Annotated in this window: 96 protein-coding genes, 1 tRNA gene and 1 pseudogene (2 of these 98 only partly in view); 53 read left to right on the plus strand and 45 right to left on the minus strand. The window is 67.0% G+C overall.

Annotated elements, in window-relative coordinates; translation table 11 throughout:
- The 7 genes from FBF35_RS02975 to FBF35_RS03005 all read right to left on the minus strand — a co-directional run.
- Positions 1–185, minus strand: partial view of a lipopolysaccharide biosynthesis protein gene (locus FBF35_RS02975; RefSeq protein ID WP_060566550.1) — the 5' end (the start) only. The gene continues 1,165 nt to the left of window position 1, outside the view; 185 of the gene's 1,350 nt are visible here — the first part of the coding sequence; its start codon is at positions 183–185; its stop codon lies beyond the left edge, outside the window.
- Positions 182–1,081, minus strand: coding sequence for a phosphorylcholine transferase LicD (locus tag FBF35_RS02980; protein ID WP_060566551.1), 900 nt, complete (start codon positions 1,079–1,081; stop codon positions 182–184). The genes FBF35_RS02975 and FBF35_RS02980 overlap by 4 nt, the downstream gene beginning before the upstream one ends.
- 31 nt (positions 1,082–1,112) lie before the next feature.
- Positions 1,113–1,970, minus strand: a complete 858-nt coding sequence (locus tag FBF35_RS02985; RefSeq protein WP_060566552.1) for a phosphorylcholine transferase LicD — start codon at positions 1,968–1,970, stop codon at positions 1,113–1,115.
- A 62-nt stretch (positions 1,971–2,032) separates the two neighbouring features.
- Positions 2,033–3,001, minus strand: a complete 969-nt coding sequence (locus tag FBF35_RS02990; RefSeq protein ID WP_060566553.1) for a DMT family transporter — start codon at positions 2,999–3,001, stop codon at positions 2,033–2,035.
- On the minus strand, positions 2,998–4,827 hold the full coding sequence (locus tag FBF35_RS02995) for a phosphotransferase (RefSeq protein WP_060566554.1): 1,830 nt from the start codon (positions 4,825–4,827) through the stop codon (positions 2,998–3,000). Before FBF35_RS02995 ends, FBF35_RS02990 begins: the two co-directional genes overlap by 4 nt.
- A 94-nt stretch (positions 4,828–4,921) precedes the next feature.
- The gene (locus FBF35_RS03000; protein WP_060566555.1) at positions 4,922–6,475 is read right to left on the minus strand and encodes a DUF2142 domain-containing protein; all 1,554 of its coding nucleotides are present in this window, start codon (positions 6,473–6,475) and stop codon (positions 4,922–4,924) included.
- A 28-nt stretch (positions 6,476–6,503) separates the two neighbouring features.
- Positions 6,504–7,667, minus strand: coding sequence for a glycosyltransferase family 4 protein (locus tag FBF35_RS03005; RefSeq protein ID WP_060566556.1), 1,164 nt, complete (start codon positions 7,665–7,667; stop codon positions 6,504–6,506).
- A 99-nt stretch (positions 7,668–7,766) separates the two neighbouring features.
- Between FBF35_RS03005 and FBF35_RS03010 the strand changes: the two genes are divergently transcribed.
- The 9 genes from FBF35_RS03010 (at position 7,767) to FBF35_RS03050 (ending at position 19,310) form a co-directional block, all read left to right on the plus strand.
- Positions 7,767–8,882, plus strand: a complete 1,116-nt coding sequence (locus FBF35_RS03010; protein ID WP_241772553.1) for a glycosyltransferase family 4 protein — start codon at positions 7,767–7,769, stop codon at positions 8,880–8,882.
- Complete coding sequence (locus FBF35_RS03015; RefSeq protein WP_060566558.1) at positions 8,879–9,871, plus strand: glycosyltransferase family 2 protein; 993 nt, start codon at positions 8,879–8,881, stop codon at positions 9,869–9,871. The genes FBF35_RS03010 and FBF35_RS03015 overlap by 4 nt, the downstream gene beginning before the upstream one ends.
- Before the next feature lie 101 nt (positions 9,872–9,972).
- Positions 9,973–10,824: an NAD-dependent epimerase/dehydratase family protein gene (locus FBF35_RS03020; protein WP_060566559.1), complete on the plus strand. Its 852-nt coding sequence runs from the start codon at positions 9,973–9,975 to the stop codon at positions 10,822–10,824.
- A 4-nt stretch (positions 10,825–10,828) separates the two neighbouring features.
- On the plus strand, positions 10,829–12,691 hold the full coding sequence (locus tag FBF35_RS03025) for a rhamnan synthesis F family protein (RefSeq protein ID WP_060566560.1): 1,863 nt from the start codon (positions 10,829–10,831) through the stop codon (positions 12,689–12,691).
- Entirely contained in the window at positions 12,688–13,959 is a 1,272-nt protein-coding gene (locus tag FBF35_RS03030; RefSeq protein WP_060566561.1) for an acyltransferase family protein, read from the plus strand. The genes FBF35_RS03025 and FBF35_RS03030 overlap by 4 nt, the downstream gene beginning before the upstream one ends.
- Positions 13,956–15,260, plus strand: coding sequence for an alginate O-acetyltransferase AlgX-related protein (locus FBF35_RS03035; RefSeq protein WP_060566562.1), 1,305 nt, complete (start codon positions 13,956–13,958; stop codon positions 15,258–15,260). Before FBF35_RS03030 ends, FBF35_RS03035 begins: the two co-directional genes overlap by 4 nt.
- Before the next feature lie 40 nt (positions 15,261–15,300).
- On the plus strand, positions 15,301–16,143 hold the full coding sequence (locus tag FBF35_RS03040; protein ID WP_082632867.1) for an ABC transporter permease: 843 nt from the start codon (positions 15,301–15,303) through the stop codon (positions 16,141–16,143).
- The gene (locus FBF35_RS03045; protein ID WP_060566566.1) at positions 16,143–17,435 is read left to right on the plus strand and encodes an ABC transporter ATP-binding protein; all 1,293 of its coding nucleotides are present in this window, start codon (positions 16,143–16,145) and stop codon (positions 17,433–17,435) included. The genes FBF35_RS03040 and FBF35_RS03045 overlap by 1 nt, the downstream gene beginning before the upstream one ends.
- A gap of 150 nt (positions 17,436–17,585) precedes the next feature.
- Positions 17,586–19,310 carry an NlpC/P60 family protein gene (locus FBF35_RS03050; protein ID WP_060566568.1) on the plus strand — a complete coding sequence of 575 codons (1,725 nt, stop codon included), beginning with the start codon at positions 17,586–17,588 and terminating at the stop codon, positions 19,308–19,310.
- Between the two features lie 69 nt (positions 19,311–19,379).
- Here the strand turns inward: FBF35_RS03050 and FBF35_RS03055 are convergent, their stop codons facing one another.
- The 3 genes from FBF35_RS03055 to FBF35_RS03065 all read right to left on the minus strand — a co-directional run bounded on the left by FBF35_RS03055 (position 19,380) and on the right by FBF35_RS03065 (position 22,651).
- The gene (locus FBF35_RS03055) at positions 19,380–20,423 is read right to left on the minus strand and encodes a glycosyltransferase family 2 protein (RefSeq protein ID WP_082632868.1); all 1,044 of its coding nucleotides are present in this window, start codon (positions 20,421–20,423) and stop codon (positions 19,380–19,382) included.
- Positions 20,420–21,973: a DUF2142 domain-containing protein gene (locus FBF35_RS03060; protein ID WP_060566570.1), complete on the minus strand. Its 1,554-nt coding sequence runs from the start codon at positions 21,971–21,973 to the stop codon at positions 20,420–20,422. Before FBF35_RS03060 ends, FBF35_RS03055 begins: the two co-directional genes overlap by 4 nt.
- An 84-nt stretch (positions 21,974–22,057) precedes the next feature.
- Positions 22,058–22,651 (minus strand): hypothetical protein, encoded by a 594-nt coding sequence (locus FBF35_RS03065; protein WP_060566572.1) that lies wholly within the window; start codon positions 22,649–22,651, stop codon positions 22,058–22,060.
- A 207-nt stretch (positions 22,652–22,858) separates the two neighbouring features.
- On the opposite strand from FBF35_RS03065, the gene rfbB reads away from it, so the two are divergent.
- Both rfbB and FBF35_RS03075 read left to right on the plus strand, forming a co-directional pair.
- Complete coding sequence (gene rfbB, locus FBF35_RS03070; protein ID WP_060566573.1) at positions 22,859–23,866, plus strand: dTDP-glucose 4,6-dehydratase; 1,008 nt, start codon at positions 22,859–22,861, stop codon at positions 23,864–23,866.
- Between the two features lie 4 nt (positions 23,867–23,870).
- Positions 23,871–24,845 carry a glycosyltransferase family 2 protein gene (locus tag FBF35_RS03075; RefSeq protein ID WP_131726637.1) on the plus strand — a complete coding sequence of 325 codons (975 nt, stop codon included), beginning with the start codon at positions 23,871–23,873 and terminating at the stop codon, positions 24,843–24,845.
- Between the two features lie 4 nt (positions 24,846–24,849).
- Here FBF35_RS03075 and FBF35_RS03080 read toward each other — a convergent pair whose 3' ends face one another.
- Positions 24,850–25,461: a hypothetical protein gene (locus FBF35_RS03080; protein ID WP_060567166.1), complete on the minus strand. Its 612-nt coding sequence runs from the start codon at positions 25,459–25,461 to the stop codon at positions 24,850–24,852.
- A 311-nt stretch (positions 25,462–25,772) separates the two neighbouring features.
- On the opposite strand from FBF35_RS03080, the gene FBF35_RS03085 reads away from it, so the two are divergent.
- The 3 genes from FBF35_RS03085 to FBF35_RS03095 are packed head-to-tail and all read left to right on the plus strand — an operon-like array spanning position 25,773 to position 30,771.
- Positions 25,773–26,069 (plus strand): WhiB family transcriptional regulator, encoded by a 297-nt coding sequence (locus FBF35_RS03085; protein ID WP_034467616.1) that lies wholly within the window; start codon positions 25,773–25,775, stop codon positions 26,067–26,069.
- On the plus strand, positions 26,066–29,230 hold the full coding sequence (locus tag FBF35_RS03090) for a glycosyltransferase family 2 protein (protein ID WP_060566575.1): 3,165 nt from the start codon (positions 26,066–26,068) through the stop codon (positions 29,228–29,230). The genes FBF35_RS03085 and FBF35_RS03090 overlap by 4 nt, the downstream gene beginning before the upstream one ends.
- A complete protein-coding gene (locus FBF35_RS03095; RefSeq protein WP_060566578.1) occupies positions 29,227–30,771 on the plus strand; it encodes a DUF5719 family protein in 1,545 nt (514 codons plus the stop codon). Before FBF35_RS03090 ends, FBF35_RS03095 begins: the two co-directional genes overlap by 4 nt.
- An 8-nt stretch (positions 30,772–30,779) precedes the next feature.
- Here FBF35_RS03095 and FBF35_RS03100 read toward each other — a convergent pair whose 3' ends face one another.
- Positions 30,780–31,085, minus strand: a complete 306-nt coding sequence (locus FBF35_RS03100) for a metallopeptidase family protein (RefSeq protein WP_003793306.1) — start codon at positions 31,083–31,085, stop codon at positions 30,780–30,782.
- Positions 31,086–31,271: 186 nt separating this feature from the next.
- Here FBF35_RS03100 and FBF35_RS03105 point away from each other — a divergent pair, with 186 nt between their 5' ends.
- A complete protein-coding gene (locus tag FBF35_RS03105) occupies positions 31,272–31,724 on the plus strand; it encodes a DUF3499 domain-containing protein (protein ID WP_060566579.1) in 453 nt (150 codons plus the stop codon).
- A gap of 6 nt (positions 31,725–31,730) precedes the next feature.
- Here FBF35_RS03105 and FBF35_RS03110 read toward each other — a convergent pair whose 3' ends face one another.
- On the minus strand, positions 31,731–32,561 hold the full coding sequence (locus FBF35_RS03110) for an RDD family protein (RefSeq protein ID WP_060566581.1): 831 nt from the start codon (positions 32,559–32,561) through the stop codon (positions 31,731–31,733).
- Between the two features lie 18 nt (positions 32,562–32,579).
- Here FBF35_RS03110 and FBF35_RS03115 point away from each other — a divergent pair, with 18 nt between their 5' ends.
- The gene (locus FBF35_RS03115) at positions 32,580–33,572 is read left to right on the plus strand and encodes a stage II sporulation protein M (protein WP_060566583.1); all 993 of its coding nucleotides are present in this window, start codon (positions 32,580–32,582) and stop codon (positions 33,570–33,572) included.
- A gap of 40 nt (positions 33,573–33,612) precedes the next feature.
- On the opposite strand, the gene FBF35_RS03120 is transcribed toward FBF35_RS03115, so the two are convergent.
- From FBF35_RS03120 to FBF35_RS03140, 5 genes are read right to left on the minus strand one after another with little or no spacing between them, the layout of a single operon-like run.
- The gene (locus tag FBF35_RS03120; RefSeq protein WP_060566585.1) at positions 33,613–34,944 is read right to left on the minus strand and encodes a DUF58 domain-containing protein; all 1,332 of its coding nucleotides are present in this window, start codon (positions 34,942–34,944) and stop codon (positions 33,613–33,615) included.
- Between the two features lie 7 nt (positions 34,945–34,951).
- On the minus strand, positions 34,952–36,103 hold the full coding sequence (locus FBF35_RS03125; RefSeq protein ID WP_060566587.1) for an AAA family ATPase: 1,152 nt from the start codon (positions 36,101–36,103) through the stop codon (positions 34,952–34,954).
- Positions 36,096–37,247: a DUF4350 domain-containing protein gene (locus tag FBF35_RS03130; protein WP_060566588.1), complete on the minus strand. Its 1,152-nt coding sequence runs from the start codon at positions 37,245–37,247 to the stop codon at positions 36,096–36,098. The genes FBF35_RS03125 and FBF35_RS03130 overlap by 8 nt, the downstream gene beginning before the upstream one ends.
- A complete protein-coding gene (locus FBF35_RS03135; protein WP_060566589.1) occupies positions 37,244–37,876 on the minus strand; it encodes a DUF4129 domain-containing protein in 633 nt (210 codons plus the stop codon). The genes FBF35_RS03130 and FBF35_RS03135 overlap by 4 nt, the downstream gene beginning before the upstream one ends.
- Positions 37,873–39,168 carry a glycerophosphoryl diester phosphodiesterase membrane domain-containing protein gene (locus FBF35_RS03140; RefSeq protein ID WP_060566590.1) on the minus strand — a complete coding sequence of 432 codons (1,296 nt, stop codon included), beginning with the start codon at positions 39,166–39,168 and terminating at the stop codon, positions 37,873–37,875. Before FBF35_RS03140 ends, FBF35_RS03135 begins: the two co-directional genes overlap by 4 nt.
- 142 nt (positions 39,169–39,310) lie before the next feature.
- Here FBF35_RS03140 and mtrA point away from each other — a divergent pair, with 142 nt between their 5' ends.
- The 6 genes from mtrA (at position 39,311) to secA (ending at position 47,837) form a co-directional block, all read left to right on the plus strand.
- Positions 39,311–39,994 carry an MtrAB system response regulator MtrA gene (gene mtrA / locus FBF35_RS03145; RefSeq protein WP_060566591.1) on the plus strand — a complete coding sequence of 228 codons (684 nt, stop codon included), beginning with the start codon at positions 39,311–39,313 and terminating at the stop codon, positions 39,992–39,994.
- Positions 39,975–41,594: an MtrAB system histidine kinase MtrB gene (mtrB, locus tag FBF35_RS03150; protein ID WP_060566592.1), complete on the plus strand. Its 1,620-nt coding sequence runs from the start codon at positions 39,975–39,977 to the stop codon at positions 41,592–41,594. The genes mtrA and mtrB overlap by 20 nt, the downstream gene beginning before the upstream one ends.
- Positions 41,591–43,237, plus strand: coding sequence for an LpqB family beta-propeller domain-containing protein (locus tag FBF35_RS03155; RefSeq protein ID WP_060566594.1), 1,647 nt, complete (start codon positions 41,591–41,593; stop codon positions 43,235–43,237). Before mtrB ends, FBF35_RS03155 begins: the two co-directional genes overlap by 4 nt.
- 188 nt (positions 43,238–43,425) lie before the next feature.
- Complete coding sequence (locus FBF35_RS03160; protein ID WP_241772554.1) at positions 43,426–43,989, plus strand: competence protein ComF; 564 nt, start codon at positions 43,426–43,428, stop codon at positions 43,987–43,989.
- A 174-nt stretch (positions 43,990–44,163) separates the two neighbouring features.
- The gene (gene hpf, locus FBF35_RS03165) at positions 44,164–44,808 is read left to right on the plus strand and encodes a ribosome hibernation-promoting factor, HPF/YfiA family (RefSeq protein ID WP_003793282.1); all 645 of its coding nucleotides are present in this window, start codon (positions 44,164–44,166) and stop codon (positions 44,806–44,808) included.
- A 182-nt stretch (positions 44,809–44,990) separates the two neighbouring features.
- The gene (secA, locus tag FBF35_RS03170) at positions 44,991–47,837 is read left to right on the plus strand and encodes a preprotein translocase subunit SecA (protein ID WP_060566596.1); all 2,847 of its coding nucleotides are present in this window, start codon (positions 44,991–44,993) and stop codon (positions 47,835–47,837) included.
- Between the two features lie 82 nt (positions 47,838–47,919).
- Here the strand turns inward: secA and FBF35_RS10575 are convergent, their stop codons facing one another.
- Together FBF35_RS10575 and FBF35_RS03180 are read right to left on the minus strand one after the other, a co-directional pair.
- Positions 47,920–48,411, minus strand: a complete 492-nt coding sequence (locus tag FBF35_RS10575; RefSeq protein ID WP_241772555.1) for an Rv3235 family protein — start codon at positions 48,409–48,411, stop codon at positions 47,920–47,922.
- Positions 48,408–49,130, minus strand: a complete 723-nt coding sequence (locus FBF35_RS03180) for a LysM peptidoglycan-binding domain-containing protein (RefSeq protein WP_060566597.1) — start codon at positions 49,128–49,130, stop codon at positions 48,408–48,410. The genes FBF35_RS10575 and FBF35_RS03180 overlap by 4 nt, the downstream gene beginning before the upstream one ends.
- Positions 49,131–49,260: 130 nt before the next feature.
- Between FBF35_RS03180 and FBF35_RS03185 the strand changes: the two genes are divergently transcribed.
- Positions 49,261–49,824 carry a hypothetical protein gene (locus FBF35_RS03185; RefSeq protein ID WP_060566598.1) on the plus strand — a complete coding sequence of 188 codons (564 nt, stop codon included), beginning with the start codon at positions 49,261–49,263 and terminating at the stop codon, positions 49,822–49,824.
- Here the strand turns inward: FBF35_RS03185 and FBF35_RS03190 are convergent.
- Entirely contained in the window at positions 49,821–50,033 is a 213-nt protein-coding gene (locus FBF35_RS03190; protein ID WP_003793271.1) for a helix-turn-helix domain-containing protein, read from the minus strand. The genes FBF35_RS03185 and FBF35_RS03190 overlap by 4 nt on opposite strands.
- A gap of 196 nt (positions 50,034–50,229) precedes the next feature.
- Between FBF35_RS03190 and FBF35_RS03195 the strand changes: the two genes are divergently transcribed.
- From FBF35_RS03195 to FBF35_RS03205, 3 genes are read left to right on the plus strand one after another with little or no spacing between them, the layout of a single operon-like run.
- A complete protein-coding gene (locus FBF35_RS03195; RefSeq protein WP_060567170.1) occupies positions 50,230–50,814 on the plus strand; it encodes an SAF domain-containing protein in 585 nt (194 codons plus the stop codon).
- Positions 50,811–51,998, plus strand: coding sequence for a CpaE family protein (locus tag FBF35_RS03200; protein ID WP_060566600.1), 1,188 nt, complete (start codon positions 50,811–50,813; stop codon positions 51,996–51,998). Before FBF35_RS03195 ends, FBF35_RS03200 begins: the two co-directional genes overlap by 4 nt.
- 2 nt (positions 51,999–52,000) lie before the next feature.
- On the plus strand, positions 52,001–52,471 hold the full coding sequence (locus FBF35_RS03205) for a DUF6912 family protein (protein WP_060566602.1): 471 nt from the start codon (positions 52,001–52,003) through the stop codon (positions 52,469–52,471).
- A 3-nt stretch (positions 52,472–52,474) separates the two neighbouring features.
- Here FBF35_RS03205 and FBF35_RS03210 read toward each other — a convergent pair whose 3' ends face one another.
- Both FBF35_RS03210 and FBF35_RS03215 read right to left on the minus strand, forming a co-directional pair.
- A complete protein-coding gene (locus FBF35_RS03210; protein ID WP_060566603.1) occupies positions 52,475–55,549 on the minus strand; it encodes an AAA family ATPase in 3,075 nt (1,024 codons plus the stop codon).
- Positions 55,546–56,751 carry an exonuclease SbcCD subunit D gene (locus tag FBF35_RS03215; RefSeq protein ID WP_060566605.1) on the minus strand — a complete coding sequence of 402 codons (1,206 nt, stop codon included), beginning with the start codon at positions 56,749–56,751 and terminating at the stop codon, positions 55,546–55,548. Before FBF35_RS03215 ends, FBF35_RS03210 begins: the two co-directional genes overlap by 4 nt.
- A 101-nt stretch (positions 56,752–56,852) precedes the next feature.
- Between FBF35_RS03215 and FBF35_RS03220 the strand changes: the two genes are divergently transcribed.
- A complete protein-coding gene (locus FBF35_RS03220; protein WP_060567172.1) occupies positions 56,853–57,581 on the plus strand; it encodes a glutamine amidotransferase-related protein in 729 nt (242 codons plus the stop codon).
- Positions 57,582–57,619: 38 nt separating this feature from the next.
- Here the strand turns inward: FBF35_RS03220 and FBF35_RS03225 are convergent, their stop codons facing one another.
- The 5 genes from FBF35_RS03225 to FBF35_RS03245 form a co-directional block, all read right to left on the minus strand.
- Positions 57,620–58,024: a hypothetical protein gene (locus FBF35_RS03225; RefSeq protein ID WP_060566607.1), complete on the minus strand. Its 405-nt coding sequence runs from the start codon at positions 58,022–58,024 to the stop codon at positions 57,620–57,622.
- Between the two features lie 106 nt (positions 58,025–58,130).
- Entirely contained in the window at positions 58,131–58,583 is a 453-nt protein-coding gene (locus FBF35_RS03230) for a hypothetical protein (RefSeq protein WP_060567174.1), read from the minus strand.
- 100 nt (positions 58,584–58,683) lie between these two features.
- On the minus strand, positions 58,684–59,769 hold the full coding sequence (gene rsgA, locus FBF35_RS03235; RefSeq protein WP_060566610.1) for a ribosome small subunit-dependent GTPase A: 1,086 nt from the start codon (positions 59,767–59,769) through the stop codon (positions 58,684–58,686).
- On the minus strand, positions 59,769–61,121 hold the full coding sequence (aroA, locus tag FBF35_RS03240) for a 3-phosphoshikimate 1-carboxyvinyltransferase (RefSeq protein ID WP_060566611.1): 1,353 nt from the start codon (positions 61,119–61,121) through the stop codon (positions 59,769–59,771). Before aroA ends, rsgA begins: the two co-directional genes overlap by 1 nt.
- Positions 61,118–61,645, minus strand: coding sequence for a DoxX family membrane protein (locus FBF35_RS03245; protein WP_060566613.1), 528 nt, complete (start codon positions 61,643–61,645; stop codon positions 61,118–61,120). Before FBF35_RS03245 ends, aroA begins: the two co-directional genes overlap by 4 nt.
- Positions 61,646–61,843: 198 nt before the next feature.
- Between FBF35_RS03245 and FBF35_RS03250 the strand changes: the two genes are divergently transcribed.
- The 4 genes from FBF35_RS03250 (at position 61,844) to FBF35_RS03265 (ending at position 64,184) form a co-directional block, all read left to right on the plus strand.
- The gene (locus FBF35_RS03250) at positions 61,844–62,476 is read left to right on the plus strand and encodes a sigma-70 family RNA polymerase sigma factor (protein WP_060566619.1); all 633 of its coding nucleotides are present in this window, start codon (positions 61,844–61,846) and stop codon (positions 62,474–62,476) included.
- Positions 62,473–62,772, plus strand: coding sequence for a hypothetical protein (locus FBF35_RS03255; protein ID WP_060566621.1), 300 nt, complete (start codon positions 62,473–62,475; stop codon positions 62,770–62,772). Before FBF35_RS03250 ends, FBF35_RS03255 begins: the two co-directional genes overlap by 4 nt.
- 168 nt (positions 62,773–62,940) lie before the next feature.
- Entirely contained in the window at positions 62,941–63,015 is a 75-nt protein-coding gene (locus FBF35_RS10730; protein WP_106406425.1) for a 50S ribosomal protein bL37, read from the plus strand.
- A gap of 284 nt (positions 63,016–63,299) precedes the next feature.
- Entirely contained in the window at positions 63,300–64,184 is an 885-nt protein-coding gene (locus FBF35_RS03265; RefSeq protein ID WP_060566623.1) for an alpha/beta hydrolase, read from the plus strand.
- A 160-nt stretch (positions 64,185–64,344) separates the two neighbouring features.
- Here FBF35_RS03265 and FBF35_RS03270 read toward each other — a convergent pair whose 3' ends face one another.
- Positions 64,345–65,046, minus strand: a complete 702-nt coding sequence (locus FBF35_RS03270; protein WP_060566625.1) for a hypothetical protein — start codon at positions 65,044–65,046, stop codon at positions 64,345–64,347.
- A 79-nt stretch (positions 65,047–65,125) separates the two neighbouring features.
- Complete coding sequence (locus FBF35_RS03275; RefSeq protein ID WP_060566627.1) at positions 65,126–65,995, minus strand: hypothetical protein; 870 nt, start codon at positions 65,993–65,995, stop codon at positions 65,126–65,128.
- Between the two features lie 169 nt (positions 65,996–66,164).
- Between FBF35_RS03275 and FBF35_RS03280 the strand changes: the two are divergent.
- Positions 66,165–66,356 (plus strand): annotated as a pseudogene (locus FBF35_RS03280) (alpha/beta hydrolase); the annotation flags it as partial.
- A gap of 92 nt (positions 66,357–66,448) precedes the next feature.
- On the opposite strand, the gene FBF35_RS03285 reads toward FBF35_RS03280, so the two are convergent.
- The 5 genes from FBF35_RS03285 to FBF35_RS03310 form a co-directional block, all read right to left on the minus strand.
- The gene (locus FBF35_RS03285) at positions 66,449–67,117 is read right to left on the minus strand and encodes a hypothetical protein (RefSeq protein ID WP_060566632.1); all 669 of its coding nucleotides are present in this window, start codon (positions 67,115–67,117) and stop codon (positions 66,449–66,451) included.
- A 511-nt stretch (positions 67,118–67,628) separates the two neighbouring features.
- Entirely contained in the window at positions 67,629–68,462 is an 834-nt protein-coding gene (locus FBF35_RS03295; protein ID WP_131726638.1) for a hypothetical protein, read from the minus strand.
- 156 nt (positions 68,463–68,618) lie between these two features.
- Complete coding sequence (locus FBF35_RS10610; protein WP_241772556.1) at positions 68,619–69,626, minus strand: hypothetical protein; 1,008 nt, start codon at positions 69,624–69,626, stop codon at positions 68,619–68,621.
- A 9-nt stretch (positions 69,627–69,635) separates the two neighbouring features.
- Positions 69,636–70,238: a GDSL-type esterase/lipase family protein gene (locus FBF35_RS03305; protein WP_060566640.1), complete on the minus strand. Its 603-nt coding sequence runs from the start codon at positions 70,236–70,238 to the stop codon at positions 69,636–69,638.
- Positions 70,239–70,289: 51 nt separating this feature from the next.
- A complete protein-coding gene (locus FBF35_RS03310; protein WP_060566643.1) occupies positions 70,290–74,150 on the minus strand; it encodes a multifunctional oxoglutarate decarboxylase/oxoglutarate dehydrogenase thiamine pyrophosphate-binding subunit/dihydrolipoyllysine-residue succinyltransferase subunit in 3,861 nt (1,286 codons plus the stop codon).
- 320 nt (positions 74,151–74,470) lie between these two features.
- On the opposite strand from FBF35_RS03310, the gene FBF35_RS03315 reads away from it, so the two are divergent.
- The 6 genes from FBF35_RS03315 to FBF35_RS03340 all read left to right on the plus strand — a co-directional run bounded on the left by FBF35_RS03315 (position 74,471) and on the right by FBF35_RS03340 (position 80,495).
- On the plus strand, positions 74,471–75,799 hold the full coding sequence (locus tag FBF35_RS03315) for a hemolysin family protein (RefSeq protein ID WP_060566645.1): 1,329 nt from the start codon (positions 74,471–74,473) through the stop codon (positions 75,797–75,799).
- The gene (locus FBF35_RS03320) at positions 75,796–76,830 is read left to right on the plus strand and encodes a hemolysin family protein (protein ID WP_060566647.1); all 1,035 of its coding nucleotides are present in this window, start codon (positions 75,796–75,798) and stop codon (positions 76,828–76,830) included. The genes FBF35_RS03315 and FBF35_RS03320 overlap by 4 nt, the downstream gene beginning before the upstream one ends.
- Positions 76,831–76,874: 44 nt before the next feature.
- Positions 76,875–77,858 carry a M23 family metallopeptidase gene (locus tag FBF35_RS03325; protein WP_060566649.1) on the plus strand — a complete coding sequence of 328 codons (984 nt, stop codon included), beginning with the start codon at positions 76,875–76,877 and terminating at the stop codon, positions 77,856–77,858.
- On the plus strand, positions 77,855–78,682 hold the full coding sequence (locus FBF35_RS03330; RefSeq protein WP_060566651.1) for a glycerophosphodiester phosphodiesterase: 828 nt from the start codon (positions 77,855–77,857) through the stop codon (positions 78,680–78,682). The genes FBF35_RS03325 and FBF35_RS03330 overlap by 4 nt, the downstream gene beginning before the upstream one ends.
- A 404-nt stretch (positions 78,683–79,086) precedes the next feature.
- Complete coding sequence (locus FBF35_RS03335) at positions 79,087–79,728, plus strand: hypothetical protein (protein WP_131726639.1); 642 nt, start codon at positions 79,087–79,089, stop codon at positions 79,726–79,728.
- Positions 79,725–80,495, plus strand: coding sequence for a hypothetical protein (locus FBF35_RS03340; RefSeq protein WP_060566655.1), 771 nt, complete (start codon positions 79,725–79,727; stop codon positions 80,493–80,495). The genes FBF35_RS03335 and FBF35_RS03340 overlap by 4 nt, the downstream gene beginning before the upstream one ends.
- Positions 80,496–80,588: 93 nt before the next feature.
- Here the strand turns inward: FBF35_RS03340 and FBF35_RS03345 are convergent, their stop codons facing one another.
- Together FBF35_RS03345 and FBF35_RS03350 are read right to left on the minus strand one after the other, a co-directional pair.
- A complete protein-coding gene (locus tag FBF35_RS03345; RefSeq protein WP_060566657.1) occupies positions 80,589–82,007 on the minus strand; it encodes a sodium:proton antiporter in 1,419 nt (472 codons plus the stop codon).
- Positions 82,008–82,175: 168 nt separating this feature from the next.
- Positions 82,176–82,251, minus strand: a tRNA-Arg gene (locus FBF35_RS03350).
- 100 nt (positions 82,252–82,351) lie between these two features.
- On the opposite strand from FBF35_RS03350, the gene FBF35_RS03355 reads away from it, so the two are divergent.
- Positions 82,352–82,807, plus strand: a complete 456-nt coding sequence (locus FBF35_RS03355) for a ribose-5-phosphate isomerase (protein ID WP_003794677.1) — start codon at positions 82,352–82,354, stop codon at positions 82,805–82,807.
- A gap of 347 nt (positions 82,808–83,154) precedes the next feature.
- On the opposite strand, the gene FBF35_RS03360 is transcribed toward FBF35_RS03355, so the two are convergent.
- Positions 83,155–83,565 carry a hypothetical protein gene (locus FBF35_RS03360; protein WP_131726640.1) on the minus strand — a complete coding sequence of 137 codons (411 nt, stop codon included), beginning with the start codon at positions 83,563–83,565 and terminating at the stop codon, positions 83,155–83,157.
- Positions 83,566–83,652: 87 nt separating this feature from the next.
- Entirely contained in the window at positions 83,653–84,912 is a 1,260-nt protein-coding gene (locus tag FBF35_RS03365) for an Nramp family divalent metal transporter (RefSeq protein WP_060566659.1), read from the minus strand.
- A 170-nt stretch (positions 84,913–85,082) separates the two neighbouring features.
- Here FBF35_RS03365 and argS point away from each other — a divergent pair, with 170 nt between their 5' ends.
- The 5 genes from argS (at position 85,083) to FBF35_RS03390 (ending at position 95,558) form a co-directional block, all read left to right on the plus strand.
- Entirely contained in the window at positions 85,083–86,762 is a 1,680-nt protein-coding gene (argS, locus tag FBF35_RS03370) for an arginine--tRNA ligase (RefSeq protein WP_060566661.1), read from the plus strand.
- 4 nt (positions 86,763–86,766) lie between these two features.
- Complete coding sequence (lysA, locus tag FBF35_RS03375) at positions 86,767–88,167, plus strand: diaminopimelate decarboxylase (RefSeq protein WP_060567178.1); 1,401 nt, start codon at positions 86,767–86,769, stop codon at positions 88,165–88,167.
- 367 nt (positions 88,168–88,534) lie between these two features.
- On the plus strand, positions 88,535–90,556 hold the full coding sequence (locus FBF35_RS03380; RefSeq protein WP_060566663.1) for a S8 family peptidase: 2,022 nt from the start codon (positions 88,535–88,537) through the stop codon (positions 90,554–90,556).
- Between the two features lie 238 nt (positions 90,557–90,794).
- On the plus strand, positions 90,795–95,129 hold the full coding sequence (locus FBF35_RS03385) for a S8 family serine peptidase (protein WP_060566666.1): 4,335 nt from the start codon (positions 90,795–90,797) through the stop codon (positions 95,127–95,129).
- Between the two features lie 159 nt (positions 95,130–95,288).
- Positions 95,289–95,558 (plus strand): ribbon-helix-helix domain-containing protein, encoded by a 270-nt coding sequence (locus FBF35_RS03390; RefSeq protein ID WP_003793182.1) that lies wholly within the window; start codon positions 95,289–95,291, stop codon positions 95,556–95,558.
- 358 nt (positions 95,559–95,916) lie between these two features.
- Here FBF35_RS03390 and FBF35_RS03400 read toward each other — a convergent pair whose 3' ends face one another.
- Together FBF35_RS03400 and FBF35_RS03405 are read right to left on the minus strand one after the other, a co-directional pair.
- Positions 95,917–96,954, minus strand: coding sequence for a DUF5692 family protein (locus FBF35_RS03400; RefSeq protein ID WP_060566668.1), 1,038 nt, complete (start codon positions 96,952–96,954; stop codon positions 95,917–95,919).
- On the minus strand, positions 96,954–97,997 hold the full coding sequence (locus FBF35_RS03405; RefSeq protein ID WP_060566670.1) for a hypothetical protein: 1,044 nt from the start codon (positions 97,995–97,997) through the stop codon (positions 96,954–96,956). Before FBF35_RS03405 ends, FBF35_RS03400 begins: the two co-directional genes overlap by 1 nt.
- 167 nt (positions 97,998–98,164) lie before the next feature.
- Between FBF35_RS03405 and FBF35_RS03410 the strand changes: the two genes are divergently transcribed.
- Both FBF35_RS03410 and FBF35_RS03415 read left to right on the plus strand, forming a co-directional pair.
- On the plus strand, positions 98,165–99,439 hold the full coding sequence (locus FBF35_RS03410; protein WP_060566672.1) for a DUF5692 family protein: 1,275 nt from the start codon (positions 98,165–98,167) through the stop codon (positions 99,437–99,439).
- Positions 99,440–99,689: 250 nt separating this feature from the next.
- Positions 99,690–102,125 carry a S8 family serine peptidase gene (locus FBF35_RS03415; protein WP_060567180.1) on the plus strand — a complete coding sequence of 812 codons (2,436 nt, stop codon included), beginning with the start codon at positions 99,690–99,692 and terminating at the stop codon, positions 102,123–102,125.
- Between the two features lie 192 nt (positions 102,126–102,317).
- Here the strand turns inward: FBF35_RS03415 and FBF35_RS03420 are convergent, their stop codons facing one another.
- Positions 102,318–103,715 carry a dihydrolipoyl dehydrogenase family protein gene (locus tag FBF35_RS03420; RefSeq protein ID WP_060566674.1) on the minus strand — a complete coding sequence of 466 codons (1,398 nt, stop codon included), beginning with the start codon at positions 103,713–103,715 and terminating at the stop codon, positions 102,318–102,320.
- Positions 103,716–103,915: 200 nt separating this feature from the next.
- Here FBF35_RS03420 and FBF35_RS03425 point away from each other — a divergent pair, with 200 nt between their 5' ends.
- Entirely contained in the window at positions 103,916–104,170 is a 255-nt protein-coding gene (locus FBF35_RS03425; RefSeq protein WP_034467123.1) for a type II toxin-antitoxin system Phd/YefM family antitoxin, read from the plus strand.
- A 26-nt stretch (positions 104,171–104,196) separates the two neighbouring features.
- On the opposite strand, the gene hrpB is transcribed toward FBF35_RS03425, so the two are convergent.
- Positions 104,197–106,800, minus strand: coding sequence for an ATP-dependent helicase HrpB (gene hrpB, locus FBF35_RS03430; protein WP_060566676.1), 2,604 nt, complete (start codon positions 106,798–106,800; stop codon positions 104,197–104,199).
- A 30-nt stretch (positions 106,801–106,830) separates the two neighbouring features.
- Between hrpB and FBF35_RS10615 the strand changes: the two genes are divergently transcribed.
- Genes FBF35_RS10615 through FBF35_RS03455 form a run of 6 tightly spaced genes read left to right on the plus strand, consistent with a single transcriptional unit; the run spans position 106,831 to position 113,559 of the window.
- Positions 106,831–106,965 (plus strand): hypothetical protein, encoded by a 135-nt coding sequence (locus FBF35_RS10615; RefSeq protein WP_262337859.1) that lies wholly within the window; start codon positions 106,831–106,833, stop codon positions 106,963–106,965.
- Positions 106,966–107,004: 39 nt separating this feature from the next.
- Positions 107,005–108,057 (plus strand): PhoH family protein, encoded by a 1,053-nt coding sequence (locus FBF35_RS03435; protein ID WP_060566678.1) that lies wholly within the window; start codon positions 107,005–107,007, stop codon positions 108,055–108,057.
- Entirely contained in the window at positions 108,054–108,503 is a 450-nt protein-coding gene (ybeY, locus tag FBF35_RS03440) for an rRNA maturation RNase YbeY (RefSeq protein WP_007589511.1), read from the plus strand. Before FBF35_RS03435 ends, ybeY begins: the two co-directional genes overlap by 4 nt.
- Positions 108,500–109,855: a hemolysin family protein gene (locus tag FBF35_RS03445; protein WP_060566680.1), complete on the plus strand. Its 1,356-nt coding sequence runs from the start codon at positions 108,500–108,502 to the stop codon at positions 109,853–109,855. The genes ybeY and FBF35_RS03445 overlap by 4 nt, the downstream gene beginning before the upstream one ends.
- A gap of 1 nt (position 109,856) precedes the next feature.
- Positions 109,857–111,092: a GTPase Era gene (gene era / locus FBF35_RS03450; RefSeq protein ID WP_060566683.1), complete on the plus strand. Its 1,236-nt coding sequence runs from the start codon at positions 109,857–109,859 to the stop codon at positions 111,090–111,092.
- 1 nt (position 111,093) lies between these two features.
- Positions 111,094–113,559 carry an ATP-binding cassette domain-containing protein gene (locus FBF35_RS03455; RefSeq protein WP_060566684.1) on the plus strand — a complete coding sequence of 822 codons (2,466 nt, stop codon included), beginning with the start codon at positions 111,094–111,096 and terminating at the stop codon, positions 113,557–113,559.
- A 97-nt stretch (positions 113,560–113,656) separates the two neighbouring features.
- Here FBF35_RS03455 and FBF35_RS03460 read toward each other — a convergent pair whose 3' ends face one another.
- On the minus strand, positions 113,657–114,328 hold the full coding sequence (locus tag FBF35_RS03460) for a lactate utilization protein C (protein ID WP_060566686.1): 672 nt from the start codon (positions 114,326–114,328) through the stop codon (positions 113,657–113,659).
- A 1-nt stretch (position 114,329) separates the two neighbouring features.
- On the minus strand, positions 114,330–115,343 hold the 3' portion of the coding sequence (locus FBF35_RS03465) for a LutB/LldF family L-lactate oxidation iron-sulfur protein (protein WP_060566689.1). Its footprint extends 609 nt past the window's final position; the window shows 1,014 of its 1,623 coding nt (coding positions 610–1,623); the start codon falls outside the window, past its right edge; it ends in the stop codon at positions 114,330–114,332.

Here is a 115,343-nt window from a genome sequence, read left to right on the forward strand (position 1 = left end):
CCCGAGCGCATGATCGCCACGCCCATGATGACGACGGCGAGGCTCGACATGAGGGAGGCCGCCGTGTTCCACAGGTAGTCGCGCCCGAGTTGGCCGCGCGACTCGAGGGCCTCCTCTGTGGCGTCGACCTGCGCGTCGCCGGAGTCGGGCGGCATGGACGAGGCCGTGGTGTCCTTCTCGCTCACGCGCCGGCCTCCTCGGGGGCCTCGGGCCCCGGATCGTTGGGTCCAAAGACGATGTGGAAGGGCTCGTGGGTGACCCGATCCTGGGGATCTGGAATGCGCATGTAATCCCCGTAGCCGCGCGTGAGCACGACGTCGTAAGCGGCCGGGATGCGCACCGTGATGTCCTCGAAGGGAACGGAGCGGGCCGGGAAGAGCTCGGCCTCGGAGGCGCTCCAGCGGCGAGGATCGCGCGTCGAAAAATCACCGAAGAGGATTGAGTCGTCGGCTGCCTTCTGCGGATTCTCACGACCCTTGAGGGCGGCGCGCAGCCAGCGACGGTACAGCGAGGCCTCGTTGACGCGCAGCGCCCGCATGCCCCAGTGGGCGCAGGCCATCGCCGCGGAGGCCAGCTGGCGCGCGGGCGTGGGCAGACCCGTCGGCGGGTTGGGGATGGAGCGCAGGAACATGAGGCGCGCCCATAGCCAGGTGCCGCGCGACTGGGCGCGGAAGCGGCCGGGGTCGTCCGCGATCTCATCCAGGACGAACAGATCCACGCCGATCGGCATGCGGAACGAGCGGTCCTTCGCGACCTTCGAGACGAACTCCGAGCCCTTCAGGCCCAGGACGCCGAAGCTGATCGGGTAGTCGGGGTGAGTGGCGGGGGAAGCGATGAAGAACTCGTCCCTGAGGAGGGCGGGAGCCTCGGCGATGAAACGTTCGTAATCCGCCCGGGGCATGCACACGTCCCCGTCGTCGTCCCACGGGATGAAACCCTGGTGGCGCACAGCCCCGATCGCAGTGCCGCCGTAGGCGACGTAACGAATATCCAGGAGTGTGCAGACGCGATCGATTTCGGCCAGGCATCGCTTGGTGACGCGCTGAATGGCTGCCAGGGTTGCGGGCTCTGCTGCGCTCATCAGTTCTCCGATCGTTTCAGGGCCGTGGGGCTTACAGGCTGTCGGCGTAGGGGCCGAAGTCGATGACGGCGGCCTCGTGGTTGTAACGCTGCTCCGGGGGAGGCAGCTGCATGTAGTCGCCGTATCCGCGGCGCAGCAGGGCGTCGTATTCGTTCTGGATCATCACCGTGATGTCCTCGAAAGGAACGTCGCGGGTGGGGAAGAACTCCTCCTCGCGCACGATCCAGTTCTGCGGGTCGCGCATCGTGAAGTCGGCGTACACGCCCGTGCCCGTGCCCTCGTATCGGCGAACCGCGCGCTCCCACCGAGCCTGCAGGCTCGCCGGCGTCGCGCGTACCGCCTTCAGGCCGAGGTGCGCGAGGGTCGTCGCCGAGAAAATCAGGGCCTTCTTCCAGGTGGGAGTGTTGATCAGGTGGGGCCGAGGCGTGCCCTGGAGGAACAGCAGGCGACCCCACAGCCACGACTGGCGCGACATCTCCTGGAAGGCCTTCTCGTCGGCCGGAATCTCATCGAGGGGCAGGATGTCCAGGAAGAAGGGCATCCGGTACTTCGAGTCCTTGTCCGCCTCGGGGATCAACAGGGTTCCCGGCATGACCATCTTCGTGAACATGAAGGGGAAATCGTCGCGCGTGCGCGTGTTATCCAGGCGGAAACGCTCATCGAGCAGGGCGGGAGCCTCGGCCAGGAAGCGCTCGTAGTCGGCGCGCGTCATCATCACGTCGATGTCGTCATCCCACGGAATAAAGCCGCCGTGGCGGATCGCGCCGATCGCGGTGCCGCCGTAGATCGCGTAGGACACCCCGATGTGTCGGCACACCCGGTCCAGCTCGGCCAGGATCAGCGTCAGGAGCTTCTGGACCTTACGCAGGTCGGTCTCGGGTGTCGTCATCAGTCCTCCGAATATGACAAAGCGGGTGAGCACACGTGCGCTCACCCGCCATTGTCTCACGGCTACTGGCCGCTGACCTTCTCCGCGCGCCTGGGAAGCAGGTCACCCCACGAGGGGGTGGCCGCCAGGACCGTGCCCACGAGGATCACGACGCAGCACACCACCTGGGTGGCCGTGGGCACCGTGCCCTGCAGGACGAGAGCGAAGATGATCGCCCAGGCCGAGTACGAGATGTTCAGGGCCATGCCGCGCGACGCGCCGATCGCCGACAACGCCTTGTAGTAGAAGAGGTACGAGGCCGTTCCCGCCAGGCCCGCCAGCGCCACGACGCCCGCCGACAGGTGAGCCAGCGAATGCAGTGTGAAGCCGAAGACTCCGGCGATGGGGGCCACGATGAACAGGTACACGACCGCCGAGGTCGTCTCGCGGATCTGGAGGGCCACCTCGTTATCCACGGCCTCGTCGCGCATGCCCCACGTGAGGATCACGGCCTCGGACCCCCAACCGATCACGCAGGCCAGCGCGCCGACCACGCCGAGGATCGCATTGCCGCCCTCGATCGGCTCCGACGTCGCCGACCAACCCGTCGCGACGATGGCCGCGAGGGCGACCAGCAGGGCCGCGATCTGGCGGGGAGCCATGCGCTCCTTCAAGAGGATGAAAGCCAGAAGGGTGCCGAGCGCCGGGTAGAATGTCGAGATGATCGCGGTCAGGCCAGGGCCGATGTTGTCGATAGCGATCAGGTAACCGCTCATGCCGATCGGGCCGCCCAGCAGAGCCGCCGCAATCACCGACTTGCCCGGGCGCGTCCGCAGCGCCGCCCAGGTGTCCTTCAGACGACCACGAACCGCCATGTACGCGAGCAGAATCACGGCGCACGCGACGTCGTGCAGGACCGCGCCGGCGAGCGCCGACTGGCCGAAGTCGGCAAATGGGATCATGGCCAGTGCGATCGCCAGCACGACCGTGTCGAGGCCCCACAGGACGCCCGAGAAGATTCCGTAACGCTTGCCTCCGTGCTGAGTTTTCATGCCAGTTCACCTTCCGTGGAGATCTGAGTGCTCGAGGCGGCCTCGTAGGCTGCGAGCAGGGAATCGAGCGTGCGTGTCGCGTGCGAGTAGTAGATGTAGAGCCATTCGCCGACGTCGTCGCCTTCGGCCTCCTTGACCAGCGCCCACAGGTACCAGCACCAGCCGGCGAACACCTCGTAGGCGAAGAAGTGGCGCGCCTCGCGCTCGGAGGGGGCGTGGCCCAGGTAGTACTCCAGGGCGGCGGCCGCGCGCTCGCGGGTCATCTCCGCCGTGCACACGGTCATCGTGCCGAAGTCGGCGGCCATGTCCGACATGCCCGCGTACTCCCAGTCGATGAGGCTGATCTTTCCGTCCTTGTCCACCAGGAAGTTTGGCGGGAAGAAGTCGTTGTGCGAGGGGACTTTATCGAAGCCATCCGCGTCAGCGAAGGCCTTCAGCCGCAGGACCTTGTCGCGCAGCTCAAAGTATCCGGGCACGTCGATGGGGCCGAAGGCCTTGAGGAGGCCCTCGTAGCGCAAGCCTTCGGTGACAAAGTCGAAGGAGCGGTCCAGGATTCGGCCGGAGGTGTGCAGCGCGCGATCCATCTCCATCGCGGCCTTGAGCTCCTCGTCGCGGGTGACGTCCAGGTTGCGCACGTCGCGCACGAAGCGCGAGATCTTCCAGCCGGCCGCGGGGTCGCCCGTGAGGAAGGTGTCGTCGATGCCGAGCTCGGCGGCCAGGCGTAGGCCGGCGAACTCCGCGCTGCGGTCCACGATCTTCTCCGTGCCGATGCCCGGGTGGCGGTAGACGTATTCGTCGTCGCCCACGGCGAAGTGGCACGACAGGTTCGTGATGCCCTGCTTGAGCGGGTAGAAGTCGCGGATGTCCGACTTCTGGCAGCCCAGGGTGGCCACGATGTGATCGAAGACCTCGGAGTCGACGTTCTCCATGAACAGGGGGTCGAAGCTGCGCAGCTCGTCGACCGAGTCGAACTCGTGGATGACCCCGTCCGGGTAGCGGCGGATCACCATGTCGAAGGACTTGATGTGGTCCAGGTAGATGGACTCCCACAGCTTCGACACCGTCTCGGGCAGGTGGTAGACCTGTTCGAGGATCTCGCGGAACTTCGCGGAAAAGACGCGGTCGAAGTAGACGTGGCCGAGCATGACCCACGCGTCGGCTCCGCCCACGGTTGCGCCCGTGATGCGGTCGCCCGGGCCCGTCTTGATGCACCACTCGTCGGTGGGGCCCTCGACGTAGTTCGCTGAGTAGTAGGCCTTGTAGACGTAGGGCTCGAAGGGGTTGGTCGTGAAGTAGTCGTCCGAAGAGCACACGTAGGTGTTGTCGAGGCGGTCCTTCACGAGCCACAGGGACCCGTTGTTGTTGCGCGTGGAGTACTCGCGGTTGACGATGATGTCGACGCCGTACTTGTCGGCCAGGTAGAAGAAGTATTCCTTCTTGTAGCCCACGACCAGCGTGATGTTCGTGATGCCGGCTTCGTGGAGCTGGCGGATCTGACGCTCGACGAGGATCTCTCCGCGCACCTTGAGCGTGCCCTTGGGGCGCTCGTAGCTGATGGGAGCGAAGCGCGAGGACAGGCCCGCGGCCATGATGACGGCGCCCGTGACGCGGTAGGGCTCGAGGGCCTCGCGGCCCGCGTCGGTGATCGCGCGCTCGTCGATGTAGCCGGCGGCCTCGCACTCGCGGGTGGCGGTGTTGACGCGCCCCAGGCTCATGCCGGTGGCCTCCGACAGGGCCCGCTGCGTGAGGGGAGAGTCGGCCTTGGCCAGTGCGTTCAGGATGTTGAATTGGGGCTCGCTGAGCGTGCCGACGTTGGTCGTGGGCATGCGATCACCTTTCGTTCATGGAAGCCACTTGGGCGCTACATGTTCGAGCGTAGCACTATTGGGCGGATTTGTGAACGGTTTGGGTGTGAAGTGTCTATCGACGAGGCTCGGGCGCCTTTTCGGGCGAGCGTTGCCACAAGAAAACGGCCAGGCCAATTGCAAGCGCGCCAGCGAGAGCGCCAAGGATCCACACGGCCATCGGTCCGATCGGAGCCGTTGGCCACCACCACTCGTTCCCCGCGCTCAGGTTCCGCGTCGACAGGTCGATGGGGTAGCCGTGCTGCGTGCGTCCGAACGCGTAGCGCTCGATGACGAGGTAGAGAGCCCGGGCGTTGGTGAGGGTCCATATCGCCGCCACGAGCCCCGTGCCTACGCGCCCGGCGATGCTCGTGGGGAGGTGGAATGCCTCGCTGCCCACGCGCCGCCCCTCATCGTTCGCGCGTGCGGGGGAGGGGGCCAGGAGCATGAGCAGGAATACCGCGAAGAGCGGCAGCATGTAGCGCGGTTGGTAGGTGAGGACGTTGTTGAAGTGTCCGCGCAGGCCAATCACCACGGGAACACCCGTGATTGCACCGGCCACCGTGATCGCCGACAGAGCCTTGCGCCAGGACAGCGAACGCAGCGACCAACACAGAACCGCGACGACCACGATGGAGGCGCCGTAGGACACGGTGCCCTGGTAGGACACGTCGTTCCACCCCGGTCCCAGCAGGTGCCCGACGAAGCCGCGCAGGTAGTTGGGTAGTGAGGACACGTTGAGCCACGCGATGTGTTTGAGAGAGTATTCCGCCAGTTCGTTACCCGAACCCAGGTGCGAGGCAGCCACGTTCGTGCGAGCCATGACCCAGATGCCCACGACAGAGGCGACGCATGCCAGGGTTGCCTCGGGAATGATGCGCTTGGTCAGCGGCACCGCGAAGGCCAGGGCGACAGTGACGACGAAGAGGAAGAAGGCGCTGTCGCCGCGGGACGTGCATGCCAAGACCGCGCCGGCTAGGGCGCAGGCGATCAGGCCCACCCGGCGTTGCCCCACCGAACGGGTGGCGGCCAGTAGCCCAGCGGCAAACGCAAACGTGCCCGTCATCGCCCACGACGAGGGGTTCATGCCGGCAACGAAATAGAAGCCCATCGGCAGCCACGCGACCGTCACGGCGACGCTGATCGCGCGCTTCAGCCCCGAATCCGCCAGAGCGATGATCGCCCCGATCAGGCCGATCGCCAGCAGCGTGTTCACCGTGCGCAGCGCGAGGACCGCGTGGCTCGTCGAGCGCTGCACGAAGAGGTGGGCGAACTGGTAGTAGCCCCACGGGTAGTTTCCGTCGTCCCAGCGCAGGGTCGGCGCCAGCTCCTCGTCCGAGGCATTGAGGGCGCACAGAGCGGAATTGTCATGGTCGAAGGCGTAGCAGGTGACGTACTCCTTGGCCAGCGACTGCGGCACCATGACGGCCTTCTCGCCGTCCTTGGTGGAAATCTGGCAGCCCGTCTTGTCCACCGGGGGAGGGCACCACATGGAGCCGACGTGGAAGTCCTCGTCCGGGGAGGAGCCGACCGGGGACGCCACGACCCACGCCAGCGACGCCGCAATGACCGCGGCAACGAGGATGAGCACCGCGACGAGCGTGCGGCGCTGCGGGGCGGACGTGGACATGCGGCGGCCTCCTTCGGGCGCGGTCGACTCAGAAATGGGCGGCGGCGCGGAACGCCTCGATGTGGACGGAAGCGGCGCGGGCCCACGTGAACTCGTCGGCGCGCGGAATCGCAGCAGCCCCCAGGGCCTCGCGGCGAGCCGGGTCGTCCAGCAGCTCAGTGAGGGCCGAGGCGATCGAGTCGGGGTCGATGTCGCAGTAGGCAACGGCGTCGCCGCCGACCTCCGGCAGAGAGGTCAGGCGGGTCGTCAGTGTCGCGGCACCGCAGCTCATCGCCTCCAGGACCGGCAGGCCGAAGCCCTCCGCGATCGAGGGATAGGCCAAAATAACGCAGCCTGAGAGGAAACCGGGCAGGTCCTCGAGGGGCAGGTAACCGGGGCGCAGGACCGTCAGGTGCTCAGGCACCGAGGCCAGGGCCGGGTCGATGTCCTCGTCCCACCCCTTGCCGCCGGCCAATACGAGGGCCGGGGGATTCGGGCGATCCGAGACGGCCTTCACCCAGCCACGCACCAGGTTCGGCACGTTCTTGCGGGGCTCCAGCGTGCCCAGGAAGCCGATGTAGTCGCGGCCCTCCAAGCCCAGCGAGGCCTTGACGCGCTCGCGCTCGGCGTCCGAGACCGGGTGGAAGATCGAGCGATCCACGCCGTGGTAGGCGACGTAGAACTGCGAGGGGTCTCCGCCCGCGTACTTGATGGTCTCGTCGCGCGTGGCCAGAGAGGGCACCACGAGGGCGTCCGCGCGGCGAATCGCGCGGCGAATTGCTGCCGTGAAGAAACGCTGCTTGAGGCGCGAATGAGCCTGTGGGTGCGAGAAGAACGTCGCGTCGTGCAGCGTGATAACGACCGGAACGCCCGGGAACTGCGGAGACGTGTAGTGCGGGGAGTGCAGGACGTCGGGACGGACCTTGCGGATCAGCTTGGGCAGGCCCGTCTGCTCCCACGCCATGCGCGCGGGGCGGGACTCGAAGCGCTGCGAAATTGGGATGATGCGGGCCGAAGGCAGGCGCGTCGCGAAGTGCTCGGCGTCGCGCTCCTGGACCGCCATCGTCAGGTCCACGCCCTGCTCGACCAGCTCCGGCACCAGGTCGTCCACGTAGCGGCCGACGCCGCCCAGGTCTGCGGGGATCGCGGTGCCGTCCAGCAGGACGCGGATCGGATGCGAGTGAGAAACGAAGTGGGCCACGATCATCCCCATTGGGTCGGGAGCAACAACTATTCCCCTTATCGTATGCCATTTTGCGCTCGCGGATACTTTTGTTACCGCCCCCGCGCGCCCGTGAACTACCCTGGATGTATGAGCGTCAACGTTGGAATGGTCGTCGAGCAAATGTGGCAGCCGGTGCCCGGAGGATCGGGCCGGTACATCATCGAGGTCGCCGCCCGTCTGGCAGACCAGGGCGTGCGTGCTATCGGTATCGCCGCACGGCGCGGTGCGGGCGAGCCCACACCGAACGAGGTGGGCCTGACCATCCCCGTGCTTAACTCGGCGCTGCCTCGCCGCGCCCTGTACGCGGCGTGGGACCGACTGGGTACCCCCAGCGTGGATCGGATGCTCGGCGTCGGTTCGGGTGGGGGAGCGGATGTCGTGCACGCGACCACCTGGGCGATCCCGCCGACCTCGCGCCCCCTGGCCGTCACCGTCCACGACGTCGCCTTCCTGCGCGACCCCGACCACTTCACGACCCACGGGTCGGCCTACTTCCACCGCGCCCTCGAGATCACGAGGAAGCGTGCAGACGCGATCATCGTGCCCTCGCAGGCCACCGCCGACGACTGTGTCGAAGCGGGCTTGGACGCCTCGCGCATCACCGTCATCCCGCACGGCCTGAGCCACACTCCCGTCACCGATGCGCAGGTGGAGGAGTTCCGCTCCCGCCACGGCCTCGAACGCCCCTACGTCCTGTGGGTCGGCACCCGTGAGCCCCGCAAGAACCTGCCCACCCTGCTCGCGGCCTACGAGCAGCTACAGGGCACCGACCTCGACCTCGTCCTCGTGGGGCCCGCCGGATGGGGAAGCGACCCCACCGACGCGCCGCTTCCCGCCGGGCGCGTTCACGTCCTCGGACGTCTCGACGACACTGACCTGGCCTGCGCGTACGCGGGTGCGCGCGTCTTCACCTTCCCTTCGATCTGGGAGGGCTTCGGCCTGCCCGTCCTCGAGGCCATGGCGCACGGAACGCCCGTCGTGACCAGCGCGGACACGTGCATGGCGGAGATTACGGGCGCCGACGCCGGTCTCCTCGTGCCGGCCACCGACGCCTCGGCCCTGGCCGAAGCCCTTGAGGCAGCTGCCGGCAGCGAGCACGACCGGCTCGCCGCCGCCGGTATCGAGCGCGCCCGCGACTACACGTGGGAGGCCTCCGCCGCCGCTCACGCCGCCATCTACGCGTCCCTGGCAGGTGACCGATGAGGGCGCGCAGCGCGAGGGTCATCCTCGTCAACTGGAAGAACGCGCCGCTCACCCTGCGCGCCGCCCACTCCATCGCCCCGCAGATGGGGGAGGGGGACCACCTCGTCATCGTCGACAATGGATCCGACGACGACTCGCTCATCGTCCTGCGCGAGGGACTCGACGAGCTGCGCGGCGCCGCCGATCCCGCGCGCGTCTCCCTCGTCAACGCCGGGACGAACGACGGCTTCGGCGCCGGCGTCATGGCCGGAGCGGCCGGCCTGAGCGAAGATGCCGTCGTCCTACTCAACAACGACGCGACCGTGCGCGACGGATTCCTCGACGCGCTCCTGGAGCCCCTGAGCGGGACCGTGGGAGCCACGACGGCCCTCATCTTGCTGACCGGCACCTGGCGTCCCTCCGCCCCCTCCGACACGGAGTTCCTCGTCGCCCGCGACGGCAGCCGCTGGACGCGCGTCGCCGACGGAGACAGCGGCGGGCAGGTCCTCATCAACTCCACCGGCAACGAGGTCGATCACGCAGGCAACGGCTACGACCGCTCCTGGCTGGACCCCGCCAACTCCCCGCTGCCCGCCCCCGAGGTCTTCGGCCTGTGCGGCGGCGCCTGCGCGATCGACGCCGACGCGTGGCGAGCTGTCGGGGGAGTGCGCACCGACCTGTTCATGTACTACGAGGACACCGACCTGTCCTACAAGCTGCGTGAGGCCGGGTACGAGGTGCGCTTCGTCGCCGGTGCCGTCGTCGACCATGAGCACGCGGCCTCCTCGGGCACGTCCTCGCCCATGTTCCTGCGGGTCAACGCGCGCAACCGCATCATCGTCGCCGCCCAGCACGCCCCCTGGGGCGTCGTCGCACGTGCCATCGCCCGCTCGATTGCTCGGGCGGTGCGCTCGGGTGGACGGGGACCGGTCGCCCGCGGAGTCCTCCAGGGGCTCCTCGCCCTGCCCCGCGCGCTGCGCCACCGCACCGCGCTGCCTCCCCGACGATAGGGGAGTCGGCCTCGTGGACGAGGCCGGGGCCGATGGGTGCGTCACGGCACACAACGCGGGGCGGAGCTGCGTAGCGCCTACGCCTTGATAGACTGACTGACATGGTGAAGACTGTCCTCGTTACCGGAGCCGGTGGCTACATTGGCCGCCACATTGTTCACGCCCTGCTGGAGCGCGGCCTCGACGTCAGCGTCGTCGACTTCCGCCTCGACGGTGTCGACGAGCGCGCGCGCCGCATCGACACCCAGATTTTCAGCGGAGACGCTGACATCTACGACCAGCTCGGACGCCCGGACGTGGTCCTGCACCTCGCGTGGCGCGACGGCTTTGTGCACAACTCGCCGGCCCACATCGAGGACCTGCCCGCGCACTACCGCTTCATCGAGAACCTCCTCGAGGGCGGCTGCACCCACCTGGCCGTCATGGGTTCCATGCACGAGGTCGGCTACTGGGAGGGCGCCATCGACGAAAACTCCCCGTGCAACCCCGCCTCGCTGTACGGCATCTCCAAGAACGCGCTGCGACAGATCACGTCGCTGCTGACCGCCAAGCACGGCGCGACCATGCAGTGGCTGCGCGGCTACTACATCGTCGGCGACGACGCGCACGGCTCCTCGATCTTCTCCAAGCTCCTGGCCGCCGCCCAGGAAGGCAAGAAGACCTTCCCCTTCACCACGGGCAAGAACCTCTACGACTTCATCTCCATCCAGGGACTGGCCTACCAGATCGCGGCCGCCGTCTCCCAGGACGAGGTCACCGGCATCATCAACATCTGCAGCGGCGAGCCGATGAGCCTCGCCGACCGCGTCGAGGCCTACATCCGCGAGAACAACCTGGACATCGCCCTCGAGTACGGGGCCTTCCCGGATCGTCCCTACGATTCGCCCGGAGTGTGGGGCGACGCCACGAAGATCCGCCAGATCCTGGCCACCGTCGACGGCACGGGGGAGTAAGGCCGTGAAGCGCGCCGGTATTTTCCTGTTCTTTGATCCCCAGGGCCTCGTCGATGACTACATCGTGGAGTGCCTGACCTCGCTGCGCGAGTACCTTGATGAGATCCTCGTCGTTTCCAACTCTCCTCTGGACGACACTGCTCGTGAGCGCCTCCTCAAGGGCGCCACCGAGGTCTTCGAGCGCGAAAACACCGGCTTCGACGTGGGCGGCTACCGCGACGGCATCGCCCGCTTCGGCTGGGACCGCCTCGGCCAGATCGACGAGCTGATCCTCTTCAACTACACCTTCTTCGCACCCGTCAACCCGTGGAAGAACCTCTTCGACCGCGTGGACGCCGCCGGAGCTGTGGACTTCTGGGGCATCACCGAACACGACGAGGTGCGCCCCCACCCCTTCCTGGCAGCCACCCGCATGCCGCGCCACATCCAGTCCCACTGGATCGCCGTGCGCAACCCGCTGCTCAGCTCCCCGGACTTCCGCAAGTACTGGGACGAGATGCCCCCGATCCGCTCCTACAACGACTCGATCCAGTGGCACGAGTCGCGCTTCACGGAGTACTTCGGCAACCTCGGCTACACGCACGTCGTGGCCTACCCGCGCGAGGACTACCCGTCGCGCAACCCCGTCTTCGACAACGCCTCGATGCTGCTCGCGGACGGCTGCCCGATCCTCAAGCGCCGCAACCTCTTCCACGACCCGCTCTACCTGGACCGCCACGCGATCATCGGCGCGGACATGCTGGAGCTGGCGGAAAAGGCCGGCTACGACACCGACCTGATCCTCACGAACCTCGCGCGCACCTCGCGTCCGCGTGACCTCGTGACCAACGCGGGCCTGACGACGGTCATCTCCCCGCGCGCCGACCAGGCCACCCTGGACGCCGCCGCCTCCCTGAAGGTCCTCGCGGTCGCACACATCTTCTACGCCGACATGGCCGACGAGATCCTCGACCGCCTGAGCGTCCTGCCCGACGGCTACCACCTGGTGGCCACGACCTCGAACGAGGAGAACAAGGCCCTTATCGAGGCACGCGCCCAGGAACGGGGCGTGGACGCCGACGTGCGCGTCGTGTCCTCCAACCGCGGCCGCGACATCGGCGCGTTCCTGGTGGATTGTGGCGACGTGCTCACCTCCGGCGAGTACGACATCGTCGTGAAGATCCACTCCAAGAAGTCCGTCCAGGACGACTACAACGCCGCCCAGCTTTTCAAGGAGCACCTCTACGACAACCTGCTGGCTTCCTCCGATCACGTGGCCGGCATCCTCGCCGAGTTCGCCGCCCACCCGGGCCTGGGCATGGCGATCGCACCCATGCCGCACATGGGCTACCCGACGATGGGCCACGCGTGGTTCGCGAACCGCGCCCCCGCCCGCGAGTTCGCCAAGAAGGTCGGCATCACCGTCCCCTTCGACGACCACCAGCCGCTGGCCCCCTACGGCTCCATGTTCATCGCGCGCCCGGAGGCCCTGTCCCTGCTGACCGGCGCGGGCCTCGTCCCCGAGGACTTCCCGGAAGAAGGCGGCTACAAGGACGGCTCCCTGGCGCACGTCATCGAGCGCCTCCTGTCCTACGCGGTCCTGTCGCGCGGCTACTACGTGCGCCCCGTCATGACCCCGAAGTGGGCGGGCGTGTACTACGGCTACCTCGAGTACAAGCTGGCGGCGACCTCGTCGATGATGCCCGCCTTCGCGATCGACCAGGTGCCCTTCCTGAAGGCGCGCATGGGCGCGGTCCCGAACCTGCTGGGCGCCGTCAAGACCAACATCATGGTGCGCACGCCCGGACTGGGGAACGCGCTCAAGCCGGCGTACCGCGCGGCCCGCGGAGTCGCCCACAAGATCCGATCCATGAAGGGTGAGCGATGAGCCTGGCCTCCACGATCCGGGCTGCGGCCCCTCACACGCCCCAGTCCGTCGCGCAGGCATTCAACTCCAGGTCCAACTCGATCGGGTTTTTGCGCTGGCTGATGGCCTTCATGGTCATCTTCTCGCATGCCGGACCGATCGCCGGATTCTACGGCGGCGAGGACCTGGGCGTGCAGATCTCCAAGGAGCAGTCCATCGGTGGCGTCGCCGTCGCAGGATTCTTCTTTTTCTCGGGCTTCCTGATCACGCGCTCGCGCATGGGACGCGCGACGATCTGGCGCTACATGTGGCGCCGCGTCCTGCGAATTTTCCCGGCCTTCTGGGCGGCCCTGCTCTTCACGGTCGGCATCCTCGCGCCGATCGCGTACTGGCACACGTTCCACAACATCTCCGGATACCTGCACCCGGCCACCGAGTCCCCACTCACGTACTTTGTGAACAACATGTGGCTGAACCTGGGCCAGCGCAATATCGCCGGCATGGGCGAGAACCTGCCGTACTACATCTTGCACGGCGCCCGTGACTGGAACGGCTCGGCCTGGACACTCATCTACGAGTTCAAGGCCTACATCCTGGTGGCGATCCTCGGCCTGTTCGGAGCGCTCGCGAACCGCAAGGTCGGCGGCGCCTTCGCCCTCGTGCTGATCGCCCTCAACGCTCTGCAGTGGATGGGCGCGGGTCAGGTCTCCAACGTCAACTACCTGCTGCGCGACCCCTACATGCTGATGTTCATGGGCCCCTTCGCCTTCGGCATGCTGTTCACGCTCTACGGCGACAAGATCCCCATGGACTCGCGCCTGGCGTGGGGCGGCCTCATCTTCGGAGTGCTCTCCTACGCGTCGGGCGGCTGGAACATCGTCGGCCAGTACGGTTTCCTGTACTTCCTCATGTACCTGGCGATTCGCCTGCCCCTGCAGAACTGGGAGAAGCACGGCGACCTGTCCTACGGCATCTACATCTACGCATGGCCGATCATGGCGTTCGCCGCCTACTTCCACCTGCAGGATCGTGGCTGGATCGCCTACCACCTGACGGTTGTCGTGACCGTGCACATCCTGGCCTACCTGTCGTGGCACCTCATCGAGAAGCCTGCGATGAGCCTGAAGAACTATCTGCCGCGCTGGATGGATAAGCTCATTGAGCACTTCCGTCCCACGTACGAGGCCGTGGCCCGCCGCATCGTCACGCCGGCCCTGTCCTCGACCAGGATTGCGACGGTCATGGAGGCCGAAGAGGCGGCCGCACGCAGCGAGGAGGAGACCAAGTGAGCGAGAAGAAGGCCGCCGGCCAGTTCAAGGAATCCGAGTCCGGTCTGCGCGACGTCTCCTTTGACGAGGGGGTTCCCGCCGGCTCATGGAAGCGCCGCCTCCACTACGTGCCCCTCGCCGTTCTCCTTGCGGGCGCGTGTGCGGCCACCGGCGTGGGCACCTGGTACAAGGTCACCCACCCCGCTCCTCAGCCAGCTGCGGCACCCGCTGCCCAGGCCTCGTCCTTCGCGCGCACCACGCCCCAGTCCCTGCCCGAGGTCTGCGCCCCCACCCCGCGCGCCGACGTGGGCCCGTGGACGCCCGGCGTGGCCGGCACCGCGGGCTACCTGCCCACGGACGCCGCCCAGGCCTCGTTCGAGCAGTCCATGACCGGCGTGACCACGTATGTTCAGGGCCGCGACGGCTACCTGTTCCTCTCCGACGTCTTCAACGCGAACTTCTCCCAGGCGCTGGGCCGCGTGCGCCCCACCCCCGAGCAGGTGAGCGCGTGGGACCGCTACATGAGCGGCATCGAGACCGCCGCGAGCGAGCAGGGCGCGACCGCGCTGTTTGTGCCCGCCCCGGCCACGTGGGACGTCTACTCCGACAAGCTGCCCCAGTGGGCCGACCCGCTGATGGGCACGACCTCCCTGGATCTCATGCGCTCGGCGCTGCCCGCCCACGCGTGGGTGGACGTGCGCGAGGGCCTGCGCGAGGCCCGCGAGGGGAGCGAGGCACCGCTGTACTCGGCGGTCAACCCCCACTGGTCGCCCTACGCCGCGCACGTCGCGTGGAACCAGACGCTGTCCTGCCTGGCCGCGGTCAACCCGCAGCTTGAGGGCCTGCCCTCCCTGACGCCGTCCGGCGTGAGCGGCGTGGACGCCCCCAACGAGTACGAGGCCCTGGGAGCCCCCGCCCAGGCGGGGCCGTGGGCGGTCCCCACATACGAGCAGGACCCGGGCAGCGTTCACCTCCTGCAGCTGGAGAGCCGCGACGATCTGGCCGACACCGCCGCGCGCCTGGCCGAGGTGACGGGCGCCCCCGAGGTGTCCCTGGCCAGCCCCGTCGACTTCCAGAACAAGCCGGCGCTCACCTACAACCCGAACGGACGCGGCACCGCGCTCATCGTGCGTGACTCCCAGGGCAACAACCTGGGACCCGACGTGGCCGCGACCTTCGAGTACACGATCCAGGTCGGCCACGCCCTCGACTCCGAGCAGCCGACGGACGTCGCCGCCCTCATCGAGGCCTACAAGCCCAGCGTCGTGATCGTGGAGTTCACGCAGCGCTACCTCGCGCTCACGCCGGCCGCAGGCAAGTAGAATAGATTTCCTGACCACGACAGAAGCGATGGGAGTAGCCGTGTCTGAGACGAAACGGGTCATTGACCTGACGATGCGCATGGCGCAGCGCTCGATCTCCTCGGAGTTCAAGGGCACCGCGCTCGGCCGCCTGTGGTCCTTCATCAACCCGATCGCCACGATCGCCGTGTACGCGCTGATCTTCGGCGTCGTCTTCCGAGGCGAGGCCGACAAGGGCGTGAACTCGGGTCTGTCCTCCTTCGCGCTGTGGATCGGCGTAGGCGTCATCGCCTGGAACTTCATGTCGAGCGGTATCCAGCGCGGCATGGACTCCCTCGTGGGTAACTCCGGCCTGCTCACCAAGGTCTACTTCCCGCGTCAGGTCCTCATCTACTCCTCGGTGCTGGCCCTGGCCTACGACTTCGCCTTCGAGCTGGGCGTCATCATCCTCATCATGTGCATCGCCGGCGGCCCCGGCGTGCTGCTCATGATCCCCGCGGTCATCGTGATCACGCTGCTCGCGATGCTCTTCGTGATCGGCATGGGCCTCATCTTGTCGGTTGCCTCGGTCTACTTCCGCGACATCTCGCACCTGTGGCAGATCTTCAACCAGATCTGGATGTACGCCTCCGGCGTCGTCTTCTCCCTGTCGATGCTCAACAAGGTCCAGACCGACCTGGCGGCCAAGGGCTGGACCTGGGGAGGCGAGCCGCTTCCAATCGTCACGATCTTCCGTCTCAACCCCGCCGAGCTCTTCCTTGAGGCCTACCGCTCGACGCTGTACGGCTTCGCGATGCCGTCCTGGCAGGTGTGGCTCGGCTGCGCCGCCTGGGCATTCGGCATCTTCGGCCTCGGCTCGCTGATCTTCCGCCGCTTCTCGGCACGAATCGTGGAGGAACTCTGATGACGAACGCGATTTCGGTGGAGGGCGTCTCCAAGCGCTTCCGCATCTACAAGAACCGCAACCAGTCCCTTAAGGGCGCGTTCCTGCAGCGGTCGCGCGCGCAGTTCGAGGAGTTCTGGGCTCTCGACGACGTCTCCTTTGAGATCCCGCAGGGCAAGACCTTTGGCCTGCTCGGACACAACGGTTCGGGCAAGTCGACGCTGCTCAAGTGCATCGCGAAGATCCTCACCCCGGACAGAGGAACGATCTCCTCGACGGGACGCATGGCCGCCATGCTCGAGGTCGGCTCCGGCTTCCACCCCGAGCTGTCGGGCCGCGAGAACATCTACCTCAACGGCGCGATCCTGGGCATGAGCAAGAAGGAGATCGACTCCAAGCTGGATGCGATCATCGACTTCTCCGGCGTCGAGCGCTTCATCGATCAGCCGGTCAAGAACTACTCCTCGGGCATGTACGTGCGCCTGGGCTTCTCCGTGTCGATCCACGTCGAGCCGGACATCCTCCTCGTCGACGAGGTCCTGGCCGTGGGCGACATGGAATTCCAGAACAAGTGCATGGACAAGTTCGCCCAGCTCAAGGACCAGGGGCGCACGGTCGTCGTCGTGTCCCACGGCCTCGAGCAGATGCGCACCTTCTGTGACCAGGCCGCGTGGCTGGATCACGGCACGCTCGTCGACGTGGGCGCGGCCGCCGAGGTCATCGATACCTACTCCGACGTGGCTCACCACGCCGTCGAGGTCGAGGGTGGCGGTACGCGCTTCGGTAGCGGCGAGGCCATGATCGAGCGCATCGAACTGCTGAACGCCTCCGGCGAGCCCACGTCGCTCGTGTACCCGGGCGATCCCGTGCGCCTGCGCCTGCACTACCGTGCGAACGAGCGCATCGAATCCCCGGTCTTCGGCGCCTCCATCGACACTCGTGAGGGCGTCTTCGTGTGGGGCCTGCACGGCATGGACGCCTGCTACGTGCCGACGTCGATCGAGCCGGGCACCGGTCACCTCGACATCGAGATCCCGCGTCTGACCTTCAACCCGGGTGCCTACACGATCTCCGCGGCCATCCAGAACCACGACATGACCAGCGTCATCGACGCCCTGCAGAAGGCGCGCCGCTTCGACGTCCTGCCAGGCCCAGGCATGGAGTCCGGCGGCCTGGTGAACCTGGGAGCGTCGTTCACGGACCTGACGCCCGCACGCCCCATGCGTGACGTGCCCAAGCGCGGCGCCGCCGACTACGAGCACCTCGCGCGCATGCAGGCCCAGCAGGCCGACGCGCTCGAAAACGAGGACTGACGGACGCGTCAGCGTTCGAGGCCGGGGCCCAGCGGTGTGATGCCGCCGGGCCCCGGCTTTTTGTCGAGTTGGTGGCTCAAATGCGCCCGCGTTATGTGAGGAGCGTCCTACACTTATAGGAGAACTGTTTTCCAGCGACAAGGCACTGTCATGGCATCGACGCCCACACTCGCCCGCCGCGCACTCGCGCGCGCCCTCACCGCAGCCCTGACCCTCGCGCTCATCGCCCTGCCCGCGCAGGCCCGCGCCGACGCCGGGGACGAGGCCACACCGCAGTCCGCAGCCGACACTTCCACCGCGGCCCAGTCCGCCTCGCTTGCCGCGCCGTCGGCTTCGCCCAGCCCCGAGGCCACGGACGCGCCCGAGCCCGCCACCCCCAGCGCGAGCGACGAGGATCGGGCGGCCCCGGCCTCGTCGGAGAGTGACGAACCCCCGACGATGGACGCGCCAAACGAGACCGGGAGGGGCGCGTGGGTGCGCGACTCGATCGGCTGGTGGTGGCGGCGCGCCGACGGCACCTACCCCGCCTCCCAGTGGGTGCGGATTGGGGACGCGCGCTACTTCTTCTACGACAGTGGCTACATGGCCACCGGCTGGTTTCGTGACCGTGCCGACTGGTTCTTCCTGGCTCCCTCCGGGGCGCTCGTCGGAGGCTGGCTCTACGACGGCGGCTCCTGGTACTACCTGGATCCCGCCAGTGGCGTCATGCGTACGGGGCTCACGCCCGTGGATGGCACGTGGTACTACCTGGGTTCCTCGGGTGCGATGCGTACCGGCTGGGAGCACCTCTTCGACGGGTGGCACTACTTCGCCTCCAACGGTGCGCAGATCGGCGGCTGGCTGCGCGACGGGGGCCAGTGGTACTACCTGGATCCCGACACTGGCGTCATGCGTACGGGTATGACCGGCGTAGATGGCACGTGGTACTACCTGGACTCCTCGGGTGTGATGCGCACCGGCTGGGTCCGCCTCGCTGACGGCTGGCACTTCTTCGCATCCAGCGGCGCCCAGATGGGAGGCTGGCTGCGCGACGGGGGAGAGTGGTATTACCTCGACCCCGACACCGGCATCATGCGCACCGCGCCTCTGGAGCTGAACGGCCGCCGCTACGAGTTCGACTCCTCGGGCGCATGGCGCGGGTACGAGGCGCCGGCCGGCTACCTGCAGCCCACCGACCACATCACGGGCCTCGGGGACGCGACTAACACGCTCACCTGGGGGATGAACGGCACCAAGGTACGTATCGTCCAGGTACGCCTCGGGCTGTGGCATGCAAACAAACTTGCCTCCGTCGACGCGCCCTTCGTGGCCGCCGTCAAAAACTTCCAGCAGCGCGCAGGCCTGCCCGTCACCGGCGTCGTTGACAAGGCCACCTGGGATGCGATGGACACCGGCTACCCGTGGACCGTCGACCAGTACCAGGCCACGCCGCTGCCCCTGACGGCCACGCGCTCCGAGCGGGTCGAGGCCATGATCGGGTACGCGTGGAACCAGACTGGCTCGTCCTACACGTGGGGAGGGGCAGGCCCCTACGACCAGGGATTTGACTGCTCGGGCCTGGTCCTTCAATCCCTTTACTCCGCGGGCTTGGATCCCCAGCCCATCGACGTCATCAAGCACGCGTGGCCCTCCTACCGCACGTCGCAGGAGCTCTACGCATACCCGCGCTTCCAGCACGTGCCCCTCTCTCAGCGCCAGCGTGGCGACCTCATCTTCTACACGACGAGCGGCACCGTCACGCACGTCGCGATCTACCTGGGGGACGACATGGTCGTCCACACGGACTGGATGGGGCGCCCCGCCCGCATGCAGCACATCACCGCCGGATACGGGTGGGACCGCATGACGCCAGACGTCGTGCGCCCGCTGCCCTAGGGCAGAAACGGAAGCGGGCCGGCCGTGGAGTGTTCCACGGCCGGCCCGTCTGTCTGAGATAGGGGGTCCTCAGCGCCCCAGAAGGCGACGCAGGATGCGCTTGGGCAGGGACGCCGTACGACGCAGCGACTGCTGCAGGGACGAGCCAGCATCAAGCTGCTCGCGCAGGGCGCTCACCTCTCCGCGCAGCTCGTGCACCTGCTCGTGCAAGGCCGTCATCGTGTTCAGCATGTTCACGTGCACGAGGTTGAGCGAGGAGTGGAAGCCCGAATCCACGCGCGCCAGCTCCTCGCGCATCCGGCGGTAGTACTCCGCCGACAGCAGAGCCTGGCCCAGATGCGGGGACGAAGGATCCTCCGTCGCCAGCATCGCGCGCAGGTAGCGGTCGCGGATATGCAGGTTGTCCCACTTGTGCAGGTACGCGTCCGTGACGACGGAATTGCCCAGGGCCGCGTCCATCGTGTCGCGGTGGTGCCAGTAGGCCAGCGGCTCGCCATCGATGAAGCCGACCGGCGAGTCCGCCAGGAGGCGCAGGTTGAAATCCCAGTCCGCCTGCGTCTGCAGGGACCCGTCCCAGTGACCCACGCGGTCCGCAACCTCGCGGCGGATCAGCTGAGAGATCGGCGGCGTGTAGTTCTCCACCATCATGTCCACGAGGGACAGGCCGTAGTTATCCGTCGACAGGACCTCGCGCTCGATCTCGATGCAGGTGCCGTCGGCGCGCACGCGCTCGCGGATGATCTCACAGCGGGTGGCGACGCCGCCCGCCTCGGGGTGCTCGTCCAGGTAGGCGACCGTCTTCTTCAGGAAGTGCGGGTGCCAGGAGTCGTCATCGTCGTGGACCGCGTAGTAGCGGTTGTGCGACGCTGCCAGGCCCGACTCGAGCGCGGCCTCGCGGCCGTTCGAGACCTCGTTCGTGACGATCGTAATCTTCGAACGTACGGCGCTCTTCTGCTTCTTGACGATCTCGCGGACCTCGGCCTCGTCGCCGGCGTCGTTGACGATGACGACCTCGTAGTCGTCGAAGGTCTGAGAAGCGATCGATGCGAGGGCACGGGTGAGCATCGCCGGGCGATTACGCGTGCGCACGACGACGGTGACTGTTGCGCTCATGCGGTTTCTTCCTCTTCGGTCGGAGTGGTCGAGGCGGGCACCTCCGCCTGGCGGTTACGCAGCAGGTAGATGGCGCTCGCCAGGGCAAGTGCGTATCCCAGGGAGGCCAGGCCCCACAGGGCCATCGGGCTCAGCGGCATGTCGGCCCACCACCACTGGATGTCACCATTCAGGTTACCCGGTGCGATCCACCCCATGTGGCGGATCGACAGCAGGCCTCGGACGTAGCGGGCGATCGTCGTGTGCATCGCAACCGCGTCGACGACGCTCAGGAAGAACACGAACATGACGATCTGGCCGCGGGTCAGCGAGGACTTCTTGATGGCGCAGGAGAGCCAGATGAGTAGCCACGTGCCCAGCAGCGGCAGGGCGTAGCGCGAGTGGTAGCCGCCGAGGTTGGGGAAGGTCGGAGGGGTTGCGATCAGCAGCGGGATGCCCGCCATCGCGCCGAAGACGACGAAGGCAGCCAGGATCTTGCGCAGGCTCATCGTGCGTGCCCCGTAGAAGACGACCGCGCCCAGGACGAGGAGGCCAAGGATCGTCGTGTAGCCCGGCAGAGGAGTGTCGCGCCAGCCGGGGCCGGAGTACAAACCGGTGAAGCCCGCGAAGTACTCGGGCAGGTAGCGGATGTTCATGATCGCGACCTCGATGCGCTCACGCAGGGTCACCGAGGCCTCGGACTGGGCGATGTGGCCGGACTGGCCGGAGCCGAGCATGCACCAGATGCCGATGACGCTCAGGACGGACGCGATGCCGATCTCGGGTAGGTGGCGGCGGCGGGCTGCCAGGATGAGGACGCCGAGGGAGGCCACGAAGACGTAGAAGGCGGCGTCGCCTCGCGAGCCGTAGCACAGCAGGGAGGCTAGGGCGCCCACGCCGAGGAGCGTCCAGCGGCGCCACCCCTGTGCGTTCAGCGCGCCGTAGAGAGCCGCGCCGTAGGTGAAGACGCCCGTGATCGCCCACGAGGAGGGGTTGTTGGAGGCAATGAAGTACAGTCCCATCGGCGTCCACGCGACGAGCGCGGCCAGCGCGGTCGCGCGGCGGACCTCGCGGGTCGACAGCGCGCAGACAGCGCCGATCAGCACGATCGCGATGCCGACGTTGATCGAGCGCATGATCCACACGGAGTGCTCCACGTTGTGGCCCGCGAACAGGTGGTGGAATTGGTAGAAGCCGTAGGGGTACTGGCCGTCGTTGTATCGGTACGACGGGTACATCGTGTCGTCCGAGTAGTCATGGATGCACGCGTGGGATTTGTCGGGGCTGAAGGCCTCGCACTGTGCGTGGGACGTGGTCACGGGGGCCATGACGTATAGATCGCCGTCGATCGTGGTCGTGTCGCAGCCCGTGGATTCGATGGGGCGCGGACACCACGTGGAGACGAGGTGGTAGTCGTCGTCCGGAGAGGCGCCCGGAGGAGAGGCGAAGATCCAGCCCGTGGCCACGGAGAGGATACCCAGGGCCAAGATGACGAAGGCCAGAGGTCGCGCTGCGGTAGAGACGAAACGATCCCGCGCGGGAGCGAGGTGGTCGACGAGCGCACGTGCCATGAAATGAGCCAATCTGTCCGGGATAGGTACGTCTAATGTACACGAGTCCGGGCGTGGCCCGGCGGGTGCGAGTCCGCCCAGAGGCTAGAAAACGACGGGCCAGTGAGGCATGCAGGTCGTCAGCGTGGCGTGAGCGGTCGTGGCCTCGGCGAGGGCCTGTGTGTAGGCGGGATTGACCTCGGGTTGTTCGCCGCGCTTGAGTGCCGCCTCCGCCGCGTCGGGATCGGCGAACTCGGGGATTGCGCCGGAGTCGAGGGACGCGTTGCGCTCGACGTAGACCGCGAGGGCCGCCAGGGCCTGCTTGGAGGTCTCGTCCGTGGCCGCCTGGGTGAGGCGGTCGGAGTAGTCAGTCTTGAAGGCGGCCGCGAAGGCCTCCCACGCGCGGTGGCGTTCGTCCGCGCTGGTTTCCCCCGATCGCTTGGCCGCCAGAGACCTGTAGGCCTGGCCGGTCTCGGAGCCGTTGAGCGCCTCGGTGAAAATCTCATCCATGGCGGCGCATCCGGGGGAGGCCGCGTGCAGGGTCGGCATCGCCGAGCTCGACGGCTGGCCGGGGTCTCCCGCGGAAACGGAGGCTGCGGGCGTCGACTGAGCGCTCTGGGTGTCCTCGAGCATGGAGCACGAGGCCGTGGAAAGGGCGCAGAGGGCGAGCAGCGCGAGCGAGGGGACGAGACGAGTCACGAGAGGTCCGTTTCTGTTGGGGAATACGTCCAATTTATCAGCGCACTGTGGCCCCTCACGGGACCTCCAGCGTGGCGAATAGTGACGTATCCGACGGGTAAGTGGAGGTCAGTGGCGGGGAATGCGTGAGAACTACGGCATAATAGGGTCAGGAATCGGGTGAGTAGCACCCTCGGACGCCTGCGGGCGCGCAAAGGAGAAGACCTCATGAAGATCGTTGTGACCGGCGGTGCCGGCTTCATTGGAGCGAATTTCGTTCACACGCTGCTGGAGGACCATCCGGACGTCGACGTTGTCGTCCTGGATAAGTTCACCTACGCGGGTAACCGTGCGTCCCTGACTGACGTGCCCGCCGAGCTCGCCGCTCGCCTGACCGTTGTCGAGGGCGACATTGCCGACGCCGACCTCGTGGATGGTGTCGTCGCCGGCGCCGACGCGGTCGTGCACTTTGCCGCCGAGTCGCACAACGACAACTCCCTCCTCGACCCCTCGCCCTTCATTCAGACCAACCTGGTGGGCACCTTCACCCTGCTGGAGGCGGTGCGCCGCCACAAGGTCCGCTTCCACCACATCTCCACGGACGAGGTCTACGGTGACCTCGAGCTGGATGATCCCGCGAAGTTCACGCCCACCACGCCCTACAACCCCTCCTCGCCCTACTCCTCGTCCAAGGCGGGCTCGGACCTGCTGGTGCGCGCGTGGGTGCGTTCCTTCGGTGTTGAGGCCACGATCTCGAACTGCTCGAACAACTACGGCCCCTACCAGCACATCGAGAAGTTCATCCCCCGCATGATCACGAACCGCCTGCGCGGCGTGCGCCCCCGCCTGTACGGCGACGGCCTGAACGTGCGCGACTGGATCCACGTGCGCGACCACAACACGGCCGTGTGGGACATCCTCATGAAGGGCCGCATCGGCGAGACCTACCTGATCGGCGCGGACGGCGAGACGAACAACCGCGACGTCGTCGCCATCCTCAACGAGCTCATGGGCTACGCCCCCGACGACTTCGATCACGTGACCGACCGCCCGGGCCACGACCTGCGCTACGCGATCGACAACTCCAAGCTGGTCAACGAGCTCGGCTGGGAGCCCCAGTTCACGAACTTCCGCGACGGCCTCGCCGACACGATCGCCTGGTACACCGAGAACGAGGCGTGGTGGGCTCCCCTCAAGGAAGCCGTCGAGGCGAAGTACGCCGCCGAAGGACACTGATTCCTTGGATCGCGTGACCCGAGACGAGGCCGTGCCTCGCCCCCGAGTCACCGTCCTCATGGCCACCTACAACGGGATGGCCGAGGGCGGGGCGTGGCTCGACGAACAGGTGGACTCCGTGCTCGCCCAGGTGGGCGTGGACGTCCGTCTCGTCGTGTCCGACGACGCGTCGAGCGACGGGACGCGCGCACACCTCGAGGCGCGCGCCGCTGCCGACCCTCGGATCACGGTGCTGCCCCAGCGCGACGGTACGCCGGGCGTGACGGGCAACTTCCTGCACCTTTTTACGACGCACGCCCCCGACGGCTCCTACGTCGCCTTCACCGACCAGGATGACGTGTGGCACGAGGACAAGTTGAGTTCTCAGCTGGCCCTCATGGCCGATCGTGGGGCTGACGTCGTGTCTTCGAACGTGACGTCCTTCCAGTGGCTGCCCGACGGGGCAGTGGGGGAGCGTCGCCTCATTCGCAAGTCGCAGCCCCAGCGGGCCTGGGACTTTCTCTTCGAGGCCGCGGGGCCCGGCTCCACCTACGTCTTCAGTCCGAAGGCCCACGAGGCTCTCGTGCAGGTGTTGGAAGGCCTCGACTACAGCGAGATCGGCGTGCACGACTGGTATGTCTACGCGCTGGCCCGCTCAATTGGCCTGACCTGGGTGATTGGTGAGGAACCGACGCTTGAATACCGTCAGCATGGCGGCAATGTGCAGGGCGCGAACTCCGGCTCCGGGGCGCGTGACGCCCGCATGGCCAAGCTGCGCAACGGCTTCTACCGCAACCAGTTCATTCTGACTGCCCGCACCGCGCAGAAGGTCGGCACGTTCGACGAGCGCCGCGCGCGCCAGCTGCGCGCCATCCTGCGTGAGCTCGAGGGGCAGGGTGCCGCCTCGAGGCTGCGCTTCGCCCTGCGCTGGCGTCAGATCCGCCGTGACCGCATGGAGGGCCTCAAACTCGCTGCTGCGCGAGTCCTGGGCGTGTGGTGACCCTCTACCTCTGATAGGTGACGAGCCCGCCGTCCACGTCCTCCGTCGTCAGGATCTGCGTCAGCCTGTCTGGCGAGACGGCGTGCGGATCTATGACGACGACGGAGCGTCCCTGCATCCACTGATCCAAGACCTGGCCCGCACCCGTACGCGCATCCCACAGCAGCGCGACGCGGCTTCCCTGAACCGGCGCCGACGGGCGGGTCCCAGCCAGTGCCTCGTCGCGAGCCTGGAGAAGCAGCGGGGGAGTATCGACGACGAGGGCATCCGGCTGCGTGGCGATTTCCGCGAGGCCGTCGAGCGCTCCATCCAGGGGACCATCCCATGCGAACGACAGGTACTGCGCGGGTTGCGCCAGCACGTGCGCCCCGGCGTCCAGCGCGTCGGATGCTTCGGAACCGAGAATATTCGTGACGAAAAGGTCTCCGGGGAGCGGACGTCGTGTATCGAGAACCTCCCATCCCATCGCCCGCGCTGCGATCTGCCAGAGGGAGTCCTGCCAGGGCTGAAGAGTCGTGTAGATGCGAGTTGGTGTCGCTTCGCCCGTGCCGAACAGGTCGGCCGCGAGTTCGTTTGTCAGGTAGTTCGCGATCTTCGCTAACCACCGGCTGACCACGGGTCCTCCCAGTTCAACCCGCTCCTGGCCGTATTGGGTGAGTGCTGGGCCTGACCATCCGTTAATCGCTGTGATACAGTAGGTGAGCCTGCTCATAGTTTCTAAGGACTTATTGTTCATGGTTTCAAGTATATCGAAGGTCCCAGGCATACCAAGTACTTAGTAACTGTGAAGTCCTTGAAATAGGGCATTGTTTTACCGGTGGGTCAAGTGCTACGGAAAAGGTCTCAATATCGCGAAACGGCTTGACTTCCTGCAATGACACGCGTGTAATTCTCGTATTGATCGATTCGTTATAAGGAGCTCCCGCAATGTGGAACATCTTCGGTGACGGGCCCATCGAGTGGTCCGAGGACGCCGACGCGGCGCAGTACGCCCGCATTGACGGCCCCCTTGCGTGGCAGCAGCACGCCCTGTGCGCGCAGACGGATCCTGAGGCGTTTTTCCCTGAAAAGGGCGGCTCCACTCGCGAGGCTAAGGCCGTTTGTCAGGCCTGCCAGGTGCGCGAAGAATGCCTGGAATACGCGCTGGCTAACGACGAGCGCTTTGGTATTTGGGGTGGCATGTCCGAGCGCGAGAGGCGGCGCCTGCGCCGTATGGCCGGTTGAGTCCGACGCAGCGCTCCGTCGGTGCGATCCTTGTCACAAGGGGAGAGGCGCCGCTGACCCAGTCCGTTTTGCGGGCCATCGAGAATCAATCGGTGGCCCCGCATTCGTTGACCATCATTGACGTCGCAGGGCGCCACGTCACCCCTTTCCCTGCTGATCGAGTTCCCGACGGTGCCGAGCTCGTGCGCGTCGGCCGCGCCCGCAACCTCGGCGACGCGATTCGTCGAGCCCACGCGCAGGGTGCCCGCTTTGCGTCGGAGCAGTGGTGGTGGATCCTGCATGAGGACAGCGCCCCCGAACCCGAGTGTCTTGACGAGCTCATCCAGGCCGCCGCCGTCGGTAGGACCGTCGGAGCTGTCGGCGTCAAGCAGATGAGCTGGGACGGCAGTCGGCTCCTCGAACTCGGAATCTTTGCCACGGCCAGTGCCCGCCGACTCGAGCGTATCGGCGATGACGACATCGACCAGGGCCAGCACGATGGCACGAGCGACGTCCTCGGCGTCGGCACCGCCGGTCTGTTCATCAGTGCCGAGGCCTACGAGGCCGTCGGCGGCTTCGATCCCGCACTCGGCCCCTTCGGTGACGGCCTCGACCTGGGGCGCCGCCTGCACCTGGCCGGATATCGCGTCATTGTGGCCCCCAAGGCGCGCGTACGTCACGCCCGCGTCTCTCTCTACTCCGGCCTCGACGGCGCTTCGGACACGGACCACAGCGAACCGACGGGGGATGTCTCCGACGCCGTCGTCGATGGCAACGACGCGACCGATGGATCGTTCCGCAAGCGCCGCTACGCCCAGATGTACAACTGGTGCAAGGCGGTGCCCGCCCTCATCCTGCCGTTCTTGGCGCTGTGGCTCCTCGTGTGGAGTCCCGCCCGCGCCCTCGGACGCATTCTGACGGGCCGGGCCTCACTGGCTCTGCCCGAAATCGGCGCCCTCGTCTCCCTGATTGGCGCGACCCCGCGCCTGCTGGCGGGGCGTGCACGCGCAGCTCAGTCGCGCCGCGTTCCCCGCTCGGCCCTGCGCGCGCTTGAGACGGCTCCCGCCCTGCTGCGCAAGGAACCCGCAGGCGTGGACGAAGATGAACATGGAGAGCGGATCGATCCGCTGGTTGTTGCCTCGATGCGGCGCTACCGCTTCCGCTCGGCATCAACTGCCCTGGGGCTCCTCATCCTGACTGCCGCCCTGGCACTCATGCAGTGGTGGGGGACAGCGGGGGGCCTCGTGGGTGGCGCGTGGGTGTCCCTGCCCTCCTCGTGGTCCGAGCTGTGGGCCGCCGCGTGGTCCGCGTGGATTCCGGGTGGTGACGGGTACGCCGGCGGGGCTGATCCGCTGACGATCCTCATGGCGATTCTCAGCGCTCCGTTTGCACCCATGGGCATCACCCCGGGAGCTCTCGCCACCTTCCTGCTTGTCGCATCAACGCCGATCGCCGCGATGGTGGCATGGAATCCCTCGCGCGTGCTCGCCTCGTCGCTGCGCGTTCGCTTCCTCGTGTCCCTTGCCTGGTCGCTCGCCCCGTCCCTGCTCATGAGCGCCACGCACGGCGTTCTCGCAGCGACCCTCGCGCACGCGGCCCTGCCTGTCTTTGTTGCCTACTGTGTGGGTCAGCCGAAGCCTCTGCTGGTAGCCGGTGCCGGCGGCGTCGACGAGGCCCCGCTGCGTCCGCGTGGAGTCAACGGCGGATGCGCCGCTCTTGCCCTCGTCATTCTGGCCTGCTGCGCTCCCTGGACACTCCCGCTGGGTGCGGGTGTGCTGGCGTGGCGCTCGCGTCGTTCTCTCCTCGTGGCACTGCCCGCCCTCGTCCTCCTCGTGCCCACCTACGTCTCGATCGCGGCGCGACCCTCGGCGTGGCCGGCGCTCGCCTCGACGAGCGGGGGAGTGCACGCCTACACGCGCGCCGACTCGTGGATGGCGATGCTTGGCATGCCCGCCGCGCCGTCAACGCCCCTCGAGGCTGTTGCCCTGGGTACTATCGGTGCCGGCGTGATCGCCGCCGCGGGCATTGCTCTCCTGCGCCTGCGTACTCGCTTCGCTGCACTCGCCTTCTGCGGAGCCCTCGTGGCCGCCGCGGCCGGCTGGGTAGCCGCACAGATCGGCGTGGGCATCTCCGGTGCGTTCGTCGCTCACGCATGGACCGCTCCCGCGCTGTCGCTGTCTTTCGGAGCCCTGCTCGTGCTCGCCGCCCGATCTGGTTCGGGCAGCGAAGACGAGGCCGATGGCCCTCGCCCCGCATGGGACGGCTCTCGTCCCTTCACCGTGCGCGCGCTCGGCGCCCTGAGCGCGCTCGTTCTGCTAGGTGCAGGAGGAGTCGTGGCAGCCTCCGCCTTCGCCGCACGTGGCGACGCAGCGGACACCCCGACCTTCACGCTCGCGCAGCGCTCGACCGTTTCCCCGATGTCCTCGCCGATCGTCTCCGCTGTCGCCTCGCAGGCTCAGCGCTCGACGCGCGCGGGACGCATCCTTGTCCTCGACGGTGACCCCACGAACGGCACGGTCAACGCGTTCCTGTGGCGCGGCTCGGGCCCCTCCCTGACCGATGGCTCGCCGGCAACGCGCGCCGTCGCCCTCGCTCGTGCTCGCTCAGGTGCTGCGGAAGGAGTCCTGCGCGACCCTGCTACGGCGTCACTTGCCCAGGCGGCCTACACCCTCGTCGTCTACCCCGATGACGCGACCGTGGCGACCCTGGCCGCCCACGATATCGACACGATCCTGGTGCCCCTGGGCGCCAGCGGATCCCAGGCCCTGACCTCCGGACTCGACCGAGCCTCCGGCCTCGAAAAGGTTGGCGACACGAACTCGGGCACCGTCTGGCGTGTGCGCCCCGGCGGCGTGACCCCGTCGCGCGTCCGCGTTGAATCGGCGTCCGGCGTGACTACCCCGGTCGGCGGCAGCCAGCTCAGCGTCAGCGGAGACGTTGATGCGAGCGGCACCCTGATCCTCGCCGAGCGCGCCGACTCCGGATGGCGCGCATCCGTCGACGGCACCGCGCTGGCCGCCACTGAAGCAGCCGACGGATGGTCACAAGCCTTCGAGATGCCTACCGCAGGGCACCTGACGCTCACTTACAGCGCGTGGTGGATCATCCCCTGGCAGATCGCCTCCGGCGTGTGCCTGGTCGTCGCCGCAGCAAGCGCCCTATCTGCGTGGAGGAAGAGATGACGAAGCGCCCAGCCAACTCCCTGACGACCCTGGTGGGAGCGGGGATCGCCGCGGCGGTTGTGGCCTCGGCGTCCATGTGGGTGTCGTCTGCTCCTGCCGCGGTGGAAGGTACTGCGCAGAGCGCGCACCCCTCGCAGGTCCAGCTCGCTTGCCCTTCCGGCATTGTTGACCCCTTTGAGACCACGAACATCGCGGCGGGCACTACCTGGTCCTCGCTGGCGACGGCTCCCGTGTCTCCCGCACCCGCTTCTGTCACAGGGCAGGGCGGTGTCATCCCGACGGCCCTCACCCTCGCCGGTCAGGGCGGCGGTGAACTCGCCGGCCTGAGCGCCGTCGGCTGCGCGGCCGCTCGCACATCTCAGTGGATCGCGACCGGTGCGACCACCGCGGGTGCCGACATGGTCCTGATCCTGTCCAACCCCGGACCCACAGCCTCGGTCGTCAGCATCGATGGGTACGGTGCGTCGGGGCCGCTCAACGCAGCGCCGCGTCAGGTGACAGTCCCCGCACGATCCTCGGCCTCGGTGCTGCTCGCCGGATGGTTCCCCGACGAGAGCGCACTGGCCGTGCATGTGACCGCCGACGGGGGAGGGGTTGCTGCCTGGGCGCAGGCCTCCCTCATGAACGGTGAAATCCCGCAGGGCACCACCCTGGCTTCCGCGGTCGTGCCCGCAACCACGCAGACCATCCTCGGCGTGGACCCGAAGGGAACCTCCCTGCTGCGCCTTGCCTCGCCGTCGGGAGAGGCCCACGTGAGCGTCTCCGTCGCCGATTCGACCGGCGTGCACCCCCTGGCTGGAGGCGAGGCGACGGTCGCCGAAGGCACCACCCTCGACATGCCCCTCGACGGCGCGTCCAGTGACTCCAGTCCGATCACGCTCATTGTGACCTCCGATCGCGAGGTTGTGGCTCAGACGACGACAATCACCCTCGGTGCGCCGTGGGCGCAGCGAGCGAGTGCCTGGATCATGCGGTCCAACGCGACTCCCGCCACAGCTCTGACTGAGGCGACTATTCCCGGCGCCACTCAGATTGAGGGCATGGGACGCCAGGTCCTCTCCACGACGCCGATCCGTGCCACCTCCCTGGCCACCAATTCGGGCGTCACCAACGTGCGCGCGAGCCTCCTGCTCTACGCACCCGCGGAGGCCCAGGCCTCGTCGAACGATCAAGGCGTCGCCTCATCGGATGCCCCCAGCCCGAGCGCAACCCCCGACATCTGGGCGTCGCCCTCGCCGAGCGGCGGGCAGTCCGGGACGAGCCAGTCCGGCGCCGATCAGGACCCACAGTCGAGCGGTACGTCTGCTTCCACACCCGGAGCGGTCGCCGTGCGCGTGGGCGGGCGCACCATCTACGTTGCACCCGGGATCCCCACCCTCGTGGATCTGCCCGACAACGGCGGAACCCTCAGCGCGGACTCTCCGATCCAGGCGGCTATCGTCGTCTCCGCGGACACGGCTGTGGGTCGCATGACCACGACGTGGAACGTGGGCACGGAAGGCATCAGCGCCGTCAGCGGCGCCATCCGCACCACCAACTGAAGCGCCGATCAGCGCATCGCGTCGTCGATCTCGTCCGGCGGCAACGCCAGGATGTGGCTGATGCGCTCGATCAATACCCTGCGCGTCATAACCGCGACCTCCTCCGGGGCGCACCGCAGCGTGATCGGCAAGCGATAGACGACGATACGATCATGCAGACCGCGACGCCGATCCGCCGGGAAAATACGCGCGACGACGACGTTGTGAGACTCCCAGGGAGCAGGATTCGACGGGGGAACATCCTCGACCGCAAACTCAATCGTGGCCACCTGCGGCCATCGACGAATGAGCTCGGTGACGAGTTCGCCGACCATCAGATCGAAATCCTCACGCCGCGTCCTCCACGCCGGAGTCCCCGGGAAAAACAGGGGACCGCGCGGACCGCGACCGTGGCGGTCACGACTCGAAACATGGCGGCGCGTAGGAAACACCCCCTCAGGGTAGGCGTATGGCGCGCCGAAGCGGGCGATACCGGTACAGAGTGTCGTACTCTTAGGGGCGTGATTGCCCAACGCCACTGCTCCAAGCCCGGCTGCTCCACGGTCGCCGTCGCCACCCTGACCTACGACTACCGTGACTCGACGGTCGTTGTCGGCCCCCTCGCGACTGTCGCCGACCCTAACTCTTACGACCTGTGCGAGGAACACGCGCACAACCTCACCGCGCCGCTCGGCTGGCAGGTCGTGCGTTTGGCAACCACCTTCGAACCCGCTCCGCCCTCGGGGGATGACCTCGCGGCGCTCGTCGATGCTGTGCGCAGGGTCGCCCAGGAGGCGCAGGCAGCCCCGGCGCCGCCTCAGGAGCCCCGCAAGCCGACCACCGGACCGTTCGGGCCCGCGCGTTCCGTGGGGACCCCCGACACCTCGAGCCCGCTCGATCCGTCGAGCCCCTACGCGCGACGCCGCGCCCAGTTCACCGTCGTCGACGGCACGGACAACGAGGATAACGGCTAGGGGTTACTACAGGCCGAAACGAGCCTGCGTCGCCTCGTGGAAACGAGCCTGGCCGCGCGAGCGGCGCTCAGCCTCCCGACCCCAGTCGCGATCCCTGCGGGCCACCAGCACGGCCGCAATCACAACCTCCGGGTGGAGGCCATCGGGGAGGGGAGTCTGCACGCGACGCGACAGGCGCTGTGCGAGCGAGACGGCGACCTGTCCTCGCACGTCCGTCTTCAACGAACGATTCGACTGCAGGAAGGCACGAGCCTCGGCGACGAGGGCATCGTCGAGGGGAAGGATTGTCGCGGTGCGCGCCCAGTCTTCGAGGCCCGGCGGCAGCACGAGCGGCGGGTAGAACACGGATGCGCCCTGTGAACACACCATCGTCCCGGCCGCCAGATCGCCCAGGCGCTTGCCTTTTGAACTCATGATCTCCGCGAGTGCAGCCAGGCCACCAAAGGTCGCCCAGTTCTCCAGAATGCCCGTCGAGACGCGCACCGCGCTATGGCGGGCAGTGATCGCACCGCCGTCGTCGCGCACGACCCGCAGGTTAAATGCCCACTTCCCAAACGAACGCCCACGGGTCGCGATCTCGACCACCAGCGGCAGGAAAAACATTGTCGTCGAGAAGAAACCGACGATGATCACGCGCTGGATCGACGCGGACGGCGAGGTAAACCTGACGGCCATGAGTACCAGCACGACCGTGCACATCAAGTACGTCGTCGCATCCATAACTGCGGCGGCGAATCGCTCCGGAGGCGAGGCCGGCGTCACGTCCAGGGTGACTGCCTCGCCCGTGCGCACAAAGTCGTCTTGAATGGCGCTCGATTGACTGCGTTGCGTGCTCATATATGACACGCTAGTCCAATGGACATTGATGTGCTGCGGGTAAGTGGCGAAACGGAATGGAAACGGCTGGAACAGCTGACGCGCCAGCGCTCGCTGTCGGGCGACGAGATCGACGAATTCGACCGTCTCTACCGTTCGACCACGACGGATTTGGCGCGCGTTCGCACGCTCAACCCCGATCCCGACGTGATCGCGGAGCTGTCGCGCATCCTCTCCGCCGCGCGCGGGCGTCTCGCGGGCACCGGAGGGCTGTCCGGAGCCGTTATCGCACGTTTCTTCACGGTGTCTCTACCTCTCACGCTCTACCGGATCCGTTGGGTGATCGTGGCCGTGATGGCAGCGTTCATCGCTATCGCCGGCGTCCAAGCGCACTACCTGATGAGTCACCCGGACGTCATGAACGAGCTGGGTACCCCTGAGGAGCTGAAGTACTATGCGCAGAGCGCGTTCGTCGAGTACTACCACCAGGACACGAACGCAGAGTTTGGCCTGTCTGTGTGGGCCAACAATGCCTGGATCGCTCTGGTGGGTGTGGCCACGGGGATCACGGGCGTCTACCCGCTAAAGATCCTGTGGGAGAATGCCACGAGCATCGGCACGTCAACGGCCATCGTCTTCAGCTACGGCGGAGTCTGGCACTTCTTCCGTTTCATTCTGCCGCACGGACTTCCCGAGCTGACTGCCGTCTTCATCTCGATCGCGGCGGGCCTGCGCGTCTTCTGGTCGCTGCTCGTGCCTGGTCCGATGACGCGCTTCCAGGCTGTCGGACAGGCGGCTCGTAGCGCGATGACGGTCGCGGCGGGCTGCGCCATCCTCCTGGCCGGATCCGGCGTCCTGGAGGGCTTCGTGACACCCTCCGACCTGCCTGACGCCGTCAAGATCACCTTCGGTGCCCTCATGACGGCCGCCGTGTGGGCGTACATCCTCATCCTCGGGCGGCGCGCGTACCAGGCGGGCGCCAGCGCCGACGTCGGCATTGACGCCGGCTACTACCAGCCCGTCTCGGGGTGAGGCGCTCACACGGCGTCAACGCGCGCGAAGCAGGCGCGGCTCAGAGTCGGCCGCTCTTCTTGAGCTCGATGTAGCGGTCCGCGGTCCGGGCGGGAAGCAGACCCGCCGAGGCACGCACGGTCAGAGCGCCGGCCAGACGAGCGTCGGTGGCTCCCGCCTCGTCGGACCGTTCGGCGAGGGAGGCGGAGGCAGCAAGGAACACCTGCTCGGCGTCCTCGCGTCCTGCCCGCGCCCGGATTTCATCCGGATCGGTCGCCGATGCAACCAGCACCGTGTGGCGGTCGCTGAGACGCGCTAGCGCGTCGGTGAACTCGGTTTCCATGCCGGCCGGCGGAATCTTCGTAGCGATAACGACGAACGCGGAATGATGAACGGTCTGCTCGACCGTGCTGACCATCTCCGACCAGTCGGTGACGTCCAGGCGGGGCGAAATATCCGTAAACGTGTGGGCCAGGGTCTCGATGACCTTGGCTCCTCGCACGCCGGACACGCGTGCGCGGACAGCCGAGTCGAGGACGATGAGGTGCACCTTGTCGCCCGCACGGTCGGCCAGGGCAGCGAGAAGCAGGGCGGTTTCGATAGAGGAGTCGAGGCGCGGGGCGCGTCCCAGCGCGATCGAGTCGACCTCTTCGTGCTCGGGGGCTCCGAGCAGGGCCGAAGAGGCGCGCCCGCAGTCCACGACGATCACGACGTGGCGGTCGCGTTCGGGCCTCCACTGGCGCACCATCAGTTCCGTCGAACGGGCGGACGCGCGCCAGTCGATGTCGCGCGGATCGTCGCCCACGACGTAGGAGCGCAGGGAATCGAACTCGGTTCCCGCGCCGCGCAGCGTCGTCGGTGTGGTTCCTTCGAGCTCGTGGAGGCGGGCCAGGCGCGAGGGCAGCAGGACGCGCGCCTTGAACTCGGGGAGCACCGACAGGGACAGGGGAGCGGACAGGCTCACCTGGCGCGCTCCCAGGTGCAGGGGACCCCACGAGCGAATGGTGACGACGTCGGCCTCGCGGGTGCCGCGCCGGGTCGGGGCAAGCACTGTGGAGACACGCTCGGAGGTGCCTGGGCGCAGTCGCACTCGCTGGCGCACCGGCGACGGGTTGAGCGAAGGAGGCCACGCGTCGCGCACATCCAGGTTCACGTGACGCTTCGTCGTGTTCGTCAGCCGCAGGCGGGACTCGGTGGTCTGGTCGGCACGAATCGGCCCGGTTACGTCACGGCTGAGACGCAGGGTGCGCGGGGAGGGCGCGGCGAAGGCGTCGAGGAGGCACACGGCCACGACGAGGCCACACCACGCCCACGCCAGAGCGCGGGACGGGGCGAAGGCGAGGGGGATGAGCCCGACCAGTACGAGGAGCGCGCTACGCGCCGAAATCGCCACGGGGGCCTCAGCGGGGCACGGGGGTAGCCGCGAGGACACCGGCGACGACGTCCGTGGCGGTAACGCCCTCGAGGTTGGCTTCGGCGCGCAGACCCAGGCGGTGTGCAAGCGTCACGGGAGCCATCGTCTTGACGTCGTCGGGGGTGACGAAGCCGCGGCCCTGGAGGAACGCCCACACGCGCGAGGTGCGCAGCAGCGCGGTCGCGCCTCGGGGAGACACGCCCAGACGCACGGCGGGGGAGGTGCGCGTCGCGCGGCACAGATCAACGAGGTAGGCCATGACGGCCGGTGAGACCTCGATGCGGGATGCCACCGCGTGGGCAGCCTGAATATCGGCTGCGCTGGCGACCGGGCGGATGCCGGCCTCGGCCAGCGCCATCGGGCTGAAGCCCGCCTGGTGACGCGCGATGATGTCGATCTCGGCCTCACGCGACGGCAGCGGCAGCTCGAGCTTGAGCAGGAAACGGTCCAGCTGGGCCTCGGGCAGCGGGTAGGTGCCCTCGTACTCAACCGGGTTCTGCGTCGCGATCACCATGAACGGCTCGGGGAGCTGACGGGTCTCGCCGTCGATCGAGACGGTGTGCTCTTCCATCGACTCGAGGAGGGCCGACTGGGTCTTCGGAGGCGTACGGTTGATCTCGTCCGCGAGCAGCAGGTTCGTGAAGACGGGGCCCTCACGGAAGACGAACTCGGACTGACCGGCGTCCCACACCATCGAGCCCGTGATATCGGCGGGCATGAGGTCGGGGGTGAACTGGATACGCGCCATGTCCACGTCGAGGGCGCGCGACAGGGTACGCACGAGCAGCGTCTTCGCGACGCCGGGCACGCCTTCGAGGAGCGCGTGACCGCCCGCGACGAGGGCGACGATGAGCCCGCTGATCGCGGCGTCCTGGCCGACGACCGCCTTGCCGATCTCTGCCTTCAGGGCAAGGAGCGCCTCCTGGGTACGCTTCTCGGTCTCATTGAGCGCGCGGCCCGACCAGCCCTCGCCGGTGGGCGCAGAGAACGAGGCGCGGGCGTCCTGCGGGGCGACCTGCACCTGGGGTGCGTAGGGGGCCGGCGCGCCCTGCGGAGCGTAGCCGTTCGGCGGCGCTGCGGGGATGGGGCCGGGCTGGGGCATGCCCTCGGGCGCGGGGCCGGGGATCGGGCTAGTCATGGCGAATCTCCTTTTCGAGAGCGTCGAGGTCATTGGCGAGGCGGATGAGCGCCTTTTCGGAGGTTGGGGGCGGACCCCACAGGAGGGCGGAGCAGCGCGAGGCGGGCAGGCCTCGCTGTTCCATCGCGTGAGTGAGGGCCTCCCGGTCGGCGGTGTGCGCAACGCCCAGGGCGGTCGCGATGCGCGAGGCCGTGGAGCTGCGCAGTGCCTGCGCGGCATGCTCGTAGGCGCGCTGGGAACGCATGAGGCGGGCCTTGCCGATAAGCGTCTCGGAGGCCGGGACCTCGATGGGGAGGCGTTCGGAGGTGAGGGGGCCGAGCCTGCGCCCACGCGCGAGGCCCGCCAGCAGGCAGGCGGCGATGACCATGAGGAACGCGGGCATGAGGTACGGGGAAGTGAGCAGCTCCTGCGTCGACGTGCCCGTCGGAGTATCGGTGCGCGTCGGCGAATACCATGCGACCTTCGGGGTTCGGCCGATCGCGTTGATTGCCAGCGCGGCATTTCCTCCCTCGGAGATCGCGCGGTTGCGCAGGCGCAGGGAGTCGGGGATCAGAGCGCGGAATCGGCCAGAGTCGGAGCGCTCGGCGTACGCGTAGTTCCTGCCGTCGTCGGAGAAGCACAGATTCCATCCGTCGACTGTGCCGGACAGTACGTAGTCCGAGGCCTGCAGATGCTGGGTACGGCCCGCAATAACGGACGTGCAGCCGGGGGTGAGCCACGTCTTGCTGCTGTATTTGCGACTGGAACGTAAGCCCTGAAGGTAGACGGAGTATGATCCTTGATCCTCCTCGAGGCCCACGTAGACGACGTTCGTGCGCGTCTCGATAGCCTTCGCCATCTCCTCGGTCATACGCGACGGGAAAATAACGACGAGAGTTGTATTCTCGTCGACCGACGCGGCCTGCTGCGCGTTCACGTCACGCACGGAGATACCGTGGTCGCCCAGCACCTGGGCGAGGGCACGCGCCCCATCGCCCTCCTTATTCCGAATACCGACGGGGGCGTTGTTGTACCCGGCCGCGGGCAGGATGGACGCCGCGATCACTAACAGCAGCGAGAATACGACGATGATGATCATCGGGCGTGCCGCGGCGAAGCGCTCGCGGGCCGTCGGAGTGACGACGGCGACCTGTGTGGCTTTCACGATGCCACCTCCGCATCGCGGCACGCGCGCAGGAGGTCCGGGGTGAAGCGGCGCAACGCATCGACCTGATCGGATGAAACGCCGGAGCGGCCGTAGCGCACCTGGTCAAAGGCCTGTGCAAACTGATCGAGCTGGGGGCCGAACATGGGTGCGACTCGCGTCGCAGCGTGCGCCGCCTCGCGCGCCGTCAAGCCGGGCGTGGACGTCACGACATCTTGAGCATCGAGGCCCAAAACCATGAGACGGTACGCCCACACGTAGGCCAGGTCCCAGTCCTGGGCTGCCACGGCCTCGTCGAACGAGGCCTGGGCCTCCGTTTCGCTGGCCTCCTCCTCGAACACGGTGGGAGAGACGCGCTTGGCGAGGCGGATCGGGTTGAGGATAAGCGCAATGATGATTGCGGCGACCGCGATGATTCCCACGATCATAAAGATCAGGGAGACCGGGGGAGTGCCCTGCCCCTTCCAGGACAGGGCATCCCAGAACGAGTCAATGAGCGACGCGATCCAGCGCGCGATGGGGTTGGGAACATTCGCGTACTCGCTGTGAGAGAGTTCCTCAACGATCCACTCGTGCGCCTCCCCCTCATCGGGGGTCAGCGGAGCATCGCAGGAGAACAGGCCGATCACTGCTGCTGAGCGCCTGCCTGTGCCAGGACCGCGGCGAAGTTCTCCTTGCGGATGCGCAGATCCGTGTACATGAGCGTCTCGAACGCTGCAGAGAAGGGCAGCAGGAGCCCGGAGCCGAGCATGACGAAGAACATGGAGATCGCCAAGCCGATCGGGCTTGAGGGGTCGTTCGTCACCGCGAGCGTGAACAGGCCGCCGATGAGGCCGATGATGAATCCGATGAATCCGCCGATGAATCCGATGACGAGGTTCATGAGTAGGAAGCGGCCGAGAGTCGGCCAGAATTCACCCTTGACGAGCGACCAGGAACGCTTCAGCGAAGCAACGGGACCGATCTCTTCCAGCACCGCGCACATCGGGGCGAACAGCAGCTTGACCTGGAAGAAATACAACAGGATAAAGATGGGGATAATTGCAGCGAAGGTGAGAAGAGCGAGCCACCACATATCACGGTTACCGTCCACTACGGCGATCGACACGAAGACAGCGACGATCCAGAGGACAATCGGAGTCGCCGTGATGAGAGCGGTCAACGCAAAGGAGCCGATGAGTGACCCGAGTCGCTTGCGCGTCATCGCCCACGCCTCGCTCAACGTCAGTTTCCTACCGACCGTCATCTGGGAGACGGTCGAGGCCAGCAGGCCCGTGAGGATGCTCGTCCCCGCGAACGTGACGATCCATTGCACCATGCTCGAAATCATTCGCAGGAGGAGAGCGTTGGCCTCATCCGTCGTCGATCGCTGGAGTGCCTGGGGGTCGTTCGCAGCACCGGTGACGGACTCGTATCCGAGGCCCGAGAGCAGGATCGACACACTGGCGATGAGCGACACCAACAGCATGATGACGACGGTGAAGCCGAAGAGAACCTTCGGATTCGAGCGGATCGCCTCGAAGGCGCCGCTGAACAGGTCGCCGATCGTCAGGGGGCGCAGCGGGATGATGCCGGGCTTGGCCTGCCATCCCCACCGGTTGGTGGTGGAGTAGCCGGATGCCCCGGGCTGGGCGTTGTAGCCCGGCTGTGCGCCGTAGGAGGGCTGGGCTCCGTATCCCTGGGCGGCCTGGGGGGCCGTGTAACCCGGGTAACCCTGCTGGGCTCCGTATCCCTGGGCGGCCTGGGGGGCCGCGTAACCCTGCTGGGCTCCGTATCCCTGGGGGGCCGCGTAACCCTGCTGAGCGCCGTAGGCGGGTTGTGCCCCATAGCCCTGCTGGGGCGTCGGTTCGCCGGTCTGGGGCTGCGGCGTCCATCCCTGGTAGGGGGCGGACGGATCGGGAGAGGTCCAGGGGGAGCTCATTGATGCCTCCGTGTTGATGGTGCTTCTACAGCGTCCATCCTGCCATATGCGCAACTTGCGCGAAACCTTATCTCGGGGAGAAATTGAGGGATGGCTGCGCGAGTCTCCTGCGTTCGTGACGATTTCGTGACACTATCGTGATATGAGTTCGCGCATCCTCGTCGTCGACGACGACGTCGCCCTGGCTGAGATGATCGGCATTGTCCTCCAGAACGAGGGCTATGAGGTCGTCTTCTGTGCCGACGGATCCGCTGCGTTGGCTCAATTTCAAGAGCACAATCCGGACTTGGTCCTCCTGGATGTCATGCTGCCCGGCATGGACGGCTTTGACGTGTGCCGCGCGATCCGTCGTGTCTCGGATGCTCCGATCGTTATGTTGACCGCCCGTTCCGATACCTCTGATGTCGTGACGGGTCTCGAGGCCGGTGCCGACGATTATGTTCCCAAGCCCTTCAAGCCCAAGGAACTCGTGGCGCGCGTGCGCGCGCGGCTGCGGGGCCGTGAGGACTCGCAGGCCGATGAGGGCCTGTCCCTCCAGGACCTGTCGATCGACGTTGCCGGCCACATCGTCAAGCGTGAGGGGCGCGTCATCGCGCTGACCCCTCTGGAATTCGATTTGCTGGTGACCCTGGCGCGCTCGCCGTGGAAGGTGTTCTCACGCGAGGAGCTCCTCGAGCAGGTGTGGGGCTACCGTCATGCCGCCGACACCAGGCTCGTCAATGTTCACGTGCAGCGCCTTCGCTCCAAGATTGAACACGATCCGGAGCGTCCCGAGCTGGTCGTAACTGTCCGCGGGGTTGGGTACCGTGCCGGCGCAGGGGCGTAGGGACGCGCTCAAGGATCTGCTGCGTGCCGTCGCATCGTCGAGGCCGTGGTCCCTTCTCGCTTCCTCTCACCTCGCCAGTCGGATTCGGCATTCCCTGTCCGCCCGCATCGCCCTGGCGATCACGGTCGCCGCGCTCGTTATTCTCCTCGTATTTGGGGTGATTATCGCCTCCCAGCTGCGCACCTCCATGTTCGAGACGCGTAAGGATGCAATCCTGGCTGACGCGTCCCTGCGCTTTTCATCCGCGCAATCCGTGTTCTCCTCGTCCACGGCCTCGTCTCCCGCGCAGGTTCAGGAGTCCGCGCGCGGTGCGCTGGCATCGCTCAAGGCCTCGGCGGCCGGCGCGGGTGCGACGAACGTGGCGCTGCTGCGCTCGGAGGGAGCCACGGCGTCGCTGCGCATCAACCAGATCGAGGATGAGCAGATGCGCGCGCTCATCACCCCGCAGATGCGCACCGCGGTCTCGGGTGGGGGCGCGCAGTGGCAGTCGGTTGGTATCCGCTCGAGCGACTCAGACAAGGTGGTCCCCGGAATTCTCGTCGGCACTCAGGTGCAGCTGCCTCGCGCAGGCACGCACGAGCTCTACATTCTCTACTCGCTGTCCGCAGATCAGGCGCAGGTCGACGTGGTTCTGCGGGTCCTCGTTCTTTCCGCGCTTCCCATCATCGTGGCCCTGCCGATCGGTGTGTTCGCGCTGCTGCATCGCCTCCTGCTGCCCGTGCGAGTGACCGCCCAAGCTGCGACGAAGGCGTCGAAGGGAGACCTCGACGTGCGCGTGGACGTGCATGGGGACGACGAGATGGCCGACCTCGGGCACGCCTTCAATGCGATGACCTCCTCGCTCCAGGACACGATCTCGCGCTACGACGAGCTCGCCAAGCTCCAGCAGCGCTTCGTTTCCGACGTCTCGCATGAGCTACGCACCCCGCTGACGACGATCCGCATGGCGGAGGACATCGTGTGGGACAACCGGGACGAACTGCCGGCCCACGCGCGCCGATCCGCCGAGCTCCTGCACGACCAGACCGAACGCATGGAGCAGATGCCTGCGGACCTGCTCGAGATCTCTCGCTACGATGCGGCGAGCGCCCTGCTGGACGCGGAAGACCGCGACCTGCGTCCCATCGTCACTCGCGTCGTCGAGGCATGCGCTGATCTCGCCGAGCGCCAGGGGGTCCCGGTCGAGATCGTTGCCCCCACCCGCGTCGCCGCCGAGGTTGACGAGCGCCGCATCGAACGCGTCATCCGTAACCTCGTCGTCAACGCGATCGAGCATGCCGACGGCACGCCCGTAACGATCACGCTCGCCGCGACCGAGACCGATGTCGCATGCCGCGTGCGCGACCGCGGGGTGGGCATGACCCAGGAGGTCGCCGACCACGTCTTTGACCGCTTCTACCGCGCCGACACCGCCCGCGCCCGCACGACTGGCGGTACCGGCCTCGGCCTCGCGATCGCAACCGAGGACGTCGCTATCCACGGAGGACGCCTGCAGGCGTACGGAGAACCCGGTCGCGGTGCGTCCTTCCTCATGACGCTGCCCAAACGCGCCGGCGAAGAGATCGTCAGCCGCCCCCTGGCCCTGTGGGAGGACGAATGAGACGCCGCCTGATGCCACTCGCCGTGGCCGCATGCCTGGCCCTCGCGGGATGTACCTCCCTGCCCACCTCCTCGGCACCCGCGCCCTTCGACGTGTCCGCTCGGGACGGCAGCGGCATCCAGTTTTCCGCGGAGGGCCCCTCCGACGGGGCGGACGCCGCGACCCTGGTGAGCGACTTCCTGCTGGCGTGCGCCGCCGGCCCCCAGGACGACTACGCGACCGCGCGCCTGTTCCTGAGCGCAACGTCGGCGCGTTCGTGGCAGCCGGAGACGGAAATCCTCATCTACGACACGGACACGGCCCCCGCGGTCACCGCCGGATCCGAGAACGGCTCCGAGGTGGACGTGACGGTCTCCGTGCTCGGCGTGGCCAGCATCGACGCGTCGGGCGTGCTGACCCGCGTGGCCGCCTCGACCGTGACGCGCACCTTCAGCCTCGTGCGCGAAGACGGACAGTGGCGCATCAACAGCCCCGAGAACATGGTCCTCATGAGCCGGGCGTCTTTCACGGCCTCGTTCTCCCTCGCCAATCTCTACTTCCCAACGACAGAGGGCGGGGACCTGGTCGCCGATCCTCGCTGGTACCCGTCGCGACGCCTGGCCTCCCACCTGCTCGCGGGCCTCGTCGAAGGACCGCGTCAATCTCTCGAGCCGGTCACGGCGAACGCAATCCCGCCGGGCACGACCGTGCCCTCCCAGGGACTTGACGTCGTCGACGGGGTGGCGCGCGTGGAACTGAACGCGGTGGTTCCCGCGACCGAGGGGGCGCGTGCGAACCTCGCGTGGGAGCTCACCCGCACCCTCACCCAGGTGGCGGACGTGTCGCAGGTGAGCGTCTCTTTGTCCGGTGACGTGCTGGATACGCAGAGGATCCCGGTGCCCCCGACCTACTCTCTTGACACTCTCGTGGGGGCGGGACCCGACGGGGTGGGGATCGTGTCATCGTCGGGGCTGACGAGCCTGACCGGCACCACCGATGCCTCCAACCCAACAGTCTCGCCCGTGGATCCCTCGCTGGTTGCCTGGAGCGGCACCGACGGCGTGTACGCGCAGCGCGGCGGAACGTCGGTCGCATTCCTGCCCGGACACGCGCCTCTCGGCCCGTCGGTGGACCGCTTCGGATGGGTGTGGGGCCCCGCCACGGCCTCGTCGGTGAGCGTCGGTGGGGGAGTCGATGGTGCGTTCAGTGTGAGCGTGGAGTCCGAGAGCGCCGGGGAGATCCACGCGGTGCGCATTTCCCCCGACGGCACGCGCGCGCTCGTCCTGCGCGGAAGCGACGCGAGCGCGTGGGTGGGGGTCGTCGAACGCGGGGCCTCCGGGCGCCCGCTGGCGATCCGTGCCCTCGAACAAATCCCGCTTGAACACGGCTCAGTTGTTGACGCGTCATGGACGACATCGACGGGCATCATGCTCGTTGTGCGCGCGACCGGCGAGGACGACCAGCTGGTCACGCTGCCCCTCGGCGGTCTGCCCTCGAACGTGTCCCTCCCGATTCGCGTGACATCGATGAGCGCCGGTGGGTCCTCCTCCGCGGTTGTCATCTCGGGCACCGATGCCGCCGGCAAGTCGCAGGTGCTTATCCGCTCGGGCGCCCTGTGGCAAAACGCCCCCGAGTCCCTCACATCCGCCCGATACGCGGGGTAAGAACCGTGGTGGGCGGGAGCGGAGTCCGGGGCCTGATGCGGGGGCTGGTCGGCGCGCTCCTTCCCGTGCAATGCGCCGGGTGTCGCGCCTGGGACGAGGTCCTGTGTCCGTCATGCCGCTCCCTGGCTGGCAGCCCCGCACACGTGGCCTCCCTTGAGGGTGTGCGAGGCCCCCTTCCCCTGGTGGCCATGGGGGACTACGACGGGCCGCTGCGCCGCATCGTCCTTGCCGCCAAGCACTCCGCACGTACGGACGTCACCGATTTTCTCGACGAGGCCGGGGCCCGCCTCGGCACCGCACTGGCCGGGGTGCTGGGCGTGGCTGGGTCGCCCGCCGCCGCTGCGGGTCCGTTGGAGGGGAGGGCTTCGTCCACCGGGGGAGCGGTGGAGGTGTGGGTGGTGCCCGCGCCCTCGTCGTGGAAGAGGCGCCTGCGGGGCAAGCAGGTGGCGCTGCCGCTGGCGCGCGCAGTTGCCCGAGCGTTGGCGGCGAGTGCGACTCCGGGTGTGCGCGTCCGGGTGGTGGATGCTGTGCGGTTGCGCGTGGGCGCGACCTCCCAGTCGGGTAAGGCCGGGGCACAGCGTACGGTGGGGCGCATGGGGGCGATGCGTGCGCTCGCGGTCCCGGGGCCTGGCGTGTGTGTTGTTGCGGTGGATGACGTGGTGACGACGGGCGCGACGGTTCGGGAAATGGAGCGTGTGTTGGGTGGGCTCGATGCGGTTGTGACTCTGTGCCGACCCGGGCTTATCTCATGACGCAGGTCACCGGCTGGGGTATGATGTGAGTACAGACTTTCGATAGCGTGAGCAGCAGGGACGCTCCTCACGTCAGTGCGGGAGGTGATAGCTCAGACCACGGTTCGGGCAGTGAGCACCGAACAATCCCCACCTGCGGGCAACGATGCCCGCCGCACACCATGGAGGAAACACATGGACATCACCGTCGTCGCACGTAATGCCGAGATTCACCCGAATTTCCGGGAATACGTGGAGGAGAAGGTTTCGAAGATCACTCAGTTCTACCCCCGCGCTCAGCGCGTCGATGTGGAGCTGACTCACGAACGTAACCCCCGCCAGGCCGACACTGCCGAGCGCATCGAGCTGACCGTTTACGGTAAGGGCCCGATCATCCGCGCTGAGGCTCAGTCCGCTGATCGCTACGCGGCCGTCGACATCGCCGCCGGCAAGCTCTACGAGCGCCTGCGCCGCCTGCGTGATCGCGTGAAGGACCACCGTCGTCGGTACCCGCGCGACCTGGCCGAAGCCGAAATCCTCGAAGCTCCCGTCGTCGAAGAGACGGCCACATTCGAACCCGAGGCTCCCAAGCCGCTGCGCAGCGCTGAGGACCTGAAGGTCGGAGAGGCTCGCGAGGAGCAGTGGGGTGATACCCCGATCATCGTCCGTCAGAAGGTGCACGAGGCCCCGCCGATGAGCGTGGATGAGGCCCTGGATCAGATGATGATGGTTGGCCACCCCTTCTTCCTCTTCGTCGACAAGGACACGAACCAGCCGTGCGTCGTCTACCACCGCCACGGGTGGACGTACGGCGTGCTTCGCTTGAACACGACAATCTGACGGTTGAAGGACCGCGGCGCCCCGGGCACCATGCCCGGGGCGCTCCCGTGTGCGCTGTGAGCGTTAAATACGTCCATAGTTCGCGCGGGCGTTTCCACTTTGGGCAGTTAGTTCGTAAACTAATGGGTGGATTTGACTGTCCGCTCTACAAGGGGGCGGGCGATTAACGTCAGGAGCTATTCGTGTCGATTATTGACAAGATCCTTCGCGCTGGCGAAGGGCGTATGCTGCGCAAGCTGGATCGGCTTGCGTCGCAGGTTGATGCCTTGCAGGAGGATTTTGAGGCTCTGACGGACGAGGAGCTGCAGGCTAAGACCCAGGAGTTCAAGGATCGCCTCGAGGATGGCGAGACCCTGGACGACATCCTGGTCGAGGCGTTTGCGACGGTCCGTGAGGCCTCGTGGCGAATCCTGCGCATGCGTCCCTTCCACGTGCAGGTCATGGGTGGCATTGCCCTGCACCAGGGCAAGATCGCCGAAATGAAGACCGGTGAAGGTAAGACCCTGGTCGCCACGATGCCGTCGTACCTGCGCGCGCTGACCGGCAAGGGCGTGCACGTCGTGACGGTCAACGACTACCTGGCGAAGTACCAGTCGGACATCATGAGCCGCGTCTACAGCTTCCTGGGCCTGACCTGCGGTTGTATCCTCGTGGGGCAGACGCCTGCCGAGCGCCGCGAGATGTACGCCTGCGACATCACCTACGGTACGAACAACGAGTTCGGCTTCGACTACCTGCGCGACAACATGGCGCAGGTGCCCGAGGATATGGTCCAGCGCGGCCACGCCTTCGTCATCGTCGACGAGGTTGACTCGATCCTTATCGATGAGGCGCGTACCCCCCTCATCATTTCGGGTCCCGCTGACGGCGACCTGAACCGCTGGTACGTGGAGTTCGCCCGCATCGCGCGCCTGCTCAAGCGCGACGAGGACTACGAGGTCGACGAGAAGAAGAAGACCGTCGGCATCCTGGAGCCGGGCATCGACAAGGTCGAGGACCAGCTGGGCGTCGAGAACCTCTACGAGGCCGCGAACACCCCGCTGATCGGCTTCCTCAACAACGCGATCCGCGCCAAGGAGCTGTTCTTTAAGGACCGCGACTACATCGTGGACGGCGGCGAGGTCCTCATCGTTGACGAGCACACGGGCCGTGTCCTGCCGGGCCGCCGCTACAACGACGGCATGCACCAGGCGATCGAGGCCAAGGAAGGCGTGGAGATCAAGGCCGAGAACCAGACGCTCGCCACGATCACGCTGCAGAACTACTTCCGTCTGTACCCCGAGGGCTCGCGTTCCGGCATGACCGGTACTGCCGAGACCGAGGCTGCGGAGTTCGCGTCGACCTACAAGATCGACGTCATTCCGATCCCCACGAACAAGCCTATGATCCGCAAGGACCAGCCCGACCTCGTCTACCCGACGGAGAAGGGCAAGCTGAACGCGATCATCGAGGACGTCGTGGAGCGCCACGAGGCCGGCCAGCCGGTCCTCATCGGTACCGCCTCGGTCGAAAAGTCCGAGCTGCTCTCCCAGATGCTCAAGAAGAAGCACATTCCGCACCAGGTGCTCAACGCCAAGCAGCACGCCCGCGAAGCCGCCATCGTCGCGATGGCCGGCCGCAAGGGCGCGGTCACGGTGGCCACGAACATGGCCGGCCGTGGTACCGACATCATGCTGGGTGGTAACTCGGAGTTCCTCGCCCAGGCGAACCTGGCTGCCGAGGGCCTCGACCCGAAGGAGAACCCGGAGGAGTACCGCGAGGCGTGGCCCAAGGCTCTCGAGGCCGCGGAAGAGGCCGTTGAGGCCGAGCGCGAGGAGGTGCGCGAGCTGGGCGGCCTGTACGTGCTCGGTTCGGAGCGCCACGAGTCGCGCCGTATCGACAACCAGCTGCGCGGACGAAGCGGTCGTCAGGGTGACCCGGGTGAGTCTCGCTTCTACCTGTCGATGGAAGACGACCTGATGCGCCTGTTCAACTCGGGCATGGCCCAGCGCATCATGGCTTCGGGCGCCTACCCGGAGGACATGCCGCTGGAAAACCGCATGGTGTCGCGTTCGATCGCGTCGGCCCAGCACCAGGTGGAGGCCCGTAACTTCGAGATCCGTAAGAACGTCCTGAAGTACGACGACGTTATGACGGGTCAGCGCGAGACGATCTACGCCGAACGCCGCAAGGTGCTCGAGGGCGAGGACATGGGCCCGCAGATGCGTGCGTTCATGGAGTCCCTCGTGACCGGCCTGGTCGATGAGGCGATCGCCGACAAGCCCGTGGACGAGTGGGATCTGCCCACCCTGTGGGAGCACCTGCGCGCCTACTACCCGCCGTCGGTCACGATCGAAGAGGTCGAGGAGGAGCACGGTGGTGCTGCGTCCCTCGTGCGCGACGATCTGGTGACCGAGCTGGTCGGCGACATCCACGCCGTCTACGCGGACACCGAGGACCGCCTGAACGCCAACCCGCTGGCGCAGGCGCAGCTGGGCGATGAGCCCATTCGTACCCTCGAGCGTCGCGTCGTCATCTCCGTGGTGGACCGCCTGTGGCGTGAGCACCTCTACGAGATGGACTACCTGAAGGAAGGCATCGGCCTGCGCGCGATGGGTCAGCGCGACCCGCTCGTCGAGTACAAGGACGAGGGTGCCCAGATGTTCCAGGCGATGGTCGAGCGCATCCGCGAGGAGTCCGTCCAGCAGGTGTTCTCCTACGCGAAGCAGTTCGAGCGCGCCCTGGCCGCCGCCGAGGAGGAGGCCGGCGGTTCGATCGCCGCCGCCACCGTTGCTCCCGCGCAGGAGGAGGCCTCGTCGTCCTCCTCCGAGCCCAGCGTCGAGGACGTTGCCGCCGCTGAGTCTGCGGCCTCCGCGGCCGCGCGCGAGGCCGTTGCTCACGCCCGTTCGGTGATGGGTAACGTGGGCCGCGCGAAGGCGCCCAGCCGCGTGAGCTACAGCTCCGCTGAGGGCACCGAGTCGGCCGCGTCCTCGTCGAGCGGTAACCGCGCGGAGCGTCGCGCTGCCGCTAAGAAGCGTCGCCGCCGCTGATCGGTACACGTCACGGGTGAGGGGGTTCCTGCGGGAGCCCCCTCGCCCGTTTATGTATCCGTCGAGCCGCGCGGCCGGTCCGTCAGGCGAGTTCGAGGGCCGTCGTGATCCAGCGCCCGTGGTACTCCTCGAGGCGCAGAGCAAGGGCGAAGGTACGCGAGACCGTGGAGACGATGACGGCGGCCTCTGTCGTGCGCTCGTCGACGGGGCACGTGCGTACGTGGACGGGCCTCGTTCCCCGCGCGCACGGGGACATGTGGACGCACACGAGGGCTCCGTAGAGATCGGGTAACATCCAACGGCGTAGCTGGGGCGCCTGGCGAACGCCCGTGACGACCTCGACGATGGCGCGTGCGAGGTTCGCCGCCCACGGCCCGGGGTCTGGGAGACTCTCTTTCGGGAGGGACACGTAGTGGGTTGGTGTCGGCGATGGGGCTGCCCTGTAGGCCAACTCAGGATCCTGACTCCACCGGAACGGGGCGGGCTGGGTCGGACGGGTGGGGGTGGGCCTCGTGCTGGTCCGTCGTCTGGGGGCCTCGGAGGTACGAGGCCTGGGTGCGATTTGGGTGCTCATGGCAGGTCCTGGGGTATGGCGAGTGTCTGTCCGGGGTAGATGAGAGCGGGGTCGCGAACCGATTCGGCGTTGGCCGCGTGGATTGCTCGCCAGGTGGCGTCGATACGCGCGTCGTCCCCATCGGAGCGCAGGGAGGCGGCGATCGACCAGAGTGAATCGCCCGGCGCGACCGTGATTGAGGTGGGGCCAGCGGGCGCGTCTGGCGCCGGTGCATCCTCCGTGGGCACGGGTAGCGCGGACGGCGCCGTTTGAGTCGCCTCCTGGTTGGGAGAAGGGGTACTGGGGGTATCCGCCCACGTCACAGAGACGACGGGGGAGGTCTGTTCCTGCGGAGCCGCCAGGGAGGCCGTGGCGGGCGCTCCGGTGACGAGTGCAGAGCCGATCAATGCGCTGGCTCCTGCACGCGTCAAAAGCGACCGTGAGAGACGGGTTCCGCAACGGGAGACGAAGAATCGTGCGGCTGCGCGTGCCGCGGGCGGAGCAACGCGCAGGAGCGCGAGGTGAGCGCACGCTGAGCACAGGAGGCTCCATGCCAGGAGCATGAGGGCAGCAATGCCGAGAACCCAGACGACGAGCGTCTCGGGACGCTCCGCGCTCAGTGGGGGAGCGAGGTGGGAGAGATAGAGAGCATCGAGGAGGCACAGCGGGGCACCAACGAGCCAGAGGAAGGCGTCGGTGAGGTGAGATTGGCCGGCGACGGTCAGTGAATCATCAGTCATGGTGAACTCTTCATTGAGTGGACGGATTCGATGCGTTAACTATCCGCTTGATACTGAACCGTGTCAATAGATGTTAGTTCATGTTATCTAAATGTGATGTGTCGCGCATGAATGTGGCATCGTAGGGGGCATGGATATGTCAGCGTTCATTGCCGAGCTGGAAGCGCGTTTCGATGATGAGCGTGGTCGTGATCTCGATGCGCTCATCGATGAGCTCACCGATGCCGAGCGCGCCTCGGTTACCCTGTCTGCCCGCCTGGCTGGTGCGGACGGTGATATCACGCTGGCGCTGCGAGGCGGCTCGACGATCACCGGATCGGTGCTCGATTCGACCCGCTCGTGGGTGCTCCTGCGCGGAAGTCGCGACGACAGCCTGATCATGCTCTCTGCAATCGTCGCGGCATGGCCCCTCGGGCGCAGCGTTGCGCGCGAGTCCTCCGTGCGAGGAGGCGTCGGTGTCGGCCATGTTCTGCGTGAACTAGGTGCACGCGGTGTCGGAGTCGTCATCGAATCCGACGGGGGTGACCATCGGGGGATCATCGACGCGGTCTATGCGGACCATGTCGATGTCGCCCTGGATGGAGAGGCCTTCACCTATGACGGCCGGGATGAAGTAGGTGGCATGACCGTGTCGCTGGCGCTTGCGGGGCTTCGTCGACTCCGCGTGCTCGGCCAGCGATGGTCGGCCGACTAGTGAGCGTTTTCCGCCTTCTGACGCTCGCGCGTCGCAGCGTATTGATCCTGGATGAACTGCTCCAGGACGGACTCTTCGATCCGCCAGACGTGCTTACCGCCCACCTGAATGGCAGGAAGCTCGCCGGAGGAAACGAGGGCGCGGGTGGCTGACATCGTGAGATTCAGGGTCTCGGCGACGTCAGCGAGAGTGAGGAATCGTGTTGCCATGGCAACATGCTATCAGTTGGGGTTGCTTCGTTTGATTGGTTTGAGTCGGCAATTTTTTACGCGTCATTTCACCGATCGGATCGGTTGGTTCTGATGAATAGTCGGCAACCTACCGCTTTTACGGTTGAGCGTGCATCATAGAAGAGTGAAACGCGTCTCAGCTTCAGTGTCGATCCCGACGCGCGCCCCCGGCAAGATGGACCGTCGATTCGTTATCGGCCTGGTCCTTATCATCGCGTCCGTGATCGCATTCAGTGTTCTCAGCGGCCTCCTGCGGGGAGGAAGCCGCGTCTACGCCGCGACGACGACCATCGCCCCGGGGGAAACCCTCACCGCGGACAATGTCCGCGAGGTTGTCCTCAGCGTCGACTCAGACGTCTACGTTCCCACGTCGGAGGCTCCCATGGGGTCCGTCGCGACTCGGCAGATTACCCCCGGCCAGATCGTCATGCGCACGGATCTGTCGCAGGGGGAAAGCGGAACAGCGCAGACGGACATGCTGCGCGTGGCTGTCACGGTCAGCGCTGGGCTGCCCGACGGGGTCGCTGATGGAACGCGGATCCGGCTGTGGACGATCCCCGCGCGCACGCAGGGACAGGCTGGTAATCAGGCGCGCGAGATCGAGGGGACCTTCACCTTCGTACGCCGAATCGAGGCCTCGTCCCAGTCGCACCGTGGCCAGCGGATCGAGATCCTCGCGAACGCCCAGTCCATGCCGGTTCTCCTCGCCGCGCAGTCCTCGACCGACGAGCTGGCCGCCGTCCCCGTGGGGGCGCCGTGAGCTCCGTCCACGGGGTCGTCGTTCTCGCCGATCAACGCTACGAGGCACCCCTCATCCAGGCGATTCAGAGCCGATCGGATGTCCTCGCCATCGTCCGGCGCTGCGCTGACCTGGCCGAGGTCGTCGCCGCGGCCCGCGCCGGCCTCGCCGACCTCGCGGTCATCGACGGATCCGACCCCGACCTGACGATCGAGACCGTTGAATCGCTGCGCGCTTGCGGGATGGTCGTCGTCGCCCTCGCTGCGCATCACGAGCGCTCCCGCCTCATCGCCCTGGGGGTCGCCTCGGTCGCCGCGCCCGGCAGCCCCGACCAGGTCGTCAACTCTCTCATCGCGGCGACGCGCACCCGCCGCTCGACCCCTGCCCCGGCCTCGTCCGCGCCACCTCCACCCCCTCCGCCCTCCGCTCCGGGCAGCGTGCTGGCCGTCTGGGGGACATCCGGCGCGCCCGGGCGTACGACCCTCGCCGTCGGCATCGCGACCGCGCTGTCCGCCCACGGGCCCACCCTCCTCGTCGATGCGGACACCGCCAACCCGACGATCGCGCACCTGCTGGGCCTTCCCGTCCATGCGTCGGGTCTGTCAACCCTCGCGCGGACGGCCTCGCGCGGCCCCATCACGCCCGCGGACACGCTCAGGGCAGCCGTCATGCGCTCCGAGAACCTGCACATCATCACGGGCCTCGTGACTCCGCACCGCTGGCGCGAAGTGAGCAAACCTGGCATCGAATCCATCGTCGGGGCACTGCGACTGAGCGCCCGTTACTCGGTCGTTGACATTGCGTCGACCTCGCTGGAAAAGGCCTCGCGCGGGGCCAACCGTGACGATGCCGCGCTCGGGGTGCTCGAGCGCGCCGATCGGCTCGTCATCGTCGCACGCGGTGACATCGTCGGCATCAACCGGCTCTCGTTCCTGGCGCGGTGGTGGGAGGAGCAAGAGCGCGACATTCCGGTCGAGGTGATCGTCAACCGCGTGAGTACCGCAGCGATCGGCCCGCACCCGGTGCCCTCCCTGCAGGCGGCGATCGGCGCCTTCATGCCCGACTGTATTTTCTACGTCGTTCCCGAGGATGAGGGCGTTGGGCGGGCTTCCCTGCGAGGCAAGGCTCTGGGAGAAAACGGTGCGCGTTGCGACGCCTCCGACGCGTTGCAGGCGATTGTCGAGCGGTGGGTGCCTACACTGTGACCATGCGCGTCTACGTTCCCGCCATCCTGTCCGACCTGTCCGTCCCGCTGCCGCCCGTGCGCAGCGGCGTCCTGTGCGTGCCCGAGGCCGGCATGAGTGGCGAGGACATCGAGGTCCTCGAGGACGACGCCATCACCGAGGCGGCGCTGTCCTCCCTCGAACTGGCGCGCGAGACGGAGGGCGCGGCCTTCGCTCGCGTCGTCCTGGCCGTCGACACCCCCACCTCGACGACGCTGACCCCCGGCGAGCAGATCGAACCCCGCATCTTCGCGGCCCCGGCCTTTGAATACACCTGGTCGGACGTCGCCGCCATCCTCGCGGACCTGCCCGACGCCTCACCCGCAGTGCAGGCCGTCCTGAGCGCCGACACACAGGAGGACGCCGACGAGGCCGTGGCCGCCCTGTGGGAGTCCTCCCTGGCGTGGTTCGACCGCTCTGAGCGCCCCGACGTCCTGGCCCTGCACCAGGGCTAATGCCTACGCGCGCACGCTGAGGGTCGATCCGCCCTCCGGCAGAGGCCGCACCTGGATCTGATCCGCGATCTGGGTCGCCATCTCCTCGACGTGCGAGATGACGCCGACCGTGCGTCCCGCGCAGCGCAGCGCCTGGAGCTGCGCCATCACCAGGCTCAGCGTGTGCGAGTCGAGCGATCCGAAGCCCTCATCGATGAACATCGTGCGCAGCTCGACGCCACCGGCCTCGGCAGAGACGACGTCCGCGAGGCCGAGCGCCAGCGCGAGGGACGTGTAGAACGTTTCCCCGCCCGACAGCGTGCGCGGGCTGCGCAGCGCGTCCGTGTCGTGATCGACGATCGCGAGGCCCAGGCCGGACTTGCGCGAGGCGGTGCCGTCGTCGGGGACAGACACGAGTTCGTAGCGTCCCGACGAGATTGCCGCCAGGCGTGGGTTCGCGGCCGCCAACACCTCTTCCAGGCGCGCGATGAGCACCCAGGCCGATAGGGGAGTAGAGGCCAGGTTCTCAGGGCCGGACGCGGCGGCAATGTCAGCCAGGCGGCGGATGGGACCGGCCTGCTCCCGGGCGCGGCCGAGCGCCTCCAACGCCTGCTCGAGGGAGGCGCGGGCGGCGTCCAGCTGCGCGCAGTGCTGCTCGAGAATACCCGAGGCTCGGGCCGCCATAGCGGCGTCCTCCTCGGCCTTGCGGGAGGCTTCGGTGAGGGCCTCAAGGTCCGGTGCGGGTGCCGACGCCGCGCGGGTCAGGCGCTCCGAAGCAAGCGCTTCGTGTGCCGCGAAAAGTGCCTTCTCGTGAGCGGCCACGCGCGCCTCGAGAGCCTCGACCTGGGGGAGAGGAAGCAGGAGCGTGCGCCAGGAGTCCGCCTCGAGGCCCTGTTCCTCAAGCGCATCCGCAAGGGAACGCTGTGCCTGCGCGAGCGCGGCGCGGGCATTGTCCCAATCGGCGCAGGCCCCGGCCAAAGCTGCCGCCCGGCGTGCGCGCTCATCCAGGTGAGCCGCGCGCTCATCGAGGGAGGCGAAGTCGGCGCGCTCAGCCTCCACGCGGGCCTCAGCCGCGGCCAGAGCGGATTCACGCTCCTGGAGGGTGGACGCGAGGGAAGCGGCGGTCTCTCGGGCGCTCGCGAGGGAGTCCGTGAGGCCGTCGAGGCGGGCGCGCTCCTGCGCGAGGGCCGCCTCGATCTCTGTGATCTGCGGGCTGAGAGCCTCGAGCTTCGCAACGAGCTCGGCGGCTCGATCCCGCTCGGTCTCGAGAGTCGGAGTGGGGGCGCCGGCCACCTCGTTGAGCTGGGCGATACGACGCACGAGATCCTGGTGGCGGGCCTGCGCATCCCGCAGCGCGGCCTCCGCACGGTCTCGCGCCTGGTCGAGCTCCGCGACCTGCTCGCGCGTGATCTCCCCGTCTGCGGCCGGTGCCGGATTGGGGTGAGCGGTGGAGCCGCACACGGGACACGGCGTGTCCTCTTCGAGTTCGCGTGCGAGGGCCGATGCGCTCTGCGCGATCCACAGGTCGTGGCCGTCCGCTGCTGCGGCATTCGCAAGCTTCGCGGCGACAGTGGCCTCGCGCAGCTCATCCGATGCTCCGAGGAGAGCCGAGCGCAGCAGGTCCGCCTGCATGGAGGCATCCAGGCGTTCGTTGATGGTGCGCAGAGCGGACGCGGCCTCGGGCAGCGTGTCGGCATCCGCTCGCATGAGGCGCAGGGCCTCGGTGACCTGCTCGATGCGCAGGGGCAACGCCTCGCGCTCTGCCTCGATCGACGCGATGCGCGCCAATGCCTGCTCATGCTGGGAGCGCAGTGAGTCGATCTGGGTGTGCGCTTCGGGCAGCGAGCGTTCGACGGCCAGGGCCTCCTCGAGAGAACCGCGCGTGCGCGTCGCCTCGTCGCGCAGATCCTGCGCCCGCTCGCCGAGAGCAGTCACCGCCTCGGGTGTCAAGGACGCGGAATCGATGGAATCCTCGTCTCCGAGGGCGGGAGACAGGGCTGCGACCTGGTCTCCCGCAGCCTCCAGACGAGCGCGCGCCGAGGCCTTGGCCGCGTCGAGGGGAGCCACGGCCAGCGCCCGGCGGGCCTGATCCGCGCGCTCACGGTTGGATGCGATTACTTCCTCCGATGCAGTCAACTCAGCGAGTGTCGCGCTCACGCGCGCGTGCTCCGCCTGAGCGTCAGCCAGGGCGCGCCCCTCGGACAGGGCACGGGAAGCCTCCCGAGCGGTTGCCGTGGCCGCCTCGGCAACGCGCAGGGTCTGCGCGTGTGCCTCGCGTGCGCGCTCGCATGCGTCCTCGGCCCAGCGCGTCACGGCGCTGGAATCCTCCGCGCCCGCATCCAGCTGATCGGCCTCCTCGACCTCGGCTGAGCGCTCCCGCGCGCCGGGTGCAGCCGTGTGCACGTCATCGCTCAGGGCGTCATTCAGCGCCCGAACGCGCTCGAAAGCGCTGATGGCAGCCACGCGCCGCTCTTCGATGCCGCGCTTTGACGAGGCGGCCGCATCGACGAGAGCCTTCGTGAAGTCCACGTAGATCTGCGTGTCGAAAATGTCGCGCAGGATCTGCTCGCGAGCATCCGACGTGGCGTTGAGGAACTGGGAGAACTTGCCCTGCGGGAGCACGATCGTCTGCAGGAACTGGTCCTTATCCAGGCCCACGATTGCCGGAATCTCGGAGCCCACGTCGCGCGGACCCGACGCGATCGGCTCCACCGTACGCCACCCGTCCGGAGCATCCGGATCCTCCACGACCCGCGTCAGCGTCGACTTCGAATTGCGCTGAGACTTCTTGCCCGCCGGGGTGTATGCGGGGGTGCGCGTCACCCGGTAGATGCCGGTCGCCACCTCGAACACCAGGTCCGCCTCCGACGGATCCGAATCCGTGATGTGGTTGGACCGCAGGCGGTCCTTCGACGCATCCTTCGTGCGCGCCACGTCCCCGTACAGGGCGAAGGTGATCGCGTCGATGAGCGTGGACTTTCCCGCGCCCGTCGGTCCGTCCAGCAGGAACAGCCCCGAGTCCTCGAAGGAGGAAAAGTCAACCGTGTGCTCGCCCGCGAAGGGGCCGATGCCCACAATACGTAGCCACCGAATCTTCACTGCATGTCCTTTCCTCGAAGCTGCGCCCACACGTCCAGGGCCAGCTCGCGCTCCTGAGCGCTTAGCGCCCGCCCGCCCACGGCCTCGTAAAACTCCTCCGTGACCTCGCGTGGATCGCGGGACGCGCGCACGGTCATCGCGGGAGCCAGCGAGGGTGCCTGGGAGGGACGGTGCACGACGACCAGGGCGTGCGGGTAGACCTCTCGGATGCGCGGCACCATGCGCTCGGGGCGCGCGTCGTCTGTGACTGTGATCGACACGTACGAGGCCGTGGTGGCCTCGTCGGGATCCGTGAGCAGCTCATCCATGGTTCCCTCGAGCACCGCGATGCCCCGCAGCGTCGGGATGGGCACCACCTCGATGTCGGTCACCGAGGTGGCGTCCGTGGTCACGAGGGTGATCGACTTGGTGGCCCCGGCCTCGGAGAAGGAATACGCGATGGGGGAGCCTGCGTAGCGGATCGGGACGGATGCGCCCGAGATGTCCTGCGGGCGGTGCAGGTGCCCGGCTGCCACGTAGTCCAGGCCGTGGGCCAGGGGCTCCTCACCCCCGAGGGTGTCGAACAGGTCCGCCGATACGGAGGGGACGCCGCCCACCTGGATGTCGCGCTCGGAGTCCGAGGTCTGTGCCCCCGTCACGAAGGCGTGCGGCATCGCGATGGCCGGGCGCTCGTCGCCCGCGTCGCGCCGAGCCGAAATGTCCGCGCGCACCCGGCGCAGGGCAGCCGCCAGGACCGCCTGGTGGGAGCGGGGCAAAGGAGCGGGCAGGTCGTCCTCGCCCCGCACAGGCAGGTCCGACAGGCTCTGGCGCACGAGGTCGGGCTCGAGGTAGGGCATCGGGTACACGAGGGCGCCCCCGGCCTCGACGGGCGTGCCGATCGCCTCCGGGTCCGTCACCACGTGCAGCGAGGGGGTGAGCATGTCGGCGAACAGCCCCAGGCGCGCGGCCCCATCGTGGTTTCCCGACGTCAGGATGACTGTCGTGATCTCCGTCAGTTCGCGCAGGGCGCGGCGCATCCGCGCGAGCGCATCCACGGGCGGAACCGCGCGGTCGAACACGTCGCCCGAGATGAGCACGGCATCCACGCCGCGCTCACGCACCAGGGCCACCAACCACTCGATGAACGCATCCGCGCTGTCGCCCAGGGACGCGCCGTGCAGCGTGCGCCCCAGGTGCCAGTCGGAGGTGTGCAGAATCAACATGTCTCCAGTGTGGCAGAGGCCGCCCACATCTGCGTCCGTCACACACGCTTGGAAGGCGGACACCTTCTGCATGCGCGCAGGTAGTCGATAGCATGGTGGGCATGACCAAGCCCTTCCTCATGCTGACCTCGCGCGACGACGGCCCCGTCCTGGCCGCAGAGACCGCCGACCTGCCTCGCTTCTCGGGACTGACCCCCGACCAGGTCCGCCAGGTGCGCATGGAGAGGGAGCTGCCCGACCTTGACCTCTCCGAGTACTCGGGTGCTTTCGTGTGCGGGTCCCCGTGGGACGCGAACGCCGACGACCACCTGAAGGAAGAACGCCAGGTGCGCGCCGAGGCATGGCTGCGCTCCTTCTACGACCGGGCGCTGGGCGAATCCTTCCCGATCCTGGGCCTGTGCTACGGGCTGGGTACCCTCACCCTGCACCTGGGCGGCGTCATTGACACCCATCACGGTGAGGAAATCAGCGGTATCGCGCTGACGAAGACCGACGCGGGGCGCGAGGACCCGCTCCTGGAGGGCACGCCTGACCGCTTCCACTCCTACGTTGGCCACCACGAGGCCGTGCGCGAGCTGGCCCCGGGCATGCAGGTCCTCCTGGCCGGTGACGACACTCCGATCCAGATGGTGCGTGTGGGCGAGGCGGCGTGGGCGACCCAGTTCCACCCCGAGATGGACCTCGAGGGCGTCAACGTGCGCATCGACCAGTACGCGGGCCGCTACTACCCGGTGGAGAAAGCCGAGGCGATCCGCGCCCAGGTTGCGACCGTGGACACGGATCCCTCGCGCCTCGTCCTCCAGAACTTCGTGCGCCGATTCCAGCGCTGACCCTCGCCCGACGGGCGGGGCCGCGTGGCGCGGCGCGGTTAGCGGGCCTTGCGGCGCAGGTAGGAGAAGATCACCACGGTGACGAGGGCTAGGACACAGGTCGTCAGCATCGAGTAGCGGTAGGCCGTCAGGTCGTCTGTGAGGGGCACGAATGCGCTCACCATCGCGGTAACGACGCACAGGCCCGCACAGACGAGGCCGATACGCTCGACGATGAAATAAGCCGGAGTTGTCCAGAAGATCCGGCGCGCAGATCCCGGCAGCTGCCTGCCAAAGAAGGTTGCGCAGATAGCCAATGTGAAGGAAGAGGTCCTCAAACGGCCAAGTTCGGTCATTGAGTACACCATGAGAAACACGATGGCGACGAGAGCAACAATGAAAAGAACGCGGATTATTTGCTCGATTTCGGGACGCTCCGGGGAGGAGTTTTCGGGATTCGACATGCCCACCACTCTAGCGGGACGCGGCGCGAGGCAGGCGCCCCTCGCCAGCTAGTGGGCGAGGGGCACCTTCACCGCGGACTCTTGCCGTGGGTGCCTGTCTGCGTGTCTAGCGGGCGGGGGGAAGAAGCCCGCGGCGGCGCGCCCGCTCCTTGGAGACGAGGAGAATCGTATAGAAGCAGAAGGCGACAAGCGCAGCGCCCATGGCAACGTTCCGCGGCATGTTGTAGGGATCGGGGCGGACGCCGTGGTCCGTGACATCACCGACGATGACAGCGGCGGTAGATACGAGGGAACAAGCCATCACCACCCACTCGCAGGCCCGAAATGCCCGGTGCGCGCCCGGAATCGGACGCGAATAGCCAGGGGCCAGGGAAGCGAGGAGCAACGCTGCGTCGGCGAGCCCGTAGTCAGGTAGGCGGTTGTCCTTCCCGAAGAAGGTGCCGCCAATCGAATAGACGACCGTACCGATCAACAGCGTGAAGAAGAAGTAGCGGAGGACCTTGTCGACCCGCGAAAGCCCTGCGGTTTTGCCGATAAGGTTCTGCTCGATGGTGGACATAGCGATCACGACCTTGTGAACCAGAGATAGCGACCATCGCTATATCCTCATTGTCCACGCAGGGGGATCTCTGTCAAGTACTTTCGGCGTGCACTTTTCTCTAGCGGGCAGCCTTGCTGGCGGCCTCCGCCGTCGCCACGGCCTCGAGGAGCCTGCGCACAGACGCCACGCGGGAAGAGCGCTCAGACCTCACCCGATCCGCCTCCTCATCCCCGGCCTCGTCGAGGGCGAAGGGACCGGTGGCGCGCGCGTAAGCGTCAAGCGCGCACGAGGGCTCTTCCTCGCCGTGCGAGCACAGCGGCAGACACCAGGCGGCGGCCTCTGCGACGTCCGGGAAGACGCCGAGCACGTCGGCGACGCTCACGTGCCCCAGGCCAAAGGATCGCACGCCGGGCGTATCTACAATCCAGCCGCCCTCGTCCAGCTCGAAGGCCTCCGAGGACGTGGAGGTGTGGCGCCCGCGTCCTGTCACCTCGTTGACGTGGCCCGTCGCGCGGCCCGCGCCCGGCACCAGGAGGTTGATGAGCGTGGACTTACCGACCCCCGAATGCCCCACCAGCACCGACCAGTGGCCGGCCAGCAGGTCCCGCAGTTCGGTGACGCCCGGATCGGACTCCCCGGCCTCGGCGCTCGTGAGCACCACCCGCAGGTCGAAGTCCTCGTAGGCGGCGATCAGCTCGTCCGCGCTGGCCAGGTCCGCCTTCGTCAGGACGAGGACGGGGTCGAGGCCCGCCTCGAAGGCGGCGACCAGGCAGCGGTCGATCATGCCGGTGCGCGGCGGGGGATCCGCCAGTGCGACGACGATGCACATGGTATCGGCGTTCGCGACGATCGCCTTCTCGCCTCGCTGATCCGGGGCGTCCTCGAGGGAGCGGCGCAGCACCGAGGAGCGTTCCTCGACGGCGACGATGCGCGCGAGCGTGTCGGGGCGCCCCGACAGGTCGCCGGTGAGGCGCACGCGGTCGCCCATGATGACGGAGCCTCGCCCCAGCTCGCGGGCGCGCACGGCGACCACACGGGTGCCGTCCGCCTCCAGGCTCACCTGGTAGCGGCCGCGGTCGATGCCGATGACGCGGCCCAGCGGCTTGGAGGACCAGTCGGGCCGGTCTTTCGTGCGGGGGCGTGAGCCCTTGCCGGCGCGTACGCGCACGCGCGGGTCGTCGGTTCCAGTGTCGCGGCGGGCCATCACTCCTCCTCCTCGATCGACAAGGCCGGGGCAGCCTGGTCGCTTCCCTGACCGTGAGCGCTCACTAAGGAAGCCCACATGGCCTCGAAGGTCGGCAGCGTCTTGGAGGTGCAGGCGATGTCGTCGACCGTGATGCCGGGCGTGATCAGGCCCAGGATCGCGCCGAAGGTCGCCATGCGATGATCCGCGTACGAGCGGATCTGTGCGGCGTGGAGCGGGCGCGGCGTGATGATCAGGCCGTCCTCGGTCTCTTCAGCCTGCCCGCCGGCGCGGTTGATCTCGGCGACCAGGGCCGCCAGTCGGTCGGTCTCGTGTCCGCGCAGGTGCGCGATGCCGCTCAGGTGCGAGGGGGTCGAGGCGTAGGCGCAGATCGCGGCCAGGGTGGGGGTGAGCTCTCCGACCTCGGCCATGGTCGCCTTGATGCCCGGGTAGTTGCCGGCGCCGGGACCACTCAGGGTCAGGCCCTCCTCGTCTAGGGTGATGGTCGCGCCCATGTGACCGAGCAGCGCGCGCCAGGCGTCGCCCGCCTGCGTTGTCGCCCCCGGCCACGCAGGGATGCGCACGCGCCCGCCTGTCACCATTGCGGCGGCCAGGAAGGGGCCGGCGTTGGACAGGTCCGGCTCGACTGTGATGTCGCCGCCGCGCGGACGGGACGGGAAGATGTGCCAGGTGGAGAGGTTCGCGCGCCCCTCGTCCACGACCTCCAGGTCGATGCCCGCGCCCGCGAGGGACGCCAGCGTCATTTCCACGTGAGGCATCGACGGGACGACGCCCGGAGCCGACACGAAGAGCGGATCACCCACGAGGGGAGAGACGAGCAGCAACGCGGAGAGGAACTGCGAAGAGGACGAGGAGTCCACCCAGGCCTGCGCGCCCAGCGGCGTGTGGATCGGGCCTTGAATCGTGAAGGGCAGGTGCCCGCGCTCACCGTGATACGTAACGGTCGCGCCCATGCGCACCAGGGCGTCCAGGAGCGGACCCAGCGGGCGCGCGTAAGCCTGCTCATCCCCGTCGAAGAGCGTCTCCTCGGGGGACAGGGCCGCCAGGGGAGGCAGGAAACGCATGACGGTGCCGGCCAGGCCGCAGTCGATGCGACCGCCCCGCGGCGGCAGCGACATCGGCGTGACGCGCAGGATGCCCGCGCCCTCGTCCTCGACGTGTGTGCCCATCACCTCCAAGGCATCCGCAAACAGGCGCGTGTCGCGCGCGTCCAGGGCACCCCGAATGACGGAGGGGGAATCGGCGACGGCTGCCAGGTAGAGGGCGCGCGCCGTGATCGACTTCGAACCCGGCACCTCGACTGTGGCATCCACGGGGGAGGTGGCCAGGGGAGCGGGCCAGGGCGCGCTCACGAAGCGGTGCCGCTCAGACGCTCCACGACGGCGGCCTCGGCCGCAGCGATCGCGCGGCGCTGGTCGCGGCGCATCGCGTGGGCGACGAGGGCCGAGGGCTGTCCGACGCGGTCCGTCGACGCGAGGAGGACGCCGGCAGCCAGACCCGCCTTATTTAGCGTGCGGTAGCGGCGGCGCTTGATCTGCTCCTTGGACAGACCGCGCGTCGTGCCCGGCAGGGGAGCATTCACGAGGGCCATCGGCGCGCCGATCGCAGCCAGGGTCAGGGCGGCCACGCGGGGCTTGCGGCCGAGAGCGAAGCGCAGACCCGCGACGACCGTGACCGCACCCGTCACACGGGTGGCAACGGCCAGCTGCTGATCCGTCAGCGGCTCCAGGCCGACCGCGCCGGTCGCCTTGTCGATGAGAGGGCGAACGCCCGCGGCGCGCTCCACGTGGAAACGCGGATGCATGAGGGCATCAACCCCATCGGCGATGAACGGGGCGGCGAGCAGGGGACGGGCAACAACGCGCAGCAGATTCATACCCCTATTGTTCGACACCTTTGCCCCTGGGGGAAGCCGAACGGCCTGCCCACTCCCAAACAACGGGGAGAAAGTGGCGCAACGCACAATTGCAGAGGGTTGTGGAATATAGAGGGGTGTGAGGCGTTCCCCTCAGTATGACCGCCCATCGACCACTCCCATTCGCGCCGCACGCTTGCGCGACTACGCTGGGAAGCGATGGATACGACAACCCCCTCACCGACGCCGCAGGCACCCGAGGCCGCCCCGGCCTCGTCCGCTCTGGATGGTGCCGAGCTCGAGGCGCGCTTCATGGACGAAGCGATGCCCCTCATGAACCAACTCTTCGGCGCGGCACTGGGCATGACCCGCAACCGCGCCGACGCGGAGGATCTGGTTCAGGAGACCTACCTCAAGGCCTTCCAGAAGTTCCACCAGTACCAGCCCGGCACCAACATCAAGGCCTGGCTCTACCGGATCCTCACCAACACCTACATCACCAGCTACCGCAAGGCGCAGCGTTCGCCCAAGCGCGCCTCCAGCGACACCGTCGAAGACTGGCAGCTGGCCGATGCCGCCTCCCACTCGGAGGTTGGCCTCAAGTCTGCGGAAGTCGAGGCGCTCGAGGCGCTTCCTTCCGCTCAGCTGCGCGACGCCCTCGATTCGCTCTCAGAGGAACACCGGATGGTTGTCCTCATGGCTGACGTTGAGGGTATGAGCTACAAGGAAATCGCCGAAGAACTAGGAGTTCCCATGGGGACCGTCATGAGCCGACTGAACCGGGCGCGCAAGAACCTGCGCTCCGCGCTGGCCGACGTCGCCGCGGAATACGGGATCGGAGGAGCCAAGTGAACACTGACGTGACCTGCCAGGACGTCCTGGACGCCCTATACGAACTGATCGACTGCGAGGAATGCGACCGCCGCAGCGGCCTCATCGACGCCGGATCCGTGCCCGGGCCCGATGCGCGCGCCCGCGCCCTCATGATCAAGCACGTCGCCACCTGCGCGCACTGCACTGACGCCCTGGACGCCGAGCGCCACGTGCGCGCCCTCATGCGCGGCTGCTACGAGACCGAGCAGGCCTCCGATGCGCTGCGCGCCCGCGTCGTCGCATCGATCACCAGCGTGTCCGTCACCTGGCGCTAGGAGCGCTGCGACGACGTGTGACCGCGTCGCGCCGCGCGGGCTGACGAGGCCGGGGTTGCCGCCCGTTTTTCGGTGACCTTCGTCGCCGCGAACGGCCTGTGCCTTGGTGGTTTGGGCCAATGTGTGCAAAAATGCTTCAGTCTAGACAACAAACCCAAGGAGAATGACATGTCGAAGCGGGGTCGTAAGCGTCGCGATCGTCGTAAGCACGGCGCGAACCACGGCAAGCGTCCTAACGCCTGAGCCGAATACGTTGCGCGCCCGGACCGGTTGGTCCGGGCGCGTTTTGTATGCGCGTTGTGTATGCGTTTTGTTTGCGCCGCCGGCGGGAGCCAGGTGCGGTTCCGGCGGCGAGCAGAAACGGCCTTCAGTCACCGGCACTGTCCGCCCTTTGCTGCTTCCTCCGGTGGCTAGGGGGAACATGCGCAGTGAGGAGCGAACCACTCTCGCAGCGTATCCTGGTACCTGTTGGCGCGCGGGTGCGTCCCGGTGCGCGCAGACTGATTCGTCGATACGAAAGAGGTCCCATGTCCCTCCAGATGCGTCTCGTTCACGCCCGCAAGGGGCTCACGCCTCCCGCGCTGCACACCGAGGAAGCCGCGCGTGAGATGGCGGCGGGTGCCCCGCAGCAGCACCCCATGCCTGCGTCGATGCGAGCGCGTTTCACGGCAACATGCGATAAAGGCGTGACCCGCGTGCTACCGAAGCAGGGCCTGCGCTCGGGCGGCGCTCTCATCTTCTTGCATGGCGGTGCCTACCTCTTCCCGCTGGTTGACGGCCAATGGGGCATCGTCGAGGGCCTCATCGACCGCACCGGCCTGCCCGTCATCATTCCGGACTATCCGCTCGCCCCCGAACACACCGCTGCAGAAGCGTTCGACTTCGTCCAGCCCATCATCGACGAGGCGCAGGCCGAGTTCGGTCGCGTCATCATCTTTGGTGACTCGGCGGGTGGCGGCCTGGCGCTGTCCCTCGCCATGCAGCGACGCGACGCGGGTACGCGTCAGGTGGACGGCCTCGTCCTGTACGCCCCGTGGGTGGACGTCACCATGACGAACCCGGCGATCGAGGAGATGCAGCGCCGCGACAAGATCCTGCGCGTGCCCGGGCTGGCGTGGGCGGGCCGCGCGTGGGCTGGCGAGCTGGACCCGGCCGACTGGCGCGTCAGCCCCCTGTACGGTGACCCAGCGGGCCTGCCGCCGATACGCGTCTTCCAGGGGGACGCGGACATCGTCGGCCCCGACGTGATCGAGTTCGCGCGCAAGGCCGCTCGCGCTGGCGTGGACGTGCGCCTGCGCGTGGAGCCGGATGGCTTCCACGTGTATGTCCTGGGCGTTCCCACCATTCCCGAGGCTGAGGCCGCCCTCGACCACAGCGCGCGCTTCATCTCGGGGATCCTCACCCAGGCGTGAGACGACCCGTTTCACGCGTCGTTGATCGAGGACGACGGTTGCAGGTAACCCCGCGTCGCCCGGTACCGATACGACTAGTCGAGGCTCGCACACCAGGGGTCGGCTGGGCGAGGGAGGCGCACGCCAATGGCACACTGCCGCGTGGCGGGAGGATGTGGCCTCAGTCGATGCGCGCCTCGACGATGGACCACGTGTGGGGGTAGACCTCCATGGTCATGGAGGCGGACCCGGAGCGCCGAGCGCAGGCCTCGTAGAGGACGCCCGTGAGACCGCCGCGCGAGGCGATGTCGCCCGCATTGTCTGTTGAGATGACCGTGGCGCGCTTGGTGCCGTCAGCGAGGGTCATCGTGAAGGTGTTGTCCCATCCGTTGTCGGGCGTACGATCGGCGCGCGTCCCCGGGTTTGATCGTGGCATCTGCTCGAAGCTGCACGAGGTGACGGTGACGGTGGTGGTGCCCTCCTTCAGGTCGCGGAAGGCGGGCAGGCCGCGGCTGATTGACTGGAATCCCACGAATAATGCGGTGACGCACAGGACGACGATGCCGAAGGAACGCTGGTTGTATCTCTCGATATCGACGTCGCGCTTGGCGCGCCGAACACCGAGGTACGCGAACGCGCACGCGATGAGGAGCCCGGCGACGAGGACGAGCCCAACGCCGCAGGCCTGCGCTTTCCACACGACGCGATCGCGGCCGAAATCTGTGTGATCTCCGATGAACCAGAAGAGGGCGATGGCAGCAATGACCAGAGCCACGAGGACGGCCCCGATGGAGGTGGCGATCTTCTTGAGGACGCCTGCGCCTGTCGAGCCTTGCGCGGGCGAGGAAGCCCGACGAGGAGAGGAAGCGGGGTTGCGTGACATGGGTTCCCTTTCGGGTCGCAGAGGTTGGGGAAGAGGTCGGGGCACTAGCGCAGGCCTCCTGGGCATGTCGGCCGAGCAATCAGTTGTTGATCCTCGCGGTCGCGACGACCCTCGAGTGCGTGTAGTAATCGATGGTCATGGTCGCGTTGCCGGAGCGCAGGGCGCAGGCCTCGTAGAGGACGGCTGTCACGTCCCCTTGCCTCGCAATCTCATCCTTGCTGTCCGTCTCAACGGTCTGCGTGTGGGTCGAGCCATCCTCAAACGTCATGATGAACTGGTTCTTATACACGGTCGAGACGCCGCTGCGGTAGCGTGACCGACTCGTCTTGTACTGGTCGAAGCTGCATGACGTGACCGTGACAGTGTGTGGGCCGTCGGCGACGTCAAGCACCGCGGGAACGCCGTTCGACAGCGCGTAAATGGCGAATCCGAAGCCAAAGACACCGACCATGCCCAGGCCGAGCTGGCGTTGTTGTGCCACTTTCTCGTCGCCCTGTGCGCTCGCTATGAGGTAGTTGCGCCGCGTAGCGGCATAGAGGGGAATCATGGCGAGGGCGAAGACGAGTGCAACGGCGCACTTGATGAGGGTCCAGACGATCCGTTCCGTGCCGAAGTCGAACATTTCGCCGAAGAAATAGAAGACCATGCCGACGAGGAGACCCACGAGCGCGAGCAGAAGCCACCACCCCGTGTGCTTCTTCGGTGCCTTGCCCTCGCCGGAAGGATCGGTGGGGGAAGGAACACTCTGAGAGGCTGCATCAGTGTCTGACGATGCGGCGTACGCCTCCCCGTATGGGGACCCCTGGAATGCCCAACCCTGGTACGACAGCGGTGGCCAGGAAGACTGCGTGTCGCCCGCTTGCGGCTGCGGCACCTGCGGCTGGTTGGCGGGTTGACTGCCGTCAGTGGACGGATCGAAAGGCGACGGATAAGGATACTGATTGCTCATGGCTGCTGCCTGTCGGACGGGTGCATGATGACGAGCCTAGGGCCTCTCCACAGGATCGGGTGAGGTTCCGGGAGAATCCCGGTGTGCGGTTGCGACCAGGCACCGACTTGCTCGTCACTCTTCACAGTACCGCTCACGGCCTCGATGAGGGCGCACATCTCACCCATGCGACGTGGGCATCTTGGGCCCAGACGCGATCGAGTTCGCCCGCAAGGCGGCACGCGCTGGCGTCGACGTGCGCCTGCGCGTGGAGCCGGACGGCTTCCACGTCTACGTGCTCTCAGTCCCCGTTATTCCCGAGGCCGAGGCCGCCCTCGACCACAGCGCGCGCTTCATCTCGGGGATTCTCACCCAGCCGTGAGCCGACCCGTTTCACGCCCCGTTTCACGGCCTCGCTGATCGAGGGCAAGAAGCCGCCGATGAGTACGTGCGTCGAAGTGACGGCGAGCCTCGTCAATCCAGCCTTGCTTGATCGATGATCCACGAGTAGTAGTAGACGTCAAGTGTCATCGAAGTTGTCCCTGGATTCTTGATGCAAGCACTGTACAGGACTTCGTCGATGCGTCGGTCATCGAGAAATACGCGGCTATCGATGACTGTCTGACGGGTGGTTCCATCGGCCAGGGTCATGATGAAGTGATAGTCAGCGACGGACATGGTTCGGTAGCGTCCATGTCGTTCTCGGCGCGAAACAATTTCGCGTGTGCACGATGAAACGGTCACTGTCTGCGGACCGGTGAAGAGATCGAAGACGACACGCGTCCCGTAACCTAGAGCGTTGTAGGCGCTTGGAATCAGAATAAGCACCGGTATCACGAGAGCTGTGGCTCGTTTGTGCAAGCCCATTGCAGTGCCAGCTCTCTCGCGCTTGTCGAACCATTGAAACAAGTAGGAAATGGCGGCGATGCATGCGAGCATGATGAGAAACGCTGTGCCGTAGGAGAAAGTCAGCCAGCGGAACCGCGCGGGGCCATGAGGGGAAATTGTGTCTGCCAAATGGCCCAAACCATACAAGATGAGAGTGAGGACGATCCAGAACGCTGTCCCATAGCGCTTCTGCTCTTTCGTCAGCGAACTTGTTGGGGATTGGGGTGTGGTAGACGTGTTCTTACGCTTGCTCATGGGGGCTTCAATGGTGGTACTGCGGGTAGCGGTGCTCAGTCGCGTTCTTTGCGGTGCCGACGTGGCCTATGCGAGTCTCGTATAGCGAAACCGATTGAATAATAGATGGCACATCCAATGATCCCGCTCAGGATAATAGCCGCGCAGATGGGGATGATGACGGGAACGGCGATGGGTGACATGCGTGCGAATTGGATGATCATCCAGCACACAATTGCGGTGAGGCTCCCCGCCGCTACCGCGATGGCAGTGCGCGAGATATGGGGTTCATCAACGGAGGGTTGATCGGGGGAGAGAGGCGCTTCGTTGCTCATAAAAACCGTTTCAGCTGGGACGGAGACGGACGAGGCTGTTTATTCCATGTCACTGCCCACCTGCATAGGTAGCGTGGTGTGGATTGAAGGCGGGGAGTTTTTCGGTGATGGTGTCTCAGTGGTGCCGTGTGGCCTCGTGACGACGAGGCTCGGGCTGGGCGGGCGCCCCCACCTCGTCGGTGAGAAAACGCAGCATCCTACTCAACCCGCGCGTTGACGATGATCCAGCTGTGGCGATAGACCTCAAGTGTCAGAGGTGAGGCCCCCTTCTTGTCAGCGCACGCTTCGTAGAGGGTGTTGTAGACACCGGTCGCGTCGTAGGCGGTGCTCAAGCGAGTCGTGTGCTTCGAGCCGTCGGTGAGGGTGAGATCGAACCTGTAGGACGTAGAGGTGCCTCTCCGTCGCGAGCGCATTCGGAGTTCACTGTAGCTGCACGACTTGACGGTGACGGTCTGTGTTCCTTCGATCGTGTCCGCAACCGACTGCACGGAACCAATGACCGCCATCGTTCCGACGATGAGGACGGGGATGGAGAGAACCACGAGCCAGACGATTGGCTGACGCATGTTCGTCCTGTCGCCAGCGCGCTTCGCTCGGTTCATACGGAGAGCCGTCATGACAATGATGACCGCACAGATGAGCATACTGATGGTGCCCACGGCGCTCGCGATGCTTTGCCACGTGAGTTTGATGTCGCCCACGTCGTAGAAATTGCTCAGCACAAAATAGGCAACGACACCGCTGAACGTGAGGAACTTCAGGACGTTGAGCACCGTCGCGTAGTTCGTGTTCATGACCGGACGGCCCACGTTGCCCAGTCCATGCGGCTGCATTGGGACCTGGCCCGGGAAGGGCTGCTGAGGATACATGCCGCCCTGGTATTGGCCGGGCTGCGGCTGCATCGGGACCTGGCCCGGGAAGGGCTGCTGAGGATACATGCCGCCCTGGTACTGGCCGGGTTGCGGCTGCATCGGGACCTGGCCCGGGAAGGGCTGCTGAGGAGGATAACCGTGGGGGTATTGGTTGCTCATGGTGTCTCGCTGGTCAGTGGGGTGGTGTCCTCGTACGGAGGCTAGCTCAATGTTGGGCGTGCACCGACAATACTACGGGTGCGCGTGAGCGTGGGGGCACATGGCCGAGAGGTGATGATGAGTCGGCAGAGGTATTCGTTCATGGACAGGTACTCGCTAGACGATGCGCGCGTCAGCGATGATCTGCGTGCGCGGATACAGGTCGAGGACCAGTTTCTTCGATGAGGGGTGGTGCGACAAGCATCCGTTGTAGAGGGTGCCGCGGATGCCCGATGCCAACTGCAAGTCGTCCTGCTTTTCTGTTTTGATGACGAGGACAAGCTTGCTCTTGTCGCCGAGTGTCATGTTGAATTCGTTCTGATAGCTGCTCGGGATGGTGTTTGTTGGTGAGCTCTTCACCGGACTTTGGTAGAAGTAACACGAGGCGACTGTCCTGGTCTGGGGTCCTTCGTTGAGGTCGCGTGCTGCCGGCACTGCGTTGCTGATCGCGATGACTGCGGCGGCAAGTCCGACGAGGCAGATGAGGGCATACCCGGACGCCCGAGTTTCGGCCGTCTCGTTCTCGCCTTCTGTGAACAAGATGCGCGCGTAGCGCACTGTGGTGGGGACAAAGGGAATACACAAACCTGCGGCTGCGAGCCCGAACAGGCATGCGGCGAACTGCCATTGAAGTTTGCCCGTGCCGAAATCGTTGGCTTGGGCCATTGTGATGCTCGTGAAAAACAGCGCGGCGATCACAACTGCGAGACCCGCGAACACGTCGGTGCTAATCGGGAGGGTGAAGGCCTTCGTGGACTCGTCCTCGCGTGTGGGACTGTCCTGAGGGTCTGAGCCTGTCGACGTCGCGTGAGGGCGTGCAGTGGTGGGCGACGATGAACGATCCTGCTGCGCAGCGGTTGAAGGGGAGGCGGCGCGGGGTGCAGGCGCCGTCGGCTCGCTGTCCGCATGCGCCTCGGAGATGTACGGGGGCGGGTCCGCGTTGGGTTTTTCTTCCTCGGTGTGAGGGGTGGAAACTCCGTATGGGAACGCGGGATCCGGCCCGTCTGCGGAGGGCTCAACGGGCACCGGCGCGTTGCGTGGCACCCGGTGCGCAGCCTCCACGTTCTCCTCGGGCAGTGCGGGTTCCGACCCGGTCGGCGGCGCGTATGGATTGTTACTGCTCATGCCGGGATACTACACGTCCGCCGGGGTCGCTCCCGTCCACTCGTACCAGCCCTGGTGCTGGACGATCCAGGCCATGAGGGCGTACCCAGCCTGGCCGGGCAGGGTTTGCCCGTCCGCGCCTCGCGCCAGGGAGGCGGCCATGTCCTCGAACCACTGGTCGTGCGCGACCAGAGGCGTGTAGCAGTCGACGAAGGGGATGCCTCGGCGCGCGCACACCTCGGAGCATGAGGAGGACAGCGCCTTCAGTGAACCGGAGTCCACGCCAGCGAGCGGTGGGGGACCCACGACGAAGCTGGGGATGCCCAGAGCGGTCGCCCGGTCGGTGATGTTGGCCAGGTTCAGGCGCGAGCGGGCCGTCGAAATGCCGGCCGCGACGTCGCCAGGGCCCACACCGATGACGAGGCCGTGGGGCTCGCCCTCGGCCAGGCGCGGCAGGACCTCGGCCTCCCAGCGCGCAGCCATCTGCTTCGTCGTCTCTGAGGGTACGGCGAGGGTCAGGAACGTGGCGGGCAGATCGAAGGTGGAGTGCGCGTTGACGCGACCGACCCAGCCCAGGCCTCGGGGGTCGCCGACTCCTGCGACGAGCTCGTCTCCGATGAAGCAGATCCGCATGGTGTTCCTTTCCGGTGCCTCCCGCGCCCCCGGTGGGAGCGCCGGCCCTCGTTAGCCTTCGAAGGCCTGCGCAATAAGGGTAGCTGCTTGCTCCTTGTGAAGCGAGGCACGTCCCGCTGCGGTCGTGGCCGACTCGGGGCGCGAGACCACGCGCACGGGGCGTCCCAGAGACGGGAAGAGGTTGAGCGCCAGGTGCGGCCACGCGCCCTGGTTACGAGGCTCGTCCTGCACCCAGGTCACCGACGCATTCGGGTACTGAGCCAGGGCCTCGGCCACCTCGGCCTCGGGCAGCGGGTAGAGCTGCTCCAAGCGGATGATCGCCGTCGACGTGTCGCCGCGGTGCTCGCGCTCCTTGACGAGGTCGTAGTACAGACGGCCCGAGCACAGCAGGACGCGCGTCACCGACGACGGATCGGTGATCGAGGAGTCGCCGATGACGGGCTGGAAGGCACCCGAGGTGAACTCGTCGAGGTGCGAGGAAGCGGCCGACAGACGCAGCAGCTGCTTGGGCGTGAACGCGATGAGCGGCTTGCGCGGGCGCTTGTAGGCCTGCGTGCGCAGCATGTGGAAGTAGTTCGCCGGCGTCGAGGGCTGGACGATCCACATGTTGTCTTGGGCGGCCAGCTGCAGGTAGCGCTCGATGCGCGCGCTCGAGTGGTCGGGTCCCTGACCCTCGTAGCCGTGGGGGAGGAGCATGACGAGCGAGGAACGCTGTCCCCACTTCTGCTCGGCCGAGCACACGAACTCGTCGATGACGGTCTGCGCGCCGTTCGCGAAGTCGCCGAACTGGGCCTCCCAGATCGTCAGCGTCTCGGGGCTTTCCAGCGAGTAGCCGTAGTCGAAGGCCAGTACGCCGTACTCGCTCAGCGGGGAGTTCCACACGTCGAAACGCGCCTGGTTCTCGGTGAGGAATCGCAGCGGCGTGAACTCTCGGCCGTCGTTCGCGTCGTGCAGGATCGCGTGACGCTGGACGAAGGTCGCGCGGCCCACGTCCTCGCCGGACAGGCGCACGCCGGTGCCCTCCATGAGGAGTGTGCCGAAGGCCAGGAGCTCCGCGAAGCCCCAGTCGATGGGCTTGTTGCCCAGCGCCATCTCGAGGCGGCGCTCGCACAGCTGACGCAGCTTCGGGTGGGGCTCGAAGCCCTCCGGGAAGCGCGTGTGCGCGCGGCCGATGCGGCGCAGCTGCTTGGCGGGGGCAGCAGATGTCCAGCCGATCATCATGCCGATGCCGGGCATCTGGGACTCCGGCATGGTCCATTCCTCGTCGGGGGATTCCCCGGCCCCGCCCACGCCGACGGTGAGCGCCGGGTCGTGCGTGCGGCTGCCCGGGTTGATCTCGGACACCGAGGAGGCGCCGCCCGCGCGGGTCTCCTCGAGGATGCGCCCGAGCTCCGCCTCGTACTGGGCGATCGACTGGCGGGCCTCGTCCTCGGTGAGCTGGCCGCGACCCACGAGGCCGCGGATGTACACGGCGCGCGTGGAGGGGATGCGGTCGATGAGGGAGTACATGACGGGCTGGGTCATCGACGGGTCGTCGCCCTCGTTGTGGCCGCGGCGGCGGTAGCACACCATGTCGATGATGACGTCCTTGTGGAAGGCGTTGCGGTACTCGAAGGCCAGGTGCGCGCAGCGGATGACGGCCTCGGGGTCGTCCGCGTTGACGTGCAGGATCGGGACTTGCAGGCCCTTGGCCAGGTCGGTCGCGTAGCCGGTGGAACGGCCCTGCGTCGGGCCCGTCGTGAAGCCGATCTGGTTGTTGACGATGATGTGGATCGTGCCGCCGGTCTTGTAGCCCTCCAGCTGGGAGAGGTTGAAGGTCTCCTGGACGACGCCCTGGCCGATGAAAGCCGCGTCTCCGTGGATGAGGATCGGGATGATCGGCAGGTCCGGGTCGCCCAGGTGCTCCTGCTTGGCACGAACGATGCCCTCGAGGACGCCGTCGGCGGCCTCCAGGTGCGAGGGGTTGGCGGCCATGTAGACCTTCGTGGCCAGGCCGTCGTCGAGGGAGTACACGCCCCACGTGCCCAGGTGGTACTTGACGTCGCCCGAACCCTGGACGGAGTTGGGCATGTAGTTGCCCTCAAACTCGTCGAAGATCTGCGCGTACGACTTGCCTGCGATGTTGGCCAGCACGTTGAGGCGTCCGCGGTGCGCCATGCCGATGGCGACCTCGTGGATGCCGGTGCGCGCCGAGTCTGCCAGGATGTGGTCGAGCAGCGGGATCAGTGACTCGCCGCCCTCGAGGGAGAAGCGCTTCTGGCCCATAAACTTCGTCTGGAGGAACTCCTCGAAGGCCTCGGCGCGGATGAGGGTGCCAAGAATGTGGCGCTGCGCGTCGGGGGACGGGGCCTCGTACGGGCGCTCGATGCGCTTCTGGACCCATGCGCGCTGCTCGGGGTCCTGGATGTGCATGTACTCGATGCCGACCGTGCGCGTGTAGGTGTCGTGCAGGCGCGTGAGGATGTCACGCAGCAGCATCTGGTCCGAGTCGCCGAAGCCGCCGGTGGGGAAGGGGCGATCCAGGTCCCACACGCTCAGGCCGTAGGACGACAGATCGAGGTCGGGGTGGCGACGCACGCGGTAGGCCAGAGGGTCGGTGTCGGCCGCGAGGTGGCCGCGCGAACGGTAGGCGTGGATGAGTTCCGCGATGCGCGCGGGCTTGCCCTTTTCGTGGTTCGGATCGTAGTCGTAGTCCGCTTCCCACGCGTAGGGGCGTGCGGGGACGTGCATCGAGGTGAAGACGCGCTCGTAGAAGCCGTCGCGGCCCGAGAGCTTGGCGTCCACGAGGGCCAGGAGGCGACCCGACGCCGCGCCCTGGATGATGCGGTGGTCGTAGGTGGAGGAGAAGAACATCGTCTTGCCGATGCCGAGGGCGGCCAAGCGCTTGGGGGAGACGCCGCGGAATTCCGCCGGGTAGTCGGTGGCACCCACGCCGATGATGAGGCCCTGGCCGACCATGAGGCGCGGCACGGAGGTGGTGGTGCCCAGCGTGCCCGGGTTCGTCAGCGTGACGGAGGCGCCCTGGAAGTCGGCGGTCGTCAGCGTCGCCGTGCGGGCGCGCGCAACGAGGTCCTGGTAGGCGTCGACGAACTCGGCGAAGGTCAGGGTGTCGGCGTCGTGGATGACGGGGACCTTCAGGGAGTGGTTGCCCTGCGCGTCGGCCACGTCGATGGCCAGGCCGAAGCCGATGTGCGCGAGCTGCTCGACCGCGGGCTTGCCGCCTTCGATCGTGTAGCGCACGTTGAGGTCGGGCATCTCGCACAGCGCCTCCACCAGGGCGTAGCCGATGAGGTGCGTGAAGGAGACCTTGCCGCCGACGGTGCGCGCCAGATGCGCGTTGATGAGGGCGCGGTTTTCGATGAGGAGCTTGGCCGGGATCTGGCGCTGGGAGGTGGCCGTGGGGATGGAGAGTGAGGCCTCCATGTGCTTGGCGGTCGCGCGCGCCGCGGACTTGAGGATGTGGAGCTCGTCGTGCGAGGGGGCGCCCTGGAAGAGCGTGAAGGCCGCGCGCCCGTGCTGCTGGCGCGTGTAGGGGCTGGTGGCCTCGGCGACGGCGGCGGGCGGGGCGGGCGGCAGGTCGGAACGCGTCACGGAGACGACGTGTGCGTGCTCGGTGGCGGCCGCCTCGGGCGCATCGTCTTCGATATCGAGGGTCGGCGGGGTGACCGTCACAGGGGCGACATGGTCAACTGGGGGTGCGGCATGGGCCGACGAGGCCGGGGCTGGTTCCGGCGTTGAGGGAGCGCCCTCGGGGATGTCGGGACGCTTGGCGCGCAGCTGTGGGGGAGCGGACTCGGTGGAGAAATAGGCACGCCAGGAGGGATCCAGGAGCTGTGGATCGCGCTCGTAGAGGTCTCGCATCTTTGCGATGTACCACTGCGGATCGGGCTGGGAAGCGGTGGGAGTGGGCACGTGTTCCTCCGTAAGTGTCGCGCCGCGCGATCAGGTTATTTCCCACGCGGCCATACCTTGACAATCGTACCGCCGCGTGATCGTCTTCACGAAACCTGGTATACCTTTGGCGTGTACTTCAAGGGCCTTTGGTCCGTTGAAGAATGATTGTTGGCACATGGCCCGCGGTGTGTGGAAATGCGCGCTGGGGGAGGCGGGCTGGGCCGCTAGACTGTAACCATCATGGACTGCGACACTGCCGGCTTTATGGCCGCTCTTTCTCACCCCTTATCCGCGCGCGTACCCGCGACCCGCCCCGGCCTCGTCGAGGGGGCCACGCGATGATGACCGTCCTCATGCTTCTGCTCGGCGTCGTCCTGACCGCCGGTACTTTCATCTTCGTCTCCGCCGAGTTCTCGCTCGTCGCGGTTGACCAAGCCGTCCTCGACAAGAAGGCCGAGGAAGGGGACCGAGGGGCCGCCTCCGTCCTGCGCGCCACCCGCACGCTGTCGACCCAGCTGTCGGGCGCGCAGGTGGGCATCACGCTCACCACGATCCTGCTCGGCTACACGACGCAGAGTGCGCTGGCCGACCTGCTGGAGGACCTGCTCGGATCGGTCGGCCTCGCCTGGGGGCTTGCGACCGGCATCGCCGCATTCGTGGCCGCCGCGTTCATCAATGTCTTCTCGATGCTCTTCGGCGAACTCGTCCCCAAGAACCTTGCACTGGCCCACCCCCTGGCCACCGCCGTACGTGTCGTCCCCTTCCAGATGGCCTTCACCGCCATCGCCCGCCCCGTCATCTGGGTGCTGGGCGGGACCGCGAACTGGGTGCTCGCCCGCATGGGCATCGAACCCCAGGAGGAGATCTCCTCGGCGCGCTCCGCCTCCGAGCTGGCTGCCCTCGTCGAGCACTCCGTCGAAGAAGGCACCTTCGACATGTCCACGGCCGACCTCTTCGTCAACACGATCCGTATGTCCACGCTCAGCGCCGCCGACGTCATGACCGACCGCGGCCGCCTGCACACCCTCAGCGAGGGTGACAGCGCCCAGGACGTGCTGGACCTGGCCCGCGAAACCGGACACTCGCGGTTCCCGGTGATCGGTGACGACTCCGACGACATCCTCGGCCTGGTCTCGCTGCGTCGCGCGGTCGCCGTGCCCGCCGACCGTCGCGCCGAGGTCCCCGTCATCTCCTCGTCCCTTATGACCGACGCGCCATCGGTTCCCGAGACTGTGCCGATCGGTCCCCTCATGGTCCAGCTGCGTGACGAGGGCCTGCAGATGGCCGTCGTCGTCGACGAGTACGGCGGCGTGTCGGGCATCGTCACCCTCGAGGACGTCGTCGAGGAGATCGTCGGCGAGGTCTCCGACGAGCACGACCAGCGTCGCCTTGGCATCCGCCCGCGCCCCGACGGGACTTTCCTCGTTCCCGGCACGCTGCGTCCCGATGAGCTTGCGCGCCGCACGGACATCAACCTGCCCGAGGACGGCCCCTACGACACGATTGGCGGCCTCGTCATGAACGAGCTGGGCGAGATCCCGGTCGTCGGATCGCGCGTGAGCGTGGACGGCATCGGCATTGAGGTCACCCAGATGCAGGGACGACGCGTCGCTCAGGTGGCGATCACGCCCGCCCCCGAGGCCGAGGACGAGGAGGTGTCGCTGTGAGCGTGGGAGTTGGTCTCGCCATCACCGTGGCCCTGCTGGCCGTCAACGCTTTCTTCGTCGCCGGCGAGTTCGCCGTCACCTCGACGCGTCGCTCGCAGGTCGAGCCTCTCGCCGACGAGGGTGCGCGCGGCGCGGCCGCCGCGCTGTACGCGCTGCAGCACGTCTCCCTCATGTTGGCGATCTGCCAGCTGGGCGTGACGGTCGCATCCACGACCCTGGGCGTCGTCGCCGAGCCCGCGATCGCCCACCTCGTCGAGTCGCCGCTCGAGCGCCTGGGCGCGCCCGATGCGACCAGCCACGTCGTCGGCTTCGCCGCCGCCCTCGTCGTTGTTCTCTTCTGCCACGTCGTCTTCGGTGAGATGGTCCCGAAGAACATCTCGATCGCCGCCCCCGTGCGTATGTTGCTGATCCTGGCCCCCGTCCTCGTGCGCCTGGGCCACGTCCTGCGCCCGATTATCGAGGCCATGGACCGCTTTGCGAACTGGTTCGTGCGCCGGGCCGGTTACGAGCCGCGCTCGGAAATCTCGGCCTCCTACACGATCGAGGAGGTCGCCTCGATCGTCGTCGCCTCGCAGGAGGAGGGCGTACTGACCGACGAGTTGGGCCTGCTCAGCGGCACCCTGGAATTCTCCGAGGAGACGGCCGGGACAGCGATGGTCCCCCTCGACAAGCTCATCGTCCTGCCCGAGGGTGCCACCCCGGCTGACGTGGAAGAACAGGTCGCCCACACGGGCTACTCGCGCTTCCCGATCGCCGGCGACGACGGCTCCATCGTCGGATACGTGCACCTCAAGGACGTCCTGTACGCCACCGGTGAAGATCGCGAGCAGCCGATCACCCCGTGGCGCATCCGACGCCTCGAGGCCGTGTCCGCCGACGACCAGGTCGAAGACGCGCTTCGCCACATGCAGCGCACCGGTGTGCACTGCGCCCTCGTGCACGATGCGGGAGCAGTCGTCGGCATCCTCTTCCTCGAAGACATCCTCGAGCTGCTGGTCGGCGAAGTCCGAGACGTTCTCCAGCGCCCGTGACGAGCCGGGATCCGCAAGGTACATTAGATCGAGGTCGAAACTTCGTGACGAACACAGACAAGGGGGAGAGCGTGAGCGACACCGAGTGCCCGCTGCCCAAGCGCTCGCAGCTGCGCGCGGCGCGCCCCCACGACGCGGACGACCAGCAGGAGAACCCGACGACGTCGGCGATTCCGATGACTGACGAGGCCTCGGCCCCCACCCTTGATCCCGCGACGGATCGAGAGGACGCGGAGGAAACCCCGGCCTCGTCGATGGGGGAGCGACGACGCAATGTTCACCCGGTCGGCTACGTCCTGCGCGCCCTCCTTGTGCTCGGGTTGGCGGGCACGACGATCGCCGTGCCCATGACGGGACGCGTCGGATCCGACTCCTCCCTGACCGTGCCCGCGCGAGCCTTCGGCGCGTCGGTGGGTGGCCCCAGCTGGGCCTTGTCCTCCGCGCTGCCCCAGGCCACCGCCCTGGACGCGACCCTCACCGCGAACTCCCGCGCCAAGGCCAAGGCCCCCGTGTCCATCACCGGCTGCGCGTCGGGCAACGGCGCGGACGGCAACCGCAACGTGCGCGTCGTCGCCGACACAATCTACTGGCCGCTCCCGCAGGGGACCTACACGATCACCTCGCCCTTCACGATGCGTATTTCGCCCGTGTCCGGCCAGCTCCTGGCCCACGAGGGTATCGACATGGCAGCCCCGCTCGACACCCCCATCACCGCTGTGTACGGCGGCGTCGTCGAGGAGGTCGCGGAGAACTCGCGATCGGGTGCCTATGTGCAGATCAAGCACACGAAATCTGACGGCACCGTCTTCCACTCCGCCTACCTGCACCAGTACATGAACAAAATTAAGGTGAAGGTCGGCGACACCGTCACCGCCGGGCAGGTCATCGGCGCGGTCGGCAACAACGGCTGGTCGACGGGCCCGCACCTGCACTTCGAAATCCACGACTCCTCGGATACCCCCGTGGATCCGGACGCGTGGATGCAGGCAAACAAAGCTGTTTATCTCGGACAGGAGTCTTGCTCATGATGCCCGTCACCATGCGTCAGGGGCCCATCGTTTTCGCCCACCGCGGCGGCAGCGAGGAGGCCCCCGAAAACACGATGAGCGCCTTCGCCTACGCCTACGATGCCGGGATCCGCCACGTGGAGACCGACGCCCACATCACCGCCGATGGCAAGGTCGTCATCTGCCACGACGAGACCGTGGACCGCTGCTACGACGGTACTGGCGTGATCGCTCAGATGACGTGGCGCGAGCTGTCCAAGCTGCGCCACCGCGACTCCGGGGAGCAGATGCCGCTGCTCGCCCAGGTCCTCGAGGCGTTCCCGGACATGTACTTCAACATTGATGCGAAGGAGCCGGGCGTCGAAGGCCCGCTCCTCGACGTCATCGCCGACCACGGAGCGGCCGACCGCGTGCTCGTCGCCTCCTTCTCCGAGCCGCGCCTGCGCGCCGTGCGCGACATTGCCGCCTCGGATCCCTCGCGCGCGGTCGCCACGTCACTGGGCACCGAGGCCGTCGTGCGCCTCGTGGGCGCCGCGAAGAGCGCCACGAACCCCGCCTGGTGGCACGTACCCGGCCCGCGCCAGGGCGCCATCGCCGCGCAGGTTCCCATGCACCAGGGCCCCATCCGCGTCGTTGACGAGCGCTTCGTGGCCACCGCCCACACCCTGGGCCTGGCCGTCCACGTGTGGACCATCAACACGGTGGCTGACGTGCTGCGCCTCCTCGAGGTCGGCGTCGACGGCATCATCACCGACCGCCCCGTCTTCCTGCGCGACTTCCTGGACCAGCGCGGCCTGTGGACGCAGCCCCCGGCTCCGGGTTCTGTTTCGGGCCCCAGGGACTGAGGTTATTGCTTGAAATGGCGGGCGCGCACCGGCGGGTGCACGCCCGCCAATCCACCTGAACAAACGTGTTGATTGCCTCGTCGATGAGGCTCTGGGAAAACGAGTAGTAGAGGGAAACGCCGATGTGGGTACTGGGAGCTTTCATTCTCGGAACGTTGGGCCTCCTCATGTGGTACATGAGAATGTTCTGTGACAACCCGACCGCCGAGCTGTGGCGGAGCGTGGGGCTCGGGTTTCGTCTGGGAAGGATCCTTGGAACGGGGAGGGCCGCTCAGAACTTCACTGCAGTGTCGTTTCCTGCAATCTCGACGGCATTCTTACTGATAGCCCCCGCGAAATGCGCCGAGTCGCTTGGAGCACCTACATGGTTGATTGTCAGTCTGGTTGGCGTATCTATGCTTCTCATGATCGCTGCTTTCATCGCTATCATCCCCTTCAAGTACCCCGATTGCTTTTATGAAGATTGGCAATATGCCAAACGGCACGGCCTCTTAGAAGAAGGAAAGGCCGGGAAGAAATCCTCTCAGAACCGCGATTCCGGCGGGGTAGATCGTCACGTGGGCACAGGCGTGACGATGCGTGTGGCTTCCGGTTGGAGGCAGCTGTCCGAGGAGGAACGCGGAGAGCTCGGGGATCTCGGCCAGGATGAGAGTATTCGCTTCATTGCCGTCGCAGAGGCGACAGAGGGGTACGTGCCGAACATCGTTATTACTGAAACTGAGGTCTTCAGCGGCAAAGGCGACAAGGAACTCCTCGACGACAGCGCTCGTCGCCTGGCTGAGCCGCATCCTGGATGCCGCCTCATTGACGACACCGTCGCGCCGTATCCCACGTCGCGTACCCGCCTCATCACGGGCGTGTACACCCTCAACGGCACCTCGATGACTGTCTCGCAGCTCGTGTGGCTCACCCGGCATAGAAACGAAGGGGACGAGGAACCCCGTCGATTCCTATGGGCCGCGACATGTACGTGCGCGAGTAGTGACTTCCCAACGGTTATTGCCAGCTTCATGGAGATGGCGCAGACCCTGGAGGTGGAATCGTGACCGCAGAAGGAACCACGGCCTCGTCGCCGGAGGAGCTCGTCGTCTCCCTCGAACAGGCGAATGCGCTTATTGACCTCATTGGTATACGGGAAGGGCACAACGCTCTATCGAGTGCGTTGCCGGTCAGTGGACTCATGGCCGCTGGCCTCGCCGATTCCAACGGCCTCATCGGTGACGCTGAGGCGATGCTGGGCCCCGCGCGCACGGTCGACTCGCGCCTCGCTATCCGCATCGTCTCACCGAGGCCGAGCATCGGGGTGCGCAATGTGCGGATCTGGCCCTCGCGGCCGCTCTCGGTCGTCATGCGCGTCGAGGATGACGGCGCGCACTTCACCCAGGTCGATGACTGCGATGTCCCGCGTATCCTCGCCGAGGAGACTCTCATTAAGCCCGGGCCGACCATCCATGACGGCCCGCCGTGGATCTCCGCCGACTTCGTGCAGGCGGTGCGTGACGTGGACCTGGAAAGGGCGCAGTCAGCCCTGATCGATGTGGCCGCCAAGGGCCCCAGTGACTCTCACTTTTCGCAGGACTGCTGGCACAAGCGCTGGAGCGTCGTGCTCTGCGTGCGGGAAGAGCGCACCCCGGGCGGGTGGAAGGATGCCGGGCACGTCGAGTGCATCATCACCGACCACATGCACGCGCAAATCCACGCGCCCCTCGATCCTCGCGCGCTCGCCCTCATGCGGGAGCGGAACGCACCCACCCTGGACGCTCCGCCGCGCACGGCGCTGTGGGGGTTCTTGATGGAGCTGCTCGCCAAATAGTGTGACTTGTGGGTGTCGCTTCGGCATAACGAAACGAGGGGGACGGAGCCGCTTGGCTCCGACCCCCTCGACGCGTCCGTCAGGATTGCCGACTCACTCGTTGCCGCTGAAGTCGGCCACGGCCTCGTCCAGGCCCGCGCGACGGATGCGCACGAGCGACAGGAACACCAGGCCGGCAGCCAGAGCGATGCCCAGGCCTCGAACCAGCCAGGTCTCGCCCACGAAGATCATCGCCATGGCGGCCAGGACGGGCACCAGGAGCGTGAACGCGTAGCCGATGTAGCGGCCGAACGACGGCATGGGCACGCCGTCGGACTCGGCGACCGACTTGACCATGAAGTTCGGGCCGTTGCCGATGTACGTGATAGCGCCGCAGAACACGGCGCCGAGCGAAATCGGGATCAGGTAGTACTCGGGCACGCCCGCGACCAGGGTGCCCTCGCCGCCGGAAGCCTTCGCCATCTCGAAGAACGTCATGTACGTCGGGGCGTTATCCAGGATCGAGGACAGGCCGCCCGTGAACACGAAGTACGTCATGCGGGTCAGCGGCAGCGACGGGGCGATCTGCTCCAGGTAGCGCAGCGCCGGCGCCATCGTCGAGAAAATACCGATGAACAGGGTCGCAACCTCCATGATCGGAGCCCACGTGAACGCGTTCTCCTCGAAGCGCACCTTCTTGTCCGAGAGCTTGTAGGACAGACCCGCGACCGTGAACATGATGACCTCGCGCCACGGCACCAGGTCGACCCACGAGTGGACGTGGCCCTCAGCCAGCGCCTCGCCGTCCCACGACGGAGCGAAAGCCACGGACAGGATGATGATCGCAAAGAACAGCAGGTTGATCTTGCCGTGCAGGCTCAGGGGCTTGACCTCGCGGTCGTCGGCCTCGATGGAAGCGGTGTCCTCGGAGGCGTAGCGCACGCGGTCGATCGAGTAGTACGACAGGAGCAACAGCACCAGGACGAACAGCCATTCCTTCCACAGCGCGAACGTCCACGCGAACGGCACACCGTGCAGGTAGCCGAGGAACAGCGGCGGATCGCCGAGCGGAGTCAGTATGCCGCCACAGTTCGCCACAATGAAGATCGTGAACAGGACCGTGTGCACGCGGTGCTTACGTTCCTTGTTCGTCTCGAGGAGCGGGCGGATCAGCAGCATGGCCGCGCCCGTCGTCCCAATGAACGAGGCCAGGAGGCCGCCGATCGCCAGGAAGATCGTGTTGTTGCGCGGCGTGGCCTTGATGTCGCCGGCCAGGTGAATGCCGCCGGAGACCACGAACAGCGCGAAGAGCAGCGCGATGAACTGCACGTACTCCACGCCCGTGGCGATGAGCGGGCCGGTGCCCGCCTTCATGAACATCCAGATCGTCGTCGGCACGCCCAAGAGGAGTGCGACGGACAGCTGGGAGGATTCCTTCTCCCACCAGTGCGAGGTCTTCGGGATGATAGGCAAGAGCGCGATGCATGCGAGCATCGCAACGAAGGGGAGCAGGCTCCACCAGGGGTAGGTCATCGGCCAGTCCTTGGTTGACGATAAATACGCTCACCATTTTATGGGGTGGGGAGCGGGGTGCGGAGTGTTCCAGGAGGTGGGAGTGGCCTCATCGACGAGGCCGGGGCGCGTTCGCTCGCGGGTTTCCGCTGGGTTAGACGCGGGCATTGTGAGCGGTGTGGATATGAGTGGCACCCCGAACAGGACTCGAACCTGCGACCTCTTGCACCGGAGGCAAGCGCTCTATCCGCTGAGCTATCGGGGCAGCTCGGTCAGTTTAGCAGGGTTTCATACAACCACGCGGGACGGTGATGTGTGCCATACTAGTGGGCGTTGCTTGTTTGAGAACTCTTCAGGAGGATCCCATGCGCGTTCATATCGGCACCGATCACGCCGGTTTCGAACTCAAGGAAAAGGTCGTCGCGCACCTGCGCGAGGCCGGTCACGATGTCGTCGACCATGGCGCCCACACCTACGATGCCCTCGACGACTACCCGCCGTTCTGCATTGAAGCCGCCCAGGCGGTCGTCGATGAGCCGGGCAGCCTCGGCATCGTCATCGGTGGCTCCGGCAATGGCGAGCAGATGGCCGCCAACTGCGTGGAAGGCGTGCGAGCTGCCCTCGTGTGGTCGGATGCGACCGCACGTTTGGCCCGCGAGCACAACGACGCGAACGTCGTGGCCGTCGGCGCCCGCCAGCACAGCGAAGAAGAGGCTCTGGCCCTCATCGATGCATTCCTGGAGACCCCCTTCAGCGGCGACGAGCGCCACCAGCGCCGCATCGACCTGATGAAGGACTACGAGCGCTCCGTGCGCGCCTGATAGTCGCTCGCATCCGCGCTAATACATACGAGGCGGGGCCGGTGAATGATCACCGGCCCCGTTTTGTGTGCCTGTTTATGGGGGCTCGGTATTTCCGCATGCAATTCCCCAGTGAGTCCTTCAAGCTGTGATGGCAGAGCCTTGAGATTGCAGCGTTTCCGAGAACACGTCGGTGCAGGCAATCGTGGAATTGCATGCGACTTTGGGTGTGGGGGACGCATCGGCGTATCAGTGAGGGAGGTGCTTGCTGCACGAAACTGAGGACACCTTTGCGAACGGCACATCTCCGAGGGATGAAACCGGTGACACCTTTGCTAGCTCGTCGTCATCGCGGTTTGAAACCGCCGTCACCACTGCGGGTGAAAAATAGCTGAATCAGGACGCGTTTCGACCTGCAAAGGTGCTCGCGGTTTCAATGAGGTCTGATTGGATCCCCGCAAAGGCGTCAGTGGTTTCAATGGTGGCATATTGGGGTGGGAAACGGTGTCGTTGGTTTCACCGATGTAGGTTGGGCTCCAACTGTGAGAGAAAAATCGCCCTGCTTGGGGTGTTTGTGCCTTGAGCGTGACATTTTTCGCCCAGCGGGCCAAAAATGGCCCAAAATGGGCGATTTTTGCGGTGTTGGGCGAGTTTTGTACCGGTTTGGGTGAGTGAGCATGCGTGTTGGGCGAGTTTTGTACCGGTTTGGGTGAGTGAGCATGCGTGCTGGGCGAGTTTTGTCCCGGATGGCGCGCGAAACGGTCCGCCGGGGGCACCATGGTTGTGGCTCTCCTCGTAGCCAGGCACTAGCATATCTGGCCCAGTGGCAGCGCCCCGCACGACTAACCCAGCCCCGGCCTCGACCCTTAGCCCTGGCCGGTGAGGGTGAGGTACACGAGGAACAGGTTGAGGGCGACGATGACGGCCGCGATGAGGAAGCCGGTGACACGCAGGGGACGATTGTTCGCGTAGCTGCCCATGACCTCGGGCGAGGCGGTGAGGCGCATGAGCGGGATGATCGCGAAGGGGATGCCGAACGACAGGGCGACCTGCGAGACGACGAGCGCCCACGTGGGCTCGGCGCCCGCGCCCAGGATGATGAGCGCGGGGATCAGTGAGACGAGGCGACGCACGAGGATCGGCACGCGGATGTGGAGCAGACCGTTCATGATCTCCGAGCCCGCGTAGGCGCCCACCGACGTGGAGGCCAGCCCCGAGGCCAGCAGGCCCACCGCAAACACCGTGCCGACGACAGGTCCGAGCGTGGAGGAGATCGCGGCGTGCGCGCCTTCGATAGTGTCGGTTCCGCTCTGGCCGGCCAGGGCCGCGGCCGCCAGGAGCAGCAGGCCGATGTTGACCAGGCCCGCGATGCTGAGCGCCCAGTAGATGTCGATGCGGGTCGCGCGCAACAGGCGCGAGAGGTGTCCCGAGGAATGCCGGGCGTCGCCGGTGGAGGGGCCGAGCTTGTCGGCCTCGTGGTCGTTGACCAGGGAGGAGTGCAGGTACACCGCGTGCGGCATGACCGTAGCGCCCAGCATGGACGCGGCCACGAGGACTGAGTCGGTGCCCTGGAAACGAGGAACGAGCCCGCCGAGCATTCCCGAGGGGCTGGGCGGCGCGACGAAGAGGCCCGCCAGGAAGCCCAGCGTGATGATGATGAGTAGGCCGACGATGATCGTTTCGAACTGGCGCTGTCGCCCGCCGCCCTGAACGAGCAGCAGGGCCATCGACACGACGCCGACGATGACGCCGCCCCACAGGAGGGGGATGCCAAACAGGAGGTGGAGGGCGAGCGCGCCGCCGATGACTTCGGCGAGGTCGGTCGCGGCTGCCACGATCTCGGCCTGCAGCCAAAACGCGATGCGCCCGGGCTTGCTCATGCGTGCGCCCAGCAGGGACGGCAGGGATTGGCCGGTGACCAGGCCGAGCTTGGCGGAGAGGTACTGGATGACCATCGCGAAGATGTTCGAGGCCACGAGAACCCACACGAGCAGATACCCGTAGCGTGCGCCCGCGGTGATGTTGGCGGCGACGTTTCCGGGGTCGACGTAGGCGACGGCTGCGACGAAGGCGGGGCCGAGGAGAGGGATGAGCTTGTGGTGTTGCTCGGTGTCCGTGGCGCTCACGGGGATCCTCACTATAGGTAGAAAAATATTCGGCTACCCGAAATATTACTCGCCTCGCGTCCCTCACGGCGGGACGAAAGCCACCCAGGCACGCCTCGTGTGGCCAGGTTTTCATCCACGGACCCGGGGAGAGTTCGCGGATAGGAGCAAAAACCCCGTAGTCTAAAGGGGTGACTCCTGAAGAACTTGCTACTCTCATCCGCGCGACCCTGCTGGACGCTGCTGCCGCCGGTCGCATTTCGATCGACCCTTCGCTGGTCCCCGACCCCGTGACCGTGGAGCGCCCGCGCGTGCGCGAGCATGGCGACTGGGCGACCAACGTCGCGATGCAGCTCGGTAAGAAGGCTGGCATGGCGCCGCGCGAGTTCGCGCAGATCCTCGCCGACGACCTGGCCGCTGCCGACGGTATCGACTCCGTCGAGGTCGCTGGCCCTGGCTTCATCAACATCCGCCTGGGCGCGGGTGCGGCCGGCGAGCTGGCTCGTACCATCGTCGAGGCCGGTGCTGCGTACGGCCGCAACGAGACCCTCTCGGGCCGTTCGATCAACCTCGAGTACGTGTCTGCGAACCCGACCGGCCCCGTGCACCTGGGTGGCGCCCGCTGGGCAGCCGTCGGCGACTCGCTCGCCCGCCTCATGGCCGCCTCCGGCGCAGCTGTGACCCGCGAGTACTACTTCAATGACCACGGCTCGCAGATCGACCGCTTCTCGCACTCCCTCTACGCCCGCGCGATGGGCCGCGAGGTCCCCGAGGACGGCTACGGCGGCCAGTACATCGCCGACATCGCCGACCAGGTCCGCGCCGACGCGCGCGCGGCCGGCGAGCCCGACCCGATCACCCTGCCCGAAGAAGAGGCCATCGAGGTCTTCCGAGCTCGCGGCGTCGAGCTGATGTTCGCGGAGATCAAGGAGCGTCTGCACACCTTCCGGGCAGACTTCGACGTGTTCTTCCACGAGGAGTCCCTGCACACCTCCGGCGCGGTTGCCGCGGCAATCGAGCGCCTGCGTGAGCGCGGCGAGATCTTCGACGAGGGTGGCGCGGTGTGGCTGCGCACGACCACCTACGGCGACGATAAGGACCGCGTCCTCATCAAGTCGGACGGCCAGGCCGCGTACTTCGCGGGCGACGTCGCCTACTACCTGAATAAGCGCGAGCGTGGCGCGGACGCCGCCATCTACCTGCTGGGCGCCGACCACCACGGCTACATCGGCCGCATGATGGCGATGTGCGCCGCGTTCGGCGACAAGCCGGGCGAGAACCTGCAGATCCTCATCGGCCAGCTCGTCAACCTCGTCAAGGACGGCGAGCCCGTGCGCATGTCCAAGCGCGCCGGCACGATCGTCACCCTCGACGACCTCGTCGATGCTGTGGGCGTGGACGCCGCGCGCTACGCCCTCGTGCGCGTGTCGATGGACACGCAGGTCGACATTGACCTGGACCTGCTCTCGCAGCACTCCAACGACAACCCGGTCTACTACGTGCAGTACGCCCACGTGCGTACCTGCAACGTCGCCCGCAACGCCGCCGATCACGGTGTCACCCGCGACGCCGGCTTCGACCCGGCCGCCCTCGACTCCGAGGCCGACGAGGCCCTGCTGGCCGCCCTCGCCCAGTTCCCCGCGCAGGTTGCGCAGGCGACCGAGCTGCGCGAGCCGCACCGCATCGCCCGCTACCTGGAGTCCCTGGCTGCGACCTACCACGCCTGGTACGGCCAGTGCCGCGTGACGCCTCGCGGCGACGACCCGGTCGAGCCCGGCCACATCGCCCGCCTCTGGCTCAACGACGCGGTCACCCAGGTGCTGCGCACCGGCCTCGGCCTCCTCGGTGTGAGCGCCCCCGAGAGGATGTGACTTGGTGAGCGAGACGGAAAACGTCGCTACCCTCACCTGTCCGACCCCCGATGAGCGCCCCGACCTGTGGCCGTGGAGTGCGAGTCGGGAGGACGGCGTGCTGCGCGTGGGAGGCGTCGACCTGACCAGCGTCGCTGCCGACTTCGGCACGCCCACCTTCGTGCTCGACGTCGAGGCCATGCGCGGCCGCGCCCGCGTGTGGGCTTCGGCGATGGCCGAGGAGTTCTGGGATGGCTACGGCATGAGCGGCGGCGACGCCTTCTACGCCGGCAAGGCCTTCCTGAGCGCCGACGTCGCGCGCCTCGTCGCGGCCGAGGGCCTGGGTATCGACACCGCCTCGCTCGGCGAGCTGAGCCTGGCCCTGCGCGCCGGGGTAGACCCCAACCGCATCGGCCTGCATGGCAACAACAAATCGGACGCGGAGATCCGCCTCGCCCTCGAGGCCGGTATCCACCGCATTTTCATTGACTCGATGGACGAGGTTCACCAGATCGAGCGCATCGCCGCTGACCTCGGCGTCGTCGCGCCCGTCATGGTGCGCCTGAAGTCCGGCATCCACGCGGGCGGCAACGAGTACATCGCGACCGCCCACGAGGACCAGAAGTTCGGTCTGTCCCTGGCCACCGGCCAGGCCTACGAGGCCGTGGCCGCGATCAAGGATGCGGCGCACCTGGACTTCCGGGGCCTGCACAGCCACATCGGCTCACAGATCTTCGGGACCGAGGCCTTCGCCGAGGCCGCGCGTATCGTCATCGACTTCGCGGCGCTCCTCAAGGCCGAGCTGGGTCTGGACGTTCCCGCGATCGACCTGGGCGGCGGAGTGGGCATCGCCTACACGGGCCAGGATCCGGTCCCGACCTCCCCGGTTGAGGTTGCCCGTGCGCTGGCGACCGTGGTGCGCGAGCGCTGCGCCCACCATGGACTGCCGATCCCGCACGTGTCCGTCGAGCCGGGCCGCTCGATCGCCGGCCCGTCGATGGTCATGCTCTACCGCGTCGGCGTCGTCAAGGACATTTCCCTGGAAGACGGGGGAGTGCGCCGCTACGTGGCGATCGACGGCGGCATGTCGGATAACATCCGCCCGGTCCTCTACGACGCGGCCTACACGGCGACGCTCGCGAACCGTGACCCCGCGCAGGCCTCGTCTCTGGCGCGCTGCCGCATCGTCGGCAAGCACTGCGAGAGCGGTGACATCATCATCCGCGACATCGACCTGCCGGCCGACATCACGGGAGGCGACCTGCTGGCCGTTCCTGCTGTCGGCGCGTACGGCTACTCGATGGCCTCGAACTACAACATGCTGACGAAGCCGGGCGTGCTCGCCGTCGAGGATGGGGTGGCCCGCTGGTTCATCCGTCCGCAGACGGTCGACCATCTGCTGGCCCTCGACGCCGGCCTGGAGTAAACACCGGCCCGGAGTAACCGCCGGCCTGCAACAAGCCGAGTGACGAAACGGGGAGCACCTACGGGTGCTCCCCGTTTCATGTACGCTCCCCGTTTTGTGCTCCCCCAAATTTCGCACGTAATTCCCGTCTCGCTATTTCGAATTTTGAAATTACGTCGTTGGAATTGCAGCGTTTGTGGGTGTGCGCAAATTCTGACCAAGGGAAATTATGTGCGAGATTGAGGGGTGGGATTCATCTTGGGGAGCGGTCTTGGGGGGTGGGCTTAGGTAAGCCTAGGTTTTGTTGTTACTGACAAACTCTAGGATGATGGACGCAGCTGTGAATGCAGTCGAAATCCTGATAGTGACAATCGAAAGTCGAGGAACCATGCGCCGCACTGCCGCACGCATCGGCGTCGTCGCCGCTCTCGCCCTGTCCATGGGCGTGGCCGCGGTGAACGCCCCCTCCGCCCGTGCTGAGGAGCCCGGACTCGTCTCCGCCGCCCGCGCCGACACCGACGAGATGAACTACGCGATCAACCTCGCGGGCACGAACCCCGAGGACCTCCAGCGGGCCCTCGCCCTCGTCCCCGGAGCCGGTGGCGCCGCCCTGGCCTCGTACCCGGAGATTGGTACCTTCTTCGCGCAGAGCGCCACGCCCTCGTTCGCGCCCGACCTGGCCGCCGCCCTGCGACAGGCCGGCATCTCCATCCACTCGATCGGCCCGACGCGCGTGGCCCCTGTCCTCTACTACGAGCGCGTCGAGCTGCCCACCGACAAGAAGGACGAGGCCCCCGCCCCGCAGTCGGGAGCGGCAGGCGGCCTGAATTCCATGCGCGATGAGACCGCGAGCGCCGCTCCCGCTGAAGCGAACGAGGAGATCTTCAACTGGGGCGCCGTCGCCATGCACGCGCGCGAGGCCGAGGCAGTCAACGTCAAGCGCGCCCCCGTCACCGTCGCGGTCGTGGACTCCGGCGTCGAGGACACGCATCCGGACCTGGAGGGGCGCGTCGATACGTCGCGTTCCGTGAAGTGCTCGGTGAACGGCGTTGCCACGCAGGACTTCTATGGGTGGCGCGATGAGTTCTACCACGGCACGCACGTCGCGGGCATTATCGCGGCTAACCATAACGACATTGGTATCGACGGCATCGCCCCTGAAGCGACCATCGTTGCCATTCAGGCGACCAATGACAACCGCCTCATTTACCCCGAGTACGTGACCTGTGCGTTCATGTGGGCGGCGAGCCACGGGGTGGACATCGTGAATAACTCCTACTCGATGGACCCGTGGGTCTACTGGAGCCCGACCGACCCGGAGCAGGCTGCGGGCCTCGAGGCGGCCACGCGGTCGATCAAGTACGCGCAGGACAAGGGACTGGCCGTCATCGCGGCGGCCGGCAATGAGGGCGTCGATATCGACAATCCGTGGATCGACAACGGATCACCGACCGACGTTCCCACGCCGACGAAGAATCGCGCGGTGGAAGGCAGTATCCGCGTTCCCTCCATGCTCGACGGCGTCGCCCAGGTGAGCGCGGTCGGTCAGGCGTACAACGTGAAGCCGGGCCTGTCCCTGGGCCGCGCCGAGTTCTCCAACTACGGTCGCACGATTGATTTTGCCGCCCCGGGCGACCAGATCTACTCCACGGCCACGACGCTCTTCTACCGCAGCGGCTACGCGGTCGCCGACGGCACCTCCATGGCGACCCCGCACGTGTCGGGCGTCGCGGCCCTCATCAAGTCGGTGCACCCGGAGCTCACGGGCGCCCAGGTCATCAAGGTGATGGAGAGGCAGGCTGAGGCTAATTACGGACGCCTCAATGAGCCGATCGACGGCAGGGAGTACCGAGGCTACGGCTTCCTCGATGCGCTCGATGCGGTGACGGATGATCTGGGACGGTTCGACGAGGCCATGGCTGGTGAGTGGGTCAAGGATGCCACAGGCTGGTGGTACTACTACGAGGACGGAACCTACCCGGCCTCGACCTCGATTCAGATCCGCGGGGAGACCTTCCGCTTCGATGCACGCGGCTACATGGTGACCGGATGGGTGCTTGACGGTGGCCGGTGGTTCTACCACGAGGCCTCGGGGGCCCAGGTATTGGGCTGGGCCAACGTGAATGGCACCTGGTACTACCTGGAACCCCCCACGGGTGCGATGGTGACCGGTTGGGCTTATGTCGATGATGCCTGGTACTACTTGAGCGCTTCGGGTGCGATGGTGACCGGTTGGGCTTACGTCGATGGTGCCTGGTACTACCTCACGCCCTCCGGCGCGATGGCAATTGGCTGGTTGAACGACGGTGGGTCCTGGTACTACCTGGACGTGTCCGGTGCGATGGTCACCGGCACTCGGCAGGTGGATGGTGTGACCTACACCTTCGGCCCGGACGGTCGCATGCAGTAGGTGTCTGAGGCTGCTTGTCAAGGCGGGGACGCGCATCTGAGGGTGCGCGGCCCCGCCTTGCTGTCGTGAGAGTTGGGCATAGGCGGGCAGGGGAGTGGTTACTTGAAATTCGTGCCTCTGGCCAGGTGTTGACCAATTTAAGTGACGCTAAATTGTGGCGAGTGACAAACTAAAGCATGATAGTTCTGATGGGTACATTGTCGTACTCGCCAGACCCACAACTGAAAGTCGAGGAACCATGCGCCGCAATGTTGCACGCATCGGGCTCGTCGCCGCCCTCGCCCTGTCCATGGGCGTGGCCACAGCGACCGCCCCACCCACCCGGGCCGACGATCGCACCGGCCTCATCGCGCCCGCTCGCGCCAGCGCCGGCCTGATGAACTACGCCATCAACCTCAGCCCTCAGGCCAGCGCCGAGGACCTTGCGCGCGCGACCTCGCTCGTCGCATCCGCCGGTGGCGTCACGCTGGCCTCCTATCCGGAGCTGGGAACGTTCTTTGCCCAGAGCGAGTCGGCATCGTTCGCCCCGGACCTGGCCGCAGCCCTGGGGAAGGCCGGAATTTCCGTGCACTCGGTGGGCCCGACGCGCGTGGCCGCCGTGCCCGAGGGGGAGCGCCAGGCCGCTCCCGACCCACAGCCGGCCCCGCAGTCCGGCGAGGCGAGCCCGGCTCAGTCCGGAGCCCAGTCGGGCGCTCAATCCGGAGCGCAGTCGGGTGGCCCGTCCTCCCTGCGCGGACAGAGTGCGACCGAGGCCGATAAACCCGAGGAGGTCGTCAACTGGGGAGCCCAGGCGATGAGTGCCACCGACGCCGCGGCTGTGCCGATCGCTCACGCGCCCGTCACCGTCGGCGTCATCGACACCGGCATCGACGACACGCACCCTGACCTCGTGGGTCGCGTCGACACCTCCCGTTCCGTCTCCTGCGGGCACAACGGCATCCCTTCTCAGGCCTACGGGTCTTGGCGTGACGACTACTTCCACGGCACACACGTCGCGGGCATCATCGCCGCCAACCACAACGGCATCGGCATCGATGGCATTGCGCCGACCGCGACCCTCGTGTCCATCAAGGCCTCCAACGACGAGCAGCTCATGTACCCCGAGTACGTGACCTGCGGCTTCATGTGGGCCGCCAGCCACGGCGTCGACATCGTCAACAACTCCTACTCGATGGATCCCTGGGTCTACTGGAGCCCGAGCGATCCCGAGCAGGCTGCCGGCCTCGAGGCCGCGACCCGCGCCATCGCATACGCGCAGGGTAAGGGGCTGGCCGTCATCGCCTCGGCGGGCAACGACGGCATGGACAACGACAACGTCACGACCGACAGCGGGTCGCCGACCGACCTCGACACCCCGATCAAGGACCGCCCCGTGAAGGACGGCGTAAAGGTCCCCGCCATGGTCGAGGGCGTCAGCCAGGTCAGCGCCGCCACGCGCACCAACGTCGAGACCAAGCCCGAATGGGCGAACCTCAAGCGCGCCGACTTCTCCAACTACGGCAAGAGCGTCGACTTCACCGCGCCGGGGCAGGACATCTACTCGACCGTACCCACGTCGATCTTCTCCTCGGGTTACGCCAAGACCAGCGGCACCTCCATGGCCACGCCCCACATCACGGGCATCGCCGCGCTCATTAAGTCGATCCACCCGGGATTCCAGGGCAAGCAGATCACCGACCTCATGCGCAAGCAGGCCGCCATGGAATACACGCGCCTGGAAGCGCCCGAGGACGGCAAGGAATTCCGCGGTTACGGCTTCATCAACGCGCTGACCACCATGCGCCGCGACCAGCCTCAGCCGACCGTCCAGACCCTGCAGTACCGGGTCGGCAAGGGCGAATGGAAGGACGTGCACGGAGCGACCCTGCCGGCCGGCCCCGTCACCTTCTACACCGAGGCGATCGCCCCGATCAGCCACCTGCACATGGATGTTGCCGGCCTGGCATCCGTCGACCGCGACGGCTCGGGCAAGTTCTTCGATAGTGCACTGGGTGCCTCGATCGAAAACGTGGATCTCAGCGCACTGCTGCCCGAGGGCACGGACTCCGTGACCGCCCGTGTCCAGGTCAGCGCCACCGGCATCAACTTCGATCGCCAGGCCGACGACGACACGGGCCGCGAGGCCGTCTTCACCGTCTCGCGCGACCCGAACGCCGCTGCGACCCCGGCCCCCGCGCCAGACACCGACGCGCCCGCGCCGTCGGGCCCCGCCAAGGCCGGCATCACCGCCCCCGCGCGCAGCAACGACCAGCTGCCCGCCAACTACGCGGTCAACCTGCCCAAGGGCACCGATAACGCCACCTTCCAGCGTGCGGCGGCCCAGGCCTCGTTCCACGGTGGCCTGTTGCTGGCGCAGTACCCGGCCTTCGGCACGTTCTTCGTGCAGTCGGCATCGCCCACCTTCTCGCCCGACCTGGGCGCGGCGCTCGTGAAGGAGGGCATCAGCTACGACTCGATCGGCCCGACCCGCCAGGCGCCCGTCGGCGGTAACGAGGCCATGGTTCCCATCTCCTACGAGACCCGAGTTGCGGCGGATGCGGCGATTGCGGCCGCGCCCCGCTCGCAGGGCGCACAGAGTGACCAGGACGCGGCCCTCACCCCGGACCCGCAGACCGGCAACGGATGGCACCTCCAAGCCCTGCGAGCCCTCGAGGCGCAAGGCGTGGACGTCATGCGCGCGCCCGTCACGGTGGGCATCATGGACCAGTCCATCGATGACACCGTGCCGGACCTGGTCGGACAGGTCGATCACGACAAGTCTGTGTCCTGCTCGTTTAACGGCATCCCGAACCGCGACCCCGCCGCGTGGCGCTGGGACGACGCGACCCACGGCACGCACGTGGCCGGTTCGATTGCTGCGAAGCATGACGGCGTGGGCGTGGACGGCGTGAACCCGACGCTGCGCATCGCCGCGATCAACGTGGCCTCGCGTAACGGCGGATTCTTCTACCCCGAGTACATCGTGTGTGGCTTCGTGTGGGCTGCTGAGCACGGCATCTCGGTGACCAATGGTTCGTACTACGTGGACCCGTGGAAGTACTGGCTCCCCAACGACCCCGAGCAGGCCGCGGGCCAGGAGGCTGTGCAGCGCGCGGTCGACTACGCGACCTCGAAGGATGTTATCAACGTCGTGGCCGCCGGTAACTTCTCGACCGACCTGGACAACCTGCCCACGACCGACGACTCGGCCCCCGGCGACACCTGGGGTGCGCACGAGCGCGATGTGACGGGCGCGGTCTACATGCCGCCGAAGCTGCGCGGCACGCTCTCCGTGTCCGCCCTGCAGCTTCCCGAGGGTGCCGACCCTGCCACCGGCGTGCTCGAGCCGGCCTCCTGGTCGAACTGGGGTGCGAACAGCATCGACTTCGCCGCCCCCGGCGCGAAGATCTACGCGCCGCTGACGAGCTGGTACGGCAAGGCCTACGGCAACCTGTACGGCACCTCGCAGGCCTCGCCTCTGGCAGCCGCCGTCATCGCGACGCTGCGCCAGGTCCACCCGGAGATGAATGCCGAGCAGATCATCGCCCTGGCCAAGAAGCAGGCGGGGGATCCGTCGAACTGGGATCGTCTCAAGCCCGTCGAGGGCCGCGAGTACCGAGGCGCGGGCCTGCCCAACGCCCTGGACGCCGTCCTTAAGGACCAGGCGAAGCCCGTCATCGGCAGCGTCGAATACTCCACCGATGGCACCACGTGGCAGCCGCTGGCGGGGGAGAGCGTCGCCGGACGCGTCTCCATCCGCGTGACGGTGAGCGGTCCGGTGACCTCCGCGCGTCTCCTCGTCGGTGAGCGTGAAGTCGTGACCGGCGTGGGCAACGGCGCCTTCGAGGGCAACTCGGTGATGCTGCAGGCCGACGGCGTGGACGTGTCCCACCCGAACGGCACGGGACGCTTCGCGGGCGCCGCGACGGTCACGGTCGAGGCCATGGGCCGCAACAACGACTCGCGGGCCGACGACGATGCGACGCTCCAGGTTCCCTTCACGGTCAGCCCCGACCAGGTCGGCCCCGACGAGGCCCGCTCGGGCCGCTGGGTCTCCGGCGCCTTCGGCTGGTGGTGGCGCTACGAGGACGGTACCTACCCGACCTCGACGCAGCTGCGCATCGACGGGGCGATCTACCGCTTCGACGCCCGCGGGTACATGGTGACCGGCTGGGTCAGCGAGGGCGGCCACTGGTTCTACTACGGACCCTCCGGCGGCCAGGCCTCTGGCTGGATGCAGGTGCGCGGAACCTGGTACTACCTGGATCCCATCAGTGGCGAGATGGCGAGTGGTTGGACCAAGGTGCGCGACACCTGGTACTACCTGGGTTCCTCGGGCGCGATGCGCACGGGATGGATGCGCGACGGCTCCACCTGGTACTACCTGTCCGACTCCGGCGCGATGACCACAGGCTGGGCACGCATCGGATCCTCCTGGTACCACTTCGCCACCTCCGGCGCGATGAGCACCGGCTGGGTGAAGGACGGCGGCTCCTGGTTCTACCTCTCCTCCTCCGGGGCGATGGTGACCGGGGCGCGCTGGATCGACGGCACGCGCTACGTGTTCGACGACGAGGGTCGCCTCCAGGAGTAAACATCACGAGGCCGGGGTTCCTTCCCGGTTGAGATGGTGAGGGGCCGCGCACGATGTCTCGTGCGCGGCCCCTCGCATGTGTGGGGAGGGTGTTTTCCGAGTTGGATCGCCATTATGAATTCGATAGTGTAAAGCGACAATTTCGTATACGATATTCGTATGAGTGAGCGTCTTCTTCATGGAAAGCCCGTCAGCGATGAACAGATTCAGGCGTGGGCTGATGAGGCTGAGCGCGGCTATGACCTGACCAAGCTGGCGCCCCCGCGTCCGGGCCGTCCTTCCGTCGGGAAGGGGCCGGGAGTGGCCGTCACGGTGCGTTTGGACGAGCAGACGCTCAGCGCGCTGATGGAACGTGCTGCTTCTGAGGGGATCGATAGCCGTTCCGACGCGATACGTGCTGCGGTGCGTGAGTGGACCCATGTCGCCTAAACTGCACGCCAGTGCACGCAAGCATTTTGGGCGCGACCGGCTCACCGATGAGTCCGTCCTGTATGCCTATGAGCATGCCCTGAACTCTCGACCCCTCGATGATGAGGATGACCCCAGGCGGTGGCTCGTGGTGGGTATTGATCAATCTGGACGCGTTCTGGAAATGGTCGTCTTGGTTTTTGACAGTGGCGGTGAACTCCTGATTCATGCGATGAAGGCACGTCCGCAATTTCTAGAGGAACTTCGATAGTCCCTTTCTCGCAGCCTCTTGGCGCGAGAATGCCTTTAATGAACGTGGCTGCCCTCCGACCTGCACAAGGGGGCGATCGGAGGACAGCCGCGCAAAAATGCCGCTTCGCTACCTTTCTCTGGCGGACGTGAAGCCCGCCTTCTCGGGCGTTGTGCCCAGGCGTGCGGCGATCAGCTCCTTGTCCTCATCGGAGGCGAGGTCACGGACCCACGAGGCGTAGGTGGCCTCGTCGGCGTGGACCTCCTGCGTGAGCGGGTTACGCCGCTTGGAGACGATCGTGCGCACGTGCGCCGCGAACACCCACACGTTCGCCACGAGGGCGGCCGCCGAGAGGATGACCATCGCCCAGGGGTTGTGGGCGCTGCGGTGGGCGAACATCGAATCCTGCATGAAATGCGGGAACGTGAGCACGACGGCCGACCACAGCGTGAGCGTGTACGCCCGGTACTGGATCCACGCGCCTCGCCCGAACTTCATGAGCGCCGGGATCGTGCACGAGGCCAGTAGCGCCACGCCCGAGTACCACGCCCGGTCCGCCAGGCAGTTGTACACGTAGGCGAGGTTCCACAGGTCGTAGGCGATGATCCACCCGATCGTCAGGTCACCCCAGATGAGGGAGCGTTCCTTGCCTTTGGACATGAAGATCCCGACCCACCCGGAGATGGCGAGCAGGTTCAAGATGCCGGCAATGCCGTTCATGATGTTCCACGGCCCGCCCCACGTGACCATCCCCTGCGAGGGATCCACCCCGTGAATCCCGTAGCACTGGAAGTCGCGCACCACGGCCTCGGCGATGTTCACCGCCAGGATCGCGGGTGGGATGATCAGGTACCAGCGGTTGTAGCGCAGCCTCGGGAAGACTTGCAGGGCGACGAGGCACAGGGACCCCGCCAGCGCCGAGTACTGTTTCACGATCGGGAACCAGCCCGCCGAGGCCGTCCCCGCCGTCGAGTGCGGCCACCAGAAGATGGTCAGCGCGATGGGCACGACCACGAAGAGCGCGAGGACCACCCACATGTTGCGCTGGGCCAGCCACGCCCCGCCGGCGAGGAGCACGATGACGAGGAGGAGCATCGCGTAGTCCCACCACTGGCCGACCTCGAAAAAGAAGAGCGTCGGGTAGTCCGGGGGAGTGACGGTGCCCATCAGCGCTGCTCCTTCCCCCAATTGGGCAGGTAGGTGCGCTCCATCTTCTGGCGGATCTGCTCCTCCCAGGAGAAGGCCGGCTCGGTCCAGCCCTCGAAGTAGGAGAAGTCGACCTCGCCAGCCCACGGGCTGTCCGCTCCCGTCGGCGGCCACGACGGGTCGTCGGTGACGGGCGGACGTATCTCGGCGACGGCCGGGGCGGACCGTCCGTAGCGGAACCACTGGGTGAAGGTGTCTTCGAACAGGGGAGTGTTGTCGTAGCGCCCGGCGGGCGTGCCCGAGTTGAAGAATCGCCCGCCCAGCATCCCGCGCATGAAGCGGCCCGTCAGGTGCTGCTTCTTCTTGAACTCGAGGACGCGCTTGACGTAGAGGTTTTGCAGGTGGGTCATGCACCCGCCGATGAACTCGATGTTGATCCAGTTCAGGGCCTTCATGGCTGGGGAGGCGGGCTCGTAGCCGATGCGCCAGTGGTTGATGAGGCGCGTGCGCCCGCCCGACAGGGGCACCATGTAGAAGCACCAGGCGGCCGCGAAGTGCGTCATCCCGGGGAATCGGAACGCGTAGGAGCCGGGTGCTTTGGGCGGGTTCTTCGTGTCGACCCACTGGACCATGTACTTGCCGGGCACGACGTCCGCCCACTCCATCGACATGCCGTGGAAGTCGAAGGCAGCGATGTCGCCGGGCACCATCGAGTCGGGCTGCTGGAACTCCTCCTGGATCTCGTAGGAGTTGAAGAAGGGCAGGCGCGCGAAGACGCGCTCGAGGAACTCCGAGGAGAAGGATCCGGACTTTTCCGCGCCGATCTGCTTGAAGAGTCGCCACACCGCGTAGGCGGGCGCGTCGATCGTGATCGCGTAGGTCGAGGAGTAGCCGTTGTCGTAGTTAGCGTCGATGAGGTCGTCGCCCGGGTAGTGCCAGGCCTGCTCCTCGGGCGTGGCCTTGCCGCTCAGCTGGCTGAAGGCGTACATGCCTCCCAGGAGCGCGGCGGTGCCGGTCAGGCCGGCGGCGCAGAGGGTACGACGGGGTAGGCGGTGGCGTGTCATGGATCCTCCTCCTTGAGGAATTGACGAGGGGCGCCCGCGCTGGCGCTGGCTCGTGGGGAGCCCCGGAACGATGGGGATTTGACGGTGAACCCCGCACACTAGGTTAGTGTTTCGGATTATGATAGCCGACAACTATTAGCCCGGTTGTGCGTTCGAAGGAGAATGCCGTGGACTCGCTTTTCCTGTGGGAGCTTGGGACTCCCAAGGTCTATCTCATCTGGCTGCTGGTGCTCGCTGCCCAGATCGTCGTCGCGGAGATTAACCGGCGGTGGAACTGGACGATCTTTGCCGTGTGGACCGTCGGCGGCATCGCCCTCATGCCATACGCGTGGATCCACGGGACACCCATGGTGGGGTGGTTCCCGTTCGGCAAGTACGCGATCATGATCCTGACAGCCACCATGACGGGCACGGTGCTGGTGTACGCGAAGCGCAACCCGGTCAAGGCCCACAAGTACGCGATCTGGCTGGGCGTGGCCCTGTGGATCGGCCTGGCCGTCAACATCATGGAGGCGAACATCCGCGACCTGACGATCTACTTCAACGCGGATGCGTACTACGCGTGCGGTGCAGACTGGCAGTGCCTGAAGGGCGTCAACGATGCGCACACGATCGACATGATTGCCGGCCTGCCCGAGGCCAGGGGCGTCACCGCCGAGCTGCACTCCCAGCAGTGGTATCAGGAGGTCGCCGCCAACCTCTCCGCCCGCCACGTCGGCATCGATCCGGAGACGGGCTTCCGCACGATTGGCGGCTACTGGAACCTGCTGTCCGCCGCGGCCGGCCTGCTCAACATCATCACGATCACGGGCCTGGGCAAGATCATCGTGACCTCGCCCGGGAAGCGCTCCGTGCGAGGCCTCATCTGGGTGGACATGGTGTGGCCGTGGGTGATCGCCTACGACCTGTGGAACCACGCGTTCTTGTACAACTCGCTGGCCGACTACACGTGGTACTGCACGCTCGCTCTGCTGCTCGCCTGCACGATCCCTGCGTTCACGTGGGCAAAGGGCCAGTGGATCTGGTTCCGCTGCTTCACGCTAGTCTTCTGGATCTCCATGAACACCCTCCTGCCCGAGGTCTTGGTCCCTCCTTCGGACATCTTCAACTTCGCGACGATGGACCCGCGCGCGAACATCGCGTGCGCGGCCCTGGCGCTCGCGGCCAACGTCGCGCTTTTCGCCTACTGGCTGTACAAGATCGTGGCGTACAAGAGGAATCCGATCACGGGCGTCCTGTACTGCGAGCTGGCCGAGTTCCGCACCATCGTGCGCGAGCACTGCGACGACAAGGACAAGTACTTCCTCGTCGACAGAATCCCAGAAACCCCCGAGGAGCTCGGCTTCGAGTCCGACTCGCCCACGCCGCCCGCTGATGGCTACCGTGCCTGGATGCCCTGGTGGAAGGGAGAGGATCGGCGGCACCCGTCAAAGCGCTCGTAGGTAGGCGACAAAACGGAGCCGTCAGTGGTTTGCGGGCCAGATGCTCCTCGCGTGGTGTGGGATGTGTGGGGGAGGGGGTGGTCCTCGCTGAGGCGCCATCCTCTCCACTTCTTCACCAAAAGGTCAAGAATTCTTAAATTGTGAAACTCTCTAGGAGGTTGTTGACAAACCTTGAGACGATGGAGCAATGGCGTGCCATCCGGAAAGCCCCGGAGACGCGTCCCCATCTGTACAGAAACGAGGAACAATGATGCATCAACGCTCATGGAAGACCCTCATCGCGGGAGGCGCGGCGCTCGCTGTCGGCGTCACGCTCACCGCGTTCGGCGCCCCCGCCCACGCGGCGGGCGTCCCGGGGATCACCTCCGAGGCTCGCGCCCAGGACGAGGTCATGAACTACGCGGTCAACCTGACCGCCGACGCCTCCCACTACGACTTCAACGCGGCCGTCTCCAAGGCCTCGGAAAATGGTGTGGTCCTGGCCCAGTACCCCGAATTCAACACCTTCTTCGTCCAGTCGGTGAAGGCCTCCTTCGCCCCGACGCTCGGCAAGAGCCTCGTCGACGCCGGCATCTCCTACCAGTCGATCGGCCCCACCCGCTACAAGACGGTCACTGGCTCCGAGGTGCGCACCGAGCAGCCGCAGACCACCGCGTCCGAGGCCAACGCCGTCGCTGACGCCGCGGGCACCCGCTCGACCGGCCTGTCCGCCGACTCCCAGCTCAACGACTTCACCCCCGACGAGGGCGACGCCAACGCCTGGGGCCTGGCCGCCGTCGGCGCGCTCGAGGCCCAGCAGGTCGACGTCCCCCTCGAGAACGTGACTGTCGGCGTCATGGACACCGGCATCGACCCCGACCACAAGGACCTCAAGGAGCACCTGGACGCTTCGCGTTCCGTGGGCTGCCAGATCAACGGCATCCCCAGCCAGAACCCCGCGGACTGGAAGGATGACCACTACCACGGCACGCACGTCGCCGGCACTATCGCCGCCGCGCACAACGCCTATGGCGTGGACGGCGTGGCCCCCAGCGCGACCATCGTCGCGATCAAGACCTCGAACGAGGCCGGCTCCTTCTACCCCGAGTATGTGGCCTGCGCCTTCGACTGGGCTGCCGAGCACGACATCGACGTGACGAACTCCAGCTACTACATGGACCCCTACGCCTTCTGGATGCCCACCGAGGGCTCCCAGGCCGCGGGCCTTGAGGCTGCCTCGCGCGCGATCCGCTACGCGAAGAACCACGGCGTCGTCAACATCGCCGCCGAGGGTAACGACAACGACGACCACGACAACCCGACGATCGACAAGGCCTCGCCGAACGACGTCGAGGGCGCCGCGGTCGAGCGCAACGTGGCCGGCGGCATTGACGTGCCCGCCATGGTCAACGACTCGGTCGTCTCCGTGGCCGCCGTCGCCCTGCCCACCGGTACCGACCCGGCCACGGCCAAGTTCGAGCGTTCCAAGTTCTCCAACTACGGCAAGACCTCCGTGGACGTGGCCGCCCCCGGCTCGCGCATCTGGTCGACCCTGCCGACCTGGAAGAAGGATCCGCCTTTCGGTTACCTGTCGGGTACCTCAATGGCTTCCCCGCACGCTGCGGGCGTCGCCGCGCTGATTAAGCAGATCCACCCGGACTACACGCCCGACCAGACGATCGCCCTGCTCAAGAAGCAGGCTGGCTACACCTACGACCGCCTCGCTGCGCCCGAGGATGGTAAGGAATACCGCGGCGCCGGCCTCGTCAACGCCCTGGCCGCAGTCCTCAAGGACCAGCCGCAGCCCGTCCTCGGCAGCCTTGAGTACTCCCACGACGGTGCCACCGACTGGCGTCCGCTGGCCGATGCGTCTGTCTCCGGTACCGTCTACGTGCGCACCACGGTCTCCGGCCCCGTCACCAAGGCCTCCCTGAAGGTCGGCGACAAGGAAGCCGTGACCGGCACCGGCACGGGCGCCTTCGAGGGGAACGAGGTCACGCTCGTGGCCGGCCCCTACAACGCCACCGACCTGATCGGCGACGCCCCCCATGTGGACGTCACGGTTGTCGCCGAGGGGCGCAACAAGGATTCCCGCGCCGATGACGACGTCAAGGACTCGATTCACTTCCGCGTGGATGAATCCCTGCGCGATGGCGGCGCCTGGACCAACAGCACCGATGGCTGGAAGTACTGCTACAACGACGGCTACTGCGCCCGCAGCAAGTACATCGAGATTGACGGCGCCACCTACTACTTCAACGGCGACGCCGTGATGGCGACCGGCTGGGTCACCTTCGATGCCGCGTGGCACTGGATGACTCCGTCCGGCCGCATGGCGACGGGCTGGGCCAACGTGGGTGGCACCTGGTACTACCTCGATCCCGCCACCGGCGCGATGGCCACCGGCTGGGTTGACGTCGACGGCTCCTGGTACTACCTGAACGCCTCGGGCGCGATGGCGACCGGCTGGGTCAACGTGGACGGTTACTGGTACTACCTGACCGGCAACGGCTCCATGGCCACCGGCTGGACCGCCGTCAACGGCAAGTGGTACTACCTGACCGGCAACGGCGCGATGGCGATCGGCTGGGTCAACGACGGCGGCACCTGGTACTACCTTGACGCCTCCGGCAAGATGGTGACCGGCTGGGTCTCCATCGATGGCACGCGCTACCACTTCGCGCCCTCCGGCGCGTGGCTCGGCTGAGCCAAAAGGGGACGAGGCCGGGGCTGGGACGTTCCGGCCTCGAACCCCGGGCTGAGCGCTGACAGCGCCCAACTGAAGACAAACAGGGGCGGGTCCGAACCTAGCGTTCGGACCCGCCCCGTTTGTTCCCTCACGCGTCCCGGGAGGGATCCGGGCGCGCCCCCAACGGTGCCCAGGGGCGCGATGGGCGGATCAGCCCAGGGAGTCGAAGAGGACCTGCAGGCCCTCGCCCATGGTCGGGTGCGCGATCGGCAGGAAGCGCAGCTGCTCGTAGGTCAGGCCGCCAGCCATGGCGACGTGCACGGCAGTGATGACCTCGGAGACGTTCGGGCCGATCAGCGTGGCGCCCAGGATCTGGTGCGTGTTCGCATCCACGACGGCCTTCCAGAAGCCCTCGCCCGCGTAGCGCATCGTCTTGGCGCGCGGAATCGCGGCCGTGGGAACCTTGGCGATACGCACGTCCAGGCCGGCCTCGCGGGCCTCGCCCTCGGACAGGCCGATGCGCGCCAGCTCGGGGGTGGCGAACACGGCGTAGGGGATCGTGCGGCCCTTCGTGGTGGTGGTCGCATCGTCCAGGGACGCGCCGGTCAGCTGCGCGCGGATGATGCGGAAGTCCGACCAGGACGCGTGCGTGAACATGGGGGTGCCCGCGCAGTCGCCGGCCGCCCACACGCCCTCAGCGGAGGTGCGCAGGTGCTCATCCACCGCGACGAAACCACGATCGGTGAGTTCAACCCCGGCCTCGTCCAGGCCGATGCCGTCCGTGTTGGGCACGCGACCCACGGCCACCAGGACCGCCTCGGCGGACACCGTCGAGCCGTCGGAGAGCGTCAGGGTCGTCGTGTTGCCCTCGCGCGAGGCAGACTCAGCGCGGCCGGGCACGATGCGCACGCCGGCGGCTTCCAGGCCCGCCTCGACGACGCGGGCGGCGTCCTCGTCCTCGCGAGGCAGCACGTGATCACCCGAAGAGATAAGCGTGACGTCCACGCCGAACGTCGCCATCATCGACGCGAACTCCACGCCGATGTAGCTGGCGCCGATGATCGCCAGGGAGGAGGGGAGCTCCTCGAGACGCAGGATCTCCTCGTTCGTCCACGCGCCGGACTCCCACAGGCCCGGGATCGCGGGACGCGCCGGGCGCGAACCGAGGTTGATGAGGACGCGCTCACCACGAATCGTGCGCTCGCCGCCGTCTTCCAGCGCGATGGTGACCGTGCGCTCGCCCGTGAAACGAGCCTCGCCACGGATGAAGTCCAGGCCGGGGGCTGCGAACATCTTCTCGTGCGCGCCGACCATGGCGCCGACGATGCCCTCCTTGTGGGCGCGGAGCTTGGCCAGGTCCACGCGCGCGCCCTCGGTGCCGACGATGCCGAACGCCTCGTCCGTGCGGGCGTCACTGAGGCGACGAGCCGAGTTGACCAGCGACTTCGTGGGGATGCAGGCGACATTGATGCAGGTGCCGCCGACGAACTGGCGCTCCACCATGGCGACCTTCCAGCCCGCCTTCGCGCGCTCCATCGCGAGGGACTTTCCGGCCTTGCCGCCGCCGACAACCAGCAGGTCGACGTTCTCGATTGCGTTCGTGGACATGTTTCTCCTTGGGTAGTAAAGGGTTACCTATCTCAACGCTCCGTGCCTGGATCTATTCCAACAGGTGGTCAATCATCGGGTGCGTATTATCACGTTGAAACGGCCATATGACGCTCGTTTGGCGGGTGTAAAGAAACGAAGGCTCACATAGTGATCGTGCCGTTCGTTCAAACCCCCTTCGGCATGCTTAGATTAGGGGTATGAGGGCTCTAGAAATTGGTGATTTCAAAGAGGATGTGGGGGCCGCTCTGGCGCGCGCCTCATCCGGTGAAGTCGTCACGCTCACTGAGGAAGGTCAGCCCGTTGCCGAGCTGGGTCCCGTGCGCATGTCGACCTACGCGCAGTTGCGCGAACTGGGCCTCGAGCGCCCCGCTATGGCGGACCTCGACGCTTACCAGATGCCGTCCAAGAACCTGCCCGACGGGCGGGGGATCGTCGGCAAACTGGACGATTGATCGCCCGGCGCAGGGGGAGCGGACAGCTACCCCCGGCGCTTGGCGCGGTTCGTGGGCTCCGCGTTGAGCGGGTCCTCGGGCCACGGATGCTTCGGGTAGCGCCCGCGTAGCTGTGCGCGCACGTCCCGATACGGCCCCGCCCAAAACGACGTCAGGTCAGAGGTAACAGCAGCGGGGCGCCCCGCCGGATCCGTCAGATGCAGCACCAGGGGAACGCGCCCATCCACCAGTCGGGGAGTGTCCGTCCACCCGAACGCCTGCTGGACGCGCAGCGTCAGCACCGGGTGCGCGCCGCTCCAGTCGATGGGCCGCGTACCTCCGGAAGGAATCGGCATCTTCTCTGGCGCCAGTTCGTCGAGACGTGCAGCGTCAGGCCACGGCAGCATCGAGCGCAGCGCCTCAAGCACCGACACGCTACTCAAGGAACCACCCTGTGCGAGGCGCTTCGCCCAGGGGAGGAGCCACTCGTGGGCGCTGCCCGCGAGGGCCTCATCCGACACGTCCGGCCACGGATCGCCGAGCACCTCGTGGAGCACCCGCATGCGCTCGCGCAGGGACGAGGCCTCCTTCCCCCAGCCCAGATCGCCCAGTCCGCGCGCGGCCAGGTGCTCCGCCACCAGCGCGACCGCCTCCTCTTCGCTCAGGGACGAGGCCGGGGCGCTCTTGAGGGGGATAGCTCCCAGGGCGCGCGTGCGGGTCGCACGCAAGGCCCCCTTGTCGATCGAGGCCTGTGTGCGGGTTTCCAGCAGTGCCGCGCCGGCCACCAGGGCGTCCTCCTCCGACAGTGGCACCGCCGCGAGAATACGCGCGTGGCGCGACGCCGGAGCCCGGTCGATCGAAGCAACAGCCAGCCACTCCTGCCCCTCAAGGGGAGAGCCCTGCGGCAGCTCGGCACCCACGCCGCCCGCCAGAATGTAGGCGGCAGACCCCGGGCGGCGCCGCGCGATCCACTCCGGGTACGCCAGCGCGCACGTCAGAGCCAGCTCGTCCTCGCGCGTGCGCGAGCCCGCCTCCTGGTGCGTAGTCACAACGGACGCGAGGGCGTCGTCCGACGCGGAATTCGGCAGACGCTGCGCCAGGCGCTCCAAGCGTGCCCGCGTCTCCTTCACCCGCGCCGCCTGCGCCTTCCCGACTCCCGCATCGCTGGCGCCACCGCGACCCAGCCGACGCTCCAGCGCACCCAGGTCAGCCCCCGGAACGCGCAGGTCCTCCGACAGGAGGGCAACGAAACGCGCCGCCTTTGACGTCCCCAGGATCGCGCTCGACGCCAGGAGGGCCCTGCCCAAGGGCGGGTCCAACGGCAGCGACGCCAGCGTACGGCCGAGAGCGGTGGCGGCCCCGGCCTCGTCGATGGCGCCCAGGGAGGACAGGCGCTGCCCGGCGGCCTCCCACGTACCCGCGGGTGGAGCGTCAAGCAGGGCGAGTTCCTCCACCGGGGTGCCCCACGCGGCGACCTGGAGTCGCGCGTCCGTCAGGTCCTGCGTGGCGATGCCCGGCGCCGACTGCGCGGGCCTGCGGGCCACATCCACCGAGTCCATGACGCGCACGGCGACGCCCGGGCCGGTGCGCGCGGCGCGGCCCGCACGCTGGTCGAGTCGGGCGAGCGCCGCGGGAACGGTCACGAGAGAGGAGAGGGAGCGCCCCGCGTCGAAGCGCGGCTCGCGCGCGAGCCCCGCGTCCACGACGACGGACACGCCGGGAACCGTGAGCGAGGACTCCGCGATGGACGTGGAGAGGATGACGCGGCGACCGGAAGCGGGGGAGAGTGCGCGGTCCTGCTCGGCGGCGCTGAGCTGTCCATGAAGCGTCAGGACCGGGATGTTGCCCAGGTGCAGGTTGCCTCGGACGGTCTCGATCTCGCCCACGCCCGGTAGGAACACGAGGACCGAGCCCTCGGTGGCGGCGACCGTCTCCTCGACCGTGCGTGCCACGTGCGCCAGGTACTCGCGGCGCACACCCACGCGCTCGTTCCCGATCGCACCCACGGCCTCGACGCCGCGCGGCGGGGGAGTGTAGCGCAGCTCCAGCGGAAAAATATCCCCCGGAATATCAACGAGCGCGGGCTCCTCGCCCGTCGAGGCGCGCAGGAAATCAACCGTTCGCGAGGCCTCGAGCGTCGCCGAGGTAAGTGTAACGAAAAGGTCGTCGCGCAGCGCCGAGCGGGCATCCAATGCGAATGCCAGCGCCAAGTCAGTGTCCAGGTCGCGCTCATGGAACTCGTCGACGATCAGGGCAGATACCCCGGGCAGCTCGGGGTCACGCTGCAGGCGACGCAGCGCCACGCCCGGCGTCACCATCTCCACGCGCGTACGCTCGCTGACGCGCGAATCTCCGCGCACCGAATAGCCGACCTGCCCGCCGACCTCCTCGCCGAGCAGGCGCGCGATCCTGCGAGCGGCAGCCCGCGCGGCCACCCTGCGCGGCTGCGTGACGAGAACACGCCCCGCCGATGCGTCGTACTGGGCCAATGCCACCGCCACCGCGGGCGGCAGTAGCGTCGTCTTACCCGTGCCCGGAGGCGCCGTGATCACCGCGCAGCCACCCGGCCGCGTCGCCGCCGCGATATCGCCCAAGGCGCGCGTGACCGGCAGCTGCGGCGGGTGCGAAACGAGTTCTTCGAGGGTGGGCATGGCTTCATTGTGCGTGTACCCAGGGCATCCATGCATCCGGGAACCATCCGCCGCGTCGCTCCGATGCGTCCGGGAACCATCCGCCGCGTCGCTCCGATGCGTCCGGGAACCATCCGCCGCGTCGCTCCGATGCGTCCGGGGTCACTGCGTGAGAGGGCAACGTGAAGCCTGTGGAGGGGCGCTCCAGCGTAGAATGGAAGCAGTATGACTACGGAGAACACAGCGCCGGCGCTCGCGGCGGCCACCCTCGCACACACTACGGGGCGCGTCACCATCCCCGCAGACATGGACCCGATCGTGGTCCTCGGCGTCGCAGACCAGGTTCTGCGCGCCCTCGAACGTGGCTTCCCGCACGTCCGTTTCCTCGTGACCGGGCGAGAAATCTCGCTGGCCGGCACCCAGGCAGATATCGACGTGGCCGCGGGCCTCCTCGAAGAACTCATCGGCATGGCCCGGCGCGGCACCGCCCTGGACGCCACCGCTGTCGAGCAGGCCATTGGTCTGCTCGGACGCCTCACCTCGGGCGATGCACCCACGGAAGAGATCCTCTCCGCGCGCGGGCGTTCGATCCGCCCCAAGACCCCCGGCCAGAAGGCCTACACGGACGCCATCGACCGCGCCACCGTCGTCTTCGGCATCGGCCCCGCGGGCACCGGCAAGACCTACCTGGCGATGGCCCAGGCCGTGCGCCGACTCCTTTCCGGCGAGGTGCGCCGCATCGTCCTGACCCGCCCAGCCGTCGAGGCGGGGGAGAACCTCGGCTTCCTGCCCGGCTCTCTCACCGACAAGATCGACCCCTACCTGCGTCCCCTCTACGACGCGCTGGGGGACATGCTCGACCCCGAGGCCCTGCCCAAGCTCATGGCCGCCGGCACGATCGAGGTCGCGCCCCTGGCGTACATGCGCGGACGCACCCTCAACGACTCCTTCATTATCCTGGACGAGGCCCAAAACACGACGGTCGGCCAGATGAAGATGTTCCTCACCCGCCTGGGTTTCGGCTCCAAGGTCGTCGTCACGGGCGACGCCTCGCAGATCGACCTGCCGGGCAGCCAGACCTCGGGTCTGTCCGTCGTCGAAAACATCCTCGGCGACATCGACGACATCGAGTTCTGCCACCTGACCAGCGCCGACGTCGTGCGCCACGAGCTGGTCGGCGCGATCATTGATGCCTACCAGCGCTTTGACGATCGAAACGCCGCGCGTCGCGCACGCGCACGCAGCCACAACACCGCACGCAGGGAGTACACGTCATGACCGAGGTCATCAACGAGACCGACTACGAGATCAACGAAGCCGAGTTTTCCGCGCTGGCCGACTACGTGCTCGACCAGATGCACGTCAGCTCCGACGCGGAAGTCAACATCATCTTCATCGAGCCCGAGCCGATGGAAGACCTGCACGTGCGCTGGCTGGACCTGCCCGGCCCCACCGACGTCATGAGCTTCCCCATGGACGAGCTGCGCCCCGGCACGGCGGATCACCCCACGCCCCCCGGCATGCTCGGTGATATCTGCATCTGCCCGCAGGTTGCCGCCCGCCAGGCCGCCGAGTCCGGCCACAGTGCCGCCGAGGAGATGCTCCTCCTGGCCACGCACGGCATGCTGCACCTCCTGGGCTACGATCACGCGACCGACGCCGAGCGCGAGGTCATGTTCGCCCTCCAGCGCAAGCTCCTCCTGACCTTCCTGGCCACCCGATGATCCTTCCCCTGCAGGCGTCCCCGGCCTTGCCGATCCTGGATGTGCCCTCCGTGGCGCTCCTGGTCCTCGCGGTCGTTGCCCTGGCGTTCGCGTCTGTCGCCCAGAGCGTCGAGCAGGCCGTCCAGCGCCTGACCCTGGCCGGCGTCGAGGATCTCATCGAGGAAGAGCGCCGGAACGCGCGCATCCTCTATGGCCTCGTCGATCATCGCCAGCGCACCCTGCTGTCGCTGCGCGCCTTCCGTACCTTCTGGCAGGTCGTCTACGCGGTCATGGGCACGATCATCCTGGTCGATACACGCCTGCCGTGGTGGGCGGTCGCCCTCATCGCGGTGTTGGTGATCGCGGCCCTGCAACTGCTCTTCGTATCCTTCCTGCCCGCCCAGTGGGGCGCGCGCAACCCCGAGGGCATTGCCCTGGCAGGCACCAGGTTCGCGGACCGCCTCGCGCGCCTCAGCCACATGGTCGACCCGCTGCTGACCCGCGTGCGCTCCTCGCGCCCCGCCCCCGAGCCCACCGAGGCTCAGGTGCGCGCCGAACTGATCTCCGACCTGCGCGAGATCGTCGACGAGGTCGGCGAACCCGAGAGCTTCGAGGAAGAGGACCGCGACATGGTCCGCTCCGTCCTCGACCTCGGGCACACGCTCGTGCGTGAGGTCATGGTGCCGCGCACGGACATGGTGACCATCGACGCCGACACGCCCGCCCCCTCCGCCCTGCGCCTGTTCGTGCGCTCCGGCTTCTCCCGCGTACCCGTCGTCGGCGACGACGTGGACGACATCCGCGGCATCCTGTACTTCAAGGACCTTGTGTCGCGCTGGGAGGCTACGGGCGGCCAACTCGACATGCGCGCCGAGCAGATGATGCGCCCCGCCGAGTTCGCCGTCGAAATGAAGCCCGCGGACGACATGCTGCGCCAGATGCAGGCCGAGCGTTTCCACATGGCCATCGTCATCGACGAGTACGGCGGCGTCGCGGGCCTGGTGACCCTCGAGGATCTCCTTGAGGAAGTCGTCGGCGAGCTGACCGACGAGCACGACCGCCACTCCATCGAACCCGAGGAAGTCGAGCCGGGCGTTTGGCGCGTCCCCGCACGCTACCCGATCTCCGAGCTGGGTGAGCTCCTCGACCGCGAGATCGAAGACGAGGACGTCGACTCCGTCGGCGGCCTGCTCGCCAAGGCGATTGGGCGGGTGCCCCTCCCCGGCGCGACCGGCACCCTCGCCGGCGTCATAATGACGGCGGAAGAGGCGCGCGGGCGCCGTCGCCAAGTCTCCACGATTCTCTGCCGTCTCGACCCCGACGCACAGCTCCTGACCCCCGACCTCAACCCCGCCGACGACAAGGACAACTGACATGCGATTCCCCTCCGACGACGAACTCATGGCCGGCCCCAACGCCTTCGGCGACGCTCGCATTGAGGTTGCCCCCGACGCCGCCGACCCGGAAGCCGACGCTCGCGCGCAGATCGACGCCGGCCTCGGCGAAGAGACCGCGGACGAGGCCGGGGCGCAGCCCGGCGACGACGAGGACTTTGAAGACTCCGAGGAAGACGAGGACGACGATTACGAGGACCTCGAGGGCCTGGAGGACGAGGAGGACGCCGACCTCGATGCCTTCGAGGCGATGACCTCGCTGGCTTCCCTGCGCGAGGACGCGGCCGCGACCATCGAGATGCCGGACTTCCCGGAGGACTTCCGCGCCGGCTTCATCTCGATCGTCGGGCGCCCCAACGTCGGTAAGTCGACCCTGACGAACGCGCTGGTCGGGCACAAGATTGCGATCACCTCGGGCCGTCCCGAGACTACGCGCCATAACATTCGCGGCATCGTGCACGGGGATAACTACCAGCTGGTGCTCGTGGACACCCCCGGATACCACCGCCCACGCACGCTGCTGGGCAAGCGACTCAACGACATGGTGCGCGAGGCCCTCTCCGAGGTTGACGTCGTGCTCTTCTGCCTGCCCGCCGACCAGCGCATCGGCCCCGGCGACCAGTTCATCGCACGTGAGCTGCGCGGCATCAAGCGACCCATCATTGCTGTGGCGACCAAGTGCGACGCCGTGCCGCGCGAGCGTGTCATGAAGCACCTGTTGTCCATTGAGAAGCTGGGGGAGTGGGCCGCCATTGTGCCGGTCTCCTCCGTGGAGGGCAAGGGCATCGACCACCTGCGCGAGGTGCTCGCGCAGACTGTGCCGCTGTCGCCGCCGCTGTACCCCGAGGGTGACGTCACCGACGAGTCCCGTGACACCCTGATCGCCGAGTTTATCCGCGAGGCCGCCCTGGAGGGCGTGCGCGACGAGCTGCCCCACTCCCTGGCCGTCCAGGTCGAGGAGATCATCGAGAGGCCGCGCCGCGAGGGCGACGACCGCCCGCCCATGCTCGACATTCATGTGAACGTCTACGTTGAGCGCGACTCCCAGAAGGCCATCATCATCGGCCGCAAGGGAAGCCGCCTCAAGCAGATCGGCACCCAGGCCCGCGCGCACATTGAGGAGCTGCTGGGCCGCCGCGTGTACCTCGACCTGCACGTGCGCACCGCGAAGGACTGGCAGTCCGACCCGAAGATGCTGGGAAGGTTGGGGTTCTGACATGCCCAGCGTCATCCGTGTACGTGGCGCCCGCGTCCACAACTTGAAGAACGTGGACGTCGACGTTCCCTTGAACGAATTCGTCGCGGTCGCGGGCGTGTCCGGGTCGGGCAAATCCTCCCTGGCCCTGGGCACGCTCTATGCAGAGGGATCGCGGCGTTACCTGGAGTCCCTGGCGACCTACACGCGTCGGCGTATCTCCCAGGCTGCCAAGGCCTCGGTCGACGAGGTTGAGCACGTGCCCGCCGCGCTCGCGCTGCGCCAGCGCCCAGGTGTACCCGACGTGCGCTCCACCTTCGGTACGGCGACGGAGCTTCTCAACCACCTGCGCCTGCTGTTCTCACGCGTTGGCTCCTATCTGTGCCCCAATGGGCACCGCGTCCCACCCTCGCGCAACGTGGCCCTAGAAGTGCCTCTCACGTGCCCGCAGTGCGAGGAGTCCTTCTACGGCCTCGGTGCGGAGGAGATGGCATTTAACTCGGGCGGTGCGTGCCCGGTGTGTGAGGGGACGGGCGTCCAGCGCGTCGTCAACCGAGCCTCCCTCGTGCCCGATGAATCCCTCACTATTGACGAGGGCGCGGTTTCCCCGTGGGGATCCCTCATGTGGAAGCTCATGAAGGACGTCGCCCGCGAAATGGGCGTGCGTACGAACGTGCCCTTCCGGGACCTGACCGACGCCGAAAAAGCAATCGTCTACGAGGGGCCCGCCGAGAAACGTCACATCGTCGTCGCCACCAAGACCGGTGGCACGGAGCTGGACTTCACCTACTTCAACGCGTTCGCCACGGTCGAAAACGCCTTGTCGAAGGCGAAAGATGAGAAGGCCCTCGCCCGCGTGGAAAAATACCTCATCACCCGCACATGCCCCGCGTGCGACGGCACGCGCCTGGGGGAACGTGTACGCTCCACGCTGATCGATGGCATCGACCTGGGCGAGGCCTCGCGCCTCACGCTCACCGAGCTGCGCGAGTGGGTCCAGCGCGTCCCCGGCCTCGTTCCGGATGAGGTAGCTCCCATGGCCCGCGTCATCGTCGAGGAAATGACCGAACCGATGGATCGCCTCGTGCAGCTCGGCCTGTCCTACCTGTCCCTCGACCGCGCGTCCTCGACGTTGTCCAACGGTGAGCGCCAGCGCGTGCAGCTCGCCCGTGCCTTACGTAACCGGACGACCGGGGTCCTCTACGTGCTGGACGAGCCGACCATTGGCCTACACCCCTCCAACGTCGACGGCGTCCTGGCGATCATCCGGGAACTCCTCGCCGACGGGAATTCCGCTGTCGTCGTCGACCATGACACGCGTGTCCTCGCAGCCGCGGATCACCTGATCGAGATCGGACCCGGAGCGGGAGCGGACGGTGGTCGCGTCATCTTCCAGGGCTCCATCAACGAGGCCTCCCACGCCCCCGCGTCCCGCATCGGCCCGTACATGGCTGGGGTCCGTCGGGTTGAGCGTGCAGCGGGGGAGTTAGATCAGGGCGCGGATATCGATGGACGCGGTGCGCTTCACCTAGAGACTAACCAGATCCACACGGTGCGGCCCCTGAGTGTTGATATTCCGCTGGGTTCGTTGACGGCCGTCACGGGCGTCAGTGGGTCGGGTAAGACGACACTTGTCCTTGAGTCGCTGGTTCCCGCGCTGCGTGCGCGCCTTGCCGGTGAGCCTTTACCCGCTCACGTGCGCAACGTGGACGCCGCCGGTATCTCACGGGTGAACCTGATCGACGCGACGCCGATCGGAGTGAACGTGCGCTCGACCGTGGCCACGTACTCCGGTGTCTTGGATGAGCTGCGCCGGGCGTTTGCGCGTACCGAGGAGGCGCAGGCTGCCGGGTTGAAGCCCGGTGCATTCTCGTACAACACGGGTTCGCTTCGATGCCCCACGTGCGACGGTACTGGGCAGATCACCCTGGATGTGCAATTTTTGCCCGACGTGGACATTGAGTGCACGGATTGTCGAGGGAGCCGCTACGGCGCGCAGGCGTCGCAGATCCGCCGCGATGGGCTGAGCCTGCCCGACATCATGGCGATGAGTGTCGACGAGGCCCGGGTGGCCGTGCGTGGGCTAAAGAAAGCCGGAACGATCCTGGAGACTCTGGCCGGCCTCGGCCTGGGATACCTGACGCTGGGGGAAGCCACTCCCGCCCTCTCTGGTGGCGAGGCCCAGCGCCTCAAGCTTGCCTCCGAAATGGGTAGGCGCCAGGAGGGCACTCTCTTCATCTTCGACGAGCCGACGATCGGCCTGCACCCGGATGATGTGCAGGTCCTCCTGAACGTGCTCCAGCACCTCATTGAGCGCGGAGCGACGGTCATCGTCATCGAGCACGACCTGGACCTGATCCGTTGCGCTGACTGGGTCATTGATATGGGCCCGGGCGGTGGCATCGAAGGTGGTCGTATCGTCGCGCAGGGCACTCCGAGCGATATCGTGGACAGCGAGGCCTCGGTGACGGGACGCTACCTGCGCTGAGACTCTGTCGCAGGGAAACATCAGATGGGTCTTGGCCCAGATAAGCATGGTGCCCGGCTGCCGTGAGGCAGCCGGGCACTACTGCGTCGTGATCAGGTCACTTGACGATGACGACTCGCAGGAAGCGGGGGCCGTGCACGCCGTTGACGCGGACCAGCTCGATGTCGGAGGTCGCCGAACCGCCGGCGATCCAGGTCATCGGACGGGTCGGGTTCTTGCCGAGGATCTCGACGGCCTGGGGCACCGTGGGAACGATGTCGGAGGCCTTGAGGACGACGACGTGGGTGTCGGGCACGAGCGAAATCGCGCGGCGACCCTGGTCGGGCTCACCGTCGAGGACGATGGTGCCGGACAGGGAGATCGCGACGCGGCAACGCGTGACGACGGCGTCGATCTCGTCCAGCTCCAGCGTCGGGATCGCCTGCTCGCGGCTATCCTCGCGCACCGTGCGGCCGTCGCGGGCGGCGGCCTTCTTGAAGGCTTCGTCCAGGCCGGTGGGGACCACGACGGAGGTGGCCTTCTGGTCGGCCAGGAACTTCGAGATCGCGTCGGCGACCTCGGACTCCTCGGAGACCACGACGACCTGCGCGGAGTAGTCCTCGAGCGTCTCGATCATTTCCTCGATGACCGCGTCCGAACCGGGCGCGTGCTCGGTGGATCGAATGTAGTCGCGGGGGATCGGGCGCACCGGACGGCCCTGCTGGGAACGAGAGATGGCGTCGCGTGCTCGCGCGAGGATCGCGGTCTTTGCATCCATGGTGGTGCTCATGTCACGCCTCCTTCGGGGTCGTGTTGGTGGTCATGCCGTGCTCGGAAGCGAGCGGGACGCCCTTCGCGGGGGCGTCGGTGCGAGGCGCGTTGGCGTCGGAATCCTTGTGAGTGCGCTTCCACCACTGACGGAAGGTCTCCTTGGGAGCGACCGGCAGGTCGCGCGCGCGGGTCCACAGCGAGGCCGGGAAGGGCAGTGCGCCAATGGCGCCCTTCTTCGCGAAGAGGCGCGTCGCCTTGGTCGGCACGTTCGCAGCCTTCCACAGCTTTGCGTTCGACATGACCGGGGTGGTCACGCCCATCGCGAGGTCCCACACGTCCGGCACGAGGTTGCGCTTGACGTCAACCGTGCGTGCACGCATGTGGATGAGGATCGTCGGGATGTCGATCTTGACGGGGCAGACCTCGCCGCAGGCGCCGCACAGGGAGGACGCGAAGGGCAGGGTGTGCACGGGATCGTGCTCGTCGAGGCCCTGGGTGAGCTGCGGGGTCAGGATCGCGCCGATGGGGCCCGGGTAAACGGAGCCGTAGGCGTGGCCGGAGGTGTGCTGGTACACCGGGCAGATGTTCATGCACGAGCCGCAGCGGATGCAGGCGAGTGCCTGGCGGCCGATCGGGTCACTGAGGACCTTGGTGCGGCCGTTGTCCATAAGGATCAGGTGGAATTCCTGGGGGCCGTCGCCGGGGGTGACGCCCGTCCACATGGAGGTGTAGGGGTTCATGCGCTCGCCGGTGGCGGAGCGGGGCAGGAGCTGGGAGAAGATCTCGATGTCCTGGAAGCGAGGAACCAGCTTCTCGATGCCCATCAGGGTGATGAGCGTGTCGGGCAGGGTCAGGCACATGCGGCCGTTGCCCTCGGACTCGAAGATCGAGACGGTGCCGGTTTCCGCGATGCCCATGTTGGTGCCGGAGACGGCGACCTTGGCGTGCAGGAACTTCTTGCGCAGGTGGGAGCGTGCGGCGGCAGTCAGCTCGGTCGGGTCGTCGGAGAGGTCGCGGGGCGCGTCCTCCATGCG

This window comes from Schaalia odontolytica, assembly GCF_005696695.1.
Taxonomy (GTDB): domain Bacteria; phylum Actinomycetota; class Actinomycetes; order Actinomycetales; family Actinomycetaceae; genus Pauljensenia; species Pauljensenia odontolytica_C.

Excerpts from the sequence above, each read along its gene's own strand:
- FBF35_RS03385 (WP_060566666.1), top strand. The coding sequence starts at position 90,795 with ATGCGCCGCAATGTTGCACGCATCGGGCTCGTCGCCGCCCTCGCCCTG.
- FBF35_RS03335 (WP_131726639.1), top strand. The coding sequence starts at position 79,087 with ATGATCGCTGCTTTCATCGCTATCATCCCCTTCAAGTACCCCGATTGC.
- FBF35_RS03045 (WP_060566566.1), top strand. The coding sequence starts at position 16,143 with ATGACGAACGCGATTTCGGTGGAGGGCGTCTCCAAGCGCTTCCGCATC.
- FBF35_RS03400 (WP_060566668.1), bottom strand. The coding sequence starts at position 96,954 with ATGGGCACCGTCACTCCCCCGGACTACCCGACGCTCTTCTTTTTCGAG.
- FBF35_RS02985 (WP_060566552.1), bottom strand. The coding sequence starts at position 1,970 with ATGACGACACCCGAGACCGACCTGCGTAAGGTCCAGAAGCTCCTGACG.
- FBF35_RS03060 (WP_060566570.1), bottom strand. The coding sequence starts at position 21,973 with ATGGCACGTGCGCTCGTCGACCACCTCGCTCCCGCGCGGGATCGTTTC.
- FBF35_RS03345 (WP_060566657.1), bottom strand. The coding sequence starts at position 82,007 with ATGACCTACCCCTGGTGGAGCCTGCTCCCCTTCGTTGCGATGCTCGCA.
- FBF35_RS03185 (WP_060566598.1), top strand. The coding sequence starts at position 49,261 with ATGGATATGTCAGCGTTCATTGCCGAGCTGGAAGCGCGTTTCGATGAT.
- FBF35_RS03390 (WP_003793182.1), top strand. The coding sequence starts at position 95,289 with ATGAGTGAGCGTCTTCTTCATGGAAAGCCCGTCAGCGATGAACAGATT.
- era (WP_060566683.1), top strand. The coding sequence starts at position 109,857 with ATGCGATTCCCCTCCGACGACGAACTCATGGCCGGCCCCAACGCCTTC.
- FBF35_RS03095 (WP_060566578.1), top strand. The coding sequence starts at position 29,227 with ATGACGAAGCGCCCAGCCAACTCCCTGACGACCCTGGTGGGAGCGGGG.
- FBF35_RS03015 (WP_060566558.1), top strand. The coding sequence starts at position 8,879 with ATGAGGGCGCGCAGCGCGAGGGTCATCCTCGTCAACTGGAAGAACGCG.
- FBF35_RS03445 (WP_060566680.1), top strand. The coding sequence starts at position 108,500 with ATGATCCTTCCCCTGCAGGCGTCCCCGGCCTTGCCGATCCTGGATGTG.
- FBF35_RS03010 (WP_241772553.1), top strand. The coding sequence starts at position 7,767 with ATGAGCGTCAACGTTGGAATGGTCGTCGAGCAAATGTGGCAGCCGGTG.
- FBF35_RS03225 (WP_060566607.1), bottom strand. The coding sequence starts at position 58,024 with ATGTCGAATCCCGAAAACTCCTCCCCGGAGCGTCCCGAAATCGAGCAA.
- FBF35_RS03285 (WP_060566632.1), bottom strand. The coding sequence starts at position 67,117 with ATGAGCAAGCGTAAGAACACGTCTACCACACCCCAATCCCCAACAAGT.
- FBF35_RS03295 (WP_131726638.1), bottom strand. The coding sequence starts at position 68,462 with ATGAGCAACCAATACCCCCACGGTTATCCTCCTCAGCAGCCCTTCCCG.
- FBF35_RS03160 (WP_241772554.1), top strand. The coding sequence starts at position 43,426 with ATGGGGGACTACGACGGGCCGCTGCGCCGCATCGTCCTTGCCGCCAAG.
- FBF35_RS03455 (WP_060566684.1), top strand. The coding sequence starts at position 111,094 with ATGCCCAGCGTCATCCGTGTACGTGGCGCCCGCGTCCACAACTTGAAG.
- FBF35_RS03245 (WP_060566613.1), bottom strand. The coding sequence starts at position 61,645 with ATGAATCTGCTGCGCGTTGTTGCCCGTCCCCTGCTCGCCGCCCCGTTC.
- FBF35_RS03100 (WP_003793306.1), bottom strand. The coding sequence starts at position 31,085 with ATGGTCGGCGAACTCGTCACCGAGCTCATTCGTCGATGGCCGCAGGTG.
- FBF35_RS03355 (WP_003794677.1), top strand. The coding sequence starts at position 82,352 with ATGCGCGTTCATATCGGCACCGATCACGCCGGTTTCGAACTCAAGGAA.
- FBF35_RS03435 (WP_060566678.1), top strand. The coding sequence starts at position 107,005 with ATGACTACGGAGAACACAGCGCCGGCGCTCGCGGCGGCCACCCTCGCA.
- FBF35_RS03155 (WP_060566594.1), top strand. The coding sequence starts at position 41,591 with ATGAGACGCCGCCTGATGCCACTCGCCGTGGCCGCATGCCTGGCCCTC.
- FBF35_RS03265 (WP_060566623.1), top strand. The coding sequence starts at position 63,300 with ATGTCCCTCCAGATGCGTCTCGTTCACGCCCGCAAGGGGCTCACGCCT.
- hrpB (WP_060566676.1), bottom strand. The coding sequence starts at position 106,800 with ATGCCCACCCTCGAAGAACTCGTTTCGCACCCGCCGCAGCTGCCGGTC.
- FBF35_RS03220 (WP_060567172.1), top strand. The coding sequence starts at position 56,853 with ATGACCAAGCCCTTCCTCATGCTGACCTCGCGCGACGACGGCCCCGTC.
- FBF35_RS03270 (WP_060566625.1), bottom strand. The coding sequence starts at position 65,046 with ATGTCACGCAACCCCGCTTCCTCTCCTCGTCGGGCTTCCTCGCCCGCG.
- FBF35_RS03000 (WP_060566555.1), bottom strand. The coding sequence starts at position 6,475 with ATGTCCACGTCCGCCCCGCAGCGCCGCACGCTCGTCGCGGTGCTCATC.
- rsgA (WP_060566610.1), bottom strand. The coding sequence starts at position 59,769 with ATGGCCCGCCGCGACACTGGAACCGACGACCCGCGCGTGCGCGTACGC.
- FBF35_RS03230 (WP_060567174.1), bottom strand. The coding sequence starts at position 58,583 with ATGTCCACCATCGAGCAGAACCTTATCGGCAAAACCGCAGGGCTTTCG.
- mtrA (WP_060566591.1), top strand. The coding sequence starts at position 39,311 with ATGAGTTCGCGCATCCTCGTCGTCGACGACGACGTCGCCCTGGCTGAG.
- FBF35_RS10615 (WP_262337859.1), top strand. The coding sequence starts at position 106,831 with ATGCATCCGGGAACCATCCGCCGCGTCGCTCCGATGCGTCCGGGAACC.
- FBF35_RS03030 (WP_060566561.1), top strand. The coding sequence starts at position 12,688 with ATGAGCCTGGCCTCCACGATCCGGGCTGCGGCCCCTCACACGCCCCAG.
- FBF35_RS03305 (WP_060566640.1), bottom strand. The coding sequence starts at position 70,238 with ATGCGGATCTGCTTCATCGGAGACGAGCTCGTCGCAGGAGTCGGCGAC.
- FBF35_RS02990 (WP_060566553.1), bottom strand. The coding sequence starts at position 3,001 with ATGAAAACTCAGCACGGAGGCAAGCGTTACGGAATCTTCTCGGGCGTC.
- FBF35_RS03425 (WP_034467123.1), top strand. The coding sequence starts at position 103,916 with ATGAGGGCTCTAGAAATTGGTGATTTCAAAGAGGATGTGGGGGCCGCT.
- FBF35_RS03050 (WP_060566568.1), top strand. The coding sequence starts at position 17,586 with ATGGCATCGACGCCCACACTCGCCCGCCGCGCACTCGCGCGCGCCCTC.
- FBF35_RS03020 (WP_060566559.1), top strand. The coding sequence starts at position 9,973 with ATGGTGAAGACTGTCCTCGTTACCGGAGCCGGTGGCTACATTGGCCGC.
- FBF35_RS03380 (WP_060566663.1), top strand. The coding sequence starts at position 88,535 with ATGCGCCGCACTGCCGCACGCATCGGCGTCGTCGCCGCTCTCGCCCTG.
- FBF35_RS03205 (WP_060566602.1), top strand. The coding sequence starts at position 52,001 with ATGCGCGTCTACGTTCCCGCCATCCTGTCCGACCTGTCCGTCCCGCTG.
- FBF35_RS03190 (WP_003793271.1), bottom strand. The coding sequence starts at position 50,033 with ATGGCAACACGATTCCTCACTCTCGCTGACGTCGCCGAGACCCTGAAT.
- FBF35_RS03315 (WP_060566645.1), top strand. The coding sequence starts at position 74,471 with ATGATGACCGTCCTCATGCTTCTGCTCGGCGTCGTCCTGACCGCCGGT.
- FBF35_RS03275 (WP_060566627.1), bottom strand. The coding sequence starts at position 65,995 with ATGAGCAATCAGTATCCTTATCCGTCGCCTTTCGATCCGTCCACTGAC.
- FBF35_RS03415 (WP_060567180.1), top strand. The coding sequence starts at position 99,690 with ATGCATCAACGCTCATGGAAGACCCTCATCGCGGGAGGCGCGGCGCTC.
- FBF35_RS03110 (WP_060566581.1), bottom strand. The coding sequence starts at position 32,561 with ATGAGCACGCAACGCAGTCAATCGAGCGCCATTCAAGACGACTTTGTG.
- FBF35_RS10610 (WP_241772556.1), bottom strand. The coding sequence starts at position 69,626 with ATGAGCAGTAACAATCCATACGCGCCGCCGACCGGGTCGGAACCCGCA.
- FBF35_RS03180 (WP_060566597.1), bottom strand. The coding sequence starts at position 49,130 with ATGACTGATGATTCACTGACCGTCGCCGGCCAATCTCACCTCACCGAC.
- ybeY (WP_007589511.1), top strand. The coding sequence starts at position 108,054 with ATGACCGAGGTCATCAACGAGACCGACTACGAGATCAACGAAGCCGAG.
- FBF35_RS03420 (WP_060566674.1), bottom strand. The coding sequence starts at position 103,715 with ATGTCCACGAACGCAATCGAGAACGTCGACCTGCTGGTTGTCGGCGGC.
- FBF35_RS03250 (WP_060566619.1), top strand. The coding sequence starts at position 61,844 with ATGGATACGACAACCCCCTCACCGACGCCGCAGGCACCCGAGGCCGCC.
- FBF35_RS03140 (WP_060566590.1), bottom strand. The coding sequence starts at position 39,168 with ATGAGCTCCCCCTGGACCTCTCCCGATCCGTCCGCCCCCTACCAGGGA.
- hpf (WP_003793282.1), top strand. The coding sequence starts at position 44,164 with ATGGACATCACCGTCGTCGCACGTAATGCCGAGATTCACCCGAATTTC.
- FBF35_RS03330 (WP_060566651.1), top strand. The coding sequence starts at position 77,855 with ATGATGCCCGTCACCATGCGTCAGGGGCCCATCGTTTTCGCCCACCGC.
- FBF35_RS03115 (WP_060566583.1), top strand. The coding sequence starts at position 32,580 with ATGGACATTGATGTGCTGCGGGTAAGTGGCGAAACGGAATGGAAACGG.
- FBF35_RS03055 (WP_082632868.1), bottom strand. The coding sequence starts at position 20,423 with ATGAGCGCAACAGTCACCGTCGTCGTGCGCACGCGTAATCGCCCGGCG.
- FBF35_RS02980 (WP_060566551.1), bottom strand. The coding sequence starts at position 1,081 with ATGAGCGCAGCAGAGCCCGCAACCCTGGCAGCCATTCAGCGCGTCACC.
- FBF35_RS03405 (WP_060566670.1), bottom strand. The coding sequence starts at position 97,997 with ATGACACGCCACCGCCTACCCCGTCGTACCCTCTGCGCCGCCGGCCTG.
- FBF35_RS03005 (WP_060566556.1), bottom strand. The coding sequence starts at position 7,667 with ATGGGGATGATCGTGGCCCACTTCGTTTCTCACTCGCATCCGATCCGC.
- FBF35_RS03195 (WP_060567170.1), top strand. The coding sequence starts at position 50,230 with ATGGACCGTCGATTCGTTATCGGCCTGGTCCTTATCATCGCGTCCGTG.
- FBF35_RS03085 (WP_034467616.1), top strand. The coding sequence starts at position 25,773 with ATGTGGAACATCTTCGGTGACGGGCCCATCGAGTGGTCCGAGGACGCC.
- FBF35_RS03125 (WP_060566587.1), bottom strand. The coding sequence starts at position 36,103 with ATGACTAGCCCGATCCCCGGCCCCGCGCCCGAGGGCATGCCCCAGCCC.
- FBF35_RS03215 (WP_060566605.1), bottom strand. The coding sequence starts at position 56,751 with ATGTTGATTCTGCACACCTCCGACTGGCACCTGGGGCGCACGCTGCAC.
- FBF35_RS10575 (WP_241772555.1), bottom strand. The coding sequence starts at position 48,411 with ATGAGCACCCAAATCGCACCCAGGCCTCGTACCTCCGAGGCCCCCAGA.
- FBF35_RS03360 (WP_131726640.1), bottom strand. The coding sequence starts at position 83,565 with ATGGTGCCCCCGGCGGACCGTTTCGCGCGCCATCCGGGACAAAACTCG.
- FBF35_RS03460 (WP_060566686.1), bottom strand. The coding sequence starts at position 114,328 with ATGAGCACCACCATGGATGCAAAGACCGCGATCCTCGCGCGAGCACGC.
- FBF35_RS02995 (WP_060566554.1), bottom strand. The coding sequence starts at position 4,827 with ATGCCCACGACCAACGTCGGCACGCTCAGCGAGCCCCAATTCAACATC.
- rfbB (WP_060566573.1), top strand. The coding sequence starts at position 22,859 with ATGAAGATCGTTGTGACCGGCGGTGCCGGCTTCATTGGAGCGAATTTC.